A 95987-nucleotide genomic window follows, 5' to 3' on the forward strand; every position below is an offset into this window, starting at 1 on the left:
TGGATCTGGCGGTACTCGATCTGGATGCCGTTGTTGAGCTTGTTGAAATCGGCCACCAGATGCGGCGCCGGCTGAATGTCGCGGTCAAGCGACCAGACAGTCAGCTTCACATCTTCCGCCTTGGCGGAAAGACCCAACATCGAGACGCCTGCCAGCGCCAGCGCACCAATGACTGCATATTTGCGGATACCCATAATTTTCCTCCTTGTGGTTATCCTGTCGGCCGTCATCCTCCATGCCGGCCTTCTTCAGTCCATTTCAGTCTGTCAGGCCGCCTGATTCACCAGGCAGGCTTGGCCGATCAGGCGGGATCGACGACGAAATCGCCGCCCCGGCAAGTCTTCAGATAATTGAGGCCATGAACCTGGCCGGTCATCTCGAGCGCATCGCGATAGACCGGATCATGCCAGCCCTCGATATCGATCGAGCCAGACCAGCCGGCAAGCCGCAGCTCGGAAATCACGTCCGTCCAGTTGGTGTCGCCAAAGCCCGGCGTGCGCATGAACACGAACTTTTCCTTGCCGAAAATGCCATGCTCGCGGATGACATCCCAGCGGATGGTCGCGTCCTTGCCGTGCACGTGGAAGATCTTGCTTGCCCATTTGCGGATCTGCGGCAGCGGGTCGATGAGATAGACCATCTGGTGGCAAGGCTCCCATTCGAGCCCGATATTGTCGTCCGGCGTTTCGTTGAAGATCAGTTCCCAGGCATCCGGATTATGGGCGATGTTCCAGTCGCCGGTTGCCCAGTTGCCGTCCATGGCGCAATTCTCGAATGCGATCTTCACGCCCTTGTCGGCGGCGCGCTTGGCAAGCTCGCTCCAGACCTCCTTGTAGCGCGGCAAACTATCGGTCAGCGGCTTGTTGCGGATACGACCGGTAAAACCTGCAACGCAGGTGGCGCCAAAATGATGGGCGTTGTCGATGCAGTCCTTCCAGCCCTGCAGCGTATCGCGGTCGATATCGGTCGTTTCCAGCGGATTACCGAACATGCCGAGCGTCGAAATGGTGATGTCGCGGCCGCCGATCGCCTCGACACAGCGCTTACCGAGTTCGGCGAAGTCCTGGCCATTGGTTGTCTGCCAGAAGAAGGGTTCGAAGCTTTCGAAGCCCATGTCTGCCACCTTGCCGATACGCTCGGCCGCCTTGCCTGCGGATGCACTGATCATGGTGCCGATGCGGATGGCTTTTGCCGGATTGCTCATCAAACTGTCCTGTTCTTCATAAGGTCACGCGCTGCCTGGTGCGGGCGCTTTCAATCGCTGCAAACACCATGGCAAGGCTGTTGATATTGTCGTTGCTGACCGTCTCCGGCTTGGCGCCGGTCCGGATGGCGCTCAAAAAATCTGCGATGACGCTGGCATGACCATGGGTCTGCGCCTCATCAGCCGGCTGCGGCACGTCGATGGCCACGATCGGACGGAAGAAGCCTTCGGAGCCCGCAACTACGCCGGTCTTAAAATCGTCCGCACCATCCCAGAGCAAGGTGCCCTTGGTGCCGATGATCCGCCACTGGCTTTCCCAGCTGGTATTGGCCCCTTCCGCGCACCAGGAACCGCGATAGGTAAAGGTCACGTCGTCGGAAAATTCAAAGATCGCATTGGCGGCGGCGCCATGCGCATACCAGGAGCCGCGCGGGTTGCTTTCGTGGCAGTAGACTGCCACCGGCACTTTGTCCGCCACGAAGCGGGCAGCGTCGAACGTGTGGATCGCCATGTCGAGCAGCAGCACACTGTCCATCTCCTCGCGGAACCCGCCGAAATGCGCGCCGATGAAGAAATCGCAATGAATGGCCGTCAATTCGCCCAGCGCACCGCTTTCGACCAGCCGGCGAATACGGCGAATGCCCGAAATGAACCGGCGGTTCTGGACGATGGCATGGATTTTCCCGGCGGCCTCGGCCTGAGCGATCAGCGAACGGCCCGCCTCGATCGACGCCGCCATCGGCTTTTCGCTGAGCACGTGGCAGCCATGGGCGAGCGCCGTTCCCACCACATCGCCACGGGCGGACGGGATGACGACATCGAAAACGATATCGGCAGAGGTCTTTGACAGGACGTCGGCAAGGTCGCAACCGATGACGGCATCCGTGAGACCGAATTCAGCGGCCAGCGCTTTTGCCGCCGCCGGATTGACGTCGACCAAGCCCACGACATCAACCGCCGAGCGAATTTCAGGGGTTTCATCGATCGCTTTGAGCCAGCCTTTGGCCATGGCTCCGCACCCGCACAGAACTGCACGCAAATTGGAATTCTCCTCCTCCAAGTCTACGGTTTTCGCTCCTTTTCGGCCACCGTAAACGTTTACGGAACTATGAACGATTTTTGAAACGTGTCAATAGATGGACATCGGGTCACCGGAATCACGCGTTGGGAAGCAGCTGAAATGACGGGCATACGCAGGCTTGCACAACATCTCGATATTTCCATCGGCACCGTCTCGCGAGCCTTGAACGGACGCCCCGATGTTAACGAGGAGACCCGCCGCAAGGTTCTCGAAGCGGCCGCCGAACTCGGCTATGTGCCCAACCAGTCCGGCCGCAGCCTGCGCCAGGGCACCACCAATATCATCGGCTTCATGATGCAGACCGGCACCGAGATCACAGGTCAGGGTGATACGTTCTTCATGAGTGTGTTCGATGGCGTCCAGACCGTCTTTGCCCGCCATCGCCTTGATCTGGTCGCCCTGCTCTGCTCGTCGGAAGAAGACCCGGACGACTATCTTCGCCGTGTCGTCGCCCGTGGTTTTGCCGATGGCCTGATTCTCTCGGCCACCCAGCGGAACGACCCGCGCTTCGAATTTCTCGCCAAACGCAAGATCCCGTTTGTTACTTTGGGACGCAGCCTGACGGATGTCGGCCAACCCTGGCTCGATCTCGATTTCGAAGGCATGGCACAGACCTCGATCGACCGGCTGGTGGCCAAAGGTCACCGGCGCATCGCCGTGACGCGGCCGCATGACGACATCAACCTTGGTCATCTCTTCGTCGACCAAAGCGCCAGGGCCCTTGCAGCGCACGGATTGACGCTCGATCCCGATCTTATCTTCAGTTCGAAGCCCAACGAAGCGGGCGGCTATCACGTCGCCCAGCAATTGCTGGCCATGAAGGACCGGCCAACCGCAATCCTTTTGGTCAACGAGACGATTGCCATCGGCTTCTATCGCGGCATGAGCGAAGCCGGCCTCAAGCCCGGACGCGATATCGCCATCATCGGCCGCCAGAGCCCGCAATCGCATTTCCTGTCGCCAAGCCTGACCGGTTTTACGCTATCGCGACGCGATCTCGGCATCGCGTTGGCTGAAGCATTGCTCGCCACCATGCCAGCCTTCAGCCATTTCTATCCGGATGCGGACCTTCGCAAAGTCTGGCCGGAAGACCTTGTCGAAGGTGAGAGCGACGCTTTTTCACTGCCCGCCTGAATGCAGGACGCAGACCCAATAACCGGCCAATCTTTGCGACTTGAACAACGGCAATTTACCGTGCACATCGGAAATCTCATCCTTCGACGCTCGGAACCCTCCCATGCCCGGCCCAGCCCTCGACCACAGTGTAACGGACCACGCCCTGCCAAAGAAAGCAGGCGTCGTCATCATCGGCGGCGGCATTATCGGGGTGAGCACGGCGCTGTTCCTTGCCGAGCGCGGCGTTGACGTCGTGCTCTGCGAAAAAGGCATTCTCGGTGGCGAGCAGTCCAGCCGCAACTGGGGCTGGGTCCGGGTCATGGGCCGCGACCGGCGCGAAATTCCGCTCGCCATCGAAGCCTTGAAAATCTGGGACGGGCTGGACGCGCGCGTCGGCGGGCAGACCGGGTTTCACCGTTCGGGGATTGCCTACATCTCCGAGACCGAAACGGATATCGCCAACCGCGATGCCTGGTTGAAACTGGCGCAAGCCTACGGGCTTGACACACGCCAGATTGGCGCGGATGAGACGGCTACCGTGATGCTGGGCACCGGGCAACGGTACAAGGGCGCGCTCTACACGCCAAGCGATGGACGCGCCGAACCGCAAAAAGCAGTGCCGGCGATTGCAATGGGCGCGCGCCGGGCCGGTGCCCGGATCCTGACAGGCTGCGCCGTGCGCGGTATCGAGAAGAGTGCGGGCCGGATCAGCGCTGTGATCACCGAGAAGGGCCGGATCGAGACGTCCGCTGTTGTGCTTGCCGGCGGCGCCTGGTCGCGTCTGTTCTGCAAGGGACTTGGCATCCGGCTGCCGCAGTTGAAAGTGCGCAACTCGGTGCTGCGCACCAGCGCAGTGAACCGGGGGCCGGATGGCGCGGGGGCCACAGCGACCTTTGCCTACCGGAAACGGCTGGACGGCGGCTACACCATTGCCAATGGCGGCATCAATATGCATGCGCTGGTGCCGGACAGTTTTGCCTTCTTCCGCGATTTCCAACCCGCCAGGAAGGCCGAGGGCGAAGCGGTGCAGTTCGGCCTCAGCGCTCGAAGCTTTCAGGAACTGTTCGAAATCTCCGCAGTCCCCCTTGATCGCCCCGGCGCATTCGAACGGCATCGTATTCTCGATCCGAATCCGGACGGCAGATCCGCCTTGAACGCATTGCGGGCGGCCACCGAAGCCCTGCCGGTACTGCGTGATGCGAAGGTGGAGCAGATCTGGGCCGGCCTGATCGATGTGACGCCGGACGCGGTCCCGGTCATTTCAACACTCGGCAGCCTTCCCGGCCTGGTCATCGCGACAGGCTTTTCAGGCCACGGCTTCGGTATCGGTCCGGGCGCCGGCCATCTCACCGCCGATCTGGTCATGGGAACCACGCCGATCGTCGATCCCACCCCGTTCCGCTTTAGCCGCTTTTCGGACGGCACGCCGATCGAAATCGCACCACCGGTTTGAACCGTACGGCCCATCTCCAGATATGAAACATCCCCTAACGCACAGGGCTTTCGGGGATGCGAAAAGATACGATGGAAAGACTGCAGATTAGCCCATCCGCTCCGACGCATAGCTTCCTGGGCTCGCCGGGAAGACGACGGTACGGTTGCCGTTGATGAAGGTGCGGTGGTGGATATGGGCGTGCACGGCACGCGCCAGAACCTGGCTTTCGACATCGCGGCCGATCGAGACATAATCCTCCGCCGACTGGGCATGGGTAATGCGGGCAATGTCCTGCTCGATGATCGGGCCTTCGTCGAGATCGGCAGTGACATAGTGTGCCGTTGCACCGATCAGCTTCACACCGCGCTCATAGGCCTGCTTGTACGGATTGGCGCCCTTGAACGACGGCAGGAACGAGTGGTGGATGTTGATGATCTTGCCCGACATCTTCTGGCACATCTGGTCCGACAGGATCTGCATGTAGCGGGCCAGCACGATCAGTTCCGTGCCGGTCTGTTCGACCACATCCATGATCCGGGCTTCCGCCTGCGGCTTGTTGGCCTTGGTGACCGGGATATGATGGAACGGGATGTCGTGGTTGACGACCACCTTCTGGTATTCGAAATGGTTGGAGACGACGCCGACGATCTCGATCGGCAGCGCCCCGATCTTCCAGCGGTAGAGCAGGTCGTTGAGGCAATGGCCAAAGCGCGACACCATCAAAAGCACCTTCATTCGATGCTCTGAATCGAGGATATCGGCTTCCATGCCGAAGCGCGTCTTCACCGCCTCGAAGCCGGCCTTCAGCTTGTCGAGCGTGGCACCTTCCTGGCTGATGAAGGTCAGGCGCATGAAGAACAGGCCGGTCTCCATATCGTCGAACTGCGAGCTGTCGGTGATGTAACAACCCTCGTCGGCCAGATAGCCGGTGATCGCCGCGACGATGCCACGGGTGGATTTGCACGATACGGTCAGAACGTAGCTCTTCATCGGTTTCAGTCTCTCGCTTTGGGTCTTGGCTGGCCCTCCCGGCCCAGCATCGTCGAACGGAAGCTAGCGCGGCGCCGGCCTGCCCGTCCATCCGTTTAGCGACATCGGATAGCAGGAACAGGCCACGCCGTCTCTTCTGGTGTTGGACCGTGGCCTAACGCTCAGATATCGAGCGTCGTCTGCCGCTCCCAGTCGGTGAAATGCGATGCGTAGGCATCCCACTCCCGGTGCTTGAGCTTCAGGTAGGCGCTGGAGAAACTCTGGCCGAGCGTGGCCTTCAGTTCTTCGTCCTTGTCGTATTCCCTCAGCGCATCAAGCAGGTTCAAGGGCAGCAGCGGTGCGCCGGTAACGGTGTGGCCTTCCTTGTACATGTCGATGTCCCAGTGTCGGCCCGGATCGGCATTTTTCCGGATGCCGTTGAGGCCCGCTGCGATGATGATCGCCTGCAAAAGGTAGGGATTGACCGCACCATCCGGCAAACGCAACTCGAACCGGCCGGGGCCTGGAACGCGGACCATGTGTGTGCGGTTGTTACCGGTCCATGTGACCGTATTAGGCGCCCATGTGGCGCCGGAAATGGTGCGCGGCGCGTTGATGCGCTTATAGGAGTTGACCGTCGGATTGGTAACCGCAGCGAGTGCCGAAGCATGCTTCATGATACCGCCGAGGAAGGTCCGGCCCTGGGCCGAAAGACCGAACGGCATTTCCTTGTCGGCAAAGGCATTGGTCTTGCCTTCCAGATCCCACACGGAGATATGGGCATGGCATCCGTTACCGGTCAGCCCCTTGAAGGGCTTTGGCATGAAGGTGGCGCGAAGGCCGTGCTTTTCAGCAACGGTTTTCACCATGAACTTGAAGAACGAGTGCTTGTCGGCGGTCTGCAGCGCGTCGTCATATTCCCAGTTCATCTCAAACTGGCCGTTCGCATCCTCATGGTCGTTCTGGTAGGGCTTCCAGCCGAGTTCGAGCATGTAGTCGCAGATTTCGGCGATCACGTCATAGCGGCGCATGACGGCCTGCTGGTCGTAGCAGGGCTTTTCGGCCGTATCGAACTCGTCGGAAATCTTGCCGCCATCCGGCGAAATCAGGAAGAATTCCGGCTCGACGCCGGTCTTGACGCGAAGGCCCTCCTTGGCGGCTTCGGCGATCAGCCGTTTCAGCATGACGCGCGGCGCCTGGTCTACCGGCTGGTCTTCCATGACGCAGTCGGCAGCAACCCATGCGACGTCCTTCTTCCAGGGCAGCTGGATGACGGAGGAGGCGTCCGGCAGCGCAAACAGGTCCGGATGAGCAGGCGTAAGGTCGAGCCAGGTGGCAAAACCGGCAAAACCCGCGCCGTTCTTCTGCATATCGGCAATCGCTTCAGTCGGAACGAGCTTCGCCCGCTGGCCGCCGAACAGGTCGGTATAGCTGATCATGAAATATTTGATGCCACGGTCTTTGGCAAAGCTAGCAAGATCGAGTGTCACTGTGTTCCCCTTTGGATTATTCAGACACTTTTTCGTAAAAAGGCCGCTGCCTATCTTTGAAGATCGTGCAACGGCCTAAGCTATGTTTGGGTCAGAAGCCTCCCTTGCCTGGGATCCAGCTAGTGCCGGCGAGCGGCACCTGCGCCATGGCGGAAGCCTCAAGCGTCAATGCGACGAGGTCTTCCGGCTCCAGATTGTGCAGATGGTTCTTGCCGCAGGCCCTGGCGATCGTCTGGGCTTCCAGCGTCATCACCTTGAGGTAGTTGGCAAGGCGGCGTCCGGCTGCGACAGGATCGAGGCGCTTAGAAAGCTCCGGGTCCTGCGTGGTAATGCCGGCCGGATCCCTGCCTTCGTGCCAGTCGTCATAGGCACCGGCCGTGGTTCCGAGCTTCTGGTATTCCTCTTCCCAGTGCGGATCGTTATCGCCGATGGCAACCAGCGCTGCCGTACCGATGGCAACGGCGTCAGCACCGAGCGCCAAGGCCTTCGCCACATCGGCGCCCGAGCGGATGCCGCCGGAGATGATCAACTGCACCTTGCGGTGCATGCCGAGATCCTGCAGCGCCTGAACGGCGGGCCGGATACAGGCAAGCGTCGGCATGCCGACATTCTCGATGAAGACGTCCTGCGTTGCCGCCGTACCGCCCTGCATGCCGTCGAGCACGACAACATCGGCACCGGCCTTCACGGCGAGGGCCGTATCGTAATAGGGACGCGCGCCACCAACCTTCACATAGATCGGCTTTTCCCAATCGGTGATTTCGCGCAGTTCCATGATCTTGATTTCGAGATCGTCCGGGCCGGTCCAGTCCGGATGCCGGCAGGCCGAGCGCTGGTCGATGCCCTTGGGCAGGTTGCGCATATTGGCGACGCGATCGGATATCTTCTGGCCGAGCAGCATGCCGCCGCCGCCGGGCTTGGCGCCCTGGCCGACGACGATCTCGATGGCGTCTGCGCGGCGCAAATCCTTCGGGTTCATGCCGTAGCGCGACGGCAGATATTGGTAGACCAGCGTCTGAGAGTGGCCGCGCTCCTCGTCCGTCATGCCGCCGTCACCGGTGGTGGTCGAGGTGCCGGCGATCGTCGCACCGCGCCCGAGTGCTTCCTTGGCATTGCCCGAGAGCGCACCGAAGCTCATGCCGGCAATGGTGATCGGGGTCTTCAGCACGATCGGCTTCTTGGCGTAGCGGGCGCCGAGCACGACGGAGGTATCGCATTTCTCGCGGTAGCCTTCGAGCGGGTAACGTGAAATCGAGGCACCGAGGAATAGCAGATCGTCGAAATGCGGAACCTTGCGCTTGGTGCCGGCGCCGCGAATATCGTAGATGCCGGTCGCCGCCGCGCGGCGGATTTCGGCAAGCGTATAATCGTCGAAGGTCGCTGACTTGCGCGGCGGGGTATAGGGGTTGTGATAGCTCATGTGCGGTTCCCTGCCTTAGTACGCATCAGCGTTATCGATGTTGAAATTGTAGAGCGTGCGGGCCGAGCCGTAACGCTTGAACTCCTGCGGCTTGACGTCGGCAATGCCTGCCCTCTCCAGCAACTCGGCGAGCTTCTCGATATGCTCCGGGCGCAGCTCCTTCTCGATGCAATCGGCGCCGAGGCTTTTCACCTCGCCGCGCACGAACAGCTTGGCCTCATAGAGCGAATCCCCAAGCGCATCGCCGGCATTGCCGAGCACCACCAGATGACCCGACTGGCCCATAAAGGCCGACATATGGCCGATATTGCCTTGGACGACGATATCGATGCCTTTCATCGAGATACCGCAGCGCGAGGCCGCATTGCCCTTGATCACCAGCAGACCGCCACGGCCCGTCGCCCCGGCATACTGGCTGGCATCGCCCTCGATGACAACCGTTCCCGACATCATGTTTTCAGCGACACCCGGGCCTGCGGAACCATGGACGGTGACGGCGCCGCCATCGTTCATCCCGGCACAATAATAACCGACGCTGCCGCGCACTTCGACGGTGACCGGCTGGTCGATACCGACGGCGACGGCATGGCTCCCACGTGGATTGACGACCTCGAAATTGGTGTCATTGGCGCCGGGGGCGATGGTGTGAAGCGCGCTGTTCAGTTCGCGCAGCGGCGTGGTGGCTAGATCGAATACGCGCATCGCTTCCAGACTTTCTCGTTTGACGCTGACATCCACGGTTAGGCCGCCTTCTCATGATCCCAGAAATAGACTGTGGCTGGCTCCGGCTCCCAGACACGCGCATTCTCGATGCCCGGCAGGTTGACGAGCGCACGGTATTCGGAGCCGAAGGCGATGTACTGATCGGTTTCGGCCATCACGGCCGGCTTGCAGGCGATCGGATCCCGCACCACGCCGAAGCCAGACTTGGTGCCGACGACGAAGGTGAAGAAACCGTCGAGATCGTCGAGCGCGCTGGTCAGCGCCTGCCCGAGATCCTTGCCCTTGGCCATTTCGGCCGTGAGGTAAGCGGCGGCGACTTCGCTATCGTTCTGCGTCTCGAAGGTCATGCCTTCGCGCACCAGTTCGCGGCGCAAGTTGTTGTGGTTGGAGAGCGAACCATTGTGCACCAGGCACTGGTCGGCACCGGTCGAAAACGGGTGCGCGCCGAGCGTGGTGACGGCCGATTCCGTCGCCATGCGGGTATGGCCGATACCGTGCGTGCCGCCCATCGCGCGAATGCCGAAGCGGGAGACTACATCCTTCGGCAGACCAACTTCCTTGTAGATCTCGACACTATCGCCCGAGCCCATGACCCGGATACCGGCCCGTTCCTGGGCAAGCAGATCACGCACAGCTAGAGCTTTGGCAGCATCGGTCTCGATGACTGCATGCGTGCTCTTCAACTCTACGGTAACGCTGGAATCGACCGGCTTCAGCAGCGCGTCAAGACCGGCAAAATCGTGCTTCGGGTCAGCCGATTGAACGGTGATTTTGGCACGGCCTTCCGACGGCGCGCCGTAGATGGCGATGCCTGCGCTATCAGGCCCGCGGTCGGTCATTATAACCAGCATATCGGACAGCATGGCACCCAATTGCGGCTCCAGGCTCTTGTCCTTCAAAAACAATCCGACAATTCCGCACATGGGGACAATCCTTCGTTTCGTTGATGAAAAGATGGATATCAGCTGCCGTTTTGGATTTCAACTGTGAAGAAAGTTATTTTCTTATCAGGCAATATTCTGCCGGGCTTTCGCAGCGGCTTCTTGTCTTGATTCTTTTTCAGGACTAAAGTCAGCTTTGCTGAAGGAGCAACACATGAGCATTGTAACGCTGTCCGATGCCAAGGATCATCTTACCGATCTTGTGAGCCGTGCCGAGGCGGGGGAAACGATCCAAATTTCAAGTGCGGGCAAGATAGTTGCTCAGTTGACTCCGGCCAAGCCGACCAAGAAACCTATTGATGTCGAAGCGCTCAAACGCCTGACTGAAAGCATGCCTTATCAGGAGACCAGTGCAGGCGAATTCATTCGCACCATGCGTGACAGCGAGCGCTATTGAATGATTTATATTGACACATCCGTTCTCGTGTCGAGCTTGACCAACGAGATGGATACGCACCGTGCACAGGAAGCACTGTTGCGTTTTGAAAACGACGCTCTTTATATCAGCCAGTGGTCAATCACAGAGTTTTCTTCCGCATTGTCGTTAAAGGAACGCGTCGGTGGGATCGGCGCTGGAGACGCAAAACGCGTCAGAGCTCAGTTTTATCAAATGGTTGACGCGTCCCTAGAGGTTTTGGAAGTATCAACCCGGCACTTTAAACTCGCGGCCAGCTTCACGGAAAACTCAAAATTGGCTTTGAGGTCGGGAGATGCTCTTCATCTTGCAATCGCATCCGACCATGAAATGACTATTTGCACCCTCGACAAAAAGATGGCGCGTGCCGGATCGCTTCTCGGAATATCCACGAACTTGTTGTAGCTTTCCCCCTATATACCGCCGCGCGTCTGCGGATAGGAAATGATCGACAGATAGCGGATCGGCAGTTTGACCAGCTCTTCCGGACCGTGGCGCGCATCGGCGTCGAAGAACAGGCTGTCACCCGGCTGCATGGTGAAGAGCCGGTCGCTGTGGCGGTAGACCACTTCGCCTTCCAGCATGTAGAGAAACTCCATGCCTTCGTGCTGGAAAGCCGGGAACGTGTCGGAATCCGCCGTCAGCGTGATCAGATACGGTTCGACGACCACACCGGCGGTGTTGTTGTCTATATGACCCAGCAGATTGTACTGATGGCCGGCGCGGGTGCCGCGCCGTTCCAGCTCGACGCCTTCACCGGCCTTGACGAACACGGCGTTGCGCGGCTCCTCGTAGCGCCGGAAGAACGCGGTGACCGGAACACCGAGCGCCCGCGATAGGGATTGCAGCGTCGTCAGCGACGGCGAAATATTGCCGTTCTCGATCTTCGACAGCATTCCAAGCGAAATGCCGGTGGCGGTGGCGAGGTCGGTGACGGTGATGCCGAGCTTCTTGCGAAAGGCGCGCACCTCGTGACCAATGGCGATTTCGAGATTGTTTTCTTTCGGTTCGCGCAGCGCATGCGGATCCTGCAAGAAGGCAGCCGTCAACGCCGGCTTCTCGTCATCCGTCACACGGCCGATATCGATGACTGGCTGCTTCTTCGCCATGTGGCGCTACCCCCGACTGCAAGACGATCAATCTATCCTGAGAGTGAAATTTTCTCAACCGGGAAGAATATATGTCAGCGCGGTCCTGCACTGCCATTTTGTCGCTGCGAACGCGGCGGCTCGCCGAATGCGGCACGATAGCTGCGTGAGAAATGGCCGGCGCTGGAAAAGCCGGTGGCAAAAGCAATTTCCGAGATGGAGAGAGGGCTTTGCTGCAGCAGACGGCGGGCATGATCGAGTCGCAGCTTGCGGTACTCGAGAAGAAAGGACGACCCCATCTGGCTGGAAAACAGCCGGTCCAAATGGCGCGGCGACAACCCCGCCAAGGCCGCCATCGTCTGGCGATCGAGCGGCGCTTCGATCGTTGCTTCCATCTTCTCCAGCACAGTGAGAAGGCCCGGATGATTGACGCCATAACGCTCCGCCATCGAGCCCCGCTGGGGTGCGCCGGAGCTTTCCACATGGGCATGCAGATACCAGTCGCTGACCCGGCGGGCAAAATCCGAGCCCATACGTTCGGAAATCAGTGCATGCATCATGTCGAGCGGCGCCACGCCGCCGCCGCAGGTGATGCGGTTGCCGTCGAGGACATAGCGCGCCTGACGCGGAGCAAGGTCCGGAAAGGCTTCCATCAGCGCTGGCGCGTGTTCCCAGTGAATGGTGAAATCGCGATCCTCCAGCAATCCCGCCGCAGCCATCAGATAGGGACCGCCGGAAATACCGCCGATGCGCACGCCGTCGCGGGCAAGCTGGCGCAGGCAGGCAAGCACTGCCGGAACATTCCAGTCAACCGGCGTACCGCCAGCACAGATGAACACCGTATGGAGCCCGGAGCCACGGCCCGGCAATGGCGTGGCGGGCACGGGAATGCCCGAAGAGGTCATCCCGGCAACTCCGTCGACAACATGCGCCGACAGGGCATAGATATCCCGGCCCGCGAGCAGATTGGCCGCGCGCAGCGGCTCCACCGCCGAGGCATAGGACATGAGCGCAAATCCCGGAATGAGGACAAAGCCGATCTTCTGGACGTTTTTCAGGTCATCTGCCACCATGTCCCAATCATGACTTAAAACGTCTCTTTCCTGCAAGTACAGAAATGCAATCCTGTCATGATCGGCGGTTCACCGGGATCCCATTGCCATGCGCTATTCTGCCTTTTCTGTTTTTCTGAATGCCCTGCGCGGCAACAAGGACTGGAAGCCTGCATGGCGCAGCCCGGTCCCAAAAAACCATTATGACGTCATCATCATCGGCGGCGGCGGGCATGGTCTGGCCACAGCCTATTATCTTGCCAAGGAATTCGGCGTGACCAATGTGGCGGTGCTGGAAAAGAACTATATCGGCTCCGGCAATGTCGGCCGCAACACGACGATCATCCGCTCCAACTATCTGCTGCAGGGCAACAACCCGTTCTACGAACTGTCGATGAAGCTCTGGGAAGGGCTGGAACAGGACTTCAACTTTAACGCCATGGTCTCGCAGCGCGGCGTGCTCAACCTCTTTCACTCAGACGCCCAGCGCGACGCCTATACCCGGCGCGGCAACGCCATGCGCCTGCACGGCGTCGATGCTGACCTGCTCGACCGCAACGCGGTGCGCCAGATGCTGCCCTTCCTCGATTTCGACAATGCCCGCTTCCCGATCCAGGGCGCACTGATGCAGAAACGTGGCGGTACGGTGCGCCATGACGCCGTGGCCTGGGGCTATGCCCGTGGCGCCGACAGTCGCGGCGTCGATATCATCCAGAATTGCGAGGTCACTGGCATTCGCCGCGAAAACGGCAGCGTCGTGGGTGTCGAAACCAGCCAGGGCTTTATCGGTTGCGGCAAGCTGGCGCTGGCAGCGGCAGGCAACTCGACCACCGTTGCCGACATGGTCGACATGAAACTGCCGATCGAAAGCCATGTGCTGCAGGCCTTCGTCTCCGAGGGGCTGAAACCCTTCATCGACAATGTCGTCACCTTCGGCGCCGGACATTTCTACGTGTCGCAGTCGGACAAGGGCGGTCTCGTCTTCGGCGGCGACATCGATGGCTACAATTCCTATGCCCAGCGCGGCAATCTTGCGACCGTCGAACATGTCGCCGAAGCCGGCGTCGCGATGATCCCGGCTTTGTCGCGCGTCCGCGTGCTGCGCTCCTGGGGCGGCGTCATGGACATGAGCATGGATGGCTCGCCGATCATCGACCGCACGCATATCGACAATCTCTACCTGAACGCCGGCTGGTGTTACGGCGGCTTCAAGGCCACGCCCGCCTCCGGCTTCTGCTACGCCCATCTGATCGCCAAGAACGAACCGCATGAGACCGGTCGCGCCTTCCGGCTCGACCGCTTCGCGCGCGGCCGGATGATCGATGAAAAGGGCGTCGGCTCGCAACCCAATCTGCATTGAGGACCTCATATGGCCAGCCTGATCGCCTGCCCCCATTGCGGGCCGCGCCCCAAGGAAGAATTCACCGTTCGCGGTGACGCCGGCATAACCCGCCCGGCACCGGATGCCGGCGAGGACGCCTGGTACGCTTACGTCTATCTGCGCGACAATCCGCGCGGACACCACAAGGAACATTGGCATCATACATCCGGTTGCCGCCGCTGGCTGGTAGTCGAGCGCGATACGATGACCCATGCAATCTACACTGTCATCGATGCCAGCGCTCAAGGAGAGACCGCATGAGTTCCTACCGTCTTTCCAAGGGCGGCCGCATCGACCGCGCCAAGCCACTCGATTTCAGCTTCGACGGCAAACCAATGCAGGGTTTTTCCGGAGATACGCTGGCCTCGGCGCTCCTCGCCAACGGCCGCCAGTTGGTCGGCCGCAGTTTCAAATATCATCGCCCGCGCGGTATCCTGACGGCAGGCGCCGCCGAACCGAATGCATTGGTGACCATCGGCGAAGGCGGCCGCACCGAAGCCAATACCCGCGCCACTTTGGTCGAGCTTTACAGTGGTCTCACGGCAAAAAGCCAGAATCGCTGGCCCTCGGTCGATTTCGACCTCGGCGCCGTCAACAGCCTGCTCTCGCCCTTCCTCGGTGCCGGCTTCTACTACAAGACCTTCATGTGGCCGGCTGCCTTCTGGGAAAAGGTCTATGAGCCGATCATCCGCAAGGCGGCAGGCCTTGGCCGCGCCACCTATCAGCCCGATCCGGACGCTTACGAAAAATGCTGGGCGCATTGCGACCTGCTGGTGATTGGCGCCGGCCCATCCGGTCTCGCGGCTGCCCTGACGGCGGGCCGTGCCGGTGCCCGTGTCATCCTCGCGGACGAAGGGTTTGGACCCGGTGGGTCTCTGCTCTCCGAGACGGCGCCCATCGGCGGCAAATCCGCAGCCGACCTGCTGGCCCAGACGCTGGCTGAGCTGGCAGATATGCCCAATGTCCGCATTTTCTCCCGCACCACGGTCTTCGGCTGGTACGACGGCAATGTCTTCGGCGCTGTCGAAAACGTGCAGAAGAACACGGCTACAGTGAACCCGAACCGGCCAGTCGAGCGCATCTGGCGCATCGCCGCCAAACAGGCGATCCTCGCTTCCGGCGCCGAAGAGCGGCCGCTGGTGTTCGGCGGCAACGATATTCCCGGCGTGATGATGGCCGGCGCCATGCGATCCTATCTCAACCGCCAGGCTGTCGCGCCTGGAAAAAGCACCGTCATCTTCACCAACGACGCCTCCGGTTACGCGACGGCAGCCGATATGGAAGCCGCCGGCCTCAACGTCGAAGCAATCGTTGACAGCCGCACGGATGCCGCACGCACTTGGTCCGGCAAGGCCCGCATTCTTCCCGGTGCCGTGGTTGTCGATGCGAATGGTGGCAAGAGCCTCAAGGGCGTAACAATCCTTAACAACGGCCGTCCGGAAACGATCTCGGCGGACGCACTCGGCATGTCCGGCGGCTGGAGCCCGATCATCCATATCGCCTGCCATCGCGGCGCAAAACCGGTCTGGTCCGATGCCAAGGCGGCGTTCCTCGCGCCGGAAACCCAAGACGGGCTGACCGTCGCCGGTGCCGCCGCGGGCATTGGCAGTATCGAAGCCTGCCTCTCTGACGGTGCAGGAAAAGCCGCCTCGGTCCTGCAGACGATTGGCTTTTCCAGTGCCACCGCCGCTTTCGCCGCCAAAGCCGATACGGCAACCGTGTCCAGACCGCTCTGGCGCATCCACGGATCGAAGGGCAAGGCTTTTGTCGATTACCAGAACGACGTGCACCTCAAGGATCTCGGCCTCGCCGTCAGCGAGGGCTACGGCCATGTCGAGCTTGCCAAGCGCTACACCACCAATGGCATGGCGACCGATCAGGGTAAGCTGTCCAACATCAACGCCATCGGTATTCTTGCCGAAGCGCGAAAAGTCTCGCCGGCGGATGTCGGCACCACGACGTTCCGGCCTTTCTACACGCCGCTCTCCTTCGGCGCACTGACCGGCGCCTCCAAGGGCAAGCATTTCCAGCCGGTGCGCAAGTCGCCGTTGCAGGACTGGGCCAAGAAGAACGGCGCAGTCTTCGTCGAAACAGGCCTCTGGTACCGCTCCTCCTGGTTCCCGAAAACGGGCGAAACGACATGGCGCGAAAGCGTCGATCGCGAAGTGTTGAATGTCCGCAAGAATGCCGGCATCTGCGATGTCTCCACCCTCGGCAAGATCGAAATCTTCGGCAAGGACGCCGCCGAATTCCTCAACCGGATCTATTGCAACGCTTTCCTGAAGCTGCCGATCGGCAAGGCGCGTTACGGCCTGATGCTGCGCGAAGACGGGATGATCTATGACGACGGCACGACCAGCCGCCTGGGCGAAACCCATTTCTTCATGACAACGACCACGGCCTACGCGGCAGGCGTGATGAACCATCTGGAATTCTGTGCTCAGGCGCTATGGCCCGATCTCGACGTTCAGTTCTCCTCCTCGACCGATCAATGGGCGCAGATCGCCGTTGCCGGACCGAAATCCCGGATGATCCTGCAAACGCTGGTGGACGATGACATGTCCGATGCGGCCTTCCCGTTCCTCGGCGCCAAAGAAGTTTCACTCTGCGGCGGCGCGCTGACCGGCCGGATGTTCCGCATCTCGTTTTCCGGCGAACTGGCCTACGAGCTTGCGGTTCCTGCCGGCTACGGCGAAGCGATCGCCGACGCCATCATGGAAGCAGGCAAACCGCACGGCATCTGCCCCTATGGCGTCGAGGCGCTGGGCGTCATGCGCATCGAGAAAGGCCATGTCACCCATTCCGAAATCAACGGCACCGTCATCCCGTCGGACCTCGGCTTTGCAAAAATGGTATCGGCGGCTAAACCTGACTTCATCGGCAAAGCGATGCTGTCACGGGAAGGTTTGATAGCGGATGACCGGCTCTCGCTGGTCGGTGTGAAGCCGCTCGATCCGGCAACCACCTTCAAGACAGGTTCGCATATTCTCTCCGACGGCGCTGTCCCCTCGCTTGAAAACGACCAAGGCTACGTCTCCTCCAGCTGCTACTCGCCGAACCTTGGCTCGACCATCGGCCTAGCTCTGGTCAAGCACGGCCCGAAGCGCCATGGCGAGCATGTCACTGTGTGGAATGACCTGAAAAACGAATATACCAAAGCCGTGCTGTGCAGCCCGGTGTTCTTCGATCCGGAAAACGGAAAGCTCCATGGCTGATTTTGCGCTCCTCCACCGCCCTGCCCTTGCCGATGCCAAGTCCGGTTCGTTTGGCGCACCGTCAACCAACAGCCGGATCATGCTAACGGCTCTGCCGGAAGGTCACGTGCTGCACGTTCTCGCCGCACGCGGCAGCGGAGACCTGACAGACCTGATCCCGCGAATTGGCGTTGGCGATGGCACCCCGCATGCCGTGCGGCCCTATGGCCCCGGACAATGGTTCGTCATCGGCGATGCTCCCCTCTCCGCAGCGGAGATTTTCGCCAAGACACCGCTTCTGGATGGTAAGGCGTCCATTTCCGATCAGGGCCATGGACGCGTCCGGATCGGCATCAGCGGCATGTCCGTCGAAGCGGTCCTCGCCAAGGGCACGGCGGTCGATCTCGCTCTGCCGAATTTCCCGGTTGGCCATTCCGCAATGACCTTGATCGGCCATATCTCGGCCCTCATTTCCCGGACGGGACCGGAAAGCTTCGAGCTTCTGGTGTTACGCGGTTTTGCCGAAAGCCTCTGGGATGAACTGATCCAGATGAGCCTCGAATTCGGCATCGATGCCCGCACCGGAAAATGAGCGATATGAGGACAATGGTGAGCCTCAATTAAACCTCAATTGACGCTAACCTTGACCGCAATCGTTCTTTGGCCAAAGCTTGGCTACTCGCGGTGCTGGGTATTTCCGGCCCGCCAATCTCAATCCAAATTTTCGATTGTCCCGCCCCTGGTATCGCCATGGGGCTTGGGCACGTCTATTATACGCGATATGAACGTTTCCGGCCGGCACTCGGCAGGGATTGACCACGGATGGACTGGCAGCTCCCGACCCGGCAGACGCTCCTTGAAAAAAAGCGGATATGACCAAGACGGGGCCAGGCTCCGCTTTTTTCATTTCCATTTTTGACGTCAAGGAGAACGGCCATGCCTACCAACTCCGCCCCGCCCAGAGGGCAGCCCAAGTCCCGGCTGCACCGCTTTTCCATCGGACAAAAGGTCCGGATGAAAAGTACCGTCGGTTTGTCATTGCGCGACGAAACGATTTTTCGCATTCTCGCAACATTGCCCATCCGGGATGGTTCGCCGCAATATCGGATTCGCACCGAAGGCGAGACCTACGAACGGGTAACGACAGAAGACAATCTGGAAGACGCCAAAGGGTAGAGCCGCCGTGCTCACCCTCCACAGATCGAACGAGGAAGGACAGCCCATGGCCAAGGGACAGGCAAAGAGCAACAAGGAAGTCAGGAAGCCGAAGAAGGACAAGGAAGCTGTCAAGACAGCGACCCCTTTCGCCGCGACGACCCAGAAGGAAGTTCCCAAACTCTCCGGCGCAAAGCCGAAGAAGTAAGATAGCAATGCAAGGGACGGCGCCGAATAACCTGCGCCGCCCCTTGCATTTTCGTCTATTTGGGTTGCGACGGCGTGAAATTGGCAATCAGCGCGTGCCGTTCGCCCGGATAGATCAGGCGAACGTGGGTGACATAGGAACCGTTGCTCCACGTCCGCCGCTCGACCGTCAGACACGGCGTTCCGCTCGGAACTGCTAGAGCCGCCGCAATCGTCTCATTGGCAGCGATGGCCCGGATCGTGTGTTCGGCAGCACTCCAGGGCACCCGGTTCAGAAGCCATGGACCCGGTGCCTCGACATCGAAGGTTTCCGCTGCCGCATCCGGCACAGCCGTCAGATTGATCAGGCGCTGCTCGAAGCAAAACGGCCTTGTGCCGCCGAAATGCGTGCAGTTCACCTCCAGAATTGAAGCTGTAGCGTTTAGACCGAGCCTGTGCTTGTCATCAGTGGTGCTGCGGCGGCGGGTTTTGCTCAAAAGCCGGTAGTCATAGGCAAGACCGAGCGACTGGACCTCAAGCTTGATGTCGCGAATTTCCAGTACGGCCGACTGCGCCCGCGGCTGCGTGACATAGCTACCGGACTTTCGCCGCCGCTCAATAAGCCCCGTCTTCGCTAGCTGTGTCAGCGCCTTGTTCACGGTCATCCGCGAACAGTTATATTGCTCGGCCAAATCAACTTCGAACGGAATGCGGAAACCAGGCTGCCATTCGCCGGACAGAATGCGGTCCTCGATATCGCCGAGGATGCGCTGATGCAGCGACAGGTCGCCTGCACTTTCGACAAGCGACCCATCAACGGCCTGATCGATACCCTGCGATTTCACCACATTCTCACCTTCAACACATCCTGTTCGGTCCTAGCAGGAACTGTTCAGCGCCGCTTGTCTGGAAAAGACGTGGTAGCGGACCGGAACCTTCAGGCCAACAGCTCACGCATGACGCTGCGGAATTTGGCCGATATCTCATCACGCCTGTGATGGCGACCGCCTTCGACCTGCTTGTGGCCCGCCACCCAGACATTGTCCGGCTTCGTGCCGTTGGCAAACAGCCAGGAATCTAGAACCGCGTCATCGGCAAGATCCCCATCCGGCGCCCGCAGGCTGACGAAATCGGCCGGATTGCCAGCGGCGATCCCGGTTTTGGCCGCCGTGGCGATACCGCCACCGTCGATAGCCCCGTCAAACAGCGCGCGGCCGGTCGATTGGCCGGGCGCAGCCAGAACGTTGCGGGAGCGGTGGGCCAGGCGCTGCGAATATTCAAGCTGGCGCAGTTCATCCGGCAGACCGATCAGCACGTTGGAATCCGAACCGATGCCGAACTTGCCGCCCGCTTCGCCGAAGACGACCGCATTGAACGTGCCGTCGCCGAGATTGGCCTCGGTGATCGGGCATAGGCCGGCGATCGCCTTGCTCTCAGCCATGCGTCGGGTTTCGTCGTCGGTCATGTGCGTTGCATGGATCAGGCACCAGCGGCCATCGAGCCCGGCATTGTCGAGCAGCCATTCGACCGGCCTCGCCCCGGACCAGGCAATGCAATCCTCAACTTCCTTGACCTGTTCGGCCACATGGATGTGGATCGGCCCATCCTTCGCCATCGCGACGACGGCGGACAGCTCGTCCGGCGTCACCGCCCGCAGGCTATGAGGTGCAACACCGACGCGGCCCTCCGGCAGATCCTTGACTGCGGTACGGCAACCCTCGAGCAGCCGCTCGAAGCTCTCGATATTATTGATGAACCTGCGCTGATCTTCGTTCGGTGCCGCGCCGCCGAAGGTCGAATGGGCGTAAAAAACCGGGAGAAGTGTCAGGCCGATCCCCGTCTGGGAAGCCGCCGAGGCGATGCGCTGCGCCATTTCGGCAATATCGGCATAAGCGCGGCCATCGATATCATGGTGCAGATAGTGGAACTCGCCGACGCGCGAAAAGCCTGCCTCCAGCATTTCCATATAGAGCTGGCTGGCAACGGCCTCGGCATGATCCGGGGTCATCGACAGGGCGAACCGGTACATCACATTGCGCCAGCTCCAGAAACTGTCGGCGCCAGGGCCACGCGTTTCGGCAAGACCCGCCATGCCGCGCTGGAACGCGTGGCTGTGCAGGTTCGGCATGCCGGGGACCAGGATATCGTGGCGCTCGTCGCCTGCCTGCGCCTCCGCTCCCGCCTCGACGATGGCGATCCGGCCGCTCGCGATCGTCAGCCGCACATCCTTCTGCCATCCCGCCGGCGTCAGAGCCGATTTCACATGAATGCTGGTCAAGGCCTCATCCCTTCCTGACTGCGTCGGTCAAAAAAACCACTTGCGCCGATTTTCTTTATGTCTATACATAATGGCACGAAAAGGAAAGGCTAGAAAACGATGTCTTCCATAAAATCGGCACCCGACAGCCCCCGGCCAACCGCCTGCGACCGCCTCTGGCGAAACGCCCGGCTTGTGACCCTGAACCCCGCATTGCCGGGCCTCGGCCTCATCGAAAATGGCGTCATTGCCGTTCAGGACGGGCGCATCCTCTATGCCGGAGACCAAGCAAACCTGCCCTTCCCGATCGAGAATGCCGCCGAGATCATCGATTGCGGCGGCCGCTGGATCACCCCCGGCCTGATCGACTGCCACACGCATCTGGTGCATGCTGGCGACCGCGCCAACGAATTCGAAATGCGGCTTGCCGGCGCCACCTATGAAGAGGTCTCACGCGCCGGTGGCGGTATCGTTTCCTCCGTTCGCTCGCTGCGCGAAGCCAGCGAAGACGAGCTCGTCGCCCAAGCCCTTCCCCGCCTGGACGCCCTGATGGCTGAGGGTGTCACCACCGTCGAAATCAAATCCGGCTACGGCCTCGACCTGGAAAATGAAGCCAAGGCCCTGCGCGCCGCCCGCCGGCTGAGCGACGAGCGCGACGTCGCCATCCGCACCACATTCCTCGGCGCTCACGCTTTGCCGCCGGAATTCAAGGGCGACAAGGCCGGCTATATCGCCAAGGTCGTCAATGAGATGCTGCCCGCGATTGCTGCCGAAGGACTGGCCGATGCGGTCGATGGTTTCTGCGAAGGCATCGCCTTTTCGACCGACGAAATGCGGCTGGTATTCGATGCGGCCAAAGCCCATGGCCTGCCGGTCAAGCTGCATGCCGATCAACTCTCCAACCTGCATGGCGCAGCCCTTGCCGCCGAATATGGCGCGCTGTCGGCCGATCATCTCGAATATACCGACGAAGCCGGCGCAGAAGCGATGGCAAAGAGCGGCACCGTTGCCGTCATCCTGCCCGGCGCCTTCTATTTCATCCGCGAGACGAAGAAGCCACCAGTCGAGCTGTTCCGCAAGGCAGGCGTTGCGATGGCGATCGCCACCGACAACAATCCCGGTACCTCGCCGCTGACCTCGCTGCTGTTGACTATGAACATGGCCGCCACCCTGTTCGGCATGACGGTCACCGAATGCATTGCCGGCGTAACGCGAGAGGCAGCGCGCGCATTGGGTCTGGTCGATGAGGTGGGGACGCTGGAGGCTGGAAAATGGGCCGATTTCGCCATCTGGAACATCGGGCGACCGGCCGAACTCGTCTACCGCATGGGCTTCAACCCGCTTCATGCGCGCGTCCGCAACGGACACTGAATTTGGAGACGCGTGAGCTTGGCTCCGCGCATTGGTGAGGACTGACTTATGACGCTTATTCTTCAGCCGGGCTCCGTCCCGCTTTCGACGCTTGAAACCATCTACTGGACCGGCGAACCTGCCCGGCTTGATCCCTCGTTCTACAAGGGCATCGAGAAGGCCGCCGCCCGCATCGCCGAGATCGCCGCCGGCAACGCGCCGGTTTACGGCATCAATACCGGCTTCGGAAAACTGGCGAGCATCAAGATCGACGCTGCCGATGTCGCCACCCTGCAGCGCAATCTGATCCTGTCGCATTGCTGCGGCGTCGGCCAGCCGCTGGCTGAAAACATCGTCCGCTTGATCATGGCGCTGAAACTCGTCTCGCTCGGCCGTGGCGCCTCCGGCACGCGGCTCGAACTCGTTCGCCTGATCGAGGGCATGCTCGACAAGGGCGTCATCCCGGTCATCCCGGAAAAGGGTTCCGTCGGCGCTTCCGGCGATCTGGCCCCACTTGCCCATATGGCAGCGGTGATGATGGGCGAAGGTGAAGCCTTCTTCAACGGCGAGCAGCTTGACGGCCGCACGGCTCTGGAACGCGCCGGCCTGACGCCGGTCGTGCTGGCCGCCAAGGAAGGCCTGGCGCTGATCAACGGGACGCAAGTCTCGACCGCATTGGCGCTCGCCGGCCTTTTCCGCGCCCACCGCGCAGCGCAATCTACCCTCATCACCGGTGCGCTTTCGACCGATGCCGCCATGGGTTCGTCGGCACCGTTCCATCCGGATATCCACACCCTGCGCGGCCATAAGGGCCAGATCGACGCCGCCGCCGCCCTGCGCAGCCTGCTCAAGGGCTCGGTGATCCGCGAAAGCCATATGGAAGGCGACGAGCGGGTTCAGGATCCCTATTGCATCCGCTGCCAGCCGCAGGTCGATGGCGCCTGCCTCGATCTCTTGCGCTCGGTTGCCCGCACGCTCGAAATCGAAGCCAACGCAGTGACCGACAATCCGCTGGTTCTGTCCGACAATTCCGTCGTCTCCGGCGGCAATTTCCACGCCGAACCGGTAGCCTTCGCCGCTGACCAGATCGCGCTTGCCATCTGCGAGATCGGCGCCATCTCGCAGCGCCGTATCGCGCTTCTGGTCGATCCGGCCCTCTCCTATGGCCTGCCGGCGTTCCTCGCCAAGACGCCGGGCCTTAACTCTGGCCTGATGATTGCCGAAGTCACCTCGGCAGCGCTGATGTCGGAAAACAAGCAGATGTCGCATCCGGCCTCGGTCGATTCGACGCCGACCTCGGCCAACCAGGAAGACCATGTCTCCATGGCCTGCCACGGCGCCCGCCGCCTGCTGCAGATGACCGATAATCTCTTCGCCATCATCGGCATCGAGGCGCTGACCGCCGCCCAGGGCATCGACTTCCGCGCCCCGCTCGTTACCAGCCCGGAGCTGACCAACGCCATCGTCGCGATCCGCAAGGTTGTCCCGACACTGGACGTCGACCGTTACATGGCGACCGACCTCAAGGCCGCAACCGACCTCGTTGCCACCGGCGCGCTGAACGCCGCGGTTTCAAGCGGCATTTTGCCGGTTCTGGAGGCGTGACAATGATGGATAAGACCCTTTCTCCTCCCCACCACAGATGTAGATTGGAAGCGGTGGCGCCGGTCTCCCTCTTCTCCCCAGCGGGGAGAAGAGCCGAGCGTATGCGAGGCGATGAGGGGGTCTTAACCGCGAATTCGGAGCAAGCTACCCCCCTCATCCGACCCTTCGGGCCACCTTCTCCCCGCTGGGGAGAAGAGGGAGTAAGACGCCCGCTCAGTGAAAGCATCAGGCAGGAGGGATTCTTATGAGCGTCTTCGAAGTGAAACAGGGCACGTCGCCGATCATTCTCGGTTTCCCGCACACCGGCACCGATGTGCCGCCGGCCATCTGGGAGCGCCTCAACGACACCGGCCGGCTGCTGACCGATACCGACTGGCATATCCATCACCTCTACGATGGCCTGCTGCCTGACGTCACAACGGTGCGCGCCACTTTCCACCGCTACGTCCTCGATGCCAACCGCGATCCGGAGGGCGTCAGCCTTTATCCCGGCCAGAACACCACCGGGCTCATTCCGGAAACCGATTTCGACGGTGTCCCGATTTGGAAGGACGGTGAGGAGCCGAACGAAGCCGACATTGCCGCCCGTCTCGCCGAATTTCACGCGCCCTATCATGCGGCACTCTCAGCCGAAATCGAGCGGGTGAAGGCGATCCACGGCATCGCCGTGCTTTATGACTGCCATTCGATCCGGTCGGACATACCGTTCCTGTTCGAAGGCACCTTGCCCGATTTCAACGTCGGTACCGATATGGGCAAGACCTGCGATCCAGCCATTCAGGACGCAACGGTCGATGTCGTTTTGAATGCCGAGGGCTATACCAGCATCCTCAACGGCCGCTTCAAGGGCGGATGGACGACGCGTCATTACAGCGATCAGGAAAATGGCGTGCACACGATCCAGATGGAGCTGGCACAATCCACGCATCTGAGCACCGAAGCCCCGCCCTTTGCCTATGACCAAGCCAAGGCGGCCAAACTTCGCATTCACCTCAAAGACATTCTCACGCGCATCGAAACAACGGCGCTGACACTGGCACACACCAAAAGGGGAACAAAATGACCAATCCTCGTCACAACATCCGCGACGTCCGCGCCGCCCGTGGCACCGAACTGACGGCAAAATCCTGGATGACCGAAGCGCCGCTTCGCATGCTGATGAACAATCTCGATCCTGAAGTGGCCGAGAACCCGCATGAACTGGTGGTCTACGGCGGCATCGGCCGCGCCGCCCGCACCTGGGCCGATTTCGACAAGATCGTCGAAACGCTGCGCGACCTCAACGAAGACGAAACCCTGATGGTGCAGTCGGGCAAGCCGGTCGGCGTTTTTCGCACCCACAAGGATGCGCCGCGCGTTCTGATCGCCAACTCCAACCTCGTACCCCATTGGGCGACCTGGGATCACTTCAACGAACTGGATAAGAAGGGTCTCGCCATGTACGGCCAGATGACGGCCGGTTCGTGGATCTATATCGGTACGCAGGGCATCGTTCAGGGCACCTACGAGACCTTCGTCGAGGCCGGACGCCAGCATTACGACGACAATCTCAAGGGCAAATGGGTGCTGACCGGCGGTCTCGGCGGCATGGGCGGCGCCCAGCCGCTCGCAGCCGTCATGGCCGGCGCCTGCTGCCTTGCGGTCGAATGCAACCCCGATTCGATCGATTTTCGCCTGCGCACCCGCTATGTCGACGAGAAGGCCGAAACGCTGGACGAGGCGATGGAGATGATCGCGCGCTGGACCGCTGCCGGCGAAGCCAAGTCCGTCGGCCTGCTCGGCAACTGCGCCGAAATCCTGCCGGAAATGGTCCGCCGCAGCATCCGCCCGGACATGGTCACCGACCAGACCTCCGCCCATGACCCGATCAACGGCTATCTGCCGAAGGGCTGGACAATGGCCGAGTGGAAGCAAAAGCGCGAAAGCGATCCGAAGTCCGTCGAAAAGGCCGCCCGCGCCTCGATGCGCGAACATGTCGAAGCGATGATCGCCTTCCAGGACATGGGCGTCCCGACCTTCGACTATGGCAACAACATCCGCCAGGTCGCCAAGGACGAGGGCCTCGAAAACGCCTTTTCCTTCCCGGGCTTTGTCCCCGCCTATATCCGGCCGCTGTTTTGCCGCGGCATCGGTCCGTTCCGCTGGGCAGCGCTTTCGGGCGATCCGGAAGATATCCGCAAGACCGACGCCAAGGTGAAGGAACTCACCCCCGGCAACAAGCACCTGCACAACTGGCTCGACATGGCCGCCGAGCGCATCGCCTTTCAAGGTTTGCCGGCGCGCATTTGCTGGGTCGGCCTCGGCGATCGCCACCGCCTCGGCCTCGCCTTCAACGAGATGGTCAGGACCGGCGAACTCTCCGCCCCGGTCGTCATCGGCCGCGACCACCTCGATTCAGGCTCCGTCGCCTCGCCGAACCGCGAGACCGAAGCGATGAAGGACGGCTCGGACGCCGTCTCCGACTGGCCGCTCTTGAACGCGCTGCTCAACACCGCATCGGGCGCCACCTGGGTGTCGCTGCACCATGGCGGCGGCGTCGGCATGGGCTTCTCGCAGCATTCCGGCGTCGTCATCTGCGCCGATGGCACCGACGATGCGGCCCACCGCCTGGAGCGCGTGCTCTGGAACGACCCGGCCACCGGCGTCATGCGCCACGCCGATGCGGGCTATGACATCGCCATCGACTGCGCCAAGGAAAAGGGGCTGAGGTTACCGGGTATTCTGGGCAACTAGGGCTTTAGGTCAGCGGATATTTCGGAAGTCCGGGATAGCGTAGGACCATATCGTCAACCGTTATGAGAGGAACCCCTTCGATGATCGCCTGAGCAATCAGGATGCGATCGAAGGGGTCCTTGTGAAGCAGCGGCAAACCGGCAATCGCGATTGCGTGTTCGCTGTTGATGGGAAGCTCGGTATATCCGTTTTCGAGAAGGCGATAACGCAGGACAAAGGATCGGTGCGAAAATCGTCCCGCCCGCGACCCTGTTTTATCGCTGTTTCCAAGATGCTGGGGAGGACTGAACAGGAGTTTGCCGCTCTCGTCTTCGATGAGCCGCCTGACATTGTCCGGCATCAGATGATACCGCCCGCCGCCCAAATCAGGATATGTGGATCGAGCAGAACTCTCATCGATCTTTGAATTTGTCTGGATTGCCGTAAAACATCTCTTCGATTTCTTCGGCCATCATCGTATCGAAGTCATCAGGTACGGTGATTTCGCCAGCCATGAAACCAATGCGGCGCTTCGGCATTTCCGCCTCATCCAGCGGCACCAGCTTGCCGATCGGCTTTCCAGCCTTGGCGATAATGAAGGACTCCCCCTTCGAGACCTTCTCCATCAGGCGGGACAGATGCGTCTTTGCCTCGTGAATAGTGACAGTTTCCATCATCGCCCTCCTTCGGACTTAATCCATTAAACTTGGCCCACTTCGCAGAGGTTTACAATGCAAGACCCAAAAACGCCGCCTCATAGCCAGTTACAGGTACTGAGAGCCAAAGATTACCGCCGCATGCCTTGGAAAAACGGGGGCGGTGAGACAGTCGAGATAGCGGTCTTTCCGCCGGAGACCGATCTCACCAACTTCGGCTGGCGCGTCAGCATGGCAACGGTGGCAAGTGATGGGCCGTTTTCCGTCTTCACCGGTATAAACCGCACCCTGTCGATCCTTGAAGGCGAAGGCATGGAACTGGATATCGCCGGACGGGAGCCCGTCGTATTGACCCGGGCGTCGGAACCCCTCGCGTTTCCGGCCGATGCAGCGACCTCGGCACGGTTGGTATCGGGCACGATCGTCGATCTCAACGTGATGACCCGACGGGGCCAGTGGGCACACCGGGTGGAACGGCGCGTGTTCGAAGGTGACCATCCTCTCGATGCCGAAGGCGGCGTGACGATGCTTCTGTCGCTGGGCAACCTGCGAATCGATAGCGGAGAGCACGCCGAGGAACTGGCCCGGCTCGACTGCGCCATCATCGAAGGCCCCTGCCGCGTCAGTTCCGATATGCCGGTGGAAGCCTACCTGATCCGCATCAGCCCCGTCTAACGGCCATTCTTTCGGGCCAGATTGCCGAGCACGTGGCAGATCAACCGGCCAACGACCGTCGCGGTCATACCGTTGACATCGGCTTTCGGCTGAAACTCGACGATCGAAAAGCCGGCGAGTGTGCGGCCAGTCATAGCCGAGGCGATGAGATCGGTGACTTCCTCAAGCCATAGACCTCCGGGCGACATTGCATTGACGCCCGGGCAGATCGATGGATCGAGCGCATCGACATCGATATGGATCAGCAGCGCACCATCATGCGGGATGGCATCAGCGATCTCTGCCACGCCGCTTGCCCGCACCTGGCGCACCGTCACCAGCCGTGAACCCCACGCCTTTGCCGTCTCGAGCTCTTCGCGGCGCGCGCTACCCACGGCGCGAATGCCGACCTGGGTCATGGAGCGCACGAACGGAAGCTCGGAGGCACGTCGCATCGTGCTGGAATAGCCAAGCGGCTCGTCGCCGATCCGGTCGCGCCAGTCTATATGGGCGTCGATCTGCAGGATATGCAGGGTATCGACATCCGAGAGACCGCGCATGAAGGGAATGGCGGCGGAATCATCGCCACCGATCAGAAGCGGAATGGCGCCGGCTGCCCGGATGTACCGGGTTGCCGCCTCGATCGCCGCGCGATTACCTGCATTATCATTGTGGCGCGTAACGACATCACCCAGATCCACCACATCCAGTGCGCCGTCGTTCAACAAAGGTCCGTCGAAATCGAAATCCCAATGATCGACATGCACGGAAGCCTCGGTGATCGCCCGGCGGATGGCATCCGGCGCTGTTATACCGGACCGATCGGCGATACTGCCGGGATAGGCCGTCCCATGCACGGCGCCGAAAATCGCGACCGATCCCGCTGGAGCTTCGCTCGCGGCTGGCAGGTCAAAGAACGTTTCTGACACCGGCTGAAGTGTGTACGTCATATCATGCCGCCCGCGCTGCCAGAAACCGGTCCATTGCCGCAAACGAAAAGGCGCCGATCGAAAGGTCCGTGCCGCCCTCGAGCGCCAGATCCGCTAGGATTTCGCCGACGACGCTGGTGAACTTGAATCCATGGCCGGAGCAGGGCGACGCGACGACGATGCGCTTGTCGCCCGGCAAAAGGTCGAGCAGAAAATCCTCGCTCGGCAGCATCGTATAACGGCAGGTGGTGGAGCGCACGCGCAGTCCGGCAGCGGCGGGCAGACGGCGCTTGAGGAAGCTGTCGAGCAGATCCGTATCCTTATCATTGACTGGTGGATTGGGCTGGTTCGGATCGATCGGCTCGCGGAAATGCGCATGACGGCCGACCTTGACGCCGTCGACGCCGATCGCCGGAAAGCCGAAGAACGAGCCGTTTTCGCCCTCGTCGCGAATGAACACCGGCATGCGCTGCGGCATGGTCACGAAACCGTCGGAGGGCTGATACCAGGAGACGACCTGCTTGATCGGCACCGCATGATCGCGCAACGCCGGCACCAGTTCGCCGATCCAGGAGCCGGTCGCGACGATCACCTTGCTGGCCGTGTAGCGTCCGGTATCGGAAACGATCGTAACGCCGTGGTCACCCGGCTCGATCGCCGTCACCTTCTCGCCGAAATGCAAGGCCGCACCATCGGCGGCCGCAAGCTTCAGGTGCCCCATCACGGCTGCTTCGGGCCGCAAGTAACCGCCCTGCGGATCAAGGAGAGCGACCTCGTCATCGTCGAGAGAAAACACCGGGAAACGGCGGCGCATTTCGCCGGGATCAAGGGTGTCCAGCGGCAGGTTGTGCAAGGCACAGCTCTTCTTCGTGCCGCTGACGATCTTGCTGTCGGGCTTGCCGATCTGCAGCACGCCGGTGATTGTCAGGATATCCTCGCGCAGCCGTGCCTCCAGCGCCCGCCAATTGGCATAGGCGCGCTGCAAGAGCGGCACATAGGACGGATCCTCGAAATAACCAAGCCGGATCAACCGGCTATCACCATGCGACGAGCTCAGCGCATGCGCCGGATAATAGGCATCGATACCGATCGCGCTCACTCCACGGGCGGCCAGATGCGCGATCGCAGCACTGCCCATGGCGCCAAGGCCGACAACGGCAACGTCGAAATGGGCGGTCATGGCACTATCCTTTCGGGAGTTTAAATATCTGGCGGTGGCGATGCGCGCAGCAGGTCGCGGGCCTTTTCCAGATCCCAGCCGAGCGGCCGGTCGTCGGCATAGGTTGGCATATCGGCACGGATATAGCGATAGAGCACGTCGGTCCTCTCAGCACGCGGCGCAACACCGACCTTGAAATCCTGCGCCTGTGCGGCGGCGGCAAACTCAATACCAAGAATATGCTCGGCATTGTCGATCACGGCGAGTAGCTTGTTGGCGGCAGCCGTCGGATGCCCGAGGAAATCCTCCTGCAACGCCGACGTGATGCCGCCATCAAGGCTTGCCGGAGCACCGAGACGTCGGTTTTCCGCAGCAAGGGCTGCTGCCGTATATTGCGCGATCATGAAGCCCGAGCCTGCACCCGGGTCGGCGGCCAAGAAAGCCGGAAGACCGCTGACCAGCGGATTGATGAGGCGATCGATGCGGCGCTCGCTCATCATCGATATCTGGGCAATCGCAATGGCGAGACTGTCCAGCGCCTGTCCGAGCGCCGGCGCCACGGCATGCGCCTCGGAGGAAACCACCGGCGCGTCCGGCGTTCCGGACACCGCCGGATTGTCGGTGACGGAAGCCAGCTCCTGATTGACCACGATGCTTGCAAAATCGAATACGTCCCATCCCGCGCCATGGGCATGCGGGACCGACCGCAGACTCAAGGCATCCTGCGTCCGCGCGCCTCTCGCTGCTTCAATCAATCCACTACCGGCGAGGCGCGCGCGCAAAGTCCTGCCGACCTTCTCGATCCCTGTCGACTTGCGAAGGGCCAGCACATCAGCATCGAATGCGGTCATCTGGCAGCCGAGCACTTCAATGGTCAGCGCTGCGATGGCATCGGCCCAGTCCAGCAGCCGCTCCGCCCGTGCCAGAGCCACAGCGCCAAGTCCCGTGGAGCAGGCCGTGCCGTTAACGAGGCTCAGGCCTTCCTTTGCCTGCAGCACCAGCGGCGTGACGCCAAGCGTCGCCAAGGCTTCGGCACCGGTCACGGGCTTACCTTTCAGCCGTGCCCTGCCTTCGCCGATCAGCACCAGCGCAATATGGGCATTGTGGCTGAGATACCCGGCCGAGCCCTTGGACGGCACTTCGGGAATGCAGTCTTGGCGCAGAAAGATCTGCAGCAGATCGACGATCGCCGGGCGCACGCCGGAATGACCGTGGGAAAAATTGGCGATCTGCGCTGCGATGATGGAACGGACCTCCCGCGCCTTCAGCAGTGGACCAACACCGCAGGCATGGCTTAGAATGATATTGCGCGACAAACGGCTCTGCGACGGGCGGTCGACCACCGTATCGGCCAGCGCGCCGACGCCGGTGTTCACCCCATAGGCCCGCACGCCGCTTTCGACGATCGCAGACACGATACGGCTCGCCGTTTCGACCCGCTGCCTGGCAGCGTCGGAGAGCGAAAGCGTTGCACCATCGGCAACCGCCGCCACGGCGCGCCAGTCGAGCGTCGCGTCGAGTACGATGTCCTGCACGGTCAGCCTCCGAAATTGCCGATGAACTGGCGGAAGCTGGGAGAACCGCCCGAGCCGAAGAGTTCGTCCGGCGAGCCGTCGCTGTCGATCTCCCCGGATTTCATGAAGATCACCCGGTTGGAGACGTTGCGGGCAAAGCTCATCTCGTGCGTGACGACCAGCATGGTCATGCCTTCTTCGGCCAGCGAACGCATGACGCGCAGCACTTCGCCGACCAGTTCCGGATCGAGCGCCGAGGTCGGCTCGTCGAACAGCATCACCTTTGGCCGCATCGCCAGAGAGCGGGCGATAGCTGCGCGCTGTTGCTGGCCGCCGGAGAGATGCGCCGGATAGGCATGGCGCTTTTCCGCGATGCCGACTTTTTCCAGCAGCGCCTCAGCCTCGGCGATACATTCTGCGCGCGGGCGCTTGAGCACATGAACAGGCCCCTCGATGACGTTTTCGAGGATCGTCATATGGGACCAGAGATTGAACGACTGGAACACCATGCCGAGTTCGGAGCGGATCCGGTCCACCTGGCGGCGATTGGCCGGAACGTTCTTTCCGCCACGCTGCTGCATCTGGATCAGCTCGCCATCGACGGAAATCTCGCCGTGATCGGCGATCTCAAGAAGATTGATACAGCGCAGGAATGTCGACTTTCCCGAGCCGCTGGCGCCAAGCAGCGAGATGACATCGCCGTCGCGGGCCTCGAGCGAGATGCCGCGCAGCACTTCATGCGTGCCGAAACTTTTGCGGATATTGCGGACGGAAAGCCGGGTCGTGCCTGCCATGGTCGTTCCAGTCTGGTTGAGGGTCGAGGCGTTCATCGTTGCGGTACCGGGAAAAGCGGTGCTGCGCGGCGATGCGGGGTCAGCTTGTATTCAAGCAGCGCCATGGCCTGAAGGATGATGAAGTTGAGAATGAGATAGATGGCGGCAGCGCAGAGAAAGACTTCCATCGTGCGGTATGTCTGCGAAATCAGCCGTTGGGCAACGCCGGTCACTTCCCAGACGGTGACGAGGCTGGCGAGCGCGGTCGATTTCACCATCATCACCACTTCGGTCGAATAAGCCGGCAGCGCATGGCGAAAGGCGATCGGGGCGAGGATGCGGCGGGTCAACAGGAAACCCGACATGCCGATGGAGCGCGCAGCCTCGATCTCCTTGGCCGGAATGGCCCGCAGGCCGAAGCGGAAGATTTCCGCCGAATAGCCGGCCGTGCAGAGCGCCAGCGACAGCACGGCGCAGACGAAGGGTTCGCGCAGGGCCGGCCACAGGAAGCTGTAGCGGATGAAACCGAACTGGCCGAGACCGTAAAAGATCAGGAACATCTGGATCAAAAGCGGCGAGCCGCGAAAGATGAAAATGTAGCCCTTGGCGAAGTTGCGAGCGGCGGCATTGCCGCTGACGCGCATCCAGACGATCAGAAGCGCCAGCAGCCCGCCGAAAATGACGGATAGGGAAAACAGCGCCAGCGTCATCGGTAGAGCGGCCAGCAGCGTTTTCATGGTCTCGAACATGAAGGCGATGTCCATCGCGCGTCTCCTTGATCAGGCCTGGCCGAGACTGGTCGGCATGCTGCGATTGGCGCGCTTCTCGGCAGTGTTGAAAATGCGGTCCGAGAAGCTGGTGAGGATCAGATAGAGGCAACCGCCGACAATGAAGAACAGGAAGTGCTGGCGAGTGGAGCCGGCCGCAACCTGGCTGGTGCGCATCAGGTCGGCAAGGCCGGTGACCGAAACCAGCGCCGAGTCCTTGAGGCTGAGCTGCCAGACATTGCCGATACCGGGAATGGCAAAGCGAAACACCTGCGGTCCGATGATACGGCGGAAGCGCAAGCTGCGGTTCATGCCGATCGCCTGCGCCGCCTCCAGCTCTCCCTTTGGAATGGCAAGGTAGGCGCCGCGAAACACTTCGGCCTGATAGGCGCCGGAGATGAGGCCCACTGCCAGCGCTCCGGCAGCAAAAGATGGAAGGCCGAGGAAGCCCTCATAACCCATCGCCGTACCGATGGCGGTGACCGCGCTCGAGCCACCGAAATAGACGAGATAGATGATCAACAGCTCCGGAACGCCACGGAACACCGTTGTGTAGATACCGCCGATCGTTCTCATGATCCGGCTTCCCGAAAGCTTCGCCCAGGCAACGAGCGAACCCAGAATAGCGCCGATCAACAGTGCCACGGCGGTGACGCAGAGCGTCATAAGCGCTGCCATAAGCAGCAGCCCGCCCCAGCCGGTAGGGCCAAATCCGATCATTTGAAGTAAAGCCATGCCGCAGGCATCCCCTCGCTCCCGGCAAAGCCGGATTCTCGATCTTCAAGTGGATATGACATGCCGCACCTCTCCTAAGAGCGGCCTGCCGCAACAAGTGTGCCCGCCACAGGCAAAATAGCAAGCGGCAGGCAAATCCGGATCAGGGGGTAACGTCGGTCTTGAACCACTTCATCGACAGCGTCTTGATCGTGCCGTCATCGAGAGCAGCCTGGATTGCCTTGCTCAACATGTCGCGCAGGTCGGTATCAGCCTGGCGAACGCCGAGGCCTTCGCCACTGCCGAAAATGGTTCCGCCGATTTCAGGGCCGGTGAAGCCGAGCGTACCGTTCGACTTTTCAAAGGCGGAGATCAGGTAGACGGCATCGTCGAAGACGAGGTCGATACGGCCGGTTTCGAGATCGAGGTCGCGCTCGGCGCCGGTCTTGTATTCCCGCACCGTGGCAACATCGCCAAAGTTGTCATAGACGAACTTGGAATAGACGGTGGCCGCCTGAATGCCGATGGTCTTTCCGGCAAAGGCTGCCTTCATCGCATCGACTTCCTTGACGCCGGTGGCGCCCGGATCGAGCTTCACAACCGTCCCCGTGCCTGCGGCATTGGCCAGCGGACCATCCTTGAGCGTCGCGAAGGCGGCGTGCGTATGGGCATAAGGAATGGTGAAATCGATGATCTTCTTGCGTTCCTCGGTGATCGACAGGGCATCCATGATCACATCGAACTTGCCGGCATTGAGTGCCGGGATCATGCCATCCCAGTCGGAGGCAACCAGCGTGCACTCGACCTTCATGTGGTCGCAGAGATATTTGGCAAGCTCTGGCTCGAAGCCACCGAGCGTGCCATCGGGATTGGTCAGGTTCCACGGAGCATAGGCGCCCTCAAGCGTGATGGTAACGGTCTTCCAGTCCTTGGCCTGAGCCATTGGAGCGGCAAGCGTGGCGAATGCGACGGCACCGGCCGTCAGAAATTTTGACAGGTTCATGTTCACGTTCCTCTGAGGTTTATCTTCAACAACGTCCGCCGATCTACGCCGGCTTCACAATAACTGATGGAGAACGAGACCTAAAAATGCCCCTGAACATCCATGTTGTATATGGTACCATATGCTAATTTTTATGGTATGCAAGTGGGCGGCCGCATTTGAATGCAAAATTAATTCCGCCCAAGGAATGAGCATATGAAACGAAGCAACGACCAGAACGCTCCGTTAAAATGGGACACCAGCGACAGTGACGGCTCGCCGCTTTATGCTGGCGTCAAGCAGATGATCCTTGACCGCATCCAGAGCGGCGAATGGCCACCGAAACACCGGGTACCCTCGGAGAACGAACTGGTTGCGGAACTCGGCGTCAGCAAGATGACGGCCAACCGGGCATTGAGGGAACTGGCAAGCGAAGGGGAACTCGTGCGTATCCAGGGGGTTGGCTCCTTCGTTGCCGAGCGCAAAGGCTATTCCGAACTGTTCGAAGTGCGCAACATCGCCGAGGAGATCGACGAACGGGGCCATACGCATCAGGCCTCCGTCGTCGTTCTGGCGCAGGAAACGGCGGCACCGGACGTTGCCGATGCACTCGGACTTTCAATCGGCGCACCGGTGTTTCACTCGTTGATCGTCCACAGCGAAAACGGCGTTCCGGTCCAGATCGAAGACCGCTTCGTCAACCCGGAAGCAGCACCAGGGTATCTGGAGCAGGACTTTACGGTGCAGACACCGAATGCTTATCTGACGGCGGAAGCCCCCTTGAGCGGCTCCGAACATATCGTTGAAGCCGCCATGCCGCAGCCATGGGAGTGTAAGCTGCTGGTTATCCTGCGTACCGAGCCCTGCCTGCTCATCCGGCGGCGGACATGGTCGTCGAAACGCGCCGTGTCTTTTGCCCGGCTGGTCTATCCCGGCAACCGGTATCGGCTGGAATCACGCAGTGGGAAGATGACCGACGAGTGAAGCGATCGCTAAAACACTGCTCGTGTTGTATATGGAACTTCGATAACCGCTTGATTCAGTTCTGCTCGACGGTTTCGGGCCAAAACTGCAGCGCCATATCGATGACGCGGTAGAGCGCCGGCCGGTCAGCACCAGACGCCGCCTGAATGGCGGTCCCCTGCGAGATGGTCATGATATAGCGGGCAAGATCGTAAGGCTCGTGCCCGGCTGGAAGGTCACCCTCGCTCGCGGCACGCTCGAACCGTCTGCCCAGATCACGCTCGCCGCGTTGGCGGTTTTCAATCAGGCATTTCTGGATTTCGGCGGCAGCCTCGCTGCAGGCGAGCGCACCATTGATCCCCATACAACCGCTCGGACCAGTTGCCGCGGTCTGGGAATCGGCAAAGCCTCTCAGGATCTTCCCAGCGACATCGCGTGCCTTCGGTTCCTTCAGAGCCTCATGGAAAAAGTTCATCTTGGTGCGCTCGTAGCGCTCCAAGGCCTTGAGAAAGAGGCCTTCCTTATTGCCGAAGACGCCATAGAGGCTCGGCTTGGTAATACCCATGCCTTCGGTCAGGTCAGTCAGAGACGTGCCTTCGTAGCCCTTTCGCCAGAACAGCTCCATCGCCGTTTCAAGGGCATCATCGACATCAAACTCTCTTGGCCGTCCCATGGGGTGGGCCCTCCCGAATTTTTTTATACCGATCGGTATATAATTCGATTGACAGTGATCGGCTTCAGAACTTATTTCTATACCGAACGGTATTGAACGTCAATGCAACCCTCGCCCAAATCCTTCGCCTCCCACGTCGGACACAAGGCAGCCCACACCCGGGGCAGAAATTCAGGATAACCGCCATGTCATTCGGAACTTTCAAAACCAAGCTTCTCACCACCGGCCTCGTGCTCGCGGTCGCCACCATTTCGCCGACGATCTATTTCGATCTGCTGGGAAGCCCGGCAGGAAGCGGCAACGCGGCTGATGCCTCGACCGCAGCGCCCGTTGCCATACCTGTCTCCGTCGCGGTCGTCGAAGCGAAGTCCGTAACCCAGTGGAGTGAGTTCTCCGGCCGCCTGGAAGCCGTCGATCATGTCGAGTTGCGTTCCCGCGTCGCCGGTGCCATCCAGTCGGTTCACTTCCAGGAAGGCGCCATTGTCGATAAGGGCGACCTGCTCGTCACCATCGACCCCGCCCCATACCAGGCCGAGGTCGCCCGCGCCCAAGCCAGCGTGACCGCAGCCGAAGCACGCGCTTCGCTGGCGCGCGTCGAGCTGAAGCGCGGCAGGCAATTGCTGGCCTCCAATGCAGTGTCGCAAAGCGAAGTCGATCAGCGCATGAATGGCCTGGCAAGCGCAGAAGCAGACGTCGGCGCCGCCCGCGCCGTGCTGCAATCGGCAGCGCTCAATCTCGGATACACCGAAATCCGCGCCCCGATCACCGGCCGCGTCGGCAAGATCGAGATCACCGCAGGCAACCTGATCGCCGCCGGTCCTTCCTCGCCGATCCTGACCCGGCTGGTGTCCTTGAGCCCGATCTATGCGAGCTTCGAGGCCGACGAGCGGATCGTCTCAACCATACTCGCCGAATTGCCGGAGGGCGTGAACGCCCGCAACTTCATCGACCGCGTGCCGGTCCGAATGGATGTTGCCGGATCGTCGGACGTCAGCGGCAAGCTTCAGTTGGTGGACAACAGCGTCGATCCCCAGAGCGGCACGATCCGTGTCCGCGCCGTGTTCGACAATGCCAATGGCGCTTTGATGCCGGGACAGTTTGCCCGGTTGAGCATGGGCCAGGCAAAGTCCGAGGACGCCGTGCTGGTGCATGAACGGGCCATCGGCACCGACCAGAACAAGAAATACGTCATGGTCGTCAAGCCGGACAACACCACCGAATACCGCGAGATCAGTGTCGGCATGAAATCCGATGGCCTGCGGGTAGTGACGGCTGGCCTGAAAGCTCAGGAACGCATCGTCGTCAACGGCCTGCAACGCATCCGTCCCGGCGCGCTCGTGGCACCTGAAATGGTCTCCATGAAGCCGGCTGCCGATCCTCAGCAGCAAGCCTCGATAACCAACTAAGCCTTTCTCCGGCACTTCAGCACAAGGGCGGATCACGCCATGAATATCTCTAGGTTCTTTATCGATCGCCCGGTTTTCGCGGGCGTTCTGTCCTTTATCATCTTCCTTGGCGGCTTGATCGCGATGACGATCCTGCCGATCTCGGAATATCCCGATGTCGTGCCGCCGCAGATCGTCGTTCGCGCCAACTATCCCGGCGCCAACCCGAAAGTCATTGCCGAGACCGTGGCGACGCCACTGGAGGAATCGATCAATGGCGTCGAGGACATGCTCTACATGAGCAGCCAGGCGACGACCGACGGCCTGATGACGCTGACCGTGACCTTCAAGCTCGGCACTGACCCCGACCAGGCGCAGCAGCTTGTCCAGAACCGTGTCGGCCAGGCCGAGCCACGGTTGCCGGAAGAAGTCCGCCGCCTCGGCATCACCACCATCAAGAGCTCCCCGGACCTGATGATGGTGGTGCACCTGACTTCGCCCGAAGGCCGCTACGACATGACCTATCTGCGCAACTATGCGCTGATCAACGTCAAGGACCGGCTGGCCCGCATCGACGGCGTCGGCCAGGTGCAGCTGTTTGGCTCCGGCGATTACTCGATGCGTATCTGGCTCGATCCGCAGAAGATGGCGCAGCTGGGGCTCTCGGCCTCCGATATCGTCAATGAAATCCGCGCCCAGAACGTTCAGGCTGCCGCTGGTGTGATCGGTTCATCGCCGAATGCACAAGGGGTCGATCTGCAGCTTTCGGTGAATGCGCAGGGCCGCCTGCAAAGCGAAGAAGAGTTCGGCGAGATCATCATCAAGACGAGCCCGACCGGCGCGATCACCCGTCTGCGCGACGTGTCCCGCATCGAGCTCGGTTCGGCCGAATACTCGCTTCGCTCGCTGCTCAACAACAAGCAGGCCGTCGCTATCCCGGTTTTCCAGGCACCCGGCTCGAATGCGATCGAGATCGCCGACCAGGTTCGCACGACCATGGAAGAGATCAAGGCATCGATGCCGCAGGATGTCGATTACGAGATCGTCTATGACACGACGCAGTTCGTGCGCGCCTCCATCGAGGCCGTCATCCATACGCTGCTCGAAGCCATTGCACTGGTCGTCATCGTTGTCATCATCTTCCTGCAGACCTGGCGCGCCTCGATCATTCCGCTGATCGCCGTTCCCGTCTCCATCATCGGCACTTTCGCCGTCATGCAGATGCTTGGCTTCTCGATCAACGCGCTCAGCCTGTTCGGACTGGTGCTGGCCATCGGTATCGTCGTCGATGACGCGATCGTGGTCGTGGAAAATGTCGAGCGCAATATCGAGCATGGACTTTCGCCGCGCGAGGCGACCTACAAGGCAATGACGGAAGTCTCCGGCCCGATCATCGCGATCGCGCTGGTTCTCGTCGCCGTCTTCGTGCCGCTCGCCTTCATCTCCGGCCTGACGGGTCAGTTCTACAAGCAGTTCGCCCTGACGATCGCCATCTCGACCGTCATCTCGGCCTTCAACTCGCTTACCCTGTCCCCGGCGCTTGCTGCCCTGCTTCTGCGCGGCCACGATGCGCCGAAGGACCGGTTGACCCGGATTATGGACTTTCTGTTCGGCTGGTTCTTCCGCGGCTTCAACGCCGTGTTCTCACGCGGCTCGCGGGCCTATAGCTCGGGCGTCAAGGGTGTGATCTCGCGCAAGACCCTGATGATGGGCGTCTATTTGCTGCTCGTCGGCGCCACCGTATTCTTCTTCAAGGCGGTGCCGCCCGGTTTCGTACCGCCGCAGGACAAGCAATATCTGGTCGGCTTCACACAGCTGCCGGACGGCGCTTCGCTGGACCGCACGGAAGAAGTGATCCGCCGCATCAGCGACATCTCCTTGAAGGTTCCCGGCGTCGAAAGCGCCATCGCCTTTCCCGGCCTGTCGATCAACGGCTTCACCAACTCCTCCAATGCCGGCATCGTCTTCCTGTCGCTAAAGCCTTTCGAGGAACGCACGACGCCGGATCTTTCCGCCGGTGCAATCGCAGGAAGGCTGAACCAGGAACTCGGCGTCATCAAGGAATCCTTCAGCGCTATCTTCCCACCGCCCCCTGTCCAGGGTCTCGGTGCCATCGGTGGCTTCAAGCTGCAGCTGGAGGACAAGGCCGGTCTAGGCTACGAAGCACTTGATGCAGCCGTGAAGGGTTTTATGGCCAAGGCCTATACGACACCGGAACTGGTCGGCATGTTCTCCAGCTATCAGGTCAACGTTCCGCAGCTCTATGCCGATGTCGACCGGGCCAAGGCCCGCCAGCTGAATGTTCCGCTGACGGAAATCTTCAACACGCTGCAGATCTATCTCGGCTCGGTCTATGTCAACGACTTCAACAAGTTCGGGCGGACCTATTCGGTGCGTGTGCAGGCCGATGCCAACTACCGCGCCCAGGCGGAAGACATCGGCAAGCTGGAAGTCCGCTCAAGCTCCGGCGAAATGATCCCGCTTTCGGCGGTGCTCAATGTCACCTCGAGCGCCGGTCCGGAACGCGCCATGCGGTATAACGGCTTCCTCTCGGCCGATATCAACGGCAACACAGCACCCGGCTTTTCATCCGGCCAGGCCCGCGCTGCCGTCGAACGGATCGCCGCCGAAACGCTGCCCGCCGGCGTCACATTCGAATGGACCGAGCTGACCTACCAGGAGATCATTGCCGGCAATACCGGTATCCTGATCTTCCCGCTGTCGATCCTGCTGGTCTTCCTGGTGCTGGCAGCCCAGTATGAAAGCCTGACGCTGCCGCTATCGATCATCATGATCATTCCGATGGCGCTCTTGGCCGCGCTTGGCGGGGTCTGGCTGACCGGAGGCGACAACAACGTCTTCACGCAGATCGGCCTGATCGTGCTGGTGGGGTTGTCGGCAAAGAATGCCATCCTGATCGTCGAGTTCGCCCGAGAGTTGGAGTTCGAAGGGGCGACGCCGTTCGAAGCCGTCATCAAGGCGAGCCGCCTGCGGCTTCGGCCGATCCTGATGACCTCGATGGCGTTCATCATGGGTGTCGTGCCGCTTGTGATCTCGACCGGCGCCGGTGCTGAAATGCGCCACGCCATGGGTGTTGCGGTGTTCTCCGGCATGATCGGCGTGACCCTGTTCGGCCTGTTCCTCACCCCGGTCTTCTATACGCTGGTGCGGGCAATGACCGGAAACCGGCCGTTGAAGAAAAGCGGGCATCATGCCGCCCCCCACGAAACAGCCTCGGTAACGCAACTGCATGCCCAGCCGCTCCTGCCCGGACTTGAAGCCGCCGAATAAGCGGCCGGTCGAAACAATGATAAACGGCGCCGCAATCAGCGGCGCCGTTTTCATTTCAGCCGGGCTCGCCGATTTAAAACTCTTCCCAATTCTCCTGCGCAGGTGCTGCGCTGCCGGAAAAGGCGCGGATCACCTGCCCTGCCACCCTGCGGGCCGGCGATGCCACCGGCCGGGAGTAGTGTCCGGCCTCCACTGCCCGGGGGGCGCTCGTCTGTTGCCCGACCCGGAACTGGCCAAGCAGCGAGAACAGAGCTTCCGCTTCGCGGGCCAGACTATGGCTGGCGGCCGTCGATTGCTCGACCATCGCCGCATTCTGCTGTGTGCCCTGGTCCATGGCATTGACCGACTGGTTGATCTCCTTCAACCCGGTCGCTTGCTCGCGTGCGCCTTCGACGATGGCGACGACGTTGGTATTGATCTCCTGGACCTGCTTGACGATCTCTTCCAGTGCCTTGCCGGTTTCGCCGACCAGCGAAACACCGCTTTTCACCTGTTCACCCGACGTGTTGATCAGCGCCTTGATCTCCTTGGCAGCCTTGGCCGATCGTTGGGCAAGTTCGCGTACTTCCTGGGCAACGACCGCGAACCCCTTGCCGGCATCACCGGCGCGGGCCGCCTCCACCCCGGCGTTCAGCGCCAGAAGATTGGTCTGGAAGGCGATATCGTCGATGACGCCGATAATGTTGGAGATTTCGCGCGACGAACTCTCGATTTCACCCATCGCCGTGATGGCGTTACGGACCACAGCACCCGACCGTTCCGCATTGGCGCGCGTCGCGGCAACCAGATGACCGGCCTCCTCCGCCCTGCGGCTGGAATCGGCGACGGTCGTGGTGATTTCCTCAAGTGCCGCAGCTGTCTCCTCGACGGAGGCAGCCTGCTGCTCTGTCCGCTTCGACAGATCGTCGGCTGCGGAGCGGATTTCCGTCGAGCCGGCCGCGATTGCCTGGGCATTGGAACCAACGGAATGCATCGCTGACCGCAACTTGCCCACCGCGTCGTTGAAGTCATGGCGGACTTTTTCCATCGTCGGAACGAAAGGCTTGTCGAGGGTCTGTGTCAGATCACCATCAGCCAGACCCTTCAGGGCCTTTGCCAACGTACCGACGGCGCCCATGCGCTCGGTCACATCGGTCGCGAACTTTACGACCTTGAAGACCTTTCCCTTGTCGTCAACGATGGGGTTGTAGGCCGCCTGGATCCAGATTTCCTTGCCGCCCTTGCCGAAGCGCAGGAACTCGCCCGCAGTGAACTGACCGCGTCCGAGCCCCTCCCAGAACTGCCGGTACTCCTCCGTCTGCACATAAGTAGGGTCGCAGAACATCCGGTGATGCCTGCCCTGAATTTCTTGCAGCTGATAACCCAGCGCTCCGCAGAAGTTTTCGTTGGCGGTGATGATCTCGCCGGTCGGGGTGAATTCGATCACCGCCTGCGAACGGGAGACGGCATTCAGCTTGCCGGCATCTTCCAAGGCCTTCTGCCTGACAGCTGTGATATCGGTTGCGAATTTCACCACCTTATAGGGTTTGCCACCACGGAAAACCGGGTTGTAGGAGGCCTCGATCCAAATCTCGCGGCCGCTCTTGGTAATGCGCTTGTACTGTTGCCGGTCGAATTCGCCGCGGCCGAGCCGCCCCCAGAATTCGCGGTATTCCACACTGTTCGCTTCGGCTGGATCAACGAAAATCCGATGATGCTTGCCCTTGATCTCGGCAAGCTCATAGCCCAAAGCCGCGCAGAAATTGGCATTGGCGTTGAGGATATTGCCGCTGAGATCGAATTCGATAATCGCCTGTGACTTGTGCATCGCAGCCAGAACAGCTGCGGTATCGCCACCAAAACGTGGGAAAAGCCTGCTCATACAACGCCTCCTTCGGCATCTAATCGATTTTCATGCGCCATTTGGGCGCAACAAAGAGCACACGCTTCGGCCGGTCAAAACCGCGAATGCCCGTGTATTTCAATATCTGTTGTGGCCGTGGGTCCTGGCTTTGGCGAGCGCTGTACCTCGGAAAGAAGCCACCGCGCCGGTCAGGTTTTTTTGAAAAAGACATGCCGGTCTTCCCGGCTTGTGCATGAGCGTCATGCTCGAACATTCTAATATTCGAATGCACGCTACAACTATTAGTATAATTACTAAAATAAGAATTAATAAGCCGAGTAATTTTTAGGCATAAGGATTTCCGCCATCATCCTCGATGGTGGACCTCTCCATAAACAACTCCGCAATTAATCAATTGTTTTTATTTTATTTTTTGAAGATTTTCCGGAAAATATTCCGGGCTAAAAGTCGCCTTTAGGATCGGCCTCTCGGCGAACTCCCCGTTCGCAAAAACACCACTAAACGTCACAATCTTTAATTGATTTTGCACCTCATCATATTCGACCACACGCGACAAATGCCGAATTTGCAATCGCTGCGAAAGGAGCGCGTGCAGGTATTGCCCGCGCTCCTTTCCAGATCAGCGTTCCGCGTAAATACCGTAAAGGATCGGCATCAAGCCGATCAGCGCCTCAAAGCGGGCAAAGGACTTTCGCTCCGGCAATGTCCAACCGGTTTCGGCAAGCGCCGAAAGACGTGGGAAGACCAGCCTGTCGAACACACCGCGATCCGTCATCGGTTCCGACCAGATGCAGCATTGCACGCCGGACAAGCGCTTCTTCTGCTCTTCAGTCCAGCCTTCGATGGGATCGAATGTGTAGAGTTTTTCCGGATCGGACCAGCCGGCCCAGCTGGCACCCGGCTCCGACCATGCCTGGCTGTTGGCCATGTCGAGATAATAGACCTGGCCGGGGCAAACGACCATGTCGTAGCCCTCGCCTGCCAAGGCCGCAGATGCTTCGACCGTCCGCCAACCGAACAGCAGCGACTTTTTCTTGTCGATGACGTTGCCATGGGCCGCTTCCTGCCAGCCGCCGGTGATGCGGCCGCGCGAGGCGAGAAAGGCCTGGATACGCGCCAGGAACTCCGCCTGCAGCACCGCAGCACCCGATCCGTCGATCTCGTCTGCACCATGCGTGTTGGTGACGACATTCAGCCGCGCGGCATGCGCAGTTACCATCGCTTCGCCGCTGACGTCGCGCAAGCGCGCCAGGGCTTCGGGCGAGCCCGACCATGCCCCGAGCGGCACTTCGTCGGCGCCGATATGAATGATCTTGGATGGAAACAGCTCGATCAGTTCGTCGAAGATCGTCTCAAGAACACGGTAGGTTTCCTCTCGCGCCGGATTGATGCAATTGTCCGGGAAACCTTGCACTGAGAAATAACTGCCCTTTTCCTGCGGATCGCGAAGTTCCGGGATCGCCTGTAACATCGCATAGCAATGTCCGGGCACATCGATTTCCGGCACCACCTCAATGCCGAGCCCTCCGGCAAGCGCCACGATCTGGCGAATAGCAGCCTTGGTGTAATAACCGCCGGTCACCTGTGGGCCGGAGCCCAGAAGCGGCGGGATTTTCAGACCGTGACCGTGCCACGCACCGATCTCCATCAGGGCCGGATAGGCATCGATCTCGACGCGCCATGCCTCGTCGTCTGAGAGGTGCCAATGGAACCGGTTCAGCTTGTTCCAGGCCATGATGCGCAGGAACTGCTCGATTTCCGCCGTGCCGTAAAACTGCCGCGCGACATCGAGATGCACGCCACGCCAGCCGAGCGCCGGCGCGTCGGTGATCTCGCCGGATGCCGGAAACAGGAAGGTCTCCGGATGAAGCCGCGAGCCGCGCAGGATCTGCCCAAGCGTGATCAATCCGTAGAGAAAACCCGCTCGCGCGTTTGCGCAAACCGTCACCCCGGATGTTGAAAACTTGATATCATATGCCTCCGGCGCCAAGCCAGCGACTGAAGCAAACGAGACTGGAAACCCGCCTTCAGCTGCAGGACGGACGATACCTTCGACAGGAAACAGGCTGTCCACAAGCGCCTTGAATGCCCCGGCAGCAGCCGCTGCGTCACCATCCTCGGCATGCAGCGCAAGTCCGGCGGGAGGGGCCATCTGGCCGGAAACCGAGACGGCACTTGGCCATGGCACAACGGAAACCGCTACCGGCGCAACCTTCGGAACCGGATAAACGACGGCACCGCGCGTCAAAGCCGCATTGTCGCCCTTGGCTCGCGTCGGAGCGACGCTGACCGGCACCGTATTGTTGTCGGCAAGCACGACATAACCGGCATTGGCACCATCGGTCCAATGCTTGGGATGATAGCTCATGCCATGCGCCTTGATGGTCCAGGTCTCGCCGGGCTGGAGCACGAAGCCTTCTAGCGGTGCGAATTCCGAGTGGTTCGACAGCCGCTTCAACAGTCTGCCGCCCTCGACCGTAGCTTCCGGGTCGATGCGGGCCGGGCCGGACACGCAAAGTTTGAAATCGGCCAGCGGCTGATCGGTGTTGTTGGTCAAGGTCAGTGTGTAAACGGGATTTTCATCCTGCCCCGCAGGCACCCAGAATGTTTCCAGCTGATATTTGGTCTTGCTTGCAATCGTCATCTTGTCCTCCAGAAAACTGTCATTCGGCGCTGGTGAGCAGCCCCGCGTAAACGCCGGGCGCGGAGTTCGGGATCGGCGCAGCACCCACCGTCCGCTCGTAAAACGCCGATGGCCCGACATCGCCGATAATGGCGTAGCCGTATCCCATCACTTTCAAATCCAGCAGACTGGCGAGAAGCAGGGCATGGCCGATGCCCTCGCCGCGTGCCGCCTCATCCACGCCCGTTGGTCCGAAAAAGCTGCGGGCGATCGATTCATGGCAGGCAAAGCCGATCAGCTTTTGGGCCCGCGTCGCAAGAAAACAGGTCGGCGGCTGGCGGGCAAAAGCCACGGCAGTCTCGCTTGCCCATCCCGATCCGAACTTTTCTCGCACCCAGCCGGTGACCAGTTCAAGTTCCGGCGCAAGCGCCCGCCTGATGCTGACACCGGCCTTTTCCATGCGCGCATCGAGTTCCGGAACCGGCTTAACCAGGGAAAGATTGACCAGATAATCCATATGTTGAACCCTGTGTGATTAAGTTTGGGATGGGCGAGCGCACGGACGAAAACAGTTATCGCCGATCACTGAAGCCGCCTGCTCGAAAAGCTGTGGCAATATTGTGCGTGATGCGGAGCATGGCAAGATCGCTCGCCTTGATAACCACTGGGTAGCGCTGGAGGAAAAGCCACATCAAGGCGGAAGCCCCTGCTCTTTAAGGCATCGTCAGCGCCGGCGGCCTCAAGCGTGTCCGGCGGCATCAGCCATGACGAACTCCTCCCCAGACTTCGTTGATCCAGCCATTAAGTCAATGTATTTGACTTAAACTAAGGTGAGAGTTGAACGCCTGTCAACCGGTTGGCTCGCACCATCACCGAAATCAAGCCACCGCAAACAACAGTTGCGAGTGCGGCCGAACGCGCAAAAAACCAAATTTACCTTAAGTTAAGAAAGTCCTAATCTCACCTATTACGATAGTGACTTCCAGCTTATATTCGCTCAAATTGCATGAAGGAAAGAATAACCACACGCAACGAGAGGAGCGCGGCATATGTCCACCCTGCAAATCGAGATGCTGGTTTATGGTGCCATCGCCTTGCTCTATCTGGCGCCGACTTATATCGAGGGTGAAAGAACCGGCGGCCAGTGGTCGCCCCACCGCGTAGCAGGCCTGGTCTTCTGCTTCTTCTGGCCTTTGCTGACCGTCGTACTGATCTGTAAGGCCGCATCCGCGAACTCAAAACCAACATTTGTTTTTGTCGATCACCCAGCGCCCATACGACGCAATTCCGCAAGGCGGACCCGTGATTAAGCAGTCAGATAGCGCTGCCTTCGATTTCAGGATCGATTAACCATCAAGGCATAAGGCGAAGGCAGTCCCGGTTTTCATCAAAATCCACCAAGGATTGCATGGATTTAGACACGGACAAGTCCACGCAACGATCTACGCCGCCCTGGACGAGCCGGGAAACACGAATGAAATTGCAGTCGATGAGAGAATCGTCGCCATCGGTTGCTTACTTACAGTTTAAATAAAAATTCAAAATTCTTTTTAAATCAATTTTTACCGTGAGACCAAATATAGGAATTTGCTTCTGAATTCTGGTCCAGATTAACACATCACGGACGCTTTTCAGGCACTATCAGGCCTCTCAGGGCAAGTCGGGGATTCTGCGGCATGTGTGGATTTGGCGGGTATTTTGGAAATGGCGTCGCGCCCCATGATGCACAGCCATTGTTGCAGCGCATGGTTGCCGCGATCGCGCACCGGGGTCCGGATGAGCAGGGGATTTTCACCGCTCCCGCGGTCGGGCTCGGCCATGCACGCCTGTCGATCGTTGGCTTGGGCGATGGCCAGCAGCCGATGACGCATTCCAGCGGCAATTTCACCATCGTCTTCAACGGCGAAATTTTCAACTATGTCGAGCTGCGCGAGACGTTGAAGGCGCAGGGCCATGTGTTCCGCACCGGCAGCGACACCGAAGTAATCCTGCACCTCTACGAACGCATGGGGCCGGATTGCGTCTCCTTGCTCAACGGTGATTTTGCCTTTGCGATCTGGGACGCATCCAGACAACGCATGGTCATTGCCCGCGACCGGATGGGCGTTCGCCCGCTCTTCTACACGACGGTCGGCAAGACCCTTTATTTCGCTTCGGAAGTGAAGGCGCTGCTCCAGGTGCCCGGCGTCGCGGCTGAGATGGATCCGCTGGCGCTGGATCAAATCTTCACGCTTTGGGCACCAATTGCACCGCGCACAGCCTTTCGCGACATATTCGAACTTGAGCCAGCGCATCTTTTGATCGCCGAGAAAAATGATGTCTCGATCAAGCATTACTGGCAGCTGCAATATCCCGACATGGGCGAGCCTGCCGTCTACACGGACGAACGCGGCGCCGCCGAGGAATTGCGCGCCCTCTTGACCGATGCGACGCGTATCCGGATGCGGGCGGATGTTCCGGTCGGCTCCTATCTTTCCGGCGGCCTCGATTCGTCGATCGTCTCGGCACTGGCCGCCCCCATGGCAGCCGGCGGCCTCTCGACGTTCTCGGTCACCTTCGGCAGCGCAGAACATGACGAAAGCGCTTTCCAGCAACAGATGACCAAGGTGCTCGGCACACATCATCACGCGGTTGCCTGCGGCGAAGGCGATATCGCCAGCGTCTTTCCCGATGTGATCCGCTTCACCGAACGCCCGGTCCTGCGCACGGCCCCGGCGCCGCTCTACCAGCTGTCCGGCCTTGTTCGCGAAAAGGGCCTTAAGGTTGTCCTGACCGGCGAAGGTGCCGACGAGGTATTTGCCGGCTACGATATTTTCAAGGAGGCACGAGTGCGCCGTTTCTGCGCCCGCCAGCCCGGCTCCCGGATCAGGCCGCACCTGTTTCGCAAGCTCTATGCCTATCTGCCCGGCCTGAAGCAGCAATCGGCCGAATATCTCGCCGCCTTCTTCGGCGCCGGCGATGACAGACCGGATGATCCGCTGTTCTCGCACCGGCCACGCCTGCGCGGAACGGCAGCCGCCAAGCTGTTCTTCTCCGGCGACCTGCGCCAAACGCTCGCAGGCTACGATGCCGCCGCAGAAATGATTTCGCTTCTGCCGCGGGACTTCGCCCGCTGGCACCCGCTGCATCAGGCGCAATGTCTCGAAAGCCGTTTCCTTCTGCCCGGCTATATCCTGTCGAGCCAGGGCGATCGCATGGCCATGGCACATGGCATCGAAGGCCGTTTTCCCTTCCTCGACCATCGCCTCGTCGAATTCGCGACGCATCTGCCTCCTGAAATGAAGCTCAAGGGGCTTGTCGAAAAGCACATCCTGCGGGAAGCCACAAAAGACCTGCTTCCGGACTCCATCGGGCGCCGGACAAAGCAGCCCTACCGGGCACCGGACAGCCAGTCCTTCGTCGGCAAGAACGAACGGGATTACGTCCGCGATGCCTTCAGTGAACGCAGCATCGCCGAAACCGGGCTTTTCAATCCGAAAGCCGTCTCGAAACTTTACGAGAAATGCAGCGAGAAGCCGGCGTCCGGCTATCGCGACAATGTCGCCTTCGTCGGCATCCTATCAACCCAGCTCTGGCAAAACACATTTTCGGCCGCCAAGGTGCTCAGCACCAAGGCGGCTTGAGCTTTATTTGAGGAAAGACATATGACCCAGCCCTTCAAGGACAGCATCAAGGCCTTCATCATCGAGAATTTCCTGTTCGGCGACACGTCCTACGATCTTCAGGACGAGGCATCGCTGATCGAAAACGAGGTCATCGATTCCACCGGCGTTCTTGAGCTGGTCGCCTTCATCGAAGACCAGTTCGGTTTCGTCATGGCCGACGCGGATATCGTCCCGGCCAATCTCGATTCCGTGGCGCGCATCACGGCCTTCGTTGCTAGGCACGCCCAGGATCCCGCACTCAACAAGATGTCGGCCTGACAGGATCGGCCGACGGGAGACAGACGATGCGCGTCGAAGAGTTTCTGCAGAACAGCGCCCGCATCAACGGCGCAAAAACGGCTCTGGTGGCCGGCGAAAAGCGCATCACCTATGCGGAGTTCGACGCGGCTGCCGGCCGGCTGGCCTCGTCGCTTGCCGCAGGCGGGATCCTGCGCGGCGACCGCGTCCTCATCTTCATGAACAATTGCTGGGAAGCAGCGGTTTCGCTGTTTGCCATCCTGAAGGCCGGGGCCACCGCCGTGCCGGTCAATCCGTCGACCAAGGCCGACAAGCTCGCCTATATGATCAGCAACTGCGAGGCTGCGGGCATCTTGACGCAAGGCAAACTGCTGCCCGTCGTTTCAGAAGCCAGGGCAACCGAGCCAAGGCCGTTGTTCATCGCATCGACAAAATTCCGAGGGGCTGGTCCCGGTGAAGGCATTGCCGATTTCGAAACCTGCCTGGCAGCCGCCGAAACCGGCGTCGATCACCACGGCATCGATGTCGATCTGGCGCTCTTGATCTATACCTCTGGCTCGACCGGTCGCCCAAAGGGCGTGATGATGACGCACCGGAATGTCGAGGCCGCCGCAACCTCGATCACCACCTATCTGGAAAACACAGCCGACGACATCATCCTGAATGTTCTGCCGCTGGCGTTCGACTATGGCCTCTACCAGCTGCTGATGTCGGTCAAACTCGGCGCGACCATCGTTCTGGAAGCCTCCTTTGCCTTCCCGCAGGCGATCTTCGACCGTATCCGCGAGGAAAACGTTACCGGCTTTCCGCTGGTGCCGACCATGGCGGCGATGATCCTGCAGCTGCGTGACCTCGAGCCGGATTTCCTGCCGAGCCTGCGCTACATCACCAATACCGCAGCTGCCCTGCCGCCAGCCCATATCGCCCGTCTGCGCGAACTGTTCCCGCGCGCGACGATCTATTCGATGTACGGCCTGACCGAATGCAAGCGCTGCACCTACCTGCCGCCGGCCGAACTCGATCGCCGCCCCGGCTCCGTCGGCATCGCCATCCCCAATACCGAAGCCTTCGTGGTCGACGACAACGGCCGGCGCGTGGCGCCCGGCGTCCCTGGCGAACTGGTGATCCGTGGCCCGCATGTGATGCAGGGTTACTGGCGCAACGACGAGGCGACCAACAAGATGCTGCGCCCCGGCCCCAACCCCTGGGAAAAGGTACTCTACACCGGTGACCTCTTCCGCACCGACGAGGAAGGGTTCCTCTATTTCGTCGGCCGCAAGGACGACATCATCAAGACCCGTGGTGAAAAAGTCGCGCCGAAGGAAGTCGAGACGGTGCTGCACGCCCATCCCGGCATTGCCGAGGCGGTCGTCATCGGCCTGCCCGATCCTGTCCTTGGCCAGGCAATCGCCGCCATCGTCGTTCTCTCCGATCCTGCTCTGACGGAGCGCGAGATCATCAAGCATTGCACCGGCCATTTGGAAGACTTCATGGTTCCGCGTCTCATCGAGTTTCGCGCTGAACTGCCGAAGACGGATACCGGCAAGGTCAGCCGCAGGCTCGCCGCAGAAACACTGGAGGCTGCCGAATGAACATGCACAAAGCCGATACACCAGCCGCATTCTCGGCAGCAACGCTGGCACTCGATCCGGCCAAGGAAACCGACAAGATCGTCGCAGCACTGCGTGAGCAACTGCGCGGTCCGCTGCGCAAGCGCGGTCTCGTTCTCGGGCTTTCCGGCGGCATCGACAGTAGCGTCTGCGCAGCCCTTGCCGCCCGCGCGGTCGGTGCAAAGAACGTCTACGCGTTGTTCATGCCGGAAAACGATTCCGATCCCGAGAGCTTGCGCCTCGGCCGCACCATCACCGAAACCTTCGGCATCGACAGCGTCGTCGAGGAGATCGGCCCGTCGCTGCAAGCCATGGGCTGCTACGATCGCCGCGACGCCTTCATCCGCGAACTGGTTCCGGACTACACAAGCGCCTGGGCCTCGAAAATCGTCATTTCCAATGCGCTGGAAGGCGATGGCTACAACATTTCCTACCTCGTCGTGCAGGACCCGGATGGCAAGCAGACAAAGCTGCGCATGACGCCATCGGTTTATCTCGGCATCGTCGCGGCCACCAACATGAAGCAGCGTACCCGCAAGCAGCTCGAATATTTCCATGCCGACCGGCTGAACTTCGCCGTCATCGGCACGCCGAACCGGCTGGAATACGATCAGGGCTTTTTCGTCAAGAACGGCGATGGTGCTGCCGACGTCAAGCCGATCGCCCACCTCTACAAGACCCAGGTCTATCAGCTGGCCGCTTACCTTGGCGTGCCGGAGGAAATCTGCAAGCGCCCGCCGACGACCGATACCTATTCACTGCAGCAGACGCAGGAGGAGTTCTACTTCTCCCTGCCCTACGACCGGATGGATCTCTGCCTCTACGGCCTCAACAACAATCTGCCCGCAGAAACCGTTGCCGCCGCCGCCGGGTTGACCGCAGACCAAATGACACGCGTCTGGGCCGATATCGCCGCCAAGCGCAAGGCGACGCGCTACCTGCATCTTGCGCCGCAGCTGGTCGAACCAGTCAGTGAAATCGCACCGAAGTGAGACATGGGGTTTTGGAAGGCGGCGGCCGCGTCAATCGATATCGCCTGCCGCTAACCGGCTCCAGTGTTCACCGGCCAGCCCATTGAAGAACCCTTCGCCATTCTGAAAAGCCTGCAGGATCTCCGGATATTTACTGTGGATGACGCTTGAGGCGATGTGGGTAAAGGAGATGCGCCGGCCGAGCATGGCTTCGAGAAGCGCCGGCTGGGTGCGGCCGCGCAACGCAACAAGTCCCCGCGCTGCGGCATGCGCGATCAGGCAATCGATGACCTGGCGTTCCTGGCCGGGGATCGACAGGATCTGCAGGACCCGCCCGATGCGGCCCGCATTGCCATGATAGACGAAGGCACCGACGACGGCACCGGTCCGCGCCTCAACCTTGCAGAACACGGCCTCGCCTTCCGACCTCGCGTACTTTGCATCCCCCAAGATATAGGCCAACTGATCACCTGGAAAATCAGGCCGGAGCCGGTATCGCGCCGTCAGCCGGCTAAAAAGTGCGGCAAACTCTTCGACAGACACGTCACTCGTCTTGAAGCTCCCCTGCCCATTCCATGCCGCCGGAATGCCGGACCATCGCAGGTCATCGGCGCCCATGCGCCGGAGCAGGATATCATCGGTCTTGCGCGCCACCGGCCGCAAAAAACGCGCAGCGCCGATGCGGCTTGCGCCGAGCTCGGCAAAAAATCCGGCCGGCCGGATGATGCGAAGCCAGTCGAGACTGTATTGCGGCATAGCCAGCCCGCGCAGCTTCATCCACATCGAGGCCGACACCTCGCTCGCCGTCTCGCTGAACGACAGGTCCTGTGGGCCGGCGAGAAATGCTTTGAGCAACCGCGCGCCCGCCAGCGGATCAGCCTCCCGGCCCTCGACCATCAGCGAACCGCAAATCGCTGCCCGCAATTGACGGCCTTCGAATGTCATCGGCAATCCGGTGACGCCGACGAAACCGGTCATCTCGCCGCCGTCATTCAAATGAACAAGCGATGCGATACCGATGTCCTGACCGGGCGCATCGAGATAGAAAGACTGGAGATAGTCTGCCAGCCCCTTGCTGGCTGGAGCTTTTGAGTCGCGAAAGACACGTTGGAACATCCCCGCCAAGGCCGGGATATCGGAGCTTTGCAACGCGCGGATTTCACTCATCGGCTTTTCGGGTTCCGGCAACAGGTTTTTCGGGCAGGCTTGGTGCAGACGGGTTAGGCTTCGGACCGTTTCTGAACATAGGCGACGCGTGGAAGCCCAGCCGCATCTTCCGCAAAGGCCGCAGGCTCATACCCCCGTGCTCGGGCGAGAAGGGCCGCAGCTTGCCGGTGCTGCCCCTCACCGAACTCGAACGCAAGCCACCCACCCGGTTTCAGGAATGCGAGCGCATCTCGAACGAGACGCTGGTGGATTGAAATACCATAGGGGCCACCATCAAAAGCCTCGCGCGGCTCGCTGTCGAGCAGATGGGCGCTGTCGCCTTCCAGGCGTTGGCTGGAGATATAGGGAGGATTGCAGACGATCAGATCGATCTTGCCCTCGAGATCCTTGTCCGAAAGTCCACCGAACAGGTCGCCCTGGATCACGCTCACACGATCGGAAAATCCGCAACGCATGGCGTTTCGCGTTGCAAGGCTCACAGTCTCGTCCGTCAGATCGCATGCCCAGAGCCGGGCTTCCGGGATGTGCGTGGCGATGGCCAGCGCCAGATTGCCGGAGCCGCAGCACATGTCGATGACCAGCGGATTTTCGACCCGTCCTTCGATCAACCCGAGCGACGTGCGGCCCAAAAGCTCGGTTTCTTCTCTTGGGACGAGCACGTCGGGAGCCAGTTCAAGATCGACCCCCATGAAACGGTGCAGCGGCGTTCCGATCCGGTTCTCAAAACGTGCTTTGTCCATCACCAGCGCAACCCCAACCTGCAATCGCCAAAACCTACTGCAAGCAATAGCGTAGCGAAGTAAACATAAACTGAAATCAATACGGCAATGGCAAGCGTTAACCTCAATATGAATTCTCTGATGCCGCAAAGACCGGATCGCGGTGAAATTAACGACCTTTGCAGCGATTGAACGTATTGTGGGACAACCAGAAATCAAATGAAACAGACACACCTGCAACTTTGAGGTTTCGCCGGTTTCGCCGTGGTTGTTACCGCAACTAACCGGAACCGCATTGCCTGCAAGAGGAGAGAACCAACGGTGACAGCGGACGCTTTTCATGCGCCCAAGCAGCGAACGCTGCTGTCGATGGTCATGTCCTACATGGCCTCCGGCGGCAGCCTCATCTTGAGTTCTGCTGCCCAACTGCTCACCTTCGCTATTCTGGCCCGATCACTCGGTGTCAACGAGTTCAGCGTCTTCGTCGCCGTTACCGCAGTTTGCAATATTGCCGTTCATCTCTGCGGCCTTGGCGGCATGGAGTGCCTGGTCAGGCGCGTCGCACGCGATCCCTCGATGTATCCGGTCATGCTCGGCCATAACATCATCCTGACGGCCATCAGCGGCGTGGCCCTGGTATTGCTCGGCGTGGCCATATTACCGTTTTTCTTCGCGCTCTCACCCGATCCATCGCTCAATCTCCTCGATATGACGCTGATGCTGATCACCAACATCATTTTCTTGCGCATTATTGTCCTGACCGAGCAGATCTTCATAGGCCATTCCAATTTCGCCTCTGCCAATATGACCGTGGTCGGCTTCGCCATGGCGCGCACCGTTGCCGCAGCGCTTGCCTGCCTGGCATTTGGCGTCTCGACGGTTGCGGAATGGGCTATTTGGCAGTTTGCCTGCCATGTCGTGGTCGCGGCCTTCTGCATCCGGGCATTGGCAAAACTGGGGCGCCCAAAATACGAGATCGTCAGGGAGGAACTGCCGCTCGGCATGTATTTCAGCATCCCCTTCATCCTACGCGCCATCCGCCAGAATGCCGACCTCCTGACGCTCAGCCTCGTGACGACAGCCGAGATCGTTGCGAGTTACAGCGTCGCCCGACGAATTTTGGAGAGCAGCTATCTTTCCGTCGAGGCCTTGAACCGGCTGATGTATCCGGGCTCGGCGCGGGCTGCCGCCATGGGCCTTCATAAGGCGATGGACCGCATCCGCAGGGTGCTCTTTGCCGCAACCGGCATCAGTCTGGTAGCGGCTACGACCGTGTTCCTGCTGGCACCCTTGCTACCCTTCCTGTTCGGCCACGAATATCTGACGCTCGTGTCCTTCGTGCGCAGTCTTTGCTGGGTCGTCGTGCCGCTCGGCATGTGGTCGATCGCCGTGGAAGCTCTGGGTGCTGCCGGCTATCACGCCGCGCGCGCCGGCGTCATGGGTCTTGGCAGTATTCTCGGCGCGGCCTTGGCTGCCTGGGCAACCTGGTACGCCCCGCCGATGGGAACAGTCGTTTCATTCTACGTCATCGAGATCGCAATGGTGGCGGTCGCCTGGGTGGTCTTCTTCCGGTACGCGAAGCAGGACGAAGCAAAAGGTGTTGCTGCAGCAGCGCTTACATGAATGCGCTTTAAGTCGCTTAGAGAGTATTGACCGGCATCCCATACATAATTGTCCTACAGAGCCGGATATGAAGAGTGTGATATGGCCCCCGCTGCGGAAAACGCACTGGAACACCCCCCCGAACTCTCCGGCACACCTGCCGGGGAAGGAAAAACCAAGGCCCATACAGGCACAGTTCGCGCCATGGAGCGATCGGACCTGCCCATTGTCGCCGATCTTTTCACCCGGACCTTCCGCAAGAACAACCAAAAGACCGACAGCCAACTGGCCGGCTATCTCGAAACGGTTTTCTTCGGCAGCCCTCTTTATACGCCGGACGTCGGCAGTCTCGTTCATCTCAGCGAAACATCGGCGATCGACAGCGCCATTCTGGCCATGCCGATAGAATACAGCGTTCATGGCCGGCCGGTGACCGCCCGGGTTCTCTGCGCGTTCATGGCCGAGGGAAAGTCCGGCGCGGCTGGAGCGGCCCGTCTTGCCCGCATGCTGCGTGCCGCACGCCAGGACTTCTGCTTTTCCGACAACGCATCACCGGTCAGCGCCGACCATTGGGTTGCGGGCGGTGGCCTTGTCCTGCCTGTTCAAAGTCTGGAATGGCATCGCACGTTCCGCCCGGCGGCAGCAGCGCTCCACATGTCGCGCCGCAAGGTCAAGCTGCTCGGCAAGCTGCCGCTGAAGGGACTTGCACGTGCCGTGGACCGCTTCGTTCGCCGCTCAAGAACCTCCTTCGCTGCGGCTCCGCATGATGGCATCAGGAGCGCACCGGTCTCGCCGCAGCAGTTCATGGAACAGGCTCGGTTGATGATGGGGCGTTTCTCGGTCCATCCGGTCTTTTCCAAGGAGGAATTCGATTGGCTGATCGCTGCTGCGAAACTGAACACCTCGCTTGGTGAACTTCAATGCTGCAGCATCACGAATGCTCAAGGCGAAATCATCGGCTGCTACCTGTATTTTGGTGCGGATGGCCGCAACGCCGTGGTTATGAACGTGTTCTGCCACGAGCGCCAGGAAGCGGCCGTCGTCTCCCAGCTTTTCACCGATCTCGACAACCTGGGATATGCAAGTGCGCAAGGAATGGCACAGCCATTCCTGATACAGGCGGTGCTGCGGCAACGTCATCTGATCCACAAGCATACCGGCTATTTTTGCCTGGTGACACGCCATGCCGACCTGAAGGAGGCAGCCATTGGCGACGGGTTCTACGCCGGCGGTCTTGCCTCGGAAAGCTGGAGCCGGCTGCTTCACGATTTCTAGACCGACTACCCCGTATGCGAGTGCTGCTACCCGGCATTTTAACGCCCGGTTTACCATAAGCGGCTATTCATGATGTTCACCAAGAGCACGGCGATAGTCTGTACGGGCTTGAAGCATGCTGCGGAGACAGAACGGATGTATACGCCGAAGGAGCCGGATCTGCGGCAAGCGATGAAGCGCCCGGAAACGGTTGCGCGCCCGCGTCCCGGCTCTTTGCTTGACTTGGTCTCCGACGACGAAGACGATTTCCGCCCCGCTCATCAGGCCTTCACGGCCACCGAGACGGCCCGCGCAACGTTTTCGCCGAACCGGCAGCAGGCGGCAATCGCCGAGCAAATCAATACGCCGTCAATGCCCGTCAAAGGGCAGATCATGGGCTATGTTGCAGCCCTTCGCGCCATCGGTCCCGATGACGTTTTCCTGTGGCTGAAGGATGGCCTGCTCTGGATTGTCGGCGCAACGGTGCTGTGCATCGCTGCCGCCCTGATCTACGCGATGGTCGCCCAGCCGCGTTACACTGTCTACACCGACCTCGTCATCGATCCGTCCAATCTTCAGGTGGTCAACGACGACGTGTTCGGCTCAAGCCCGCTGCGCGATTCGCAACTGCTCGAAGTCGAAAGCAAGCTGCGAATCCTCACGTCACGCAATGTCCTGACCCGCGTTATTGACAGCATGAACCTGACGCAGGACCCGGAGTTCGTAAAGCCGGGCATGTTCGATGGCATCAAGCAGCTCATTTCGAGCGCCTCGAAGGACGAGACCCAGCAGGCAAAGATGCAAGGCGCCACCCGCGCTTTGGCCGAGCGGGTCGAAGCGCGGCGCGAAGAGCGTTCGTTCGTCGTCTCTCTTGGCGTCTATACCGATAGTCCCGCAAAATCGGTGACCTTGTCCGACGCGATCGTCGATGCATTCGAAACGGAAATCTTCGAGTCCGCCGCGCAAAGTGCAGGCAGGGTGGCAACGACGCTCAACGATCGTCTCGACGAGCTTCGCCGCAGCGTCACCAACGCCGAAGCAAAGGTGGAGGAGTTCAAGCGCCGGAAGGGGCTGCAATCATCCAAAGGCGAGCTGGTCAGCACACAGCTGGTTGCCGAGTTGAACACGCAGGTGCTGACAGCACAACAACGCTATATCGAGCTGGAGACACGATACAAGCAGATGCAGGAAGCGATTTCCACCGGCCGGACCGGCACAGCGTCTGTTTTCGCGTCGCCCGCAATGACGGCGTTGCGGCAGGATTACGACCAGGCTCTGTTGCAGCTCAATTCCCTGAAGCTGACCTATGGCACCCGCCACCCGCGGATCACCGCCGCCCTTTCCGATCTATCGACATTGAAGACATCGATCAACAATGAAGCCCGGCGGATCGCCGATGCGGCATTCGGAGACATGAACCAGGCAAAATCGGCGCTCTCTGCCCTGCAAGGCAAGGCCAACGAACAGCAGACGACCGTCTACATGGACAACGACTCGCAGGTCGAGCTGCGCGATCTGGAACGCGACGCGCGCGCCAAGGCAGCCCTCTATGAAACGCACCTGACCCGTGCCCAACAGATTACCGAACAGCAGCAGATCAACACGTCCAATATCCGGGTCATTTCCCGTGCAATGCCGCCGCAATCGCGCAGCTGGCCACCGCGCACCCTGATACTGCTTGCCGTCGGCGCGTTCGCCGGGATCGCAATCGGCATCGGACTTGCCCTGTTGTTCGGCATTCTGCGGGCTTTGCGCCAATACCGGCCGCGCACGGGCTGACATGAAGATCACGTCGCCGGACAATCATGCGCTGCCGGAAGCCGCCGGTATGGGGACCGCCGGTATCAGCGCTGGTCCGGCCTTGTTCATGGCGATCTTCCTGTTCTTCTGGATTTCCATGACGCCGTTCGTCGATCTTACCGGCGAAGGCATTCTCGACCCGTCCGCCGGCAATTCCAACCGTCTGAATCAGATCGTATCGCTCAGCCTGTTTGCCGGCACGCTGTGCTACGGCCTGCTCCACCCGTTGCGCGCGACGATCCTGCAGCCCCGCGCCCTGCTTTTGCCGATGTTCGGCTGGTTCCTGTTCGTTTCGCTGATGTCCAACCATCCGATGCTCGGCATCAAGGCGGTCATCCTCACCGTCATGGCGACCATCAATGCCAGTATCTACCTGTTGATGCCGGCCTCTGAGAAACAATTCGCCAAGCTGCTGGCGATCGGCACGCTGATCACGTTGGCAACCGCCTATTACGGCATCATCTTCAAACCGGAGCTCTCGATCCACCAGCTGTCGGAATTGCGTGAACCGATGAATGCCGGCATGTGGCGCGGTCATTTTCCGCACAAGAACAGCGCCGCCGCCGCCATGGTGATCGCCGCCTTCTTCGGCCTTTTCGTCATGAATGCCTGGTCGCGGGTGGCGGGGATCGCCATCGTTGTGCTTTCCGTCCTCTTTCTCGTTCACACGGGGGGGAAGACCTCCAGCGCCATGCTGCCCGGCATCCTGATCCTTGCCTTTGTATTCGAGCGTGTACGGTTTCTGCGCATTCCCATCGCCGTCGGCGGCGTCGCGCTGTTCAATCTGTTCGCCGTCGGCTCGGCGGTGTTCCGGCCGCTCGGCGAGTTCATCACCTCGCTCGGCATCGACGCGACGTTCACCAACCGGGCCGACATCTGGCGTTTCGCCTTCACGGCGCTGGCAGAAAATCCGATCACCGGCTATGGCATCAAGGCATTCTGGCAGACGCAGGAACTGGTCTATAGCGGGGGCACCGTCGAAACCTGGGCGGTCACTGCGGCCAACGGGCATAATTCCTACCTCGACATCGCGCTGATGACAGGCATCCCCGGTCTCTTCATGACCCTGCTCTGGGTTCTCTTCCTGCCGTTGCGCGACATTTCGCGCTTACCTGCGGCAATCGAACATTCCGATCTGACGCGGCTTTTCATCCGCGTCTGGCTTTACGTCATTTTCAATGCCGGTCTCGAAAGCCTGTTCTTCGAGGGCGGCAATCTGCTCTGGTTCACCTTCCTTTATTGCCTGTATGGCCTGCGTTTCCAGTCGTCGGCGGTACTCACCGGGCAACACTTGGCTCCTGCGGAAAGGCTGGCGGCCCATGTCTGACATTTTCAACACGATCGCCAATATCGCCGACCGGCTGAACAACCGGCTGATCTGGCAATTTGCAAGGACACGACGGCCAATCGCGACAGAGCGCCCGATCATTTCCTTCACCTTCGACGACGTTCCCGATACGGCCTTGACCAACGGCGCGGCCATTCTGGAACGGTATGGCGCGCGCGGCACGTTCTACATCGCCGGCGGACTGGAAGGGCGGATAGAACCGGATCGCCGGTTGATTTCGGCTGACGGCTGCCGTGAATTGTTTGCACGCGGCCACGAGATCGGCTGCCATACGTTTTCCCACCGCAAGGTCGGCACCCTGAGCAGCAGGACATTTGCCGGGGATCTCGACCGCAATGAAGCGTTCGTGACCGATGCCGGAATTTCTCGCCGGCCGAATAATTTCGCCTTCCCGTACAATGCCGCCACCCCACGGCTTCGGCACGTTCTGAAACAACGCTACATGACATGCCGGGCGGCCGGCGAAGCCATCAACCGGGATACGGTCGATCCCTTCATGCTGAAAGCCGTCGAAATCCGCCAGCCCGAGGACCATGCTTTGGGTCTGACGCGGTGGATCGACGATGTCGCAGCCAGTCCGGGCTGGCTGATCTTCTTCACCCACGATATCGCCGCCACCCCGACACCCTACGGCTGCCGGCCGGAAACACTGGAGCGGCTGGTTTCGCACGCCCGCGAACGCCAATGCGATATTCTCCCCGTTTGCGAGGCGCTGGATCGCTTCGGCTGGAAGGAGGCCCACCCTTGACCATCGTCAACCAGGCAATCGGCAAGACGACATTGCTGAAGATCAACAACTACTTCTACCGCAGGGGTGGTGCCGAAGCCGTGTTTCTCGATCACATCGCCATGTTCGAAAAGGCGGGATGGGACGTCGTTCCCTTCGCCATGCAACATGAGTTGAACCCGCCCAGCCCATGGTCCGACTATTTCGTTTCGGAGATCGAGTACGGCCATGAAACCGGCACGCTGAACAAGATCAAGCAGGTCGCGAAAATCATCTATTCCTTCGAGGCGCAGCGCAATATCGAGCGGTTGATCGAGCGCGTCAATCCGGCGATCGCCCACGCGCACAACGTCTACCATCACCTGTCGCCGGCGATCTTTTCGACGTTGAAATCGGCGGGAATCCCCACGGTAATGACCGTTCACGACCTCAAGCTCGCCTGTCCCTCCTACAAGATGCTGCGGGATGCCAAGGTCTGCGAGGACTGCAAGGGTGGCCGCATCCATAATGTGCTGGTGCACCGCTGCATCAAGGGATCGACGGTGCTCAGCACCGTCGTTCTGGCCGAGACCGCACTGCATCGCAGCCTTGGCCTGTACCGCAACAATCTCGACCGCCTCGTCGTCCCCAGCCGGTTCTACATCGACAAGCTTGTCGAGTGGGGCTGGCCACGCGAGAAGATGGTCTACATTCCGAATTTCGTCGATATCGACGCCTTCGATATCGATTGGACCGAGGGCGACTATTTCGCTTTCGCGGGGCGGCTTGCACCTGAAAAAGGGATCGACACCCTGATCCGCGCCGTAGCCCTATCGAAGCAGAAGCTGGTGATCGCGGGAACGGGGCCGGAGGAAGCTGCGCTGAAAGCGCTGGCACAGGCGCTCGAAGCAGATGTGGTGTTTGCCGGTTATCTATCCGGGCCGGCGCTCCATCGGCTGATCGGCGAGGCGAAGGCTCTGGTGCTGCCATCAGAGTGGTACGAGAATGCGCCGATCAGCGTGCTCGAAGCCTATGCACTGGAAACTCCGGTCATTGGCGCCAACATCGGCGGAATTCCCGAAATGATCCTTGAAGGCGAAACCGGCCTGATGGCCATGCCGGGAAATACACAGGATCTGGCGGCAGCACTCGCTGCGATGGATTCACGCTCACCCGAAGAGCGGCGCGAAATGGGCCGGAAGGCACGGCAATGGATCGCCGTCGACTTCTCCTCTTCCGCCTATCTGCGGCGCACAACGGAACTTTACAGCAGCCTCGGCGCGTCCCTGCCGATACGCGCAGGCTCGATCACACAATCAAATTGATACACGTTTTGTGCCTGCAACTCATAATTTCAGCCAGTCTCTACAATTTTAACGGTTATATTTCCTCGATTTCAGCCGTTCGCCGCTAACCATATCCCAAGGAACCAGGGATGTGGAACTATGAGCAACGAGCCGCGCGTTTCCAGGACGGCAACCTCTCGACCTGAACAAACGGAAGCCGAAAACAGTCTGCGCCATATCACCGAAGGTGAGCGACACGCTGCTGGAGATGCACCTGTGGAGATGCCGTCGACAATCGCGAGCGCTGCGCAGCGCATCACGGTTGTGCCTGTTCCTCCCCTGAGCGAAACCTCTCTTTTTGAATCCACTGAACCATATAAGAAAGCCGCTGCGCGCCCCAGGGTCATGATGCTGGGCAGCCGCGGTATCCCCAATGTCCAGGGTGGTGTCGAAAAGCATATCGAGATGATCGGGACCGAACTCGTCCAGATGGGTTGGGACGTCGATGTTATCGGCCGGCGTCAATATCTGCCCAACGCTTTGGAAAGTGTCTGGAACGGGATTCGGGTCATTCCCCTATGGGCGCCGAAGAGGATGGTGCTGGAGGCCATCGGGCATAGCATCGCGGGCGTTTTCCTGGCGGCGCGTCAAAGGCCCGATGTTCTGCATATCCACGCCGTTGGCCCGGCTCTGGTTGCGCCGCTGGCCCGTCTTTTCGGCCTCAAGGTCATCATCACCCATCACGGCTACGATTACGAGCGCCAGAAATGGGGCTGGTTTGCCAAGCGCATGCTCAAGACGGGTGAAGCATTCGGGATGTATGCCTCCAACGGGCGCATTGCGATCTCGCAGGAGATCGTTCGCGCCATGCGGGAAGAGTATGGTGTAGCCGTCGATTTCGTCCCGAACGGCGTATCGGTGCAACCGAAAACCACCTCCACTGAAACCCTCAAGAGTTTCGGCCTGACGCCGAGCCGATACATCGTCATGATGGCCCGCCTTGTTCCAGAAAAGCGCCAGCACGATCTGATCCTCGCCTTTGCCAAAGCCAACCGGCCCGAAAAACTGGTGATCGTCGGCGGTGCAGATCACGAGAGCGAGTATTCAGCCCATGTGAAGGCTCTGGCAGCCAAAACGCCTTCGGTGGTCATGACGGGCTTTCAGACCGGGGCCGCTCTTGCCGAACTCTACAGCAACGCCGCGCTGTTCGTGCTTCCGTCAAGCCACGAAGGCATGCCGATCGCGCTTTTGGAAGCCCTCAGTTACGGATTGCCGGTTCTTGCCAGCGATATCGTTGCTAACAGAGAACTCAAGCTCGCCCCCAACGACTACTTTCCCATGGGCGATGTCGATGCGCTTGCTGCAGCTCTTACGCGCAAATTGTCCAGTCCATTTGACGAAGACGGGACGGACCAGCTGACAAGCCAGATCCAGACGGACTACAGCTGGAAAAGGATCACCGAGCGAACGGCGCACGTGTATCGATCCGTCCTTCGCAAGCGGGCTCCCTGACGGCAGCGGTCCATCTGGCATCAACCAAATTTCAAATCATCGGCGATACCATCAGCTATTCACGGTCCTGTCCGACAACGCGCCGGGGGTGCTTCATGCAAACGGGGATGTCATTGTGGGCGTATCCATCATCATCAAAACCTTGAATGAAGAAAAGCGCATCGCCGCAACCATCGAAAGCGCGCTTGCAGCGCTGCCCGGAGGTGTCGGGGAGGTGATCATCGCCGACAGCGGCTCTAAGGATCGTACCGTTGAGATCGCCTCCGGCTACCCGGTCACCGTCGTGCAGATCGCACCGCCGGCGCAAGCCAGTTGCGGCATAGGTCCGCAACTCGGCTTCCAGTATTCCACCTTCGATCATGTCTGCCTGCTCGACGGCGACATGATCCTCGATCCGGATTTCCTGCCCGACGCGCTGCGCTTCCTTGCCGGCAATCCGGATGTTGCCGGCGTCACCGGCCATGTGGAAGAAATGCAGACCGCCAATCTCGAATATGCGCGCCGGGTGCAGCGCAACGCGCCGGAGAACCGTGTCGGGGACATTGACCGGATGAATGGCGGCGGGCTTTACCGCCGCAGCGCCATCGAGAAGGCCGGTTATATTTCCGATCGCAATCTGCACGGCTACGAGGAGTTCGATCTCGGCGTTCGGTTGCGCAGCCTGGGTTGGCGGCTTCATCGCCTCGACCGCCGCTTCGTCAGCCATTTCGGGCATACGTCGAACTCCTACCGGCTTCTGGTCCGGCGCTGGAACAGCAAGTATCTCTATGGCACCGGCGAACTGCTGCGCGCGTCGATCGGCAAGCCCTATTTCGGCCGATTGATCACCGAATTGCCGGAACTGAAACTCTGGGCAGCTGTCTATTGCTGGTGGGCTCTGTCGATCGTCATCCTGTTCGCGGCCCCGGGCTTGCTGTCAGGTCTGGCAATGGTGATCGCGCTGGCAGCCGCGATCGTTCTGCTGCTCAGCGTCAAGAAGGGCGGCTTTGCCATGGGCCTCTACACGGTCGTCGCCTGGTGCTTTCACGCCGCCGCCGTGCCGGCCGGGTTTGTCCGCCGCCGCCTGCCGCCGCAGTCCTGGATCGAAAGCCGGACGATCGGAGCCGCCCAATGAAGCTTTGGGGCCGTTGGGCAGTCGCTGCCCTGCTGGCAGCTCCATTGCCGGTCCTCGCGTCCGACGAATGGCTACCAGTGCGCGAAACCTCGATGGTGCTCGGCAACCAAAGTCCTCTCGACTTCTCGTCCATCCTGCCCAACCCGCCCATAGAAGACGGCAGCCGGCTTCTAACCGGAAAACAGGGCAATCTTGTCCGCGCCAAAGCGCCGGATAAACCCGTAAAACTGCTCTGCGCGTCGCTTGCCTGGAGCCCCGCCTCCGGTGGTTTTCCGAACCATGCCGATGCCGATCTCTATGCTGCACAGCTTGCCAAACACGGATACAACATCGCCCGGCTGCATTTTGTCGATGCCAGCCTGATGTTTGGCCGCAACCGTGATTTCGATTTCGATCCCGAAACTCTTGACCGCGTCCACTACCTGCTGGCCGCCCTGAAGCGTAACGGCATCTACTGGATCATGGACGGCTTGTCCTCCTGGCGCGGCGCTTATGGCGGCTATGACGACCGCTGGGAGCCGTCGAGCGACCTCAAGCTTGCGCTGTATTTCGACGGCAAGGCCTTTGACCACTGGCTGGAATTCCAGCGCCGCTTCCTGACGCTGGTCAACCCGTATACCGGCACCGCACCGATCGACGACAGCGCGCTGGCGCTGGTCATCCTCGTCAACGAGAACAATATCGAGTTCGATAGCATCGTGCGGGAGCGGGAGGGCAAACCCCATTACGATGACCGATTGAAACTCCCCTTCAATGCCTGGCTGAAACAGCGCTATGGCTCGTCTGATGCGCTTTCAAAAGCGTGGCCTGACCTGAAATCAGACGAACGGCTGGAAGACGCCTCGATCGCGTTACCCAAATCCCGTTACGAGGATTCGCCGCGTCTCAAGGACCTGCAGGCCTTTTTCGTATCCGTTGAAACGAGCACCACCGCCCGGATGACGGACGCCCTGCGCGGCCTTGGTTACCGGGGAGAGATCAGCAATTTCAACAACTGGCCAACACTCCAGACGACACTGAGCCGCGAAGCTCTGCCCGTCATCACGATGAATACCTATCAGGATTGGGTCGGCAGCTATTCGCCCGGCGCGACCATGACGCAGAAAAGCTCGCTCGATGACGGCGCCGGCTACATGCGCCTGATCGCCGCCGCCCGCTGGCTCGGCAAGCCTTTCGTCGTCAGCGAATATGATCATCTCTTCTGGAACCGCTATCGCTACGAGGCCGGACTTGTCATGCCTGCCTATGCCGCTCAACAGGGCTGGGACGTGCTCTGCCGCCACGCGCACGGCCCGATCATCCTGAAGTACGGCGAGCCCTATCCCCACAAGAAGGGCATGCTTCCCTATGCCATCGCACTTGATCCGGTGGCGCGCGCCGGCGAGACGCTGGCAGCCCTTCTGTTCCGGCGCGGCGATGTCGCAACGTCGAAATTGACGATCCCGTTTCTTGTGCGGGGTGAGCAGGATCTCACCGACGACATGCAGGCACGCGAACCCGAACAGCTCACCGAGCTTGGCCTTGTCGGTGCGATCGGCATGACGAAGGCGGCAACGGGCAGCTTGAGCGTCGGTCAGCCGCGATCGTCCGTCGATCCCCAGACCATCCTCGATGCCGCCAAGGCCGCCGGACTTTTGGCGACGGACAACCAGACCGACCTGAAAACCGGGCTTTATGAAAGCGATACCGGCGAACTGCTTCTTGACCGCCTCCGCGGTCAATTGCGGGTGTCCACGCCAAAGACCGAAGCGGTGGCGTTTTCGACGCTGCGGGAGCCCGTTAACCTGGGCAGCGTTCGCGTCGAGGCATCGGACGGCAATGGGATGCTGGCGGTTTCCGTGCTGGACGATGCCGAAAGCATTGTACAAAGCCACAGGCTTCTCGTCATCTACGCTACCGACGCGCACAATACCGGCATGAAGTTCCGCGACGACGAGGACAAAGTGATAGCCGATTTCGGTCAGCTGCCGGTTTTGATCCGCAAGGGTTATGTCGATCTGTCGCTGACGCTTGCCAAAGGCGAATGGCGGCTGACGCCGGTCACGCTGAACGGCATCGCCTCGACGGCCGCCGGCCAAGTGATAACGCCAGCCGGCTTCCGTCTTTCCAACGATGCGGCGTCAGGTCCGACAACGTTCTTTCTTCTTGAGAGAGACTGATCTGGGAGCCAATCAGCTCCGCAGTCCAGGCGCCTCGTGGCCGGTCCGCGCCACATATTCCGTGTAGCCGCCGCCATATTCGTGGATACCGTCCGGGGTCAGCTCCAGAACCCGGTTGGACAATGCGCCGAGGAAATGCCGGTCGTGGGAGACGAACAGCATGGTACCTTCGTACTCGGAAAGCGCCTTGATAAGCATTTCCTTGGTGTCGAGGTCCAGATGGTTGGTCGGCTCGTCGAGCACCAGCAGATTGGGCGGGTCGAACAGCATGATGGCCATGACCAGCCGCGCCTTCTCGCCGCCCGACAGAACGCGGCAGCGCTTTTCAACGTCATCACCGGAAAACCCGAAACAGCCGGCCAGCGCTCGGAGCGGGCCTTGCCCGGCGCGGGGAAACTCGTGCTCCAGCGTTTCGAACACGGTGCGCTCGCCGTCGAGCAGATCCATGGCATGCTGGGCGAAATAACCCATCTTGACGCTCGCACCGAGCGCGACCGTTCCCTGGTCCGGGTCCGTCGATCCCGTCACCAGCTTCAGAAGCGTGGATTTTCCGGCACCGTTGATGCCCATGATGCACCAGCGTTCCTTGCGGCGGACCATGAAGTCCAGCCCTTCGTAGATGCTGCGGCTACCGTAGCTTTTGTGTACATTCTTCAGGTTGATCACATCTTCGCCGGAGCGCGGCGCCGGCAGGAATTCGAACGCGACGACCTGGCGGCGCTTGGGTGGCTCCACCCGCTCGATCTTGTCGAGCTTCTTCACCCGGCTCTGGACCTGGGCGGCGTGCGAGGCCCGCGCCTTGAACCGTTCGATGAACTTGATTTCCTTGGCGAGCATCGCCTGCTGCCGCTCGAACTGGGCAAGCTGGTGCTTTTCGTTCAGCGCCCGCTGCTGCTCGTAGAACTCGTAGTCGCCGGAATACGTGGTCAAACCGCCACCGTCGATCTCGATCAGCTTGGTGACGATGCGGTTCATGAACTCGCGGTCATGCGAGGTCATCAGCAGAGCGCCTTCGTAATTCTTGAGGAACTCCTCCAGCCAGATCAGGCTTTCCAGATCCAGATGGTTGCTCGGTTCGTCGAGCAGCATGACGTCGGGGCGCATCAACAGGATGCGGGCAAGTGCCACGCGCATCTTCCAGCCGCCAGACAGCTTGCCGACATCGCCGTCCATCATTTCCTGCGTAAAACTCAGGCCCGACAGCACTTCGCGGGCGCGGCCATCGAGCGCATAGCCATCCAGTTCCTCATAGCGCGCCTGCACCTCGCCGTAGCGCTCGATGATGGCATCCATCTCGTCCAGCCGGTCGGGATCGACCATGACGGTTTCGAGTTCGTGCAATTCGGCGGCAACGATACTGACCGGACCGGCACCGTCCATCACTTCGGCGACAGCGCTGCGGCCTTCCATCTCGCCGACATCCTGATTGAAATAGCCGATGGTGACGCCCTTCTCGACGGCCACCTGCCCTTCGTCGGGCTGCTCCTCACCGGTGATCATCCTAAAGACGGTCGTCTTGCCGGCACCGTTCGGACCAACAAGGCCGATCTTCTCGCCCTTGTTGAGCGCGGCTGAAGCCTCGATGAAGAGAATGCGATGGCTCAGCTGCTTGCTGATATTTTCGATACGGATCATTTGTGCGGTGCCCAAGAAATGTTGCGGCGCCCTTATGCCACGTGTTTCAGGGAATGTCGCAGGTTTTCGACAGGATCAGACGCAGCTTTTTGAAGGGTGTTTTTCCCGGAAATGCCTTCACGGCGCGGATCGCGAAGGCTACAGAAGAGCACCCACGCAGATGGAATGGAGTGAGCCATGACCGATACCGTTACCGACCGTTTCCTTCGCTATGTCGTGATCGACACCCAGTCGGATGCCAAATCGGCAACGCAGCCCTCCACCGAAAAGCAGAAGAACCTCGGCCGCCTGCTGGTCGAGGAACTGCTGGCGATCGGGCTTTCCGACGCGCATCTTGACGAGCACGGCTACATCTACGCGACCATCCCGTCGAATGTCGACAAGCCGGTTCCGGTGATCTGCTTCTGCTCGCACATGGACACGGCGCCCGATTTCACCGGCACCAACGTCAAGCCGCAGTTGATCCGCAACTATGCCGGTGGTGACATCCAGCTTTCGGGCGATCCGCAGCAGGTCATCCGCGTTGCCGACCATCCGGCCCTGCGCGACCAGATCGGCAATGACATTATCACCACCGACGGCACGACGCTGCTCGGCGCCGACGACAAGGCCGGACTTGCCGAAATCATGACGGCAGCACAATTCCTGATCGCCAATCCCGACATCAAGCACGGGACCATCAAGATCCTCTTCACGGTGGACGAGGAAATCGGCCGTGGCGTCGACAAGGTCGATCTGAATAAGCTCGGCGCCCAATTCGCTTACACGATGGACGGTGAAACGGCCGGCCATATCGAGGATGAGACATTTTCGGCCGATGGCGTCGAGATCACTATCCAGGGCGTTGCCATCCATCCGGGCTTTGCCAAGGGCAGGATGGAAAACGCCATCAAGATCGCCGGCGCCATTATCGACCGCCTGCCGAAACACGTGGCCCCTGAAAGCACGGAAGGCAGAGAGGGCTTCATCCACCCGACCGGCGTTACCGGCGCGATGGACAAGGCGACGATCAGCCTGATCGTCCGTGACTTCAACGACGAGGGCCTTGCCAGCAAGGAAGCGATGATCGAGGCAATCATCAAGGATGTCATGCCGGATTATCCCGGCTCCTCCTACACGTTCGAGGTCAAGCAGCAGTATCGCAACATGAAGGCGATCCTCGATCGTCATCCGGAAATCGTCGACAACGCCATCGAGGCGATCCGGCGGGCGAGCATGGAGCCGGTGCGCGGCAGCATTCGCGGCGGCACCGATGGTTCGCGCCTGTCGTTCATGGGCCTGCCCTGCCCCAACATCTTCGCCGGCGGCCATGCTTTCCATTCGCCGCTCGAATGGGTGAGCCGGCAGGACATGGAAAGGGCGGTCAAGACAATCGTCGAACTGGCAAAGGTCTGGCAAGAGCGCAGCTAATTTTGAAGCAACTGACCTTGGAGGGGCGCAATCAGCCCTTCCATCCCGCCGCCATTTTGGTATGACCCGCCTCTTGTCAAAGGAACGAAGATGGCTGCGCGAGATCGTTACTCACGGAAATTGGAATGTTCCCACTGCGGCAATACGGGCTTTGCCGAGGTTTCGGAGGACGATACGCCCAGCCGCAAGACGCGGGGATTTGAAATCGATGCCCTACCGAGCGGTTTTGAAACCGAATTTGCCTCGAGTAACCCCCGCCGGCATGTGATCCGTTGCCGCTGCGGTCACAAGTTCAAATTCGAGCAGACCACTGCCTATGCGCCGGGGGGAGAACCAAGGGCTTAAGGCATTCGCCGAAGCTGACAAACAACAGGCGGGTGGCCGGCCCTTCAATGCGAATGCATTCGAAGGTATCGCCGGCGCCCTATGAGACCAATTTACTTGTTGGCCATCAGCCACATCTTGCCGGCCATCGTGATCCCGCGCGGATCGACGGCCACGTCGTCATCGAGATGGCTGCGTTCCAGAAAACCAAGCTCTTCGAGTTCGTTCAGCGTCGTCGTCGTCAGGAAACGGATTTTCTGCGGACGCTCCTTGAAGCGGTCGGTCTTGGCATAGGTGACGGTCGCATTTTCGTGCGTCCATTTTTTTGCCGGCTGCGGGAAGAGGTTTCCTTCCTTGGCGAGTTTCAGTCCCCGGATTTGAACCGGCGTCAATTCAAGCGAAATCATATTCTGTCCTTGGTAGAAATGGTGAAAAAGGCATCGACACGCAACCCGGATTGAATGGGAACGCCCGTTTGCGAATGTCGCCAATGCGAAATGAAAAGGGCCAAAATGGCCCGCATGCCCTTCCCTACCGGAAGTTTACGGCATTTCCCAGACAAAACTGCAAAACCGTCATTTGCGAAACGATTGGCACCATCAGGACGCTTCTGTTATCAGCGTCTGAACTTGTTTTTCAGAAAGGTCATCCATGAACGCGACACTGTGTCGGGGAGCGGCAGCGTGACGGAGCATGCGGGCGCGGCCTTCTTGGCGTCGCATGGCTGGTCCGACTTTTTCGCCTCCCAGATCGAGCGGTCGGAAGCGGCCCTCCTTCCGATGCGGATCGCCGAAGTTCATCGCGCCCGGCTGAGTGCGCTGTCTGCCGAGGGCCCGGTCAAACTTGTTCTTGCCCATAAAACCAACACCGCCGATTTTGCCGTCGGCGATTGGATCCTGGCCGATCCGCGCACCCACCTGCTTGTGCGCGGGCTTGAGCGCCGAACCTTGCTGCAGCGGCGAACGGAGGGCAGACATCTCCAGCAGCTTGCCGCAGCCAATGTCGACACGCTGTTCATCGTCACCTCCTGCAATGCCGACTTCAGCCCGGCGCGGCTGGAACGTTATCTGGCCATGGCCAATCAGGCCGGTACCAACCCGGTGATCGTGCTCACCAAGACCGACATGATCGACGACGCCAGCACATTCGAGCAGGAGGCCAGGGCACTGCAGCGCGACCTGGAAGTCGTTGCATTGAACGGTCGCTCCGCAGACGCCGCAGACGCACTTGCCCCTTGGTGCGGCGCCGGACAAACTGTCGCACTGGTCGGATCGTCGGGCGTAGGCAAATCGACGCTGGTCAACACGTTGGCCGGCCTCAGCAACGCGGCGGCGCAGGAGACCGGCGATATCCGCGAGAGCGATGCCAAGGGGCGCCACACCACGACGGCCCGGTCGTTGCACGCCATTGCCGGCGGCGGCTGGGTGATCGACACACCCGGAATGCGCACCCTGCATGTCAGCGACGTATCGGGCGGCATCGAGACATTGTTCTCCGAAATCACCGATCTTGCCCCTTCCTGCAAGTTTCGCGACTGTACGCACGACCACGAACCGGGCTGCGCCGTTCAGGCAGCCATCAAAGCAGGCACCTTGCCTGCGGAGCGGCTGGCCCGTTGGCGTAAATTGCTGGAGGAAAACGTCAGCAATACGCCAGTGCAGACAGGGCCGCGCGGCAACAAGGTCGTCCAGAAGAAGAAATACTGAAGCCGGACGGTAACCGGCCTGTCAGGTGACGCCTCGGTTCGGGACGTTTCGCCTGCCGCAACGCGCTTTCGGCTTGTATCAAACCTGCTAACCGTATCGACAACGCGGAAACATTGCTGTAACAGAGTTGATTAATCGATTAATCATCCCTGTTGGATCAGATGGCCAACCCGCGCACAGGATCGAACCTCAGCCAGATTGCCGCGACACTCGGCGTGTCTGCAGCAACGGTGTCGAATGCGCTGTCCGGCAAGGGACGTGTCTCGGCCGAGTTGGCTGAAAAGATTCGCGCCACTGCGGCCGATCTCGGTTACACGCCGAGCCTGACCGGCCGGGCGCTGCGCACGGGACGCACTGGCGTTCTCGGACTGGTGCTCCCCAATATCGCCAATCCCCTGTTTCCGCAGATCGCCCAGGCGATCGAACATGCGGCGAGCAATGCCGGCTATGGCGTTCTGATCGCCGACTCGCGTGGCGACGTTGCTTTGCAGACGGACGCCATCAACCGGCTGATCGAACGCGATGTCGATGGCATCGTCATCGTTCCACGGCTTGGGACCCGCATTGCCGATATCGGCTGTCCGGTCGCCGTCATCGACAGCCCCTCCACCCCCGGCAATACGGTTTCGGCGGATCACTGGCAGGGCGGCCAGACCGTCATCGAGCATCTGGTTTCGCTTGGACATCGCAAGTTTCTGCTGATTGGCAACAATCCGGCCTCGAACGTCCAGAACGACCGCATCGGCGGCATGAAGTCCCGCATCCCGGCAGGCGGACGTGCTGACGTTTTCTGGATCGAGAAACACGAGCAGATCCGTGGCAAGGGAAGTCTTCTTGGCTTGAAGGAACAGGTGGAGAGAGGATTTACCGCCTTTGCCGCCGTTTCCGACCTGCCTGCGCTACGGGCCCTGACCGAATTGCAGCGTGCCGGTATCGGCGTTCCCGAGCATGTTAGCGTCACCGGTTTCGATGATCTTGTCTGGTCTTCGGTCGTAACCCCGGGCCTGACGACGGTCCGGATGAACATGGCAGAGATTGCCGACATTGCCATCGCCGCATTGGTTCGCGTCATCGAGGCCGACGCCACCTCGGGTTCGGACGTCGCGCGCACCGTGACCGGAACAGTGGCGGCGGAGCGGTCGAGCGTGCCTATGAAACTGGTTGTCCGGCAAACATCGGCGCCACCAGTGAATGCCCACATTGCATGACCGGGACCATCAAAAGTCCCAAAAACACACGCCATAAAACATGAGCCAAGAAAACACCAGAAGGAGAACGCAGATGAACAAAATGCTCTTTTCGTCAGTCGCCGCGCTGATGCTCACCATGGGCGCTGCCCATGCACAGGAAAAAACCCTGACAATTTCCGTCTACGCCTTCGCGCAGGACGAATTCAAGGAGATCGTCTACGATCCCTTCGAAGCCAAGTGCGGCTGCAAGCTGGTGGTCGAAACCGGCAACAGCGTCGAGCGCCTCGCCAAGATCGAAGCCAACAAGACCAACCCGGTCATCGACATGGCCGTGGTTTCCATGGCCGACGCGCTTTCGGCTGATCGCAATGGCCTGATCGACAAGATCGACACCACCAAGCTCAGCAATTTCGGCAAGCTCTACGACATCGCCAAGGACCCGAATGGCGACGGCATGAGCGTCGGCTACACCTTCTATGCGACCTCCATCGTCTACCGCACCGACAAGATGAAGATCGATTCCTGGGCCGACCTTTTGAAGCCGGAATATGCCGGTCATGTCGCCTTCCCGAACATCACCACCAACCAGGGACCGCCGGCACTCTATATGCTCGGCAAGGCGCTTGGCACCGATACGCCGGATCTCAAGGGCGCTATCGAAGCGCTCGGCGCCAAGAAAGATGACATTGTCACCTTCTACGTCAAATCCTCGCAACTGGTGCAGCTGATGCAGCAGGAGGAAATCTGGGCGGCGCCGATCGGCCGCTTCTCCTGGGCGCCGTTCACCAAGCTCGACCTGCCGCTCGGCTGGGCGACGCCGAAGGAAGGCCAGACCGGCGGCATGAACGTCATTGTTCTGACCAAGGGTGCGAAGAACCAGGACCTTGCACTCGAATTCATGGATTTCTGGCTCTCGACCGAAATCCAGACAAAGCTTGCCGAAAAGCTGGTCGATAGCCCGGCCAACAAGGAAGCCAAGGTTTCCGACGAAATCGCCGGCAACCTGACCTATGGCGAAGAAACGGCCAACAGCCTCAAGCTCCTTCCATCCGCCGTAGCGCTCGACAACCGCGATGCGTGGCTGTCCGAGTGGAATGCCAAGGTCGGCCAGTAACTGGCCAACACGAATGCCTCCCAAGGCAAGGGGCGTGGCCAGCGAACTCCGGTTTGCGAACTGCGCCCCGACTGAACCGGCCGTCAACGTGAGATGCTGCTGCCACGGCGCCTCACCCCACCCCTCTTCCCGTTCATGGGAAGAGGGGAAGTGGCCGGTTCACGAAAAAGAGTGACACGGATCGCCGGTAACCGCGTTGATCCCGTTTGAACCTGCTGGAGACGACGAACCATGTTCCAGAACCGGGCAGAAGCATTGGCGCTCGCCCTGCCAGCTGCGATTTTCGCGGGGCTGGTCTTCCTCGTGCCGGTTATCCTGCTGTTGTCGGAAGGTTTTCGATCGGCGGATAGCTGGAGCCTGTCGGCCTATGCGGATTTCTTTTCGCAGCCGCTAAACCGGACGGTCTTTCTGCGGACACTGAAGCTGGGCGCGCTCGTCACCGCAGCGGCAGCCGTGATCGGTTATGCCACCGCCTTCGCCATCGTCAGCCTGCAGCCTGGCACCAAGGGCCGGATGATCGGGCTTGTCGTATTGCCGCTGATGATTTCGCCGGTCGCCCGCACCTATGCCTGGATCGTCATTCTCGGCCGCACCGGCATCGTCAACCAGGCGCTGATGGCTGTTGGCCTCAGCGACGAACCGATCCGCATCCTCTTTAGCGAAACCGCCGTCTTCATCGGCCTGCTGCAGCTTTTCCTGCCCTTGATGGTGATCTCGCTGATCAGTGCGCTTGAAAACCTGCCGAAGGATGTTGTACCCGCCGCCCGGGTGCTCGGTGCCAACTGGTTCCAGGTGTTCTGGAAAGTCATCCTGCCGCTGACCCGCGAGGGTCTGGTGGTCGGCGGAACGCTGGTCTTCACCGGTTCGATGACCGCCTATATCACGCCCGCCATTCTCGGCGGATCGAAGGTGCTGATGCTGGAGACGCTGCTCTACCAGCAGGTCACCGTCGCCAACAATTTCGTGTCGGCCAGCGTCATCGCCTTCATCCTGATCGTCATGAGTTTTGCCGCCAATATTCTCCTGAAGCGGATCGCAACGGCGAGGAACAAGCGATGACCCCGAGACTGTTCGCCCCGATCACGCTGCTTCTGGTGCTGATCTTCCTGATCGGCCCGTTCCTGATCATCGTCGCCGCCTCGTTTTCGGCCGGCGATACCCTGGCCTTTCCGCCGCAGGGCTTTTCGTTCAAGTGGATCCTCAAGGTCTTCACCGTCGAGAGCTTTCGCGACAGCTTCGTGATGTCGATGTTCCTGGCGATTGGCGGCACCTTTGCTGCCCTTCTGCTCGGCATTCCCGCCGCCTATGCGATGTCGCGCTATAAATTGCCGATGTCTGAGACCGTGCGCACCATCGTCTCGGCGCCGATCATCGTGCCGGGCATCATCGTCGGCCTGGCGCTCTTGCGCTATTTCGTTGTGCCCATCGGTGTTTCGATCACGCTGGCGCTGTTCCTTGCCCATACGGCGCTGATCCTGCCCTATGCCGTGCGGGTCGTCTCTGCCAGCCTCAACAACCTGCGCTCGGATATCGAGGAGGCTGCGGTTCTGCTCGGCTCGTCGCGGCTCGGTGCCTTCTTCCGGGTGGTGCTGCCGAACATTCGCGGCGGCATACTGTCGGCCTTCATCCTCGGCTTCGTCACCAGCTTCAATCAGGTTCCGGTTTCGCTGTTCCTGTCCGGGCCGGGTGTCCGAACCCTGCCGATCGATATGCTCGGCTACATGGAGATCGTCTTCGACCCGTCGATCGCCGCCCTGTCTTCGCTGCTCGCTTTCCTTTCCATCGGTATCGTCTTCCTAGCCGAACGTTTTCTGGGGTTCTCCCGCTATGTCTGACACATCCTTCCTCACCCTCGACAAGCTCTCCCTCGCCTATGGCAAATCGATCGCCGTCAAGGATCTCGATCTCGAGATTCGCAAAGGCGAATTGCTGGCGCTGCTCGGCCCCTCCGGCTGCGGCAAGACCACGACCATGCGCTCGATTGCCGGCCTGATGACGCCGGTTGGCGGACGTATCAGCCTTGATGGCGCCGATATTACCCGGGTTGCTGCCAACAAGCGGGCGGTCGGGCTGGTCTTCCAGTCCTACGCGCTGTTTCCGCATCTGACTGTGTTCGAAAATGTCGCCTTCGGTCTCAAGCTCAAGGGCATGCGCGGCACGGAGCTGGAGAAGAAAGTCACCGCCGGCCTCAAATCCGTCGGCCTTTCGGCCTTTGCCGACCGCAAGACCCCGGAGCTTTCCGGTGGGCAGCAGCAGCGCGTGGCACTTGCCCGATCCATGGTCATGGAGCCGAAGGTGCTTCTGCTTGACGAACCGCTCTCCAATCTCGATGCCCGCCTGCGGTTGGAGATGCGCACGGAGCTACAGCGCGTGCAGAAGGAAAGCGGCGTGACGATGATCTTCGTCACCCACGATCAGGTCGAGGCCCTAGCGCTCGCCGACCGGATCGTCGTGATGAAGAACGGCGCCATCGAGCAGATCGGCACGCCGGAAGAAATTTACAATCATCCTGTCTCCAGCTTCGTCGCCGATTTCGTCGGCTTCGAAAACATCTTCGCTATCAGCGATGGCAAGCTGACCACCGCCAACGGCGCTGTCTCCCTTTCCAAGCCACTCCCGGATGCTGCAGGCCTTGCCTGGCGGCCCCGCGCGGTTTCCTTCGGATCCGGCCCGCTGACGGGCACAGTGCGCGGCGTCTCCTTTGCTGGCGGCACGCGCGAATACGTGTTGGAAACATCGCTCGGCATCATCAAGACAGAGGTGGACGCAACCCTGCCCGCCCATGCACTGGGCGCCACCGTTGCCTTTGACCTGCCGGTCGATGGTGCCGCTCTCCTCAAGCGCTTCGGATAAATAGTCATGGGTGTCTGGATCGATACGGATATGGGCTTTGACGACATCGCCGCCATTCTGGTGGTGATGCACGCGGGCGTGACCATCGACGGCATATCGTTGGTGTTCGGCAATACGCCGATGGATCAGGTTCGGCGCAATACCGCAGGCGCTGCCAAGGCCTTCGGCTGGACCATCCCCGTTCATGCCGGACGCAGCCAGCCGGTATTGGGCGCGCTTGAAACCGCGCAGGAAATTCTCGGTGAGACCGGCATTCCAACCGCCGGACTGACGCTGCCGGATGCCGGTGATGTCGCAGGCGATGATGCCTTCTCGGCGCTTTGCCAATGGCTGGAAAACACGCCCTCCCCGCGCCGCATCCTGGCACTCGGACCGCTGACCAATATCGCAGCCCTGGCCTTGGCTAAACCTGATCTCGCAGCCCGGATCGACGAACTCACCTGGATGGGCGGCGGGCTGTCGCGCGGCAACCATACCGCATCGGCCGAATTCAACGCCCTTGCCGACCCCGAAGCCGTCGCCATCGTCCTGTCGCATGGCCTGCCGTTGCGCATGGTCGACCTCGATTTCTGCCGCAAGGTACTGGCTACACCCGGCGATATCGAGCCGGTCCGGCAGGCAGGCGGAGCGAACGCCGCGCTGCTCGCCGACATGCTTGCCGGTTACATCGATATCGGCGTCAGCCGTGGCCGCCCAGCCATGGCGATCTACGATCCGTCAGCCGCCGCAGCCTTCGTCCGCCCCGACCTTGTCACCTTCCAACCGGCCCGGATCGGCATGGAACTCGCCGGTTCTCTGACACGCGGCCGCACCGTGGTGGAAATCCGCGCCAGCCACGGCGCCTTCAATGCCGAATTCGCAGCCGATTGCGATGCAGGAGCGATCAAGGCGATCGTGCTCGGCGCCCTGCGCTGGGAGGCCGGCAAATGACACATCCCGCAGCACGTGAACTCGCCGACCTCAATGACGGCGGCCTGCGCAGCCGCGCCATCGAGGCAGCACGTGGCGATGCCCCTTTCGACACCCTGATCGTCAACGGCACTCTGGTCGACATGGTGACGGGCGAGTTGCGCGCAGCCGATATCGGCCTCGTTGGCCCGCTGATCGCCAGCGTCCATCCGGCCGGTACCAGATTGGACGCGGCAGAGATCATCGATATCTCCGGTGGTTTCGCTTCACCGGGCCTGATCGATACGCATATGCATATCGAAAGCTCGATGGTGACGCCCGCGACCTACGCTAACGCCGTTCTGCCGCGCGGCGTGACGACGATCGTCTGGGATCCGCATGAGTTCGGCAATGTCCATGGCGTTGCCGGTGTGCGTTTTGCCGCCGATGCCGCCAAGAAATCGCCACTGCGGATGATCCTGCTTGCCCCCTCCTGCGTGCCATCAGCGCCAGGACTGGAACTCAACGGTGCCGATTTCGATGCCGATGTAATCGCCGACCTGCTGTCGTGGCCGGAAATCGGCGGCATCGCTGAAGTCATGAACATGCGCGGCGTTATCGAGCGCGATCCGCGCATGAGCGCCATTGTCCAGGCAGGGCTAACGTCGGGAAAGCTGATCTGCGGCCATGCACGCGGCCTGAAGGCTGGCGATCTCGCTGCCTTCATGGCCGCCGGGATCAGCTCCGACCATGAACTGGTATCATCAGCCGATCTGATGGAAAAGCTGCGCGCCGGCATGGCGATCGAACTGCGCGGCTCCCACGATCACCTGCTGCCGGTATTCGTCGAGGCCCTGAACCAGCTCGGTCATCTGCCGCAAACCGTCACCCTCTGCACCGACGACGTCTTTCCCGACGATCTGGCAGCAGGCGGCGGTCTCGACGATGTTATCAGGCGGCTGGTGCGCTACGGCCTGAAGCCGGAACGGGCGCTGCGGGCGGCAACGCTCAATGCGGCTCAACGGCTGGGGCGCTCCGATCTTGGTCTCGTGGCTGCAGGCCGCCGCGCCGATATTGCTATCTTCGACAATCTCACGGATCTCAAAGCCCGCCTCGTCATCGCCAACGGTGTCGTTGTTGCCCAGGACGGCCGCATGCTTGCCGACATCACATCTGCCGATACATCCGTGCTTGAGCATTCGATGAAGATCGCGCCGCTGACGGCCGATGATTTTCGCGTCGCCTCCAATGAAAAGGCTGTCCGGATCGCCACCATCGACCAGCCGCGATTTACCCGCTGGGGTGAGGCGGAAGCGCAGGTGCGGGATGGCTTCGTTGTACCGCCGGAAGGCACGACCCTGATTGCCGTTGCACATCGCCACGGACGCAGCGACAGCCGTCCGCGTGTCGGTTTCCTGAAGGGCTGGGGCGAATGGCACGGCGCCTTCGCCAATACCGTTTCCCATGACAGCCATAACCTCACGGTGTTCGGCAGCGATCCCGCAGACATGGCGCTTGCCGCCAATGTAGTGATCGCTGCTGGTGGCGGCATGGCTGTGGCATCCAATGGAATGGTCAAGGCAATTCTGCCACTGCCGCTCTCGGGCCTTGCCTCCGATGCACCGCTGGATGATGTGGCCCGGGATTTCGCAGGCATTCGCGCCGCCATGGACGATATCGTCGACTGGCAACCACCCTACCTGGTCTTCAAGGCCTGCTTCGGAGCAACCCTTGCCTGCAACGCCGGACCGCACCAGACCGACCGGGGCATTGCCGATGTCGAAACCGGAATGCTGATGGAAAGCCCTATCCTGCCCACGGCATGATCGCCTGTCACAATCCATTCCCCCAACAGGTTTGGCGAGGAATTCGGGCCGTGCATATGAGTTATCGTGACCGGCCATCCCTTGATGACCGGCCGTGTTTAACCGATTGATAGGATCAGCTGAGCGGCACGATTTCCTGCCACGCCGCATAGGCGGAGAGAACGAGTTCCATCTGAGCCGTGTGACCCGCGACAAACTCTTCGCCGTAGATGGTCTCGTCCGGATATTCGGTGATCAGGGTCATCGGCACGGTATGGCGATCATCCACAGAAATGAGGCAGGGGAAGCCGTTAATGATGCGGAAACCGGTTTCACCGGCATGTATCTCGTAGAGTGCGATCTGCCTGTCATTATACGCCAGAAGCCCCGGCATCTCACCGAGATGCCGCGTCACCCGGTCGAGCAACGTCTCCGACTGGCTTTCCCAACCAGCATGATGGCGCACGATGAGAAAAAAGCCTTTCGGCAGGGTCCAGGCGGCAAAACCGCGCGGCACATAACCCGATAGCGGCCGGGTCCACTCATGCGCGGGATAGCCATGCAGGTTCACATGCAGCTGTGCACCGCTCAACTCCTGCGCCTTGAAGCGGATTTCTTTTTCGTTGACGTGCCCGGCGGAATTTTCATGTGTGCGATATTCGAGATCGTCGCCAAGCGCAGTATAACGGGCGGCGTGATGCATGTGGCGCGGGTTGTCACGGCGCAATCGCTGGTGCACGGCATAACCATCCGGATTTTCCAGCGGCGAAACGGTGAAATGCGCGCCATCGCGCCCGGTGAGCTTGGCGGCAGCGCGAAGAGCGCCGACGATGCCGGTGGTCTCGTTTGGATGCTGCCCGCCGCTGATCATCACCGGGGCATCGCGACCGGCGATGTAACGCGCCGAAACCGTGCGGCCAGACCGGGTACGGGCGGCAAACCGCTCGCCGCCGATCGCCTCCAGCTGCGCTACCACCTGGGCTTCGGCCAGCGGTTCGCGGGCCATATCGATCGCCTGCTCGGCACCGTCCAGAAAAGCGGTCGATAAAACGCGGGTGGTTAAATCGAGCGTGATGGGGCCTTCGGCCTTCACGACTTCCGGCACGATCATGCCGGGCTTCAGACCGCGATCCCCTGGTGGGCGGCCGGACTTCTTCTGGAAGAATTCAAGAAGCGAGAAATACAGGTCCTCATGAAGCGCTTCACGCAGGCTGACCACTTCATCACCAATCGCCAGCGGCTCATCCTCGGCCGGATGGCCGATACGGATGTTCAGCTCTTCGAAATAGGGCTCGACCTGGCCCCAGTTGTAATCCGCGATCGCGGAAATGGCCTCCTCGAACACGGCCTCATAGTCCGTTTCCAGCCGTTCGCCTGTCGTTTCACCTGCGCGACGCAGCCAACCGGTCGGTGAGAGATTGGTCTGCCCGACACGGTCCTGATGAACCCTGTTCGGCGCAAGGACAGTAAAGGATTGCGCGATGCCGGCGCCCGTCAGCATCACGTCGTAGAAGAACCCGTCGTCGGCGCGTGGGACAAACGTGATCTTGGCGTCCCCCACCAGCGCGGCCAGCGGATAGGTCTCAAGCCGGAAGCGGTTCTCGGATGCTGCGGCGTGGACCGGATAGCGGATTTCGATGGCTTCGATGCCTCTAAGGTCCACCTCTTCGAGAAAGAAGGAGAGCAACGGCTTGTAGGCGCTGCGGATGCGGGCCGTGATGCCTCGCTCGGCCAACTTGCGTTCGGCCGCGACGCGGCTCTCGCGGTCGTCGAAGGTCCACGCCTCGAAATGCACTCCCGGGACGGCGCGCGCCGATAGTTGATCGAGTGTACGCTCGAAGGACTTCTCAAATATCGCGTTCATCGGACTACCTCGAAGTTCTGCCAGTTGGATCAAGGCTGTCGCGCAGCCAGTCACCGAGAAGATTGAGGCCAAGCACAGTCAGGAGGATCGCAAGGCCTGGGAAGACGCTGACCCACCAGGCGGTCTGGAGATAGGTGCGGCCATCGGCCAGCATGCCGCCCCAGCTCGGAATGGTCGGATCGACGCCGAGGCCGAGGAAGGTGAGGCTGCTTTCCAGAAGGATATTGTTGGCGACGTTCAGGGTCATGAGAACGATGACCGGTCCGATCAGGTTCGGCAGCAGATGCTGGAAAATGATGCGCCAGTCCTTCACACCGATGGCGCGTGCAGAAAGAATGAACTCCCGCTCGCGCAGTGTCAGAACCGAACCGCGCACCACCCGGGCATATTGCACCCATTGGGAAACGATCAGCAGGATGATGGTATTGGTCAGGCTGCCGCCAACGATGGCAATGAAGGTAATGGCGAGCAGGATGAACGGCATGGCGAGCTGCAGGTCGGCAAAGCGCATCACCAGCATATCCCAGAAGCCGCGATAATAGCCGGCAATCAGGCCCATCAGCACACCGAAGATCACCGCGCCGATCACCGACGTAAAGCCGACCAGCAGCGAAATCTTGCCGCCGGCAATCACCCGCGCCAGCACATCCCGGCCAAGTGGATCCGTGCCCAAGGGGTAGGCCAAGCTAGTAAACGGCTTGGTGAGACGGGCGATCAGATTGATCTTTTCGGCGCCGCCTGGAAACAGCACGTCGGACAGCAGCACTGCAAGGCAGATGACGAGCGTCAACGATGCGCCGAGGATGAATTCCAGGTTAGAGAACCGCGACAGGCGGGAGGTCTTGGTGGCCATTGGCGGTTACTCCGTACGAATGCGCGGATCAACAAGCCCGTAGGCAATGTCGACCAGGAGATTGACGCCAACGATCATCAGCGACAGGACGGTGATAACGGCTTGCAGGACGGGGTAGTCGCGGGCCGAGACCGCGTCAAAGGCAAGCGTGCCCATGCCCGGCCAGTTGAAGACACGTTCCACGACAACGATGCCGCCGAGAAGTCCGCCGAACTGCAGGCCGAAATAGGTGATGAGCGGAATGGCACAGTTGCGCAGCGCATGCTTGTAGAGCACCGTCGTTTCGCTGAGCCCCTTGGCGCGCGCCACCATGACATATTGCGATTGCAGGGTTTCCAGCATCGAGGTGCGCACCAGCCGGACATTGGTTGCCGTCAGGATAATGCCCATGGTCACCGCCGGCATGACATAACTCGTCCATCCCGACATGCCGCTCGGCGGCAACCAGCCAAGCGTCACTGCAAACAAAAGGACAAGCATGGTGGCGAGCCAGAAGTTCGGGAAGGAAAGACCGATCAGCGAGAGAATGCGGATCGCCTGATCGGCGCCCTTTCCTCTTGCAGTCGCAGCCTTGATGCCGAGCGGTATGGACAGCGCAATCGACACGAACATGGAGATGAACGCGAGCAGCAGTGTGGCCGGCAGCGCATTGCCGATCAGCATTGAAACAGAGGTTCCCCCGGTAAAGCTGCGCCCGAAATCAAGCGTCACCATTCCCTTGAGGAAGTTCAGATATTGCATGATGAACGGCTGGTCGGTGCCCAGCGATGCACGGATGCGCATCAGGTCCTCTTCCGTCATGCTACCACCGCCCTGAAACATCATCAGAGCAGGATCGCCAGTCAGACGGATGGCAAAAGAGACCACCAGCGTGATGGCGAAGACGACGAAGATCGCCTGCAGCAATCGTTTGATCAGGAAACCGGCCACGTTCGTTATCCTTGACGGTAAGGGAAAACGTGCCGCCCGCTAGCCGGGCGGCACAAAGATCTTCAGATTACTCGACGGTGACGTCGGTCAGCTTCAGGCGGTTGTCTGAAGGAGCAACAAAGCCCTTCACCCGCTTGCTGATGCCGTAGATGGCGTTGCTGTTGTAGAGCGGCAGTTCCAGCGCGCGGTCGGCAGCGTAGCGGCCGACTTCCTTGAGGATCTTGTTCCGCTCCGCGCGGTCCGTCAGCGGACGCTGCGATTCCAGCAGCTTGTCCAGCGTCTCGTCCTTGTCGTAGGGGTTCCACTTTTCACCGGAGTGATACATGGCATAGGCTGTATTGTCGTAGTCGAACGTCCAGCCGCCCCATTTCTGCTGGAACATCGCGCCGGTCTTGCCCTGCGGAATGATGTCGTTGATCAGGACATTGGTCTCGTATGGCTTGATCGTTGCGGTAATGCCGACCATCTGCAGGTAGCTGGCGACGACTTGGGCAACCTCGTTCATGGTCGAGTCATTGCCGCGGATATCGATCTGCAGGGTTGCACCCGGCTTGATGCCGGCTTCAGCGAGAAGTGCCTTGGCGCCTTCCGGATCATAGGCAACAGCCTTCAGGTTCGCATCGTAGCCGAAGGACAGCGCGCTCTGAAAGCTGACGATCTCGGAAGCCTGGCCGGCGAGGATCGACTGGACGATCGTTGCGCGATCAACGGCCATGATGATAGCCTTGCGCACCTTGGGATCGGCAGTGATGCCGTCGCGCGTATTGAAGCGCAGCGCATCGACCGTCGGTCCAGGAACGCTGACGATAGCAAGGTTTGCGTCACCTTCGATCACTGGAATCATGCCGATCGGAATGGTCGGCGGGATGACCAGATCGACACGGCCGGCCTGAAGCTCTGCAACAGCCGTCGCCGGCTCAGTGATGAAACGGTATTCCACTTCGGAGAGCTTTGGCGCACCGCCCCAGTAATCCGGGTTGGCTGCAAGCTTGATATCGACCTTGGGAGTGTAGGACACGAACTTGAATGCGCCTGTGCCGACAGGATTAAGGTTGAAATTGTCCTCACCCTTTTCCTGGATGTATTTCGGCGGAACAATCATCGCGCCATAACCCGCAAGCTTGGTCAGCAGCACCGGATCGGGCGTCTTCAGCTTCATGTCGACGGTATGGTCGTCGATCACTTCGACACTTTCGATGGTGGTGTAATTGGAGCGCTGCGGCCCCTTGGAACCTTCTTCGCCGAGCAGGCGTTCGAAGGTAAACTTCACCGCCTGGGCATTGAAGGCTTCGCCATCGTGGAACTTGACATTCTGGCGCAGCTTGAAGCGGATGCGCTTGCCCTGGTCCAGTTCTTCCCAGGATTCAGCAAGGCCCGGCACGAGCTTGAGATCGGCACCACGATAGGTCAGGCCGTCGAAGATATTGGTCGAAACAGCAGCCCACTGCACCAGGAAAGTGTCGATCGGATCCCAGCTGCCGGGGTCCTGCGGGCTCGAAATCGTCATCTTGCCGGCGGCAAGGGCCGGTCCGGCATAAAAAGCGGTACCCGACAAGGCCAGTGCCATGAAGGTTGCTGTCAGTCCCCGTTTGATTGTTTGCATGTCGCTGTTCCTCTCCAGTTGCTTGCAATTTTTTTGCGGTTATCAGGCCACCTTTGCGACGAAGTGGCCCGGATCGATTTCCTCGTGAACGAGAATGGCTGGTTCATCGCCGACACGGTGAACCGGATTGGGTATGTCGCCGGTGATGAGTGTGCTTTTGCGCTCCCTGTTCGGATCGGCGACGGGAACGGCCGAGAGAAGGCGGCGGGTATAATCATGCCGCGGCGTCTCGAACACCTGCTGGCGGCTGCCCATCTCCATGATCTGGCCCAGGTAAAGGACCGCAACGCGATGGCTGATTTCCTCGACCACCGCCATGTCGTGACTGATGAAGAGATAAGCCAGACCGCGCTCTGCCTGCAGATCCATGAACAGGTTGATGATCTGTGCCTGGATCGATACGTCGAGCGCCGATAGCGCTTCGTCGGCAATGATCAGCTTCGGCTCGGAAGCGAGCGCACGCGCGATGCAGACACGCTGGCGCTGTCCGCCGGAAAATTCGTGCGGATAACGATCCGCATGGGCCGATGTCAACCCGACGCGCTCAAGCAGTTCATCGACACGCCGGCGTACGGCTTTCGTGCCTGGGATCAGGCCATGCGTATTGATCGGCTCGGCGATCGAGAAACCAACGGTCTTGCGCGGATCGAGCGAGGCGAAGGGATCCTGAAAGATATATTGAACGTCTTGGCGCAGGCGAAAACGCTCGGCCTTGGACATCGATGAAAAGGGTTTGCCGTTGAACGCGATATCGCCTGTCATCGTGGTCTGCAGCTGCTGGATCGTCCGGCCGATGGTCGACTTGCCGGAACCGGATTCGCCGACCAGCGCCAGCGTCTCGCCCGGGTAGATGTCGAAACCGACCTTAGATACGGCGCTGAGGCGATGGGTTACCTTGCCGAACAGGGACTTGCGGATATCGAAGCTCACGGAAAGATCCCTAACCGAAAGCAGCGGCTTTTCATCATAACGGGCGGTGTCTTGCACGCGCTCCTCGCCGACAGTCACCGGCGCGCCATCGCGCAGCATGGTAACCGGCATGCGCTTGGGAAAGACTTCCCCTGTCATGCTACCCAGGCGCGGTACTGCCGCCAGAAGCGTGCGCGTATAGGGATGCTGCGGATTGGCGAAGATCTCGCGAACCGGGCCTTCCTCGACCTTCTTGCCCTTCCACATCACCACGACGTCATCTGCCATCTCGGCCACGACACCCATGTCGTGGGTGATGAAGATCATGCCCATGCCGAGTTCCTGCTGCAGGTCGCGCATGATGTAGAGGATCTGCGCCTGGATCGTCACGTCAAGCGCCGTTGTCGGCTCGTCGGCGATCAGCAGTTTTGGCCGGCAGGCCAGCGCCATCGCGATCATCACGCGCTGGCGCATGCCGCCGGAAAGCTGATGCGGGTAACGCTTCAGAAGCTGTTCGGAATCGGGCAGGCGAACCATATCCAGAAGCCGCCGCGCCTCTGCCATTGCAGCGGATTTTGTCATGGCTTCGTGCAGCAGCAAAACTTCGCAGATCTGCTCGCCGATCGTAAAGACCGGGTTCAGCGACGTCATCGGCTCCTGGAAGATCATGGCGATCTCCTTGCCGCGAATGCGCCGCATCGCCTTCTGGGACGTTTGAAGCAGGTCCTTTTCGCCAAACAGGATGCGACCCGAGGAGAATGTTGCCCCCATCATGTCCGCAAGCCGCATGACCGCCAGCGACGTGACGGACTTCCCGGAACCGGATTCGCCGACGACCGCCACGGTCTTGCCGGGCGCAACGGAGAAGGAAAGGTTTTCCACCACGCGGTTCACGCCAAAATTGACCGTCAGGTCTTCGACCGAAATCAGCATTTTGCGATCAGTCATCGGCAGCGTCATGTCGGGCCTCCGGCTGCTCTTGCGCCATTGGGGTGAATGAACCGGCGGTCTGCCGTGGTGAAACACGCATGATGACAGCACCGACAAGCTGGAAAGAACCAGCACCTGTAAGACCCTTCATAAATACGTGTGGCGAACGCTACTGAATGTGAACAATCATGTCCATAGTGTTGAGCAATAAATACATATCGCCCTACAGTCGGATGTCCAATGTTGATTGATGCCGATCTTCTTTATGGGTCCTCGGTCCTGAATGGGAATTTGATGCTCCAGCCGGGCACGAACCGCCGCCACGCGCCGGTTCAGTCGGAAAGAATGAGCGAGATGGGCGAAATGCTTTTCCGCAAACAGCAACGGGGCGGCGCTAACGCTCCCGGCTAAACCGCTAAATTGCCCTGAGCAAAGAGGCGCTGCTTTGGCGCAAGACACTGCGCGAGATGGACAACACCTTCAGAAAGGGGTTGCAGCGGATGCGGAATGTCTACAGGCCCTTTTTTGGGGGAACAGAAGATTGAGAAGCCGGATTGCACCGCCAGGCTTGATGCCTTCAATGGCCGGGCGTTGACCGGACCGAGGCATAAGGCATTGGCCACACCGAAAGCGCTGTCGGCGCGGAGAATGATCAGGCGAATATTGCTGTTCAGACAGGAGCCAGTTCCTGCTCCACCAGCGTCGTCCAGAACGCCACGCCCGGGCCGATCGCCGCATCGTTGAAATCATAGGCGGTGTTGTGGTGCAGGGCACCATCCACCGCAGGGCCGTTGCCGAGCCAAACATAACAGCCCGGAGCCTCGCCGGCGAAATAGGCGAAATCGTCACCCGCCGTCGATGGCGGAAAGACGGTTCTGAGCTTGTCGCCGAAGACAGTACCGGCAGCCTTCAACGCACGCGCGGTCGAATCGGCATCGTTGACAACGGGCGGGATACGGCGCTCGAAACCATAGTCAGCGGCGATGCCATACATCGCTGCGGTGCCACTGGCCAGACGGCCGATTTCATTTTCCAGCTGATTGCGCACCTCCGGCGAATAGGCCCGCGCGGTGCCGCCAATCTCGACAATATCCGGAATGACATTGAGCGCCTGTGGATTGCCCGCCTGCACCGAGCAGGCGCTGACCACAGCCGGCTGCAGCGGATCGACCACCCGGCCGACGATCGTCTGCAGCGCGGCAAGAAAGGTTCCGGCGGCCGTGATTGGGTCCTTGCCCAGATGCGGCTTGGCACCATGGGTGCCGGTACCGCGGAACGTCACGCGCCAGCTATCCGAGGAGGCGAGCTGCGGCCCGGCAACCACGGCCATTTCGTCGGTATCGAGGCCGGGCATATTGTGCAGGCCGTAAACGGCATCACACGGAAACCGCTCGAAAAGACCATCCTCGACCATGCGCCGTGCACCGCCGCGACCCTCTTCCGCCGGCTGGAAAATGAAATGCACTGTGCCGGAGAAATTGCGCGTTTCGGCCAGATAGCGTGCCGCGCCAAGCAACAGGGCCGTGTGACCATCATGACCACAGGCATGCATCTTGCCGCTGACCGTCGATTTGTAAGAGCGCTCCGCCGTTTCCGGCATGGCCAATGCATCCATGTCGGCGCGAAGGCCGATGCTGCGGGTGCCGTTGCCGATCTGCAGCGTTCCAACCACGCCGGTGCCGCCCAGTCCGCGTGTCACGGCTATTCCGGCCTTTTCCAATAGATCGGCGACGATGGCGCTGGTGCGCTCTTCCTCGAAACCAAGCTCGGGATGCGCGTGCAGATCGCGGCGCAGCGCAGTGAGGAAAGGCAGGTCGGCAGTCAGAATCTCAGGCAGGCGCATCGGCAGGCAATTCCTTGGATCGTGGGGGTCCATTGTGTGCCGGGGCTCCACAGACTTCCCCTGGACGTTCTTCCGGTATAGAGCAAAAACACAGAAAACCGAACACCTCCCTCACAGCTGGCTCAAAGGAAGACGCCGTGCAGCCGCATGACTTCTGGCAGGACATCCATCCCGCAACCACATTCGATCCGGACAAAACCCACAGGGATTTTTATCCGGCCACCCTGACGGACGGGCGTCAACTCCGCTTGCCGATCCGCCCGCTGTCCGATGGCACCCATGCCCTGGCATCGCTGATCGTCAACCAGGCAAGCTTTGCGGTGCAGGATGTGCTGGCAGCTCAGCTTGCCGAAAAACTGAAACCGTTCCAACCCGACGTCATCGTCGGCCTGCCGACGCTTGGCCTGACGCTCGCCAGCGCCGTCGCGCGGGCGCTCGGCCACAGTCGTTATGTTCCGCTCGGAACCTCGCCAAAGTTCTGGTACCAGGCCGACCTTTCGGTGCCGATGTCCTCGATCACCACGCCGGACCAGACAAAGCGGCTTTATATCGACCCGCGCATGCTGCCACTTCTGGAAAACCGCCGCGTCGTTCTCATCGACGACGTCATTTCCAGCGGCACATCCATCGTCGCCGGTCTGTCGCTTCTGACGATAGCGGGTGTCGAACCGGTGGCAATTGGCGCCGCCATGCTGCAATCGCGCCGGTGGGTAGACCGGTTGACGAATTTGGACAGCCGCTTGCTTGAAAAAACTGCCGGGGTTTTCGCCACGCCGCTATTGTCGAACGCGCGCGATGGAGGCTGGAGAGCTCAGGGGTAACCCCGCAGCATCGTCCAGCTTGATCGGATTTCGAGATACCAGCCGCCATGGCAAGCAGCGCCACCTCCCCAAAGTTGTGCACATTGCGGATGGCATGATGGTTGTCGGCACTATTGTGTTACGCTGGCTGGGAGGAATTCGGAACGATCATCAAAGGCGGTGATTCGGATCTGAGCGAGGTGCGTGATCACCGGTGCGCCCTTCGACAAGGATCCAGGATCCGTCGGTCCCGCCCAAATGGTGCGGTCCTCTTCGTTGTGATATTCTCAGCAGTAACAATTATTTGAAGGAACTTTCGAGAGCAAGGAAACGTTCATCTCGTTGAGCGAGCCGATAGGCAGCGATCCCGTCTCAACGAACCGGCCGCGGGAGAGCATGATGCAGATGCAAAATACCCAGTCCGATGTCTTCGATCTGTTTTCGGAGATTTATACCAGCACAGCGCAGGAGGAGATCAGTCTCCAGGAATATCTGCTGGCGTGCCGCGACGACAAAAGCATGTATGCCACCGCACAGGAGCGCATGGTCGCCGCAATTGGAGAGCCCAACTTCGTTGAAACCAGCGCCGACGAGCGGCTTGGCCGCATCTTCTCCAACCGAACCATCAAGATCTATCCGGCATTCGCCGATTTCTACGGAATGGAAGACACGATCGAGCGGATCGTCGGCTATTTCCGCTATGCCGCGCAGGGCCTCGAAGAGCGCAAACAGATTCTTTACCTGCTCGGACCGGTCGGCGGCGGCAAATCCTCGCTGGCCGAAAGGCTGAAGAAGCTGATGGAGTTGCGTCCGATCTACACATTGATGGTCGGCGGCCAGATCAGCCCGGTGTTTGAGTCCCCCCTCGGCCTCTTCCATCCCGAGCGCATGGCCGATCTTCTTGAAGATAAATACGGCATTGCCAGACGCCGCCTGACCGGCATGATTTCCCCCTGGGCGACCAAGCGTCTTGACGAGGTCGGTGGCGACATCTCGAAATTCAGCGTCGTCAAGCTGATGCCCTCGCGTTTGCGCCAGATCGGCATCGCCAAGACCGAGCCCGGCGATGAAAACAATCAGGACGTCTCCTCGCTGGTCGGCAAGGTCGATATCCGCCAGCTCGAAAATTTCAGCCAGGCCGACCCCGACGCTTATTCCTACAGCGGCGGCCTGAACCGCACGACGCAAGGGCTGCTCGAATTCGTCGAGATGTTCAAAGCGCCGATCAAGGTCCTGCATCCGCTTTTGACCGCGACGCAGGAAGGCAATTATAACGGTACGGAAAATTTCGGCGCCTTCCCCTATCAGGGCATCGTCGTTGCCCATTCGAACGAATCCGAGTGGCTGCAGTTCAAGAACAATCGCAACAACGAGGCGTTCCTCGACCGCATCCTGGTGGTCAAGGTACCCTATTGCCTGAGGGTCACCGAAGAGCGGCAGATCTACGACAAGCTGCTGCGTGAAAGCGAACTTGCCAAGAACCCCTGCGCGCCGGAGGTCCTGGAAAGCCTCAGCCGCTTCACCGTTTCGACACGGCTTACCCCGCATGAAAACTCACCGCTTTATACCAAGATGCGGGTCTATGACGGTGAGAACCTGAAGGACGTCGATCCCAAGGCGAAGTCGGTGCAGGAATACCGCGACGCTGCCGGTGTCGATGAGGGCATGAACGGCGTCAGCACGCGCTTCGCCTTCAAGGTATTGTCGGAGACGTTCAACTACGACAGCAAGGAGATCGCCGCCGATCCGGTGCATCTGATGTATGTCATCGAACAGGCGATCAAGCGCGAGCAGTTTCCCAAGGAAACCGAGGCTGCCTATCTGAATTTCATCAAGTCGGAGCTCGCCACCCGTTATGCCGAATTCATCGGCCATGAAATTCAGAAGGCCTATCTCGAATCCTACAGCGAATACGGCCAGAACCTGTTCGATCGCTATATCGCCTATGCCGACGCCTGGCTTGAGGATCAGGATTTCAAGGATCCTGACACGGGGCAAAACCTCAACCGGACAATCCTCGATAATGAATTGTCGCAGATCGAAAAGCCAGCCGGCATCGCCAACCCGAAGGATTTCCGCAACGAGGTCGTCAAGTTCACCCTTCGGGCCCGCGCCAAGAACAATGGCCGCAATCCGTCCTGGATGAGTTACGAAAAACTGCGCGAAGTGATCGAAAAGAAGATGTTCGGCCAGGTGGAGGATCTGCTGCCGGTTATCAGCTTCGGCTCTAAGAAAGACAGCGCCAGCGAAAAACAGCATGCCGAATTCGTCCATCGCATGATCGAGCGGGGATACACCGAGCGGCAGGTGCGCAGGCTGGTGGAATGGTATATGCGCGTCAACAAGGCGGGGTGAGACATAGCGATGTCTGGGGGTAGCCAATGCCGAACTTCATCGACCGCCGTCTCAACCCGAAGGACAAGAGCCTCGGGAATCGCCAGCGTTTTCTGAAGCGGGCCCGCGAAGAGCTGAAACGGTTTATTAAGGACCGCGTCAAGACCGAGCGGATCGCCGACGTTGATTCTGGCCACGTGGTTCCCATGCCGGCTCGGGGCGCCAGCGAGCCGACCTTTCAGCCCGCCCGCGGCAGTGGCGACCGGCAATATGTCTTGCCCGGCAACCGCGATTACATGCCGGGAGATCGCATCGATAAACCACAGGGCGGTGGCGGCTCGGGCTCTGCTGCCGGAAAAGGCGAAAACGAGGACGATTTCCAATTTCTTCTGTCGCGCGAGGAAGTGCTCGAACTGTTTTTCGAGGATCTCGAACTTCCCGACATGATCAAGCTCAGCCTCAAGGAAGCGGTCGCCTTCAAGCCGCGCCGGGCAGGCTTTGCCACCAGCGGCTCGCCGACCAATATCAATGTCAGCCGCACCATGCGCAACAGCTACGGGCGCCGCATCGCCTTGCAGCGGCCCAAGCGAAAGACGCTGGAGGCATTGGCGCAGGAAATCGAAGATCTTGCGACGGAACCGGATCCCGACATCGTCCAGCGCCAGAATCTGGCCGCCTTACGGGCACAACTCGATCTACTCGAACGCCGCCGCCGCCGCATCCCCTATGTCGATCCCGTCGATATCCGTTTCAACCGGTTCGAACGCCAGCCGCTGCCCAATGCCAATGCGGTGATGTTCTGCCTGATGGATGTCTCCAGTTCGATGGGCGAGCGGGAAAAGGACCTGGCCAAGCGCTTCTTCGTGCTGCTGCATCTCTTCCTGAAACGCCGCTACGACCGGATCGATATCGTCTTCATCCGTCACACAGACGAGGCCGGAGAAGTCGATGAGGATACCTTCTTCTACAGCACCCAGAGCGGCGGCACGGTGGTCTCCACGGCGCTGGAGGAAATGCAGCGCATCATCCAGGAGCGCTACCCCGCCAAGGAATGGAACATCTATGCCGCCCAGGCATCCGACGGTGACAATGCCTCCCGGGATTCGGAACGTTGCGCCTCGCTTTTGACCTCCGAACTGATGCGGCTTTGCCAGTATTATGCCTATGTCGAAATCATCGACGAGCGTGAGAGCGAGATCTTCGGCTCGACCGACAACGGCACCTCGCTCTGGCGCGCCTATCGCACCGTCGACGGCGAATGGCCGAATTTCCAGATGACCCGGATCGCCCGGCCATCCGACATCTATCCTGTCTTTCGAAAGCTCTTCGCCAGGCAGCCAACCCTGCAATTTCGCAGCTGAACGGAGCCCGGCATGGCCAAGAACGCTGGCGCTAAACTGCTGTTCCACAGTTCCGACTGGAACTTCGAGACGCTGTCGCACGCCTATGACGCGATCGAGAAAATCGCGCTCGATGAACTCGGGCTCGACGTCTATCCCAACCAGCTCGAAATCATCTCCTCAGAACAGATGCTCGACGCCTACTCGTCCGTCGGCATGCCGCTGATGTACCAGCACTGGTCATTCGGCAAACGCTTCGTCTACGAAGAGAACGGCTACCGCAAGGGCCATCACGGCCTTGCCTATGAGCTGGTGATCAACTCCAATCCCTGCATCACCTATCTGATGGAGGAAAACACCATGGCCATGCAGACCCTGGTGACCGCCCATGCGGCCTTCGGCCACAATCATTTCTTCAAGAACAATTATCTGTTCAAGCAATGGACCGATGCCGGAGCCATCCTCGACTATATGGAATTCTCCAAGAAATACATCGCCAAATGCGAGGAAAGGCACGGGACAGCGGCCGTCGAGGCCATTCTTGATTCCGCTCATGCGCTGATGGATCAGGGCGTGTTCCGTTACCGCCGCCCGCCGCGCCTGTCCTCCAAGAAAGAGCAGGAACGGGCCCGGGAAAGATTGGAATATGAGGAGCAGACCTATAGCGATCTGTGGCGGACCCTGCCGCGTGCCACCGGCCGGCCCGACCCGGCAGAAGCGGAACGCGACGCCCTGGAGCGGAAGAAGGTTCTCAATCTGCCGGAAGAAAACCTCCTCTATTTTCTGGAGAAGAACAGCCTGATCCTGGAACCATGGCAACGGGAGCTGCTGCGCATCGTTCGCGTGATCGCCCAGTATTTCTATCCGCAGCGGCAGACCAAGGTGATGAACGAGGGATGCGCCACTTTCGTGCATTACACCATCATGAATAGGCTGTTCGACCAGGGCAAGATCAGCGAAGGCTCGATGCTGGAATTGCTCCACAGCCATTCCAGCGTGGTGTTTCAGCCGCATTTCGACGATCCGCGCTGTTCCGGGATCAATCCCTATGCGCTCGGATTTGCCATGATGCAGGACATCGAGCGCATCTGCAATCAGCCGACATCCGAAGACCGCGACTGGTTTCCGGGCATTGCCGGCAGCGGCCAATGGCGCGAGACGCTGCTGGATGCCTGGGCCAACCACCGGGACGAATCGTTCATTCTGCAATATCTAAGCCCGGCGCTGATCCGCAAATTCCGGCTGTTTCAGCTGACCGACGAGGCGGACAGCAAATATTGCGAGGTTGCCTCGATTCACAACGAGCAGGGATATTCTGATATCCGCAAGGCGCTGGCCAGAAGCTACGATGTCGCCGCCAACCAGCAGGATATCCAGGTTGTCGATGTCGATCTGCTCGGCGACCGGCAACTACGGTTACAACACCGGATCAAGAACGGCGTCCTGCTGGAGGAAACCAGCCGCGACGCCACGCTTGGCCATGTCCGGCACCTATGGGGTTATGGTGTGAGCCTATCGGGTGTGGACGCTGAGACGGGGGCGGAGCGGTATGCGTGTTCGACGGGCTGATCGGCGATTGCCTCTGTGCCCTTTTCTTTTTCGTCGTTCACGTTCCCGAACGCAGCAAAGCCCGCCTCGGTTTCCGGATGGCGGGCTTTTTGTGTGTTTTTGGTATTGATTTGGTTGCGGGGGCAGGATTTGAACCTGCGGCCTTCAGGTTATGAGCCTGACGAGCTACCGGGCTGCTCCACCCCGCGTTACCAGCGTTTTGCGTTAGCAAAATCGCGTCTGTGTATCTCTGCATTCTGCGTAGCAGAATGTCGGAACCGTGCAAATCCGTTAGGATTTGTCGCGTTACCAGCGTATTCGGCGAAGCCGAATATCGCGACAAGGAAACCGCCTTATGGCGGTTTTCGTCAATAGCGCAAACCGAAGGTTTGTCGCTTACAGGTTGGGCCGTATTTGCCTTCCCTTGTTCATTTCAGCGCAAATTCGCAGAATTTGTCGCCTTGATGTTCCGTATCAGGCAGAGACCTTTAGCAGAACGGGCTGTTTTCAAGCGAGAAGACAGCCTTTGAATGTGTACTCATACACCGGCATCTTACCGAAGCAAAAAGGCCGCTTGAGGGCGGCCTGTTTTCTCGGCTGGGCCGGAGGATGAAGAGAAGAGAGTGTATTTGGTATTTTTCTTGCCTTTAGCAGACCTGGCAGCGACCTACTCTCCCGCGTCTTAAGACGGAGTACCATTGGCGCAGGGGCGTTTCACGGCCGTGTTCGGAATGGGAACGGGTGCAGCCACCCCGCAATAACCACCAGGTCAACTAAGGGCAAGATTTACACCTGCAGTGCAGGTGTAAATCTCGCTCTTAGTTTGCACGGCTAGCTTATCCTTCTCGCTCGTCGCTCGAAGGGCAGCCGTGCTGGCCATACGGACACCCCCAAAGGAGGCGACACCGGCCAGAGCGATTTCCACACCGCAGATGCGGGGTAAAACCAAAATGAGAAGCTGGCGAGGGAAACCCTCTTTCTTATATTTTTGAACACGTTTTGTTGCTCGCGTTCCGGCCACAGGCCGCAAGCGCAGAGCGCGTCGCCAATCGTTTGGCGCGCCGTCCGCAGCGCAGCCGCCTTGCGGCGACAGCGTGAGGACAAAACAGATGGCTTATGGTTCATCTTCGATGAACATAAGCAATGAGAACAATCAAGCCAATCGAACGATTAGTACCGGTAAGCTTCATGCATTGCTGCACTTCCACACCCGGCCTATCAACGTGGTAGTCTTCCACGGTTCTCAAGGGAATACTCG

Annotated in this window: 82 protein-coding genes, 1 tRNA gene and 2 rRNA genes (1 of these 85 cut by a window edge); 46 read left to right on the forward strand and 39 right to left on the reverse strand. The window is 60.2% G+C overall.

The genetic code is table 11. The features are described from left to right. The 3 genes from ACP7E6_RS11255 to ACP7E6_RS11265 form a co-directional block, all read right to left on the reverse strand. Window positions 1-194 carry the 5' end (the start) of an ABC transporter substrate-binding protein gene (locus tag ACP7E6_RS11255; protein WP_426229854.1) on the reverse strand. 1039 nt of this gene lie to the left of the window's left edge, so only the first 194 of its 1233 coding nucleotides appear in the window; it begins with the start codon at window positions 192-194; the stop codon falls past the left edge of the window. A 107-nt stretch (window positions 195-301) separates the two neighbouring features. After that, a complete protein-coding gene (locus tag ACP7E6_RS11260; protein WP_426229855.1) occupies window positions 302-1204 on the reverse strand; it encodes a sugar phosphate isomerase/epimerase family protein in 903 nt (300 codons plus the stop codon). A gap of 16 nt (window positions 1205-1220) precedes the next feature. Beyond that, window positions 1221-2243, reverse strand: coding sequence for a Gfo/Idh/MocA family protein (locus ACP7E6_RS11265; RefSeq protein WP_426229856.1), 1023 nt, complete (start codon window positions 2241-2243; stop codon window positions 1221-1223). A 141-nt stretch (window positions 2244-2384) separates the two neighbouring features. Between ACP7E6_RS11265 and ACP7E6_RS11270 the strand changes: the two genes are divergently transcribed. Together ACP7E6_RS11270 and ACP7E6_RS11275 are read left to right on the forward strand one after the other, a co-directional pair. After that, window positions 2385-3419 (forward strand): LacI family DNA-binding transcriptional regulator, encoded by a 1035-nt coding sequence (locus ACP7E6_RS11270; RefSeq protein ID WP_426229857.1) that lies wholly within the window; start codon window positions 2385-2387, stop codon window positions 3417-3419. A 103-nt stretch (window positions 3420-3522) separates the two neighbouring features. Next, on the forward strand, window positions 3523-4854 hold the full coding sequence (locus ACP7E6_RS11275) for an NAD(P)/FAD-dependent oxidoreductase (RefSeq protein ID WP_426229858.1): 1332 nt from the start codon (window positions 3523-3525) through the stop codon (window positions 4852-4854). A gap of 87 nt (window positions 4855-4941) precedes the next feature. Here the strand turns inward: ACP7E6_RS11275 and purU are convergent, their stop codons facing one another. The 5 genes from purU to ACP7E6_RS11300 form a co-directional block, all read right to left on the reverse strand. Further along, window positions 4942-5826: a formyltetrahydrofolate deformylase gene (gene purU, locus ACP7E6_RS11280; RefSeq protein WP_113246807.1), complete on the reverse strand. Its 885-nt coding sequence runs from the start codon at window positions 5824-5826 to the stop codon at window positions 4942-4944. Window positions 5827-5987: 161 nt separating this feature from the next. Beyond that, window positions 5988-7295 (reverse strand): type III glutamate--ammonia ligase, encoded by a 1308-nt coding sequence (glnT, locus tag ACP7E6_RS11285; protein ID WP_426229859.1) that lies wholly within the window; start codon window positions 7293-7295, stop codon window positions 5988-5990. A gap of 91 nt (window positions 7296-7386) precedes the next feature. After that, on the reverse strand, window positions 7387-8715 hold the full coding sequence (locus ACP7E6_RS11290) for an FMN-binding glutamate synthase family protein (protein ID WP_426229860.1): 1329 nt from the start codon (window positions 8713-8715) through the stop codon (window positions 7387-7389). A 15-nt stretch (window positions 8716-8730) separates the two neighbouring features. Next, window positions 8731-9417, reverse strand: coding sequence for a protein GlxC (locus tag ACP7E6_RS11295; protein WP_426229861.1), 687 nt, complete (start codon window positions 9415-9417; stop codon window positions 8731-8733). Between the two features lie 38 nt (window positions 9418-9455). Then, the gene (locus ACP7E6_RS11300) at window positions 9456-10361 is read right to left on the reverse strand and encodes a class II glutamine amidotransferase (RefSeq protein ID WP_426229862.1); all 906 of its coding nucleotides are present in this window, start codon (window positions 10359-10361) and stop codon (window positions 9456-9458) included. 172 nt (window positions 10362-10533) lie between these two features. On the opposite strand from ACP7E6_RS11300, the gene ACP7E6_RS11305 reads away from it, so the two are divergent. After that, window positions 10534-10776 carry a type II toxin-antitoxin system Phd/YefM family antitoxin gene (locus ACP7E6_RS11305; RefSeq protein WP_426229863.1) on the forward strand — a complete coding sequence of 81 codons (243 nt, stop codon included), beginning with the start codon at window positions 10534-10536 and terminating at the stop codon, window positions 10774-10776. Continuing rightward, complete coding sequence (locus ACP7E6_RS11310; RefSeq protein WP_426229864.1) at window positions 10777-11199, forward strand: type II toxin-antitoxin system VapC family toxin; 423 nt, start codon at window positions 10777-10779, stop codon at window positions 11197-11199. A gap of 8 nt (window positions 11200-11207) precedes the next feature. Here the strand turns inward: ACP7E6_RS11310 and ACP7E6_RS11315 are convergent, their stop codons facing one another. After that, on the reverse strand, window positions 11208-11903 hold the full coding sequence (locus tag ACP7E6_RS11315) for a helix-turn-helix domain-containing protein (RefSeq protein ID WP_426229865.1): 696 nt from the start codon (window positions 11901-11903) through the stop codon (window positions 11208-11210). Between the two features lie 74 nt (window positions 11904-11977). After that, window positions 11978-12955 (reverse strand): GlxA family transcriptional regulator, encoded by a 978-nt coding sequence (locus ACP7E6_RS11320; protein ID WP_426229866.1) that lies wholly within the window; start codon window positions 12953-12955, stop codon window positions 11978-11980. 88 nt (window positions 12956-13043) lie between these two features. Here ACP7E6_RS11320 and ACP7E6_RS11325 point away from each other — a divergent pair, with 88 nt between their 5' ends. The 6 genes from ACP7E6_RS11325 (at window position 13044) to ACP7E6_RS11350 (ending at window position 18872) form a co-directional block, all read left to right on the forward strand. Continuing rightward, the gene (locus ACP7E6_RS11325) at window positions 13044-14294 is read left to right on the forward strand and encodes a sarcosine oxidase subunit beta family protein (RefSeq protein WP_426229867.1); all 1251 of its coding nucleotides are present in this window, start codon (window positions 13044-13046) and stop codon (window positions 14292-14294) included. Between the two features lie 9 nt (window positions 14295-14303). Then, the gene (locus ACP7E6_RS11330) at window positions 14304-14576 is read left to right on the forward strand and encodes a sarcosine oxidase subunit delta (RefSeq protein WP_426229868.1); all 273 of its coding nucleotides are present in this window, start codon (window positions 14304-14306) and stop codon (window positions 14574-14576) included. Continuing rightward, window positions 14573-17530, forward strand: coding sequence for a sarcosine oxidase subunit alpha (locus tag ACP7E6_RS11335; protein WP_426229869.1), 2958 nt, complete (start codon window positions 14573-14575; stop codon window positions 17528-17530). Before ACP7E6_RS11330 ends, ACP7E6_RS11335 begins: the two co-directional genes overlap by 4 nt. Next, complete coding sequence (locus ACP7E6_RS11340; protein ID WP_426229870.1) at window positions 17523-18101, forward strand: sarcosine oxidase subunit gamma family protein; 579 nt, start codon at window positions 17523-17525, stop codon at window positions 18099-18101. The genes ACP7E6_RS11335 and ACP7E6_RS11340 overlap by 8 nt, the downstream gene beginning before the upstream one ends. A 344-nt stretch (window positions 18102-18445) precedes the next feature. Continuing rightward, window positions 18446-18685, forward strand: coding sequence for a hypothetical protein (locus ACP7E6_RS11345; protein ID WP_113247230.1), 240 nt, complete (start codon window positions 18446-18448; stop codon window positions 18683-18685). A 46-nt stretch (window positions 18686-18731) separates the two neighbouring features. Next, window positions 18732-18872, forward strand: a complete 141-nt coding sequence (locus tag ACP7E6_RS11350; RefSeq protein ID WP_200953611.1) for a hypothetical protein — start codon at window positions 18732-18734, stop codon at window positions 18870-18872. 55 nt (window positions 18873-18927) lie between these two features. Here the strand turns inward: ACP7E6_RS11350 and hutC (ACP7E6_RS11355) are convergent, their stop codons facing one another. Then, window positions 18928-19695, reverse strand: coding sequence for a histidine utilization repressor (hutC, locus tag ACP7E6_RS11355; protein WP_426229871.1), 768 nt, complete (start codon window positions 19693-19695; stop codon window positions 18928-18930). Window positions 19696-19787: 92 nt separating this feature from the next. Beyond that, a complete protein-coding gene (locus ACP7E6_RS11360) occupies window positions 19788-21128 on the reverse strand; it encodes a formimidoylglutamate deiminase (protein WP_426229872.1) in 1341 nt (446 codons plus the stop codon). 99 nt (window positions 21129-21227) lie between these two features. On the opposite strand from ACP7E6_RS11360, the gene hutI reads away from it, so the two are divergent. The 4 genes from hutI to hutU all read left to right on the forward strand — a co-directional run bounded on the left by hutI (window position 21228) and on the right by hutU (window position 26795). After that, complete coding sequence (gene hutI / locus ACP7E6_RS11365) at window positions 21228-22478, forward strand: imidazolonepropionase (RefSeq protein ID WP_426229873.1); 1251 nt, start codon at window positions 21228-21230, stop codon at window positions 22476-22478. A 48-nt stretch (window positions 22479-22526) separates the two neighbouring features. Continuing rightward, window positions 22527-24062 carry a histidine ammonia-lyase gene (gene hutH / locus ACP7E6_RS11370; protein WP_426229874.1) on the forward strand — a complete coding sequence of 512 codons (1536 nt, stop codon included), beginning with the start codon at window positions 22527-22529 and terminating at the stop codon, window positions 24060-24062. Window positions 24063-24306: 244 nt separating this feature from the next. Beyond that, complete coding sequence (hutG, locus tag ACP7E6_RS11375; protein ID WP_426229875.1) at window positions 24307-25125, forward strand: N-formylglutamate deformylase; 819 nt, start codon at window positions 24307-24309, stop codon at window positions 25123-25125. Beyond that, complete coding sequence (gene hutU / locus ACP7E6_RS11380; protein ID WP_426229876.1) at window positions 25122-26795, forward strand: urocanate hydratase; 1674 nt, start codon at window positions 25122-25124, stop codon at window positions 26793-26795. Before hutG ends, hutU begins: the two co-directional genes overlap by 4 nt. 4 nt (window positions 26796-26799) lie before the next feature. On the opposite strand, the gene ACP7E6_RS11385 is transcribed toward hutU, so the two are convergent. Beyond that, the gene (locus ACP7E6_RS11385) at window positions 26800-27135 is read right to left on the reverse strand and encodes a type II toxin-antitoxin system VapC family toxin (RefSeq protein ID WP_426229877.1); all 336 of its coding nucleotides are present in this window, start codon (window positions 27133-27135) and stop codon (window positions 26800-26802) included. A gap of 52 nt (window positions 27136-27187) precedes the next feature. Continuing rightward, window positions 27188-27448: a type II toxin-antitoxin system Phd/YefM family antitoxin gene (locus ACP7E6_RS11390; protein ID WP_426229878.1), complete on the reverse strand. Its 261-nt coding sequence runs from the start codon at window positions 27446-27448 to the stop codon at window positions 27188-27190. Between the two features lie 57 nt (window positions 27449-27505). On the opposite strand from ACP7E6_RS11390, the gene ACP7E6_RS11395 reads away from it, so the two are divergent. Then, window positions 27506-28105: a HutD/Ves family protein gene (locus tag ACP7E6_RS11395; RefSeq protein WP_426229879.1), complete on the forward strand. Its 600-nt coding sequence runs from the start codon at window positions 27506-27508 to the stop codon at window positions 28103-28105. Here ACP7E6_RS11395 and ACP7E6_RS11400 read toward each other — a convergent pair. The 7 genes from ACP7E6_RS11400 to ACP7E6_RS11430 all read right to left on the reverse strand — a co-directional run bounded on the left by ACP7E6_RS11400 (window position 28102) and on the right by ACP7E6_RS11430 (window position 34943). Beyond that, window positions 28102-29034 carry an arginase family protein gene (locus ACP7E6_RS11400; RefSeq protein WP_426229880.1) on the reverse strand — a complete coding sequence of 311 codons (933 nt, stop codon included), beginning with the start codon at window positions 29032-29034 and terminating at the stop codon, window positions 28102-28104. The two genes, ACP7E6_RS11395 and ACP7E6_RS11400, sit on opposite strands and share 4 nt — an antisense overlap. Before the next feature lies 1 nt (window position 29035). Then, complete coding sequence (solA, locus tag ACP7E6_RS11405) at window positions 29036-30193, reverse strand: N-methyl-L-tryptophan oxidase (RefSeq protein ID WP_426229881.1); 1158 nt, start codon at window positions 30191-30193, stop codon at window positions 29036-29038. A 20-nt stretch (window positions 30194-30213) separates the two neighbouring features. After that, window positions 30214-31707, reverse strand: a complete 1494-nt coding sequence (locus ACP7E6_RS11410; protein ID WP_426229882.1) for an HAL/PAL/TAL family ammonia-lyase — start codon at window positions 31705-31707, stop codon at window positions 30214-30216. 2 nt (window positions 31708-31709) lie between these two features. Then, entirely contained in the window at window positions 31710-32480 is a 771-nt protein-coding gene (locus tag ACP7E6_RS11415; RefSeq protein ID WP_426229947.1) for an ABC transporter ATP-binding protein, read from the reverse strand. A gap of 32 nt (window positions 32481-32512) precedes the next feature. Then, a complete protein-coding gene (locus ACP7E6_RS11420; RefSeq protein WP_426229883.1) occupies window positions 32513-33223 on the reverse strand; it encodes an ABC transporter permease in 711 nt (236 codons plus the stop codon). Window positions 33224-33238: 15 nt separating this feature from the next. Continuing rightward, window positions 33239-33961 carry an ABC transporter permease gene (locus tag ACP7E6_RS11425; RefSeq protein WP_426229884.1) on the reverse strand — a complete coding sequence of 241 codons (723 nt, stop codon included), beginning with the start codon at window positions 33959-33961 and terminating at the stop codon, window positions 33239-33241. A 142-nt stretch (window positions 33962-34103) separates the two neighbouring features. Beyond that, complete coding sequence (locus tag ACP7E6_RS11430; RefSeq protein ID WP_426229885.1) at window positions 34104-34943, reverse strand: transporter substrate-binding domain-containing protein; 840 nt, start codon at window positions 34941-34943, stop codon at window positions 34104-34106. 195 nt (window positions 34944-35138) lie between these two features. On the opposite strand from ACP7E6_RS11430, the gene hutC (ACP7E6_RS11435) reads away from it, so the two are divergent. Then, window positions 35139-35906, forward strand: coding sequence for a histidine utilization repressor (gene hutC / locus ACP7E6_RS11435; protein WP_426229886.1), 768 nt, complete (start codon window positions 35139-35141; stop codon window positions 35904-35906). Window positions 35907-35961: 55 nt separating this feature from the next. On the opposite strand, the gene ACP7E6_RS11440 is transcribed toward hutC (ACP7E6_RS11435), so the two are convergent. Beyond that, a complete protein-coding gene (locus ACP7E6_RS11440; protein ID WP_426229887.1) occupies window positions 35962-36558 on the reverse strand; it encodes a TetR/AcrR family transcriptional regulator in 597 nt (198 codons plus the stop codon). A 185-nt stretch (window positions 36559-36743) separates the two neighbouring features. Between ACP7E6_RS11440 and ACP7E6_RS11445 the strand changes: the two genes are divergently transcribed. Both ACP7E6_RS11445 and ACP7E6_RS11450 read left to right on the forward strand, forming a co-directional pair. Next, complete coding sequence (locus ACP7E6_RS11445; RefSeq protein ID WP_426229888.1) at window positions 36744-37964, forward strand: efflux RND transporter periplasmic adaptor subunit; 1221 nt, start codon at window positions 36744-36746, stop codon at window positions 37962-37964. Window positions 37965-38003: 39 nt separating this feature from the next. Beyond that, window positions 38004-41234: an efflux RND transporter permease subunit gene (locus tag ACP7E6_RS11450; RefSeq protein ID WP_426229889.1), complete on the forward strand. Its 3231-nt coding sequence runs from the start codon at window positions 38004-38006 to the stop codon at window positions 41232-41234. 73 nt (window positions 41235-41307) lie between these two features. On the opposite strand, the gene ACP7E6_RS11455 is transcribed toward ACP7E6_RS11450, so the two are convergent. The 4 genes from ACP7E6_RS11455 to ACP7E6_RS11470 all read right to left on the reverse strand — a co-directional run bounded on the left by ACP7E6_RS11455 (window position 41308) and on the right by ACP7E6_RS11470 (window position 46217). After that, a complete protein-coding gene (locus ACP7E6_RS11455; RefSeq protein WP_426229890.1) occupies window positions 41308-43095 on the reverse strand; it encodes a methyl-accepting chemotaxis protein in 1788 nt (595 codons plus the stop codon). 19 nt (window positions 43096-43114) lie between these two features. Beyond that, window positions 43115-43330, reverse strand: a complete 216-nt coding sequence (locus ACP7E6_RS11460; RefSeq protein WP_426229891.1) for a hypothetical protein — start codon at window positions 43328-43330, stop codon at window positions 43115-43117. Between the two features lie 366 nt (window positions 43331-43696). Further along, window positions 43697-45721 carry a beta-N-acetylhexosaminidase gene (locus ACP7E6_RS11465; protein ID WP_426229892.1) on the reverse strand — a complete coding sequence of 675 codons (2025 nt, stop codon included), beginning with the start codon at window positions 45719-45721 and terminating at the stop codon, window positions 43697-43699. Between the two features lie 19 nt (window positions 45722-45740). Then, window positions 45741-46217 carry a GNAT family N-acetyltransferase gene (locus tag ACP7E6_RS11470; RefSeq protein ID WP_426229893.1) on the reverse strand — a complete coding sequence of 159 codons (477 nt, stop codon included), beginning with the start codon at window positions 46215-46217 and terminating at the stop codon, window positions 45741-45743. A gap of 532 nt (window positions 46218-46749) precedes the next feature. On the opposite strand from ACP7E6_RS11470, the gene ACP7E6_RS11475 reads away from it, so the two are divergent. The 5 genes from ACP7E6_RS11475 to nadE all read left to right on the forward strand — a co-directional run bounded on the left by ACP7E6_RS11475 (window position 46750) and on the right by nadE (window position 52204). Continuing rightward, on the forward strand, window positions 46750-47010 hold the full coding sequence (locus ACP7E6_RS11475; protein ID WP_426229894.1) for a hypothetical protein: 261 nt from the start codon (window positions 46750-46752) through the stop codon (window positions 47008-47010). Window positions 47011-47376: 366 nt separating this feature from the next. After that, window positions 47377-49323, forward strand: coding sequence for an asparagine synthase (glutamine-hydrolyzing) (gene asnB, locus ACP7E6_RS11480; protein WP_426229895.1), 1947 nt, complete (start codon window positions 47377-47379; stop codon window positions 49321-49323). Window positions 49324-49344: 21 nt separating this feature from the next. Continuing rightward, the gene (locus ACP7E6_RS11485) at window positions 49345-49623 is read left to right on the forward strand and encodes an acyl carrier protein (protein WP_426229896.1); all 279 of its coding nucleotides are present in this window, start codon (window positions 49345-49347) and stop codon (window positions 49621-49623) included. 26 nt (window positions 49624-49649) lie between these two features. After that, window positions 49650-51194, forward strand: coding sequence for a class I adenylate-forming enzyme family protein (locus ACP7E6_RS11490; RefSeq protein ID WP_426229897.1), 1545 nt, complete (start codon window positions 49650-49652; stop codon window positions 51192-51194). After that, window positions 51191-52204, forward strand: coding sequence for an NAD(+) synthase (gene nadE / locus ACP7E6_RS11495; RefSeq protein WP_426229898.1), 1014 nt, complete (start codon window positions 51191-51193; stop codon window positions 52202-52204). The genes ACP7E6_RS11490 and nadE overlap by 4 nt, the downstream gene beginning before the upstream one ends. Before the next feature lie 30 nt (window positions 52205-52234). Here nadE and ACP7E6_RS11500 read toward each other — a convergent pair whose 3' ends face one another. Next, complete coding sequence (locus tag ACP7E6_RS11500) at window positions 52235-53350, reverse strand: hypothetical protein (protein WP_426229899.1); 1116 nt, start codon at window positions 53348-53350, stop codon at window positions 52235-52237. 53 nt (window positions 53351-53403) lie between these two features. Further along, entirely contained in the window at window positions 53404-54090 is a 687-nt protein-coding gene (locus ACP7E6_RS11505; RefSeq protein ID WP_426229948.1) for a N5-glutamine methyltransferase family protein, read from the reverse strand. 348 nt (window positions 54091-54438) lie between these two features. On the opposite strand from ACP7E6_RS11505, the gene ACP7E6_RS11510 reads away from it, so the two are divergent. From ACP7E6_RS11510 to ACP7E6_RS11550, 9 genes are all read left to right on the forward strand, one after another. Next, on the forward strand, window positions 54439-55692 hold the full coding sequence (locus ACP7E6_RS11510; RefSeq protein ID WP_426229949.1) for a lipopolysaccharide biosynthesis protein: 1254 nt from the start codon (window positions 54439-54441) through the stop codon (window positions 55690-55692). Window positions 55693-55773: 81 nt separating this feature from the next. Then, complete coding sequence (locus ACP7E6_RS11515; protein ID WP_426229900.1) at window positions 55774-56946, forward strand: GNAT family N-acetyltransferase; 1173 nt, start codon at window positions 55774-55776, stop codon at window positions 56944-56946. Between the two features lie 135 nt (window positions 56947-57081). Next, window positions 57082-58704: a GumC family protein gene (locus ACP7E6_RS11520; RefSeq protein ID WP_426229901.1), complete on the forward strand. Its 1623-nt coding sequence runs from the start codon at window positions 57082-57084 to the stop codon at window positions 58702-58704. 49 nt (window positions 58705-58753) lie between these two features. Then, window positions 58754-60052: an O-antigen ligase family protein gene (locus tag ACP7E6_RS11525; RefSeq protein WP_426229950.1), complete on the forward strand. Its 1299-nt coding sequence runs from the start codon at window positions 58754-58756 to the stop codon at window positions 60050-60052. Then, entirely contained in the window at window positions 60045-60821 is a 777-nt protein-coding gene (locus tag ACP7E6_RS11530; RefSeq protein WP_426229902.1) for a polysaccharide deacetylase family protein, read from the forward strand. Before ACP7E6_RS11525 ends, ACP7E6_RS11530 begins: the two co-directional genes overlap by 8 nt. Window positions 60822-60823: 2 nt before the next feature. Further along, window positions 60824-62104, forward strand: coding sequence for a glycosyltransferase family 4 protein (locus ACP7E6_RS11535; protein WP_426229951.1), 1281 nt, complete (start codon window positions 60824-60826; stop codon window positions 62102-62104). Window positions 62105-62473: 369 nt separating this feature from the next. Then, window positions 62474-63577 carry a glycosyltransferase family 4 protein gene (locus ACP7E6_RS11540; RefSeq protein WP_426229952.1) on the forward strand — a complete coding sequence of 368 codons (1104 nt, stop codon included), beginning with the start codon at window positions 62474-62476 and terminating at the stop codon, window positions 63575-63577. A 115-nt stretch (window positions 63578-63692) separates the two neighbouring features. Further along, on the forward strand, window positions 63693-64691 hold the full coding sequence (locus tag ACP7E6_RS11545; RefSeq protein ID WP_426229903.1) for a glycosyltransferase family 2 protein: 999 nt from the start codon (window positions 63693-63695) through the stop codon (window positions 64689-64691). Next, on the forward strand, window positions 64688-66850 hold the full coding sequence (locus ACP7E6_RS11550; RefSeq protein WP_426229904.1) for a glycoside hydrolase: 2163 nt from the start codon (window positions 64688-64690) through the stop codon (window positions 66848-66850). The genes ACP7E6_RS11545 and ACP7E6_RS11550 overlap by 4 nt, the downstream gene beginning before the upstream one ends. A gap of 12 nt (window positions 66851-66862) precedes the next feature. Here ACP7E6_RS11550 and ACP7E6_RS11555 read toward each other — a convergent pair whose 3' ends face one another. After that, window positions 66863-68485 (reverse strand): ABC-F family ATP-binding cassette domain-containing protein, encoded by a 1623-nt coding sequence (locus ACP7E6_RS11555; protein WP_426229905.1) that lies wholly within the window; start codon window positions 68483-68485, stop codon window positions 66863-66865. A gap of 177 nt (window positions 68486-68662) precedes the next feature. Between ACP7E6_RS11555 and pepT the strand changes: the two genes are divergently transcribed. Continuing rightward, window positions 68663-69895, forward strand: coding sequence for a peptidase T (gene pepT / locus ACP7E6_RS11560; protein ID WP_426229906.1), 1233 nt, complete (start codon window positions 68663-68665; stop codon window positions 69893-69895). A 437-nt stretch (window positions 69896-70332) separates the two neighbouring features. Here the strand turns inward: pepT and ACP7E6_RS11565 are convergent, their stop codons facing one another. Beyond that, window positions 70333-70626: a hypothetical protein gene (locus ACP7E6_RS11565; RefSeq protein ID WP_426127311.1), complete on the reverse strand. Its 294-nt coding sequence runs from the start codon at window positions 70624-70626 to the stop codon at window positions 70333-70335. Window positions 70627-70902: 276 nt separating this feature from the next. On the opposite strand from ACP7E6_RS11565, the gene rsgA reads away from it, so the two are divergent. The 8 genes from rsgA (at window position 70903) to ACP7E6_RS11605 (ending at window position 79796) form a co-directional block, all read left to right on the forward strand. After that, window positions 70903-71925, forward strand: a complete 1023-nt coding sequence (rsgA, locus tag ACP7E6_RS11570) for a ribosome small subunit-dependent GTPase A (RefSeq protein WP_426229907.1) — start codon at window positions 70903-70905, stop codon at window positions 71923-71925. Between the two features lie 161 nt (window positions 71926-72086). Continuing rightward, window positions 72087-73133 (forward strand): LacI family DNA-binding transcriptional regulator, encoded by a 1047-nt coding sequence (locus ACP7E6_RS11575; RefSeq protein ID WP_426229908.1) that lies wholly within the window; start codon window positions 72087-72089, stop codon window positions 73131-73133. A gap of 73 nt (window positions 73134-73206) precedes the next feature. After that, window positions 73207-74229 carry an ABC transporter substrate-binding protein gene (locus tag ACP7E6_RS11580; RefSeq protein ID WP_426229909.1) on the forward strand — a complete coding sequence of 341 codons (1023 nt, stop codon included), beginning with the start codon at window positions 73207-73209 and terminating at the stop codon, window positions 74227-74229. 231 nt (window positions 74230-74460) lie between these two features. Beyond that, window positions 74461-75288 (forward strand): ABC transporter permease, encoded by an 828-nt coding sequence (locus tag ACP7E6_RS11585; protein WP_426229910.1) that lies wholly within the window; start codon window positions 74461-74463, stop codon window positions 75286-75288. Then, window positions 75285-76064 carry an ABC transporter permease gene (locus ACP7E6_RS11590; RefSeq protein ID WP_426229911.1) on the forward strand — a complete coding sequence of 260 codons (780 nt, stop codon included), beginning with the start codon at window positions 75285-75287 and terminating at the stop codon, window positions 76062-76064. Before ACP7E6_RS11585 ends, ACP7E6_RS11590 begins: the two co-directional genes overlap by 4 nt. Next, entirely contained in the window at window positions 76057-77082 is a 1026-nt protein-coding gene (locus ACP7E6_RS11595; protein WP_426229912.1) for an ABC transporter ATP-binding protein, read from the forward strand. Before ACP7E6_RS11590 ends, ACP7E6_RS11595 begins: the two co-directional genes overlap by 8 nt. A gap of 6 nt (window positions 77083-77088) precedes the next feature. After that, window positions 77089-78012 (forward strand): nucleoside hydrolase, encoded by a 924-nt coding sequence (locus tag ACP7E6_RS11600; RefSeq protein ID WP_426229913.1) that lies wholly within the window; start codon window positions 77089-77091, stop codon window positions 78010-78012. Further along, window positions 78009-79796, forward strand: a complete 1788-nt coding sequence (locus tag ACP7E6_RS11605) for an adenine deaminase (protein ID WP_426229914.1) — start codon at window positions 78009-78011, stop codon at window positions 79794-79796. The genes ACP7E6_RS11600 and ACP7E6_RS11605 overlap by 4 nt, the downstream gene beginning before the upstream one ends. A 115-nt stretch (window positions 79797-79911) precedes the next feature. Here ACP7E6_RS11605 and ACP7E6_RS11610 read toward each other — a convergent pair whose 3' ends face one another. The 5 genes from ACP7E6_RS11610 to ACP7E6_RS11630 form a co-directional block, all read right to left on the reverse strand. Beyond that, window positions 79912-81639, reverse strand: a complete 1728-nt coding sequence (locus tag ACP7E6_RS11610; protein WP_426229915.1) for a M14 family metallopeptidase — start codon at window positions 81637-81639, stop codon at window positions 79912-79914. A gap of 4 nt (window positions 81640-81643) precedes the next feature. Then, window positions 81644-82492, reverse strand: a complete 849-nt coding sequence (locus ACP7E6_RS11615; RefSeq protein ID WP_426229916.1) for an ABC transporter permease — start codon at window positions 82490-82492, stop codon at window positions 81644-81646. Between the two features lie 6 nt (window positions 82493-82498). Then, window positions 82499-83422 (reverse strand): ABC transporter permease, encoded by a 924-nt coding sequence (locus tag ACP7E6_RS11620; RefSeq protein WP_113247276.1) that lies wholly within the window; start codon window positions 83420-83422, stop codon window positions 82499-82501. A 67-nt stretch (window positions 83423-83489) separates the two neighbouring features. Continuing rightward, window positions 83490-85025 carry an ABC transporter substrate-binding protein gene (locus tag ACP7E6_RS11625; protein ID WP_426229917.1) on the reverse strand — a complete coding sequence of 512 codons (1536 nt, stop codon included), beginning with the start codon at window positions 85023-85025 and terminating at the stop codon, window positions 83490-83492. 42 nt (window positions 85026-85067) lie between these two features. After that, window positions 85068-86894: a dipeptide ABC transporter ATP-binding protein gene (locus ACP7E6_RS11630; protein ID WP_426229918.1), complete on the reverse strand. Its 1827-nt coding sequence runs from the start codon at window positions 86892-86894 to the stop codon at window positions 85068-85070. A gap of 210 nt (window positions 86895-87104) precedes the next feature. Here ACP7E6_RS11630 and ACP7E6_RS11635 point away from each other — a divergent pair, with 210 nt between their 5' ends. Further along, window positions 87105-87275: a hypothetical protein gene (locus tag ACP7E6_RS11635; RefSeq protein WP_426229919.1), complete on the forward strand. Its 171-nt coding sequence runs from the start codon at window positions 87105-87107 to the stop codon at window positions 87273-87275. A gap of 259 nt (window positions 87276-87534) precedes the next feature. On the opposite strand, the gene ACP7E6_RS11640 is transcribed toward ACP7E6_RS11635, so the two are convergent. Then, on the reverse strand, window positions 87535-88707 hold the full coding sequence (locus ACP7E6_RS11640) for a M20 aminoacylase family protein (protein ID WP_426229920.1): 1173 nt from the start codon (window positions 88705-88707) through the stop codon (window positions 87535-87537). A 137-nt stretch (window positions 88708-88844) separates the two neighbouring features. Here ACP7E6_RS11640 and ACP7E6_RS11645 point away from each other — a divergent pair, with 137 nt between their 5' ends. The 4 genes from ACP7E6_RS11645 (at window position 88845) to ACP7E6_RS11660 (ending at window position 94750) form a co-directional block, all read left to right on the forward strand. After that, window positions 88845-89528 (forward strand): phosphoribosyltransferase, encoded by a 684-nt coding sequence (locus tag ACP7E6_RS11645; RefSeq protein ID WP_426229921.1) that lies wholly within the window; start codon window positions 88845-88847, stop codon window positions 89526-89528. A gap of 384 nt (window positions 89529-89912) precedes the next feature. After that, entirely contained in the window at window positions 89913-91862 is a 1950-nt protein-coding gene (locus ACP7E6_RS11650) for a PrkA family serine protein kinase (protein WP_426229953.1), read from the forward strand. Between the two features lie 26 nt (window positions 91863-91888). After that, window positions 91889-93202, forward strand: coding sequence for a YeaH/YhbH family protein (locus tag ACP7E6_RS11655; protein WP_426229922.1), 1314 nt, complete (start codon window positions 91889-91891; stop codon window positions 93200-93202). 12 nt (window positions 93203-93214) lie between these two features. After that, window positions 93215-94750, forward strand: a complete 1536-nt coding sequence (locus ACP7E6_RS11660; RefSeq protein ID WP_426229923.1) for a SpoVR family protein — start codon at window positions 93215-93217, stop codon at window positions 94748-94750. A 111-nt stretch (window positions 94751-94861) separates the two neighbouring features. Here the strand turns inward: ACP7E6_RS11660 and ACP7E6_RS11665 are convergent. From ACP7E6_RS11665 to ACP7E6_RS11675, 3 genes are all read right to left on the reverse strand, one after another. After that, window positions 94862-94938 (reverse strand) — tRNA-Met (locus ACP7E6_RS11665). 445 nt (window positions 94939-95383) lie between these two features. Continuing rightward, window positions 95384-95498 (reverse strand): 5S ribosomal RNA (gene rrf, locus ACP7E6_RS11670). A 380-nt stretch (window positions 95499-95878) separates the two neighbouring features. Beyond that, window positions 95879-95987: ribosomal RNA gene (locus tag ACP7E6_RS11675) — 23S ribosomal RNA — on the reverse strand; the annotation flags it as partial.

This window comes from Pararhizobium sp. DWP3-4 (assembly GCF_049898205.1).
Classification (GTDB): Bacteria; Pseudomonadota; Alphaproteobacteria; order Rhizobiales; family Rhizobiaceae; genus Pararhizobium.

Coding starts and splice junctions, on each gene's coding strand:
- ACP7E6_RS11260 (WP_426229855.1), bottom strand. CDS start 1,204: ATGAGCAATCCGGCAAAAGCCATCCGCATCGGCACCATGATCAGTGCA.
- ACP7E6_RS11270 (WP_426229857.1), top strand. CDS start 2,385: ATGACGGGCATACGCAGGCTTGCACAACATCTCGATATTTCCATCGGC.
- ACP7E6_RS11275 (WP_426229858.1), top strand. CDS start 3,523: ATGCCCGGCCCAGCCCTCGACCACAGTGTAACGGACCACGCCCTGCCA.
- purU (WP_113246807.1), bottom strand. CDS start 5,826: ATGAAGAGCTACGTTCTGACCGTATCGTGCAAATCCACCCGTGGCATC.
- ACP7E6_RS11290 (WP_426229860.1), bottom strand. CDS start 8,715: ATGAGCTATCACAACCCCTATACCCCGCCGCGCAAGTCAGCGACCTTC.
- ACP7E6_RS11295 (WP_426229861.1), bottom strand. CDS start 9,417: ATGCGCGTATTCGATCTAGCCACCACGCCGCTGCGCGAACTGAACAGC.
- ACP7E6_RS11300 (WP_426229862.1), bottom strand. CDS start 10,361: ATGTGCGGAATTGTCGGATTGTTTTTGAAGGACAAGAGCCTGGAGCCG.
- ACP7E6_RS11305 (WP_426229863.1), top strand. CDS start 10,534: ATGAGCATTGTAACGCTGTCCGATGCCAAGGATCATCTTACCGATCTT.
- ACP7E6_RS11310 (WP_426229864.1), top strand. CDS start 10,777: ATGATTTATATTGACACATCCGTTCTCGTGTCGAGCTTGACCAACGAG.
- ACP7E6_RS11315 (WP_426229865.1), bottom strand. CDS start 11,903: ATGGCGAAGAAGCAGCCAGTCATCGATATCGGCCGTGTGACGGATGAC.
- ACP7E6_RS11320 (WP_426229866.1), bottom strand. CDS start 12,955: ATGGTGGCAGATGACCTGAAAAACGTCCAGAAGATCGGCTTTGTCCTC.
- ACP7E6_RS11325 (WP_426229867.1), top strand. CDS start 13,044: ATGCGCTATTCTGCCTTTTCTGTTTTTCTGAATGCCCTGCGCGGCAAC.
- ACP7E6_RS11330 (WP_426229868.1), top strand. CDS start 14,304: ATGGCCAGCCTGATCGCCTGCCCCCATTGCGGGCCGCGCCCCAAGGAA.
- ACP7E6_RS11335 (WP_426229869.1), top strand. CDS start 14,573: ATGAGTTCCTACCGTCTTTCCAAGGGCGGCCGCATCGACCGCGCCAAG.
- ACP7E6_RS11340 (WP_426229870.1), top strand. CDS start 17,523: ATGGCTGATTTTGCGCTCCTCCACCGCCCTGCCCTTGCCGATGCCAAG.
- ACP7E6_RS11345 (WP_113247230.1), top strand. CDS start 18,446: ATGCCTACCAACTCCGCCCCGCCCAGAGGGCAGCCCAAGTCCCGGCTG.
- ACP7E6_RS11350 (WP_200953611.1), top strand. CDS start 18,732: ATGGCCAAGGGACAGGCAAAGAGCAACAAGGAAGTCAGGAAGCCGAAG.
- hutI (WP_426229873.1), top strand. CDS start 21,228: ATGTCTTCCATAAAATCGGCACCCGACAGCCCCCGGCCAACCGCCTGC.
- hutH (WP_426229874.1), top strand. CDS start 22,527: ATGACGCTTATTCTTCAGCCGGGCTCCGTCCCGCTTTCGACGCTTGAA.
- hutG (WP_426229875.1), top strand. CDS start 24,307: ATGAGCGTCTTCGAAGTGAAACAGGGCACGTCGCCGATCATTCTCGGT.
- hutU (WP_426229876.1), top strand. CDS start 25,122: ATGACCAATCCTCGTCACAACATCCGCGACGTCCGCGCCGCCCGTGGC.
- ACP7E6_RS11385 (WP_426229877.1), bottom strand. CDS start 27,135: ATGCCGGACAATGTCAGGCGGCTCATCGAAGACGAGAGCGGCAAACTC.
- ACP7E6_RS11390 (WP_426229878.1), bottom strand. CDS start 27,448: ATGGAAACTGTCACTATTCACGAGGCAAAGACGCATCTGTCCCGCCTG.
- ACP7E6_RS11395 (WP_426229879.1), top strand. CDS start 27,506: ATGCAAGACCCAAAAACGCCGCCTCATAGCCAGTTACAGGTACTGAGA.
- ACP7E6_RS11400 (WP_426229880.1), bottom strand. CDS start 29,034: ATGACGTACACACTTCAGCCGGTGTCAGAAACGTTCTTTGACCTGCCA.
- solA (WP_426229881.1), bottom strand. CDS start 30,193: ATGACCGCCCATTTCGACGTTGCCGTTGTCGGCCTTGGCGCCATGGGC.
- ACP7E6_RS11415 (WP_426229947.1), bottom strand. CDS start 32,480: ATGGCAGGCACGACCCGGCTTTCCGTCCGCAATATCCGCAAAAGTTTC.
- ACP7E6_RS11420 (WP_426229883.1), bottom strand. CDS start 33,223: ATGGACATCGCCTTCATGTTCGAGACCATGAAAACGCTGCTGGCCGCT.
- ACP7E6_RS11425 (WP_426229884.1), bottom strand. CDS start 33,961: ATGGCTTTACTTCAAATGATCGGATTTGGCCCTACCGGCTGGGGCGGG.
- ACP7E6_RS11430 (WP_426229885.1), bottom strand. CDS start 34,943: ATGAACCTGTCAAAATTTCTGACGGCCGGTGCCGTCGCATTCGCCACG.
- hutC (WP_426229886.1), top strand. CDS start 35,139: ATGAAACGAAGCAACGACCAGAACGCTCCGTTAAAATGGGACACCAGC.
- ACP7E6_RS11440 (WP_426229887.1), bottom strand. CDS start 36,558: ATGGGACGGCCAAGAGAGTTTGATGTCGATGATGCCCTTGAAACGGCG.
- ACP7E6_RS11445 (WP_426229888.1), top strand. CDS start 36,744: ATGTCATTCGGAACTTTCAAAACCAAGCTTCTCACCACCGGCCTCGTG.
- ACP7E6_RS11450 (WP_426229889.1), top strand. CDS start 38,004: ATGAATATCTCTAGGTTCTTTATCGATCGCCCGGTTTTCGCGGGCGTT.
- ACP7E6_RS11455 (WP_426229890.1), bottom strand. CDS start 43,095: ATGAGCAGGCTTTTCCCACGTTTTGGTGGCGATACCGCAGCTGTTCTG.
- ACP7E6_RS11460 (WP_426229891.1), bottom strand. CDS start 43,330: ATGTTCGAGCATGACGCTCATGCACAAGCCGGGAAGACCGGCATGTCT.
- ACP7E6_RS11465 (WP_426229892.1), bottom strand. CDS start 45,721: ATGACGATTGCAAGCAAGACCAAATATCAGCTGGAAACATTCTGGGTG.
- ACP7E6_RS11470 (WP_426229893.1), bottom strand. CDS start 46,217: ATGGATTATCTGGTCAATCTTTCCCTGGTTAAGCCGGTTCCGGAACTC.
- ACP7E6_RS11475 (WP_426229894.1), top strand. CDS start 46,750: ATGTCCACCCTGCAAATCGAGATGCTGGTTTATGGTGCCATCGCCTTG.
- asnB (WP_426229895.1), top strand. CDS start 47,377: ATGTGTGGATTTGGCGGGTATTTTGGAAATGGCGTCGCGCCCCATGAT.
- ACP7E6_RS11485 (WP_426229896.1), top strand. CDS start 49,345: ATGACCCAGCCCTTCAAGGACAGCATCAAGGCCTTCATCATCGAGAAT.
- ACP7E6_RS11490 (WP_426229897.1), top strand. CDS start 49,650: ATGCGCGTCGAAGAGTTTCTGCAGAACAGCGCCCGCATCAACGGCGCA.
- nadE (WP_426229898.1), top strand. CDS start 51,191: ATGAACATGCACAAAGCCGATACACCAGCCGCATTCTCGGCAGCAACG.
- ACP7E6_RS11500 (WP_426229899.1), bottom strand. CDS start 53,350: ATGAGTGAAATCCGCGCGTTGCAAAGCTCCGATATCCCGGCCTTGGCG.
- ACP7E6_RS11505 (WP_426229948.1), bottom strand. CDS start 54,090: ATGGACAAAGCACGTTTTGAGAACCGGATCGGAACGCCGCTGCACCGT.
- ACP7E6_RS11510 (WP_426229949.1), top strand. CDS start 54,439: ATGGTCATGTCCTACATGGCCTCCGGCGGCAGCCTCATCTTGAGTTCT.
- ACP7E6_RS11515 (WP_426229900.1), top strand. CDS start 55,774: ATGGCCCCCGCTGCGGAAAACGCACTGGAACACCCCCCCGAACTCTCC.
- ACP7E6_RS11520 (WP_426229901.1), top strand. CDS start 57,082: ATGTATACGCCGAAGGAGCCGGATCTGCGGCAAGCGATGAAGCGCCCG.
- ACP7E6_RS11525 (WP_426229950.1), top strand. CDS start 58,754: ATGGGGACCGCCGGTATCAGCGCTGGTCCGGCCTTGTTCATGGCGATC.
- ACP7E6_RS11530 (WP_426229902.1), top strand. CDS start 60,045: ATGTCTGACATTTTCAACACGATCGCCAATATCGCCGACCGGCTGAAC.
- ACP7E6_RS11540 (WP_426229952.1), top strand. CDS start 62,474: ATGCTGGGCAGCCGCGGTATCCCCAATGTCCAGGGTGGTGTCGAAAAG.
- ACP7E6_RS11550 (WP_426229904.1), top strand. CDS start 64,688: ATGAAGCTTTGGGGCCGTTGGGCAGTCGCTGCCCTGCTGGCAGCTCCA.
- ACP7E6_RS11555 (WP_426229905.1), bottom strand. CDS start 68,485: ATGATCCGTATCGAAAATATCAGCAAGCAGCTGAGCCATCGCATTCTC.
- pepT (WP_426229906.1), top strand. CDS start 68,663: ATGACCGATACCGTTACCGACCGTTTCCTTCGCTATGTCGTGATCGAC.
- ACP7E6_RS11565 (WP_426127311.1), bottom strand. CDS start 70,626: ATGATTTCGCTTGAATTGACGCCGGTTCAAATCCGGGGACTGAAACTC.
- ACP7E6_RS11575 (WP_426229908.1), top strand. CDS start 72,087: ATGGCCAACCCGCGCACAGGATCGAACCTCAGCCAGATTGCCGCGACA.
- ACP7E6_RS11580 (WP_426229909.1), top strand. CDS start 73,207: ATGAACAAAATGCTCTTTTCGTCAGTCGCCGCGCTGATGCTCACCATG.
- ACP7E6_RS11585 (WP_426229910.1), top strand. CDS start 74,461: ATGTTCCAGAACCGGGCAGAAGCATTGGCGCTCGCCCTGCCAGCTGCG.
- ACP7E6_RS11590 (WP_426229911.1), top strand. CDS start 75,285: ATGACCCCGAGACTGTTCGCCCCGATCACGCTGCTTCTGGTGCTGATC.
- ACP7E6_RS11595 (WP_426229912.1), top strand. CDS start 76,057: ATGTCTGACACATCCTTCCTCACCCTCGACAAGCTCTCCCTCGCCTAT.
- ACP7E6_RS11600 (WP_426229913.1), top strand. CDS start 77,089: ATGGGTGTCTGGATCGATACGGATATGGGCTTTGACGACATCGCCGCC.
- ACP7E6_RS11605 (WP_426229914.1), top strand. CDS start 78,009: ATGACACATCCCGCAGCACGTGAACTCGCCGACCTCAATGACGGCGGC.
- ACP7E6_RS11610 (WP_426229915.1), bottom strand. CDS start 81,639: ATGAACGCGATATTTGAGAAGTCCTTCGAGCGTACACTCGATCAACTA.
- ACP7E6_RS11615 (WP_426229916.1), bottom strand. CDS start 82,492: ATGGCCACCAAGACCTCCCGCCTGTCGCGGTTCTCTAACCTGGAATTC.
- ACP7E6_RS11625 (WP_426229917.1), bottom strand. CDS start 85,025: ATGCAAACAATCAAACGGGGACTGACAGCAACCTTCATGGCACTGGCC.
- ACP7E6_RS11630 (WP_426229918.1), bottom strand. CDS start 86,894: ATGACGCTGCCGATGACTGATCGCAAAATGCTGATTTCGGTCGAAGAC.
- ACP7E6_RS11635 (WP_426229919.1), top strand. CDS start 87,105: ATGTTGATTGATGCCGATCTTCTTTATGGGTCCTCGGTCCTGAATGGG.
- ACP7E6_RS11640 (WP_426229920.1), bottom strand. CDS start 88,707: ATGCGCCTGCCTGAGATTCTGACTGCCGACCTGCCTTTCCTCACTGCG.
- ACP7E6_RS11650 (WP_426229953.1), top strand. CDS start 89,913: ATGCAAAATACCCAGTCCGATGTCTTCGATCTGTTTTCGGAGATTTAT.
- ACP7E6_RS11655 (WP_426229922.1), top strand. CDS start 91,889: ATGCCGAACTTCATCGACCGCCGTCTCAACCCGAAGGACAAGAGCCTC.
- ACP7E6_RS11660 (WP_426229923.1), top strand. CDS start 93,215: ATGGCCAAGAACGCTGGCGCTAAACTGCTGTTCCACAGTTCCGACTGG.